This window comes from Deinococcus koreensis, from assembly GCF_002901445.1.
GTDB lineage: Bacteria > Deinococcota > Deinococci > Deinococcales > Deinococcaceae > Deinococcus > Deinococcus koreensis.
Genome location: NZ_PPPD01000001.1, coordinates 1,975,001 through 2,087,537 on the forward strand (window position 1 = coordinate 1,975,001; position 112,537 = coordinate 2,087,537).

General features: G+C 70.6%; 102 protein-coding genes (2 of these 102 cut by a window edge). 48 read left to right on the forward strand and 54 right to left on the reverse strand.

The window, feature by feature from the left end:
- From CVO96_RS09420 to CVO96_RS09440, 5 genes are all read right to left on the reverse strand, one after another.
- Positions 1-528, reverse strand: the 5' portion of a protein-coding gene (locus CVO96_RS09420) for a hypothetical protein (protein ID WP_133161774.1). It extends 57 nt beyond the left edge of the window; only the first 528 of its 585 coding nucleotides appear in the window; its start codon is at positions 526-528; the stop codon falls past the left edge of the window.
- Entirely contained in the window at positions 449-2,239 is a 1,791-nt protein-coding gene (locus CVO96_RS09425; RefSeq protein ID WP_133161775.1) for a C1 family peptidase, read from the reverse strand. Before CVO96_RS09425 ends, CVO96_RS09420 begins: the two co-directional genes overlap by 80 nt.
- A gap of 138 nt (positions 2,240-2,377) precedes the next feature.
- Positions 2,378-3,058, reverse strand: coding sequence for a PHP-associated domain-containing protein (locus CVO96_RS09430; protein ID WP_243398453.1), 681 nt, complete (start codon positions 3,056-3,058; stop codon positions 2,378-2,380).
- 266 nt (positions 3,059-3,324) lie between these two features.
- Complete coding sequence (locus CVO96_RS09435) at positions 3,325-4,362, reverse strand: diacylglycerol/lipid kinase family protein (protein WP_103312009.1); 1,038 nt, start codon at positions 4,360-4,362, stop codon at positions 3,325-3,327.
- 91 nt (positions 4,363-4,453) lie between these two features.
- Positions 4,454-4,816 (reverse strand): hypothetical protein, encoded by a 363-nt coding sequence (locus CVO96_RS09440; RefSeq protein WP_103312010.1) that lies wholly within the window; start codon positions 4,814-4,816, stop codon positions 4,454-4,456.
- A gap of 346 nt (positions 4,817-5,162) precedes the next feature.
- Between CVO96_RS09440 and CVO96_RS09445 the strand changes: the two genes are divergently transcribed.
- From CVO96_RS09445 to CVO96_RS09460, 4 genes are all read left to right on the forward strand, one after another.
- Entirely contained in the window at positions 5,163-5,666 is a 504-nt protein-coding gene (locus CVO96_RS09445) for a hypothetical protein (RefSeq protein WP_133161776.1), read from the forward strand.
- Positions 5,667-5,764: 98 nt separating this feature from the next.
- Positions 5,765-7,147, forward strand: a complete 1,383-nt coding sequence (locus CVO96_RS09450) for a glycosyltransferase family 2 protein (protein WP_103312012.1) — start codon at positions 5,765-5,767, stop codon at positions 7,145-7,147.
- Positions 7,148-7,264: 117 nt separating this feature from the next.
- On the forward strand, positions 7,265-8,167 hold the full coding sequence (locus tag CVO96_RS09455; protein WP_103312013.1) for a diacylglycerol/lipid kinase family protein: 903 nt from the start codon (positions 7,265-7,267) through the stop codon (positions 8,165-8,167).
- A gap of 71 nt (positions 8,168-8,238) precedes the next feature.
- Complete coding sequence (locus tag CVO96_RS09460) at positions 8,239-10,245, forward strand: hypothetical protein (protein WP_133161777.1); 2,007 nt, start codon at positions 8,239-8,241, stop codon at positions 10,243-10,245.
- Between the two features lie 1,603 nt (positions 10,246-11,848).
- On the opposite strand, the gene CVO96_RS09465 is transcribed toward CVO96_RS09460, so the two are convergent.
- The 3 genes from CVO96_RS09465 to CVO96_RS09475 form a co-directional block, all read right to left on the reverse strand.
- On the reverse strand, positions 11,849-14,881 hold the full coding sequence (locus CVO96_RS09465; protein ID WP_165795256.1) for an adenosylcobalamin-dependent ribonucleoside-diphosphate reductase: 3,033 nt from the start codon (positions 14,879-14,881) through the stop codon (positions 11,849-11,851).
- An 839-nt stretch (positions 14,882-15,720) separates the two neighbouring features.
- Positions 15,721-16,698 carry an NAD(P)H-dependent glycerol-3-phosphate dehydrogenase gene (locus CVO96_RS09470; RefSeq protein WP_243398268.1) on the reverse strand — a complete coding sequence of 326 codons (978 nt, stop codon included), beginning with the start codon at positions 16,696-16,698 and terminating at the stop codon, positions 15,721-15,723.
- Complete coding sequence (locus tag CVO96_RS09475; protein ID WP_103312016.1) at positions 16,695-17,453, reverse strand: class I SAM-dependent DNA methyltransferase; 759 nt, start codon at positions 17,451-17,453, stop codon at positions 16,695-16,697. The genes CVO96_RS09470 and CVO96_RS09475 overlap by 4 nt, the downstream gene beginning before the upstream one ends.
- Before the next feature lie 342 nt (positions 17,454-17,795).
- Here CVO96_RS09475 and CVO96_RS09480 point away from each other — a divergent pair, with 342 nt between their 5' ends.
- Positions 17,796-18,260: a hypothetical protein gene (locus tag CVO96_RS09480; RefSeq protein ID WP_103312017.1), complete on the forward strand. Its 465-nt coding sequence runs from the start codon at positions 17,796-17,798 to the stop codon at positions 18,258-18,260.
- A gap of 76 nt (positions 18,261-18,336) precedes the next feature.
- On the opposite strand, the gene CVO96_RS09485 is transcribed toward CVO96_RS09480, so the two are convergent.
- Positions 18,337-18,891: a DUF1802 family protein gene (locus CVO96_RS09485; RefSeq protein WP_103312018.1), complete on the reverse strand. Its 555-nt coding sequence runs from the start codon at positions 18,889-18,891 to the stop codon at positions 18,337-18,339.
- A 343-nt stretch (positions 18,892-19,234) separates the two neighbouring features.
- Here CVO96_RS09485 and dnaB point away from each other — a divergent pair, with 343 nt between their 5' ends.
- The 5 genes from dnaB (at position 19,235) to nrdR (ending at position 24,006) form a co-directional block, all read left to right on the forward strand.
- Positions 19,235-21,826, forward strand: a complete 2,592-nt coding sequence (gene dnaB, locus CVO96_RS09490) for a replicative DNA helicase (RefSeq protein WP_103312019.1) — start codon at positions 19,235-19,237, stop codon at positions 21,824-21,826.
- Positions 21,826-22,503, forward strand: a complete 678-nt coding sequence (locus tag CVO96_RS09495; RefSeq protein WP_103312020.1) for an NUDIX domain-containing protein — start codon at positions 21,826-21,828, stop codon at positions 22,501-22,503. Before dnaB ends, CVO96_RS09495 begins: the two co-directional genes overlap by 1 nt.
- A 68-nt stretch (positions 22,504-22,571) precedes the next feature.
- Positions 22,572-22,778 (forward strand): hypothetical protein, encoded by a 207-nt coding sequence (locus tag CVO96_RS09500; protein WP_103312021.1) that lies wholly within the window; start codon positions 22,572-22,574, stop codon positions 22,776-22,778.
- Between the two features lie 30 nt (positions 22,779-22,808).
- Positions 22,809-23,543: an SDR family NAD(P)-dependent oxidoreductase gene (locus CVO96_RS09505; RefSeq protein WP_103312022.1), complete on the forward strand. Its 735-nt coding sequence runs from the start codon at positions 22,809-22,811 to the stop codon at positions 23,541-23,543.
- A gap of 10 nt (positions 23,544-23,553) precedes the next feature.
- The gene (gene nrdR, locus CVO96_RS09510) at positions 23,554-24,006 is read left to right on the forward strand and encodes a transcriptional regulator NrdR (protein WP_103312023.1); all 453 of its coding nucleotides are present in this window, start codon (positions 23,554-23,556) and stop codon (positions 24,004-24,006) included.
- A 427-nt stretch (positions 24,007-24,433) separates the two neighbouring features.
- On the opposite strand, the gene CVO96_RS09515 is transcribed toward nrdR, so the two are convergent.
- The 8 genes from CVO96_RS09515 to CVO96_RS09545 form a co-directional block, all read right to left on the reverse strand.
- Positions 24,434-25,390 (reverse strand): branched-chain amino acid ABC transporter permease, encoded by a 957-nt coding sequence (locus CVO96_RS09515; RefSeq protein WP_103312024.1) that lies wholly within the window; start codon positions 25,388-25,390, stop codon positions 24,434-24,436.
- Positions 25,387-26,277: a branched-chain amino acid ABC transporter permease gene (locus CVO96_RS09520; protein WP_103312025.1), complete on the reverse strand. Its 891-nt coding sequence runs from the start codon at positions 26,275-26,277 to the stop codon at positions 25,387-25,389. The genes CVO96_RS09515 and CVO96_RS09520 overlap by 4 nt, the downstream gene beginning before the upstream one ends.
- Before the next feature lie 94 nt (positions 26,278-26,371).
- Positions 26,372-27,589 carry an ABC transporter substrate-binding protein gene (locus tag CVO96_RS09525; RefSeq protein WP_103312026.1) on the reverse strand — a complete coding sequence of 406 codons (1,218 nt, stop codon included), beginning with the start codon at positions 27,587-27,589 and terminating at the stop codon, positions 26,372-26,374.
- Between the two features lie 38 nt (positions 27,590-27,627).
- A complete protein-coding gene (locus tag CVO96_RS09530) occupies positions 27,628-28,371 on the reverse strand; it encodes an ABC transporter ATP-binding protein (protein WP_103312027.1) in 744 nt (247 codons plus the stop codon).
- Positions 28,368-29,171 carry an ABC transporter ATP-binding protein gene (locus CVO96_RS09535; RefSeq protein WP_103312028.1) on the reverse strand — a complete coding sequence of 268 codons (804 nt, stop codon included), beginning with the start codon at positions 29,169-29,171 and terminating at the stop codon, positions 28,368-28,370. The genes CVO96_RS09530 and CVO96_RS09535 overlap by 4 nt, the downstream gene beginning before the upstream one ends.
- 178 nt (positions 29,172-29,349) lie before the next feature.
- The gene (locus CVO96_RS09540) at positions 29,350-29,970 is read right to left on the reverse strand and encodes a 1-acyl-sn-glycerol-3-phosphate acyltransferase (protein WP_103312029.1); all 621 of its coding nucleotides are present in this window, start codon (positions 29,968-29,970) and stop codon (positions 29,350-29,352) included.
- A 79-nt stretch (positions 29,971-30,049) separates the two neighbouring features.
- Positions 30,050-30,187 carry a hypothetical protein gene (locus CVO96_RS21070; RefSeq protein WP_165795257.1) on the reverse strand — a complete coding sequence of 46 codons (138 nt, stop codon included), beginning with the start codon at positions 30,185-30,187 and terminating at the stop codon, positions 30,050-30,052.
- Positions 30,188-30,421: 234 nt separating this feature from the next.
- Positions 30,422-31,369 (reverse strand): DUF4384 domain-containing protein, encoded by a 948-nt coding sequence (locus tag CVO96_RS09545; RefSeq protein ID WP_103312030.1) that lies wholly within the window; start codon positions 31,367-31,369, stop codon positions 30,422-30,424.
- Positions 31,370-31,673: 304 nt separating this feature from the next.
- On the opposite strand from CVO96_RS09545, the gene CVO96_RS09550 reads away from it, so the two are divergent.
- Both CVO96_RS09550 and CVO96_RS09555 read left to right on the forward strand, forming a co-directional pair.
- Positions 31,674-32,177 (forward strand): hypothetical protein, encoded by a 504-nt coding sequence (locus CVO96_RS09550; RefSeq protein ID WP_103313401.1) that lies wholly within the window; start codon positions 31,674-31,676, stop codon positions 32,175-32,177.
- A 26-nt stretch (positions 32,178-32,203) separates the two neighbouring features.
- Positions 32,204-33,436 (forward strand): sensor histidine kinase, encoded by a 1,233-nt coding sequence (locus tag CVO96_RS09555; RefSeq protein WP_103313402.1) that lies wholly within the window; start codon positions 32,204-32,206, stop codon positions 33,434-33,436.
- Positions 33,437-33,605: 169 nt separating this feature from the next.
- Here CVO96_RS09555 and CVO96_RS09560 read toward each other — a convergent pair whose 3' ends face one another.
- Positions 33,606-34,664, reverse strand: a complete 1,059-nt coding sequence (locus CVO96_RS09560) for a CAP domain-containing protein (RefSeq protein WP_243398269.1) — start codon at positions 34,662-34,664, stop codon at positions 33,606-33,608.
- A 445-nt stretch (positions 34,665-35,109) separates the two neighbouring features.
- Positions 35,110-35,697, reverse strand: a complete 588-nt coding sequence (locus CVO96_RS09565; protein ID WP_103312031.1) for an RNA polymerase sigma factor — start codon at positions 35,695-35,697, stop codon at positions 35,110-35,112.
- A gap of 185 nt (positions 35,698-35,882) precedes the next feature.
- On the opposite strand from CVO96_RS09565, the gene CVO96_RS09570 reads away from it, so the two are divergent.
- From CVO96_RS09570 to CVO96_RS09585, 4 genes are all read left to right on the forward strand, one after another.
- Positions 35,883-36,338, forward strand: a complete 456-nt coding sequence (locus tag CVO96_RS09570) for an FUN14 domain-containing protein (RefSeq protein ID WP_103312032.1) — start codon at positions 35,883-35,885, stop codon at positions 36,336-36,338.
- 58 nt (positions 36,339-36,396) lie between these two features.
- The gene (locus CVO96_RS09575; protein WP_103312033.1) at positions 36,397-36,891 is read left to right on the forward strand and encodes a flavin reductase family protein; all 495 of its coding nucleotides are present in this window, start codon (positions 36,397-36,399) and stop codon (positions 36,889-36,891) included.
- A gap of 101 nt (positions 36,892-36,992) precedes the next feature.
- Positions 36,993-37,268, forward strand: coding sequence for a hypothetical protein (locus tag CVO96_RS09580; protein ID WP_103312034.1), 276 nt, complete (start codon positions 36,993-36,995; stop codon positions 37,266-37,268).
- Between the two features lie 58 nt (positions 37,269-37,326).
- Positions 37,327-38,061 (forward strand): metallophosphoesterase family protein, encoded by a 735-nt coding sequence (locus CVO96_RS09585; RefSeq protein WP_103312035.1) that lies wholly within the window; start codon positions 37,327-37,329, stop codon positions 38,059-38,061.
- Between the two features lie 217 nt (positions 38,062-38,278).
- On the opposite strand, the gene CVO96_RS09590 is transcribed toward CVO96_RS09585, so the two are convergent.
- A complete protein-coding gene (locus CVO96_RS09590) occupies positions 38,279-39,082 on the reverse strand; it encodes a VC0807 family protein (RefSeq protein WP_103312036.1) in 804 nt (267 codons plus the stop codon).
- A gap of 276 nt (positions 39,083-39,358) precedes the next feature.
- Between CVO96_RS09590 and CVO96_RS09595 the strand changes: the two genes are divergently transcribed.
- The 3 genes from CVO96_RS09595 to CVO96_RS09605 are packed head-to-tail and all read left to right on the forward strand — an operon-like array spanning position 39,359 to position 42,389.
- Positions 39,359-40,279 (forward strand): polysaccharide deacetylase family protein, encoded by a 921-nt coding sequence (locus CVO96_RS09595; protein ID WP_103312037.1) that lies wholly within the window; start codon positions 39,359-39,361, stop codon positions 40,277-40,279.
- On the forward strand, positions 40,276-41,628 hold the full coding sequence (locus CVO96_RS09600; protein WP_103312038.1) for an MFS transporter: 1,353 nt from the start codon (positions 40,276-40,278) through the stop codon (positions 41,626-41,628). The genes CVO96_RS09595 and CVO96_RS09600 overlap by 4 nt, the downstream gene beginning before the upstream one ends.
- 38 nt (positions 41,629-41,666) lie before the next feature.
- Positions 41,667-42,389 carry a hypothetical protein gene (locus CVO96_RS09605; protein WP_103312039.1) on the forward strand — a complete coding sequence of 241 codons (723 nt, stop codon included), beginning with the start codon at positions 41,667-41,669 and terminating at the stop codon, positions 42,387-42,389.
- Positions 42,390-42,416: 27 nt separating this feature from the next.
- On the opposite strand, the gene CVO96_RS09610 is transcribed toward CVO96_RS09605, so the two are convergent.
- Complete coding sequence (locus tag CVO96_RS09610) at positions 42,417-42,617, reverse strand: hypothetical protein (protein WP_133161778.1); 201 nt, start codon at positions 42,615-42,617, stop codon at positions 42,417-42,419.
- A gap of 195 nt (positions 42,618-42,812) precedes the next feature.
- Between CVO96_RS09610 and CVO96_RS09615 the strand changes: the two genes are divergently transcribed.
- Complete coding sequence (locus tag CVO96_RS09615; protein ID WP_103312041.1) at positions 42,813-43,460, forward strand: MarC family protein; 648 nt, start codon at positions 42,813-42,815, stop codon at positions 43,458-43,460.
- A gap of 229 nt (positions 43,461-43,689) precedes the next feature.
- A complete protein-coding gene (locus CVO96_RS09620; protein WP_165795259.1) occupies positions 43,690-44,250 on the forward strand; it encodes an HNH endonuclease in 561 nt (186 codons plus the stop codon).
- A gap of 290 nt (positions 44,251-44,540) precedes the next feature.
- On the opposite strand, the gene CVO96_RS21075 is transcribed toward CVO96_RS09620, so the two are convergent.
- Positions 44,541-45,473: a hypothetical protein gene (locus CVO96_RS21075; RefSeq protein WP_165795260.1), complete on the reverse strand. Its 933-nt coding sequence runs from the start codon at positions 45,471-45,473 to the stop codon at positions 44,541-44,543.
- A gap of 458 nt (positions 45,474-45,931) precedes the next feature.
- On the opposite strand from CVO96_RS21075, the gene CVO96_RS09630 reads away from it, so the two are divergent.
- Both CVO96_RS09630 and CVO96_RS09635 read left to right on the forward strand, forming a co-directional pair.
- Complete coding sequence (locus CVO96_RS09630) at positions 45,932-46,501, forward strand: HD domain-containing protein (RefSeq protein WP_165795261.1); 570 nt, start codon at positions 45,932-45,934, stop codon at positions 46,499-46,501.
- 108 nt (positions 46,502-46,609) lie between these two features.
- Complete coding sequence (locus CVO96_RS09635; RefSeq protein WP_103312043.1) at positions 46,610-47,113, forward strand: hypothetical protein; 504 nt, start codon at positions 46,610-46,612, stop codon at positions 47,111-47,113.
- 72 nt (positions 47,114-47,185) lie between these two features.
- Here CVO96_RS09635 and CVO96_RS09640 read toward each other — a convergent pair whose 3' ends face one another.
- The 10 genes from CVO96_RS09640 to CVO96_RS09685 form a co-directional block, all read right to left on the reverse strand.
- Positions 47,186-47,629, reverse strand: a complete 444-nt coding sequence (locus CVO96_RS09640) for a response regulator (protein WP_103312044.1) — start codon at positions 47,627-47,629, stop codon at positions 47,186-47,188.
- The gene (locus CVO96_RS09645) at positions 47,626-47,799 is read right to left on the reverse strand and encodes an ATP-binding protein (RefSeq protein ID WP_341476174.1); all 174 of its coding nucleotides are present in this window, start codon (positions 47,797-47,799) and stop codon (positions 47,626-47,628) included. The genes CVO96_RS09640 and CVO96_RS09645 overlap by 4 nt, the downstream gene beginning before the upstream one ends.
- A 258-nt stretch (positions 47,800-48,057) precedes the next feature.
- A complete protein-coding gene (locus tag CVO96_RS21275; protein WP_103312046.1) occupies positions 48,058-49,191 on the reverse strand; it encodes a PAS domain-containing protein in 1,134 nt (377 codons plus the stop codon).
- A gap of 81 nt (positions 49,192-49,272) precedes the next feature.
- Positions 49,273-49,938 (reverse strand): response regulator transcription factor, encoded by a 666-nt coding sequence (locus CVO96_RS09655; protein WP_103312047.1) that lies wholly within the window; start codon positions 49,936-49,938, stop codon positions 49,273-49,275.
- A 94-nt stretch (positions 49,939-50,032) separates the two neighbouring features.
- Entirely contained in the window at positions 50,033-51,583 is a 1,551-nt protein-coding gene (gene ilvA / locus CVO96_RS09660) for a threonine ammonia-lyase, biosynthetic (protein WP_103312048.1), read from the reverse strand.
- A 306-nt stretch (positions 51,584-51,889) separates the two neighbouring features.
- A complete protein-coding gene (locus CVO96_RS09665; RefSeq protein WP_103312049.1) occupies positions 51,890-53,236 on the reverse strand; it encodes a M20/M25/M40 family metallo-hydrolase in 1,347 nt (448 codons plus the stop codon).
- Between the two features lie 100 nt (positions 53,237-53,336).
- Positions 53,337-54,989 carry a polymer-forming cytoskeletal protein gene (locus CVO96_RS21080; protein WP_165795262.1) on the reverse strand — a complete coding sequence of 551 codons (1,653 nt, stop codon included), beginning with the start codon at positions 54,987-54,989 and terminating at the stop codon, positions 53,337-53,339.
- Between the two features lie 119 nt (positions 54,990-55,108).
- A complete protein-coding gene (moaC, locus tag CVO96_RS09675) occupies positions 55,109-55,612 on the reverse strand; it encodes a cyclic pyranopterin monophosphate synthase MoaC (protein WP_103312050.1) in 504 nt (167 codons plus the stop codon).
- On the reverse strand, positions 55,612-56,214 hold the full coding sequence (locus tag CVO96_RS09680) for a YceD family protein (RefSeq protein ID WP_103312051.1): 603 nt from the start codon (positions 56,212-56,214) through the stop codon (positions 55,612-55,614). Before CVO96_RS09680 ends, moaC begins: the two co-directional genes overlap by 1 nt.
- A gap of 105 nt (positions 56,215-56,319) precedes the next feature.
- Complete coding sequence (locus CVO96_RS09685) at positions 56,320-57,378, reverse strand: glucose-1-phosphate thymidylyltransferase (RefSeq protein WP_103312052.1); 1,059 nt, start codon at positions 57,376-57,378, stop codon at positions 56,320-56,322.
- A 322-nt stretch (positions 57,379-57,700) separates the two neighbouring features.
- Between CVO96_RS09685 and CVO96_RS09690 the strand changes: the two genes are divergently transcribed.
- Together CVO96_RS09690 and CVO96_RS09695 are read left to right on the forward strand one after the other, a co-directional pair.
- Positions 57,701-58,168 (forward strand): GNAT family N-acetyltransferase, encoded by a 468-nt coding sequence (locus CVO96_RS09690; RefSeq protein WP_103312053.1) that lies wholly within the window; start codon positions 57,701-57,703, stop codon positions 58,166-58,168.
- Positions 58,169-58,213: 45 nt separating this feature from the next.
- Positions 58,214-58,549, forward strand: coding sequence for a four-helix bundle copper-binding protein (locus tag CVO96_RS09695; RefSeq protein WP_103312054.1), 336 nt, complete (start codon positions 58,214-58,216; stop codon positions 58,547-58,549).
- 61 nt (positions 58,550-58,610) lie between these two features.
- Here CVO96_RS09695 and CVO96_RS09700 read toward each other — a convergent pair whose 3' ends face one another.
- The 4 genes from CVO96_RS09700 to CVO96_RS09715 form a co-directional block, all read right to left on the reverse strand.
- On the reverse strand, positions 58,611-59,243 hold the full coding sequence (locus CVO96_RS09700) for a response regulator (protein WP_103312055.1): 633 nt from the start codon (positions 59,241-59,243) through the stop codon (positions 58,611-58,613).
- A complete protein-coding gene (locus tag CVO96_RS09705; protein WP_103312056.1) occupies positions 59,240-60,502 on the reverse strand; it encodes a histidine kinase in 1,263 nt (420 codons plus the stop codon). Before CVO96_RS09705 ends, CVO96_RS09700 begins: the two co-directional genes overlap by 4 nt.
- 174 nt (positions 60,503-60,676) lie before the next feature.
- Positions 60,677-61,390 (reverse strand): hypothetical protein, encoded by a 714-nt coding sequence (locus CVO96_RS09710; RefSeq protein WP_103312057.1) that lies wholly within the window; start codon positions 61,388-61,390, stop codon positions 60,677-60,679.
- Positions 61,391-61,649: 259 nt separating this feature from the next.
- Positions 61,650-62,372 carry a phospholipase A2 gene (locus tag CVO96_RS09715; protein ID WP_103312058.1) on the reverse strand — a complete coding sequence of 241 codons (723 nt, stop codon included), beginning with the start codon at positions 62,370-62,372 and terminating at the stop codon, positions 61,650-61,652.
- A 552-nt stretch (positions 62,373-62,924) separates the two neighbouring features.
- On the opposite strand from CVO96_RS09715, the gene CVO96_RS09720 reads away from it, so the two are divergent.
- The 7 genes from CVO96_RS09720 (at position 62,925) to CVO96_RS09750 (ending at position 70,268) form a co-directional block, all read left to right on the forward strand.
- A complete protein-coding gene (locus CVO96_RS09720) occupies positions 62,925-64,133 on the forward strand; it encodes a CinA family nicotinamide mononucleotide deamidase-related protein (RefSeq protein WP_103312059.1) in 1,209 nt (402 codons plus the stop codon).
- On the forward strand, positions 64,130-65,128 hold the full coding sequence (thpR, locus tag CVO96_RS21675; protein WP_341476175.1) for an RNA 2',3'-cyclic phosphodiesterase: 999 nt from the start codon (positions 64,130-64,132) through the stop codon (positions 65,126-65,128). The genes CVO96_RS09720 and thpR overlap by 4 nt, the downstream gene beginning before the upstream one ends.
- Positions 65,125-66,198, forward strand: a complete 1,074-nt coding sequence (gene recA / locus CVO96_RS09730; RefSeq protein WP_103312060.1) for a recombinase RecA — start codon at positions 65,125-65,127, stop codon at positions 66,196-66,198. Before thpR ends, recA begins: the two co-directional genes overlap by 4 nt.
- Positions 66,199-66,522: 324 nt before the next feature.
- On the forward strand, positions 66,523-67,113 hold the full coding sequence (locus tag CVO96_RS09735) for a pilus assembly FimT family protein (RefSeq protein ID WP_103312061.1): 591 nt from the start codon (positions 66,523-66,525) through the stop codon (positions 67,111-67,113).
- Entirely contained in the window at positions 67,110-67,595 is a 486-nt protein-coding gene (locus CVO96_RS09740) for a type IV pilus modification PilV family protein (protein ID WP_165795263.1), read from the forward strand. The genes CVO96_RS09735 and CVO96_RS09740 overlap by 4 nt, the downstream gene beginning before the upstream one ends.
- Positions 67,582-68,475: a prepilin-type N-terminal cleavage/methylation domain-containing protein gene (locus CVO96_RS09745; RefSeq protein WP_103312063.1), complete on the forward strand. Its 894-nt coding sequence runs from the start codon at positions 67,582-67,584 to the stop codon at positions 68,473-68,475. The genes CVO96_RS09740 and CVO96_RS09745 overlap by 14 nt, the downstream gene beginning before the upstream one ends.
- Positions 68,472-70,268, forward strand: coding sequence for a DUF4900 domain-containing protein (locus CVO96_RS09750; protein ID WP_103312064.1), 1,797 nt, complete (start codon positions 68,472-68,474; stop codon positions 70,266-70,268). Before CVO96_RS09745 ends, CVO96_RS09750 begins: the two co-directional genes overlap by 4 nt.
- A 390-nt stretch (positions 70,269-70,658) precedes the next feature.
- On the opposite strand, the gene CVO96_RS09755 is transcribed toward CVO96_RS09750, so the two are convergent.
- Together CVO96_RS09755 and CVO96_RS09760 are read right to left on the reverse strand one after the other, a co-directional pair.
- Positions 70,659-71,243: a biotin transporter BioY gene (locus tag CVO96_RS09755; protein ID WP_103312065.1), complete on the reverse strand. Its 585-nt coding sequence runs from the start codon at positions 71,241-71,243 to the stop codon at positions 70,659-70,661.
- 70 nt (positions 71,244-71,313) lie between these two features.
- Positions 71,314-72,270, reverse strand: coding sequence for a biotin--[acetyl-CoA-carboxylase] ligase (locus tag CVO96_RS09760; RefSeq protein ID WP_103312066.1), 957 nt, complete (start codon positions 72,268-72,270; stop codon positions 71,314-71,316).
- Between the two features lie 299 nt (positions 72,271-72,569).
- On the opposite strand from CVO96_RS09760, the gene CVO96_RS09765 reads away from it, so the two are divergent.
- Positions 72,570-72,977 carry a Fur family transcriptional regulator gene (locus tag CVO96_RS09765; protein ID WP_103312067.1) on the forward strand — a complete coding sequence of 136 codons (408 nt, stop codon included), beginning with the start codon at positions 72,570-72,572 and terminating at the stop codon, positions 72,975-72,977.
- A 119-nt stretch (positions 72,978-73,096) separates the two neighbouring features.
- Positions 73,097-75,934 carry a hypothetical protein gene (locus CVO96_RS21085; RefSeq protein WP_165795264.1) on the forward strand — a complete coding sequence of 946 codons (2,838 nt, stop codon included), beginning with the start codon at positions 73,097-73,099 and terminating at the stop codon, positions 75,932-75,934.
- A gap of 9 nt (positions 75,935-75,943) precedes the next feature.
- Here CVO96_RS21085 and prmC read toward each other — a convergent pair whose 3' ends face one another.
- The 5 genes from prmC to CVO96_RS09795 form a co-directional block, all read right to left on the reverse strand.
- On the reverse strand, positions 75,944-76,768 hold the full coding sequence (prmC, locus tag CVO96_RS09775; protein ID WP_103313406.1) for a peptide chain release factor N(5)-glutamine methyltransferase: 825 nt from the start codon (positions 76,766-76,768) through the stop codon (positions 75,944-75,946).
- 42 nt (positions 76,769-76,810) lie between these two features.
- Complete coding sequence (locus CVO96_RS09780; RefSeq protein ID WP_103312068.1) at positions 76,811-77,395, reverse strand: Jag family protein; 585 nt, start codon at positions 77,393-77,395, stop codon at positions 76,811-76,813.
- Between the two features lie 83 nt (positions 77,396-77,478).
- Positions 77,479-77,976 (reverse strand): low molecular weight protein-tyrosine-phosphatase, encoded by a 498-nt coding sequence (locus CVO96_RS09785; RefSeq protein ID WP_243398271.1) that lies wholly within the window; start codon positions 77,974-77,976, stop codon positions 77,479-77,481.
- A complete protein-coding gene (locus tag CVO96_RS09790; RefSeq protein ID WP_103312069.1) occupies positions 77,969-79,198 on the reverse strand; it encodes a DUF418 domain-containing protein in 1,230 nt (409 codons plus the stop codon). The genes CVO96_RS09785 and CVO96_RS09790 overlap by 8 nt, the downstream gene beginning before the upstream one ends.
- Positions 79,199-79,280: 82 nt before the next feature.
- Positions 79,281-80,801 (reverse strand): MFS transporter, encoded by a 1,521-nt coding sequence (locus CVO96_RS09795; protein ID WP_103312070.1) that lies wholly within the window; start codon positions 80,799-80,801, stop codon positions 79,281-79,283.
- Positions 80,802-80,890: 89 nt separating this feature from the next.
- Between CVO96_RS09795 and CVO96_RS09800 the strand changes: the two genes are divergently transcribed.
- The 4 genes from CVO96_RS09800 (at position 80,891) to CVO96_RS09815 (ending at position 83,655) form a co-directional block, all read left to right on the forward strand.
- The gene (locus CVO96_RS09800) at positions 80,891-81,379 is read left to right on the forward strand and encodes a winged helix-turn-helix domain-containing protein (protein ID WP_103310445.1); all 489 of its coding nucleotides are present in this window, start codon (positions 80,891-80,893) and stop codon (positions 81,377-81,379) included.
- Positions 81,277-81,954 carry a transposase gene (locus CVO96_RS09805; protein ID WP_279326991.1) on the forward strand — a complete coding sequence of 226 codons (678 nt, stop codon included), beginning with the start codon at positions 81,277-81,279 and terminating at the stop codon, positions 81,952-81,954. Before CVO96_RS09800 ends, CVO96_RS09805 begins: the two co-directional genes overlap by 103 nt.
- 125 nt (positions 81,955-82,079) lie before the next feature.
- Positions 82,080-82,406: a PadR family transcriptional regulator gene (locus CVO96_RS09810; RefSeq protein ID WP_103312071.1), complete on the forward strand. Its 327-nt coding sequence runs from the start codon at positions 82,080-82,082 to the stop codon at positions 82,404-82,406.
- Positions 82,407-82,473: 67 nt separating this feature from the next.
- Positions 82,474-83,655 (forward strand): permease prefix domain 1-containing protein, encoded by a 1,182-nt coding sequence (locus CVO96_RS09815; RefSeq protein ID WP_103312072.1) that lies wholly within the window; start codon positions 82,474-82,476, stop codon positions 83,653-83,655.
- A gap of 59 nt (positions 83,656-83,714) precedes the next feature.
- On the opposite strand, the gene CVO96_RS09820 is transcribed toward CVO96_RS09815, so the two are convergent.
- The 9 genes from CVO96_RS09820 to CVO96_RS09860 form a co-directional block, all read right to left on the reverse strand.
- On the reverse strand, positions 83,715-84,164 hold the full coding sequence (locus tag CVO96_RS09820; protein WP_103312073.1) for a cupin domain-containing protein: 450 nt from the start codon (positions 84,162-84,164) through the stop codon (positions 83,715-83,717).
- Positions 84,165-84,314: 150 nt separating this feature from the next.
- Positions 84,315-85,466 carry a cytochrome P450 gene (locus CVO96_RS09825; RefSeq protein WP_279327003.1) on the reverse strand — a complete coding sequence of 384 codons (1,152 nt, stop codon included), beginning with the start codon at positions 85,464-85,466 and terminating at the stop codon, positions 84,315-84,317.
- The gene (locus tag CVO96_RS09830; protein WP_243398272.1) at positions 85,445-86,872 is read right to left on the reverse strand and encodes a phytoene desaturase family protein; all 1,428 of its coding nucleotides are present in this window, start codon (positions 86,870-86,872) and stop codon (positions 85,445-85,447) included. Before CVO96_RS09830 ends, CVO96_RS09825 begins: the two co-directional genes overlap by 22 nt.
- A gap of 85 nt (positions 86,873-86,957) precedes the next feature.
- Positions 86,958-87,692: a hypothetical protein gene (locus CVO96_RS09835; RefSeq protein WP_103312075.1), complete on the reverse strand. Its 735-nt coding sequence runs from the start codon at positions 87,690-87,692 to the stop codon at positions 86,958-86,960.
- 58 nt (positions 87,693-87,750) lie between these two features.
- The gene (locus CVO96_RS09840) at positions 87,751-88,845 is read right to left on the reverse strand and encodes a glycosyltransferase family 2 protein (RefSeq protein WP_243398273.1); all 1,095 of its coding nucleotides are present in this window, start codon (positions 88,843-88,845) and stop codon (positions 87,751-87,753) included.
- On the reverse strand, positions 88,842-89,528 hold the full coding sequence (locus CVO96_RS09845) for a lysophospholipid acyltransferase family protein (protein WP_243398274.1): 687 nt from the start codon (positions 89,526-89,528) through the stop codon (positions 88,842-88,844). The genes CVO96_RS09840 and CVO96_RS09845 overlap by 4 nt, the downstream gene beginning before the upstream one ends.
- Entirely contained in the window at positions 89,521-90,546 is a 1,026-nt protein-coding gene (locus tag CVO96_RS09850; protein ID WP_103312076.1) for a carotenoid biosynthesis protein, read from the reverse strand. The genes CVO96_RS09845 and CVO96_RS09850 overlap by 8 nt, the downstream gene beginning before the upstream one ends.
- A gap of 160 nt (positions 90,547-90,706) precedes the next feature.
- Positions 90,707-92,239 (reverse strand): phytoene desaturase family protein, encoded by a 1,533-nt coding sequence (locus CVO96_RS09855; protein WP_103312077.1) that lies wholly within the window; start codon positions 92,237-92,239, stop codon positions 90,707-90,709.
- A gap of 74 nt (positions 92,240-92,313) precedes the next feature.
- Positions 92,314-92,946 (reverse strand): hypothetical protein, encoded by a 633-nt coding sequence (locus CVO96_RS09860; protein WP_103312078.1) that lies wholly within the window; start codon positions 92,944-92,946, stop codon positions 92,314-92,316.
- A 114-nt stretch (positions 92,947-93,060) separates the two neighbouring features.
- Between CVO96_RS09860 and CVO96_RS09865 the strand changes: the two genes are divergently transcribed.
- Positions 93,061-93,525, forward strand: coding sequence for a GNAT family N-acetyltransferase (locus CVO96_RS09865; protein ID WP_165795265.1), 465 nt, complete (start codon positions 93,061-93,063; stop codon positions 93,523-93,525).
- Positions 93,526-93,549: 24 nt separating this feature from the next.
- Positions 93,550-93,792, forward strand: a complete 243-nt coding sequence (locus CVO96_RS09870) for a hypothetical protein (protein WP_103312080.1) — start codon at positions 93,550-93,552, stop codon at positions 93,790-93,792.
- A 9-nt stretch (positions 93,793-93,801) separates the two neighbouring features.
- On the opposite strand, the gene CVO96_RS09875 is transcribed toward CVO96_RS09870, so the two are convergent.
- Positions 93,802-94,389, reverse strand: coding sequence for a GNAT family N-acetyltransferase (locus CVO96_RS09875; protein ID WP_103312081.1), 588 nt, complete (start codon positions 94,387-94,389; stop codon positions 93,802-93,804).
- Positions 94,386-94,799 (reverse strand): ketosteroid isomerase-related protein, encoded by a 414-nt coding sequence (locus tag CVO96_RS09880; protein WP_103312082.1) that lies wholly within the window; start codon positions 94,797-94,799, stop codon positions 94,386-94,388. The genes CVO96_RS09875 and CVO96_RS09880 overlap by 4 nt, the downstream gene beginning before the upstream one ends.
- Positions 94,800-95,057: 258 nt before the next feature.
- Between CVO96_RS09880 and CVO96_RS09885 the strand changes: the two genes are divergently transcribed.
- The 8 genes from CVO96_RS09885 to CVO96_RS09920 all read left to right on the forward strand — a co-directional run.
- Positions 95,058-96,398: a hypothetical protein gene (locus tag CVO96_RS09885; RefSeq protein ID WP_103312083.1), complete on the forward strand. Its 1,341-nt coding sequence runs from the start codon at positions 95,058-95,060 to the stop codon at positions 96,396-96,398.
- Between the two features lie 79 nt (positions 96,399-96,477).
- Positions 96,478-97,548, forward strand: coding sequence for an A/G-specific adenine glycosylase (gene mutY / locus CVO96_RS09890; protein WP_103312084.1), 1,071 nt, complete (start codon positions 96,478-96,480; stop codon positions 97,546-97,548).
- 109 nt (positions 97,549-97,657) lie between these two features.
- Positions 97,658-98,488 (forward strand): isoprenyl transferase, encoded by an 831-nt coding sequence (locus CVO96_RS09895; RefSeq protein WP_103312085.1) that lies wholly within the window; start codon positions 97,658-97,660, stop codon positions 98,486-98,488.
- A gap of 504 nt (positions 98,489-98,992) precedes the next feature.
- Positions 98,993-99,484: a hypothetical protein gene (locus CVO96_RS09900; protein ID WP_103312086.1), complete on the forward strand. Its 492-nt coding sequence runs from the start codon at positions 98,993-98,995 to the stop codon at positions 99,482-99,484.
- A gap of 91 nt (positions 99,485-99,575) precedes the next feature.
- Entirely contained in the window at positions 99,576-101,891 is a 2,316-nt protein-coding gene (locus CVO96_RS09905) for a hypothetical protein (protein ID WP_103312087.1), read from the forward strand.
- 205 nt (positions 101,892-102,096) lie between these two features.
- Positions 102,097-104,949: a DUF11 domain-containing protein gene (locus CVO96_RS09910; protein ID WP_243398275.1), complete on the forward strand. Its 2,853-nt coding sequence runs from the start codon at positions 102,097-102,099 to the stop codon at positions 104,947-104,949.
- Positions 104,950-104,963: 14 nt separating this feature from the next.
- Positions 104,964-109,739 (forward strand): DUF11 domain-containing protein, encoded by a 4,776-nt coding sequence (locus CVO96_RS09915; protein ID WP_103313411.1) that lies wholly within the window; start codon positions 104,964-104,966, stop codon positions 109,737-109,739.
- A gap of 2 nt (positions 109,740-109,741) precedes the next feature.
- A protein-coding gene (locus CVO96_RS09920; RefSeq protein WP_133161780.1) for a DUF7933 domain-containing protein crosses the window boundary here: on the forward strand, positions 109,742-112,537 show its 5' portion. It continues 1,212 nt past the right edge of the window; only the first 2,796 of its 4,008 coding nucleotides appear in the window; its start codon is at positions 109,742-109,744; its stop codon lies beyond the right edge, outside the window.

The window sequence follows — 112,537 nt, forward strand, 5'->3', positions numbered from 1 at the left end:
GCCGTTGCGGGTCATGCGGTCGATGATGACCCGGCCGCTGTCCGGGGCCGCCGCCTCGTCGACCGCCGGAGCGGTGGGCACCGGGGACGGTGGGGCAGAGGCCGGGCGCTGGGCCTTCCTGACCCGGATTGCCCCACGGGCCGCGGTGTCGGCGGTGAGGGCCGTGGCGGACGCCTCCCCGGCGAGCGGCTGACTTCTCGCCGGCTCGGCCGTCCCGGCGATCCCGCCCCGCTCCGTCTCCCGTGAACTGATGCCACGGGCCCGCAGGGGACTGTTGGGGGCGTATTCGTGTCCATCCACCGCCTTGCGGTTCAGCACGCGCAGCAGCACCGAGGTCATGGTGGGCTTGTCGTCGTCGAAGTCGCCGTGGGCGCGGGCGTCGGTCAGGGCGTCGGCGCAGGTGGACGACCCGCGCGTGACGATCACGTTGCCCTGGTCGCGCAGCAGCTCATCCAGCGCCCGCCGTCCGGACGCGCCCCCGGGCAGCAGCGGCCGGTGGTGGAACTTGGCCATCCCCAGCAGGGGCACTTCGCGGCCCGGTTCCTCCAGGGCGCGCGACCAGGTACAGCAGGGACTTGTGGTACGGCGTGATGTTCCCGGCGCCCACCGTATCGTCCTGCTCGTCGGCGTCGGTCATGCTGAAGACGGCGAAGCGGTGAACCGTGCGGGTGGCGGGTGGCCCCACCAGATGCGGCAGCACCACCCGCCCGAACTCGGCCAGGGTCATGGCCGGGGCCAGGAACTGCATGGACTCGGCGCGCAGGCCCAGCTCCTGCATCCGGGGCAGCAGGCCGCCCAGCAGGATGCTGCCCGCGCTGTGGCCGACCAGATGCAGGCGCAGGCGTTGCCCGGTCTCGGCCCGCAGCTGGGCCTGGAGCCGGGCCAGCTGCTGGAGCAGCAGCGTGCCGCCGGGCGCGGTCTCGGGCGGCCCCTGGCGGCAGGGCGCTCCGGCCGCCCGCGCACTGCGCTTCATCTGCTCCCACATCCACCTCAGGCTCCGGCCCGCCGCGCCCTCGACCAGCCGGTCGAACTGCTCGACCAGATCGAAGCCCAGCCCGCCCGCCGGAAGCTTCCCGGCGAAGGTCTCCGCCAGCTGCGCGCACAGGGTCTCGCCGGGGCCGCTCTGCCAGGCCAGCGTGACCGGGTAGACCCCATTGTTCAGCCACCAGTTCAGGTGCTTCTGCGCGGTGATCAGGCCCCCGCGCTCGCTCACCAGGCCGCCGTGGGCATAGAGCACCACATCGGCCTGCGGCGAGGCGGCGTGGAAGTCGCGCAGGTGCGCCATGATCTGCGCGAGCTGCGCCGGGGAACTCGTGAAGCGCCCGGTCGTGCTGAGCTGCCCGCCGTGTCCCAGGTTGACCACGTAGCGGGTCAGGCGGGCGTTGTCCGGGCCGGGGGCGCTCAGGAGCTGGCCCGACGTGCCGCGCTGCCCCCCTTCCCAGCCGCTGACATACAGCTTCGCCGAGCGAACGCCGGGCCGCGCCACCCAGGCGTCGTAGGCGCTCTCCAGCCAGTCCTCGTAGGGCAGCACCGCGAAGCCGCCGGCCCCCCAGCGGCGGCCCCAGGAGTTCTGCACCACGAAGCCGACCTCGTTGTAGCCCACCACCGCGAAGGCGTGGCCGCCCAGCGTGCGCCCGTCGATGGGGCGGTCGATGACGTGCAGGACGCGGCCCCCCTTCTCCACCACCGCCGGCTTCTCCCAGCCGCTGTGGATCACCGCCGACGCCGCCACGGCGTTCAGCTCGGTGACCGCCGACTGCATGTCGTCGAGGCGGTAGGGATTGACCCGGTAGAAGGCCCCCAGCGGCATGCGCGCGGCCTCGGTGCGGAAGGCGTCGTCCTCCAGATCGGGCGCCGCGCTTCGCAGCTTCGGCCAGCGCGCCGTGCCCACCACCCCATGGTGGAACCAGCCCTTCAGCGCTCCGCGCAGCGACGAACCGGCGTCGGCGGTGCCCGGATACTCGTCGTAGCGCCGGGCCAGCGCGTAGAGCATGTAGGGGCTGGCCCGGGTGCCCGGCCCCAGCGCCGTGTTGATGACCGCCGCCAGCGCGTGCCCGGTGCAGGACTGGCCCGACTGCCTGAGCACCGGCACCCCCGGCGGCGGACAGACCTCGGGCGGCAGCATCTGCAGCCTGGGCCGGTACTCCAGGTCACGCGCATCGAACACGTCGGGCCTGACCCGCAGGTGGAACGCCTGTCCCCCCACCTCTATGCGCCCCGCCTCCGCCGTCTTTGGCATTCCCCACCTCTGCACGAGCCCGGCCCCCGGCCCCACCCCCTGCGGCGCCCGGCGCCCACGGGGCTCGGCCGCCGGGCGTCTGGAGGCATGGTGCGGCGTGGGCCGTGACCAGCCCATGACCGGCGTGCTAGCGGCGGCTCAGTCGCGGCGGAACTGGCTGTTGAGCACCCGCCACTGCTTTCGCCCGTAGGCGTAGACCGGATGCGTCCAGTGGCCGGCCACCGCACCCTCGCGCAGGGCGGCGATCAGCTCGTCCGGCGTACGGACCAGCCGGAAGGGCGTTTCCACCCACGCCTCGCCGATGTCGCGCAGGGTGTGGGCGTCGGAGCCGGCCGACATGGGCAGATCCCGCTCCTGCGCCCAGGCCTCGGCCACGCGGTTCCAGTGGTGGCGCGAGAGGCGCGAGTTGAAGGTCTCCACGATGTCGATGTCGGCAGCGATGCGCGCGGTGGCCTCCGGCTTCAGGCGGTAGCGCTTGAGCGGATCGAAGCCGTGCTGGAGCATGACCAGCCCACCCTGCGCCCTGATCTCGCGCACGGTGTCCTCGGGGCTCAGGCCACGCGGGATCTGTTCTTTGAGGAACAGGCCGATCAGTTCGCCCTCGCTGGTGGTGACCTCCTCGCCGCAGATCACGCTCAGGCGGTCGTCCAGGCCCAGGTCGGCGACGATGCGCTGCAGTTCGGGGCCGCCCCGGAACTGGTCGTGATCCGTGACCGCCAGCACCCGTGTGTTGGTTCGCAGCATCCAGCCCGGAATGTCGCGGATGGCGGTGCGGCAGTCGTGGCTGACCTCCGTGTGCGAGTGCAGATCCACCCGCATGACCTGTACCCCCTCGCGCCACACCACGTTGTTCTGCAGGCCCCGGATGGTGCGGGGTGGCCGCCCCAGCAGCTTGCCCACGAAGTCCTGCGCCTGATGCACCAGCGACACCGGCATGGGCCGGGTGCGCCGCGCCTGCGGGTTGGGCGGCGGCAACGGCACCCCCGCCGGAGAGGACTTCGACGACAGCGGCGACGGCTGCCCGGTGGTCTGCCGTTCGGCCGGCGGGAGGTCGGACGGCGGCCGGTCAGGCGGCCCGGAATCGCTCACGGCGCGGTCGCCTCGGAGGGGGCCTCGACGGGGGCCTGAGCGGGAGTGTCCAGCCCCCCAGTCTGAGCCTGGGCCTGATCCTGGGGAACCGGCACCAGCACCTGCAGCGCCGCCGCCCAGGCCTCGACCCGCACCAGCCCCAGCCCGCCCTGCTCGGGCGCCCGCACCTCGCCGTCCACATGGAAGGCCTGCCCGGTGTACGGAATCTCGATGACCTGCGCCTTGTCGCTCTGCACGCTGGGCAGGGCCTCGAAGTCGTCGCGGGCCAGCGCGGCCAGGTAGGCCAGCATCCCGTCGCGCCCGTTGGCGTCGATGCGGACCACGTCCAGCAGGCCGTCGCTGGTGTCGGCCGTGGTCGCCAGGCGCAGGCGCGGGCCGGTCGCCCGGGTGTTCATGACCTCCAGCAGCGCGTAGGGGGTCTCGTCGGGCTCGGCCACGCCGTCCAGGGTCAGCTGGATGGGCGTGGGGTCGAAGCCCGAGAGGGCCGTGCCCAGCGCCTGCACCGCGCGCAGCGGGCTCTTGCCGTCGTCCGGGTTGTATTCGGCCAACACCTCGGCGAAGGCGCCGCAGCCGAAGGCCTCCAGAAACACGTCCTCGCCCCAGGGGGCACTCACGCGGCCCAGATCGAAGGGCTGGGGCCGCGCGCCCCGGTAGGCCGCGATCACGTCCAGCGGGTCGCCCTGAATGCCCAGCGTGCGCCCGATATTGTTCGCCGTGCCCAGGGGAATGATGCCCAGCACCACGCCCGGCCGCCCGGCCAGATGCATGGTCGCCGCGCGGATCGTGCCGTCGCCGCCCGCCACGAAGACCGTGCCCTGCACCTCGGACAGCGCCCGTACCAGATCCTCCTCGGAATCGGTGGCGCGGTAGACCGGGCGGTAGCCGACCTGGTGCAGCGCCTCCACCAGATGATCCGGGCTGGAGCGCTCCGAGCCCCCGGCCTTCGTGTTGAAGATCAGGGTCGCCTCGGTGGTGCCGGTCTCGGCCAGGCCGGGCACCTCTGCCGGAAGGGCTGGACTCTGGGAGGCGGTCATGGGATTCACTGTACGCACTGGCCCCGGCAGGTGTCTTGAGGAAACCGTGAAGTGCTGGGGAGAAGGGAGGTGGGGACGGCTGGCCCTCTCCTCACTCCCCCTTTTGCTGGCCCTTCTCGGCCTGCAGCGCCACCCAGTCCTCGTAGGCCAGCGCGGGCAGCAGGGCGAAGGAGCCCACGAACAGCGAGGCCACGGCGGCCGGCACGCGCACGGCGGTCTTGCCGTTCAGCACCAGATACAGCGCCCCCAGCGTGCTCAGCGCCCCGATGTCCATGAACATGATGCGGGTAAACGAACTGCGCCGGAGGCTGTCCAGCGTGCCCAGGTCGCCGGGCCGGCGCCGGCCGAACACGGCGGTCAGCACCAGCATGAGCAGCAGCGAGCCGTAGAGCTGAAGACGTTCGCGCGAGGGCTGGCGGTACTTCTGGAGGGCCGGCAGGGGAGAGGGGGTCATGCCGCAGCGTAGCCGAGCCCGCAGGCCGCATGAGGCTGTCCGGGCCTGTCCATTCATTGAGGTTTCTTAAGATGAGCCGCTCCTGCGGCCGGCGATCCGCGCCCGCCTGCGCTTTTGCGCGTACCAGGCGAACGCCGTGAGGGGGCCTGCCCGACCTTGAGCCGGCGTTTATGAGATGGGGGCGTCTGGGGCTCACGTAGCCAATCCTCGCGGGCTTTTTACTGTGGACTCGCTGAAGGACGGCCCCTGCGAGGGCGCTTTCCGGAAGACCCGGCGCCGCAGTGCGCGCTGGAGACCTCCACCTGAACCGGCGGCGCCGGGCAAGCGGCGCCCCGATCCTCCCGAGATGACAGCGCCCCAGGGAACAGTGCTCCACAAAACAGTGCCCGAGCTGGATGGCCCCGAGATGGACGTGTGCGAGGTCAACGAGGTGAAAGTGAAAGAGAAACGACTGATCCGTCTGGCGACCCTGACCCTGGGAATAGCGGTCTGCAGCGGCGCCGCGCAGGCCGAACTGTACCGCAAGGTCTTCGACGCCCGCTCACCGACCGCCCTGGCCTGGCAGCTGCAGTGCCGGGCGCCCGGCGCCGAGGACATCCAGGCGGGGATGTTCTTCGCCAAGGCCAGCCCGAGCATGTACAAGATCGCGCGGGTCGAGTACAACGCCAAGGGCCGCGAGGTCTTCGAGAACGGCAGCGGCCTGCCCACGGTCAAGCGCTTTTACGACACCTACATCACCGGGGAAAAGCCCATCAGCCAGCCGGCCCTGCGCTCGGCGCTGTGGGCCTGGAAGACCTTCGGCTCGCGCTTCCGCTGGGGCGAAGTGACCTACCGCTGCCAGTTCTCCTGAGCGCCGACGGCCGCTAAGGCGGCCCCCCTTCCCTCCATTCCCTCCCCACGTCTGAACCCCACGCGGTCTGAACAGACGCCTTCGTCACGGAGTCTTCGGTGAGCAACGTATTTCTGATTTTCAGTTCCGATTTCTGGACCGGCCAGGCCCAGGCGCCCTATGCCCTGCTCATTCCGGCCCTGCTCATTGCCCTGTGCCTGAACATCTACGCCTTCTACATGTCGTACATCGGCGCCCACGGCTGGAAGCGACCCACGCGCAACATCGAGGCCAGAACGCGCCGCCGCTTCTTCGCGGTGGTCGCCGCCCACGACGAGGAGGCGGTCATCGAAGACCTGCTGCGCTCCCTGCAGGCGCAGGAGTACCCGCGTGAGGCCTTTGACGTGTTCGTGGTGGCCGACAACTGCTCCGACCGCACGGCCGAACTCGTGCGCCAGTACGGCTTCAGCGCCTTCGAGCGCTTCAACCCCAAGCAGCGCGGCAAGACCTGGGCCATCAAGGATCTGCTGGGCCACATCGAGCACAGCCTGGGCGTGAGGTGGTGGGAGGACTACGCCGGCATGGCGATGTTCGACGCCGACAACGTGGTGCACCCGCGCTTCTTCGCCGAGATGAACAACCACTTCGAGATGCACCCCGACGTGAAGGCCGTGCAGGGCTACGCCGACACCAAGAACCCCGAGGACAACGCCCTGACGCGCATCTATGCCATCGCCTACTGGTCGGCGAGCCGCTTCTGGCAGCTGCCGCGCTTCCGCAAGGGGCTGTCGGCGGGGCTGGCGGGCACGGGCTTCGTGATCGAGTCGCGCACGCTGCGGGAGATCGGCTGGAACCCCCAGAGCATGGTCGAGGATCTGGAGCTGACCACCCAGCTCGTGCTGCGCGGCGAGCGGGTGCACTGGAACGAGTGGGCCGTGATCTACGACGAGAAGCCGCTGAGCGTGAAGGTCTCGTACCGCCAGCGCGAACGCTGGATGCGCGGGCACTGGTGGTGCTTCATGCACTACGGCCGCCAGATGCTCCGCGCCCTGATGCACAAGCGCCAGTTGCGCTACCTGGACATGCTGCTGTATCTGGCCTCGCCCGCGCAGATGGTCGGCAACTTCACCTTCGCGCTGCTGGGCTACCTGTGGGGCGTAGCCTCGGCGCTGTACTACTTCGGTGCCCACGGCGCCTTCTATCCCTGGCACGCCCTGCTGCTGCTGTGGCCCGCGCTGACCGTGATCCAGACCATCGTGCTGCTGGTCGTGGCGCCCACGGTGTACAACATGACCCACCGGGGCCAGACGCTGCGCCAGGGCCTGACCTTCCGCTACGTGTCCATCATCCTGACCGCCTGGCTGTATTTCCTGATGTGGCTGCCGATCATCGTCCAGTCCCTGCTGCGCTTCCGCGATCAGGGCAACTGGGTTCGCACGCCCCATACCCGCCAGGTCACGGCCCAGGTGCCAGGCCCGCAGGTCGGGGTCAGCGAGGGCTAAGGGGGTGGGGCTGAGGCGGCGTAGAACCCCTCAGTCCGCGCCCTAGTCAACGCCCCCGCCCCTTCGCCGTTCCCTGACTTCCCGCTCGCCTTTCACCTCGCCGCTTTACAGTGCGGTATGCCCACCGGACGGCCCGCCACCCTGCTCTACAACGCTGCGGCGGGCAGCAGTTCGCTGGCGCCGCCGGATGAGCTGTGTGCCGCGCTGGCCGAGGCCGGGTTCGCGCCTCAGGTGCTGGAGACCACCCACCCGGAACTCCTCGCGGGGCTGCTGCGGGAGCTGACCGGGCCGGTCTTTCTGGGCGGGGGCGACGGCACCTTCCGCGACACCGCCCGGCACCTGCTGGGCCGCACCGATATCCAGCTCGGGGTGCTGCCCCTGGGCACCTCGAACAACATCGCGCGCACCCTGGGGGTGTACGGCGATCCGCTGGAGGTCGCGCGGCGCTACCGCCACGTGCGGGTGCTGCCCTTCGACGCGGGCCGCGTGCGCGCCGCCTGGGGCGAGGACGTGTTCTTCGAGGCCTGCGGCTGCGGGGTCTTTGCCGAGCTGCTGCACGCCTACGACCCGCAGCAGGGCAAGAGCCCGCTGCGCGCCATGAAGGCCCTGCTGGACATCCTGCCGGGCTTCCAGGCGCAGACCCTGGAGGTCACGGTGGACGGCCAGCCCGCGCCCGGCCCGCCCCTGGCCCTGCTGGCGGTCATGAACACCCGCTCGACCGGCAACGGCCTGCATCTGGCCCCGGAGGCCAACCCCGGCGACGGCCACCTGAACCTGATCCGCGTGAACGGCGCCGAGCGCGACTCCCTGCTGGCCTACGGCGCGGCCCTGCTGCGCGGCGACTTCCACACCCTGTCCAGCGTGGACGCCCTGCCGGGGCGGCGGATCACCGTGAGCGACCAGGGGCAGGTCTTCCACGTGGATCACGAGACCCGCCAGAGCCCGCAGCCCGGCGGCGTGGTGGACATCAAGGTCTGGCCCGCCGCCCTGCGCGTGCTGACGCCGCTGGACGAGGGCTGACTCAGGCTGTGGCCGATCCGCTCTCTCCGCGCCGCTAACCGCGCCCTCACCCGTGGGGGTCAAGCTTCCCTATGAACGCCCTGTGGACTTTGGCCGGGGTGGGGCCTGTGCTGGCGCTGCTGGGGGTGGCCTGCGCCCCCCATGAGCGCCGGGAAGCCCAGGCCGCCGCCCTGAACTCGCCCCCCCTGCGCGGTCTGGCGGGCGCCTACACCGATCCCGCGTACCTGACCGGGCTGGACTTCGGGCAGCACTCGCACTGGCTCCAGCCCTGGCGGGCCTTTCTGGAGACGGTGCCCGCCGCGCAGTTCCTGAACGGCGTGGGCATCGGCTTTCCAACCTCGGACGGGGTGAACCCGGAACCCGTGGCGCAGATGCTGGCGAAGAACGGCTTCCGCACCGTGCGTGTGGAAGTCGGCTGGGGCAACATCAATTTTGAAGACGAGACGAAGCTCAACAATGCCGGGACGCTGGGCCGCATCCTGGCCGCCTGCCGCCGCTGGAAGCTGCGCCCGCTGATCCTGCTCAACCTGCATCAGGGGGTGCCCACGCCGCTGGAGATGTTCGACCGCGCTGTGCTCCGGGACGCGCCCAGGGGCAGCACCCGCCTGGAACTGGACTCCACAGCGGGCCTGGTGCCGGGGCGGAGCGGCCTGTCCGACCTGACGGACTACTGGGCCGCCGAGGTGCTGGTCACGGCCGTCCAGGGCCAGAGCGTGACCCTCTCCAGGCCGCTGCCGGTGGCCCTGAAGGCGGGCGTGCGCGTGAAGATGGCGACCCTGAAGTACCGCCCCTTCTCGGCGCCCGGCAGCGCCGACTACGAGCAGACGATGGCGGGCTGGAGACGCTACGTGGACACGGTGTCGCGCTTCGTGACGGCCTCGCTGGGCACCGCCGGGCAGGCCGACCTGGGCTTCGATCTGGAGGTCTACAACGAGCTGACCTTCGGGGCGCAGTTCCTCTCGGTCAACAACTATTACCAGCCCCCGCTGGTGAAGTACGAGGAAGAGTCCATCTGGAGCACGCTCGTGGAGGCCACCGCCCGGCATATGGCCGCCCGGCCGCAGGCGTTCGCGGGGGTAGGACTGGGCAACGGCTTTTCCAACACCATTCCCTGGCCGGCGTCGAGCGGCCAGCCGGCGCGGGTGGGGGCGCTGGGCAAGCACCCGTACCACGGGCCCAGCCGCTTTCCCGCCGACGAGCCGAAGGGGGAGGGGCTGGGCCAGCGCGGGCAGCCCACGCGCGCCGTGCCCACCTACAGCTCTCTGTTTCCCGAGTATTACGGCACGGCCCTGCAGACCGAGACCCTGCTGCGCGACTCGGCCCCGTTGAAGACCGACATCTACGGCACCGTGCATGGGCGCTTCGGGCGCGGCCCCGCCTCGCCGGTCGAGGTCTGGATGACCGAGGTGAACCTCTCGCCCGAGGAGGCCGGCGTGACCGACCCGGCCGCCGCACGGGCACTGAAGGCCCGCAGCGCGGCGCGCTACTTCACCTTCTTCCTGAACAAGGGCGTGGGCAAGCTGCACCTGTACAGCGCCATCGACGGCGAGGGGGGAGATACCGGCTACAGCGTCCTGCAGGCCAATTTCGTGCAGTACGTCCGCTCGAACACCACCTACCCCGGCAACGACGCGCCGTACACCTCGCCCGCCCTGAGCGTCACGCGGCGCCTGACCGACGCCCTGAAGGTGGGCCTCGATCCCGGCCTGCGCCAGACCCGGCCGCTGCAGGTGCGCTCGCTGCGCGACGGCCACGATCATGTGCAGTTCCCCGCCGTGGGCGACCAGCCGCCGCTGCACAACCGCGAGGTCTTCACGGTGCTGCCCTATCAGGTCAACGCGCGGCGCTTCGTGATCGCCTACTACGTGATGACCCGCGACCTGCGCCAGACGCTGAAGCCCGAGGCGTACACCCTGGAACTGGGCGGCCTGCGCGGCGAGGGCGCCCGCATCAGCGTGTCCGACCCCATGACCGGCGACGCCGTGCCGGTGGACGTTCAGGCGCGTGGCCCGGACTCGCTGACCGTGGGCCTCCTGGCGACCGACACGCCGCGCCTGCTGATCGTCGAGGAGCGGTGAGGGGGTGCTGACCTTGCCCTTCGCCTGGCAGACTTTTCCCCGCCTGATAGGTGGTGGGGGAGAGCGGATGGAAGGTGGGCGCCTGCGGCGGGCTTCCCCACCCCCCAGCCCCCTCCCCCAGAGGGGCCACGTCTTCGCCGCGCCGGGCGGCCGGCGCGTTGCCGCTGTTCCTGTGCACGCGCCTGGAACCTGGTGGAGGGGGAGCGAAGCGCTGCGCTCGGCATGTGGTCGCCACCGTTCCGCCACTGGCCCCGGTCGTGGCCTCGTTGGCGTGGGCTGCGGAAGTGCATGGGCCGGGTTCGCGGCGTTGCCCGCGCGCTTCGCGCACGATGGCGTCCAGTAGACGGGCAGGGGGGATGCTTCGGCTATTGCACCTTTCGCATCAGGTTTCTGAGGGCAGGACAAAGCGAACGTTGATGCCCTTCTTGCCTCCCCTTGAGGGGAGGTGGCGCGGAGCGCCGGAGGGGTTTACGCAGCGCCACCGCCCCCACCCCCTCCGCAGGTTTCATCCGGCTCCGCACGCTCTGAGCGTACACTTCCGCCTCGCCGGTTCGCACCGCTGCCAGGAGCAGGCCCCCCACGTACTCGGCGCTGTCGCCTGCTGCCTGGATTACCGAAAGCGACAGGCGCAACCGTTGCCCTGACCTTCCCCGCCCCCGCCTGGCACGCCGCCGCCGATGCCAACCACGCCCGCTAGACCCGCCGCCGAAGCAGTGGCAGCAGCGCGGCCCGGCGACTGGCCGCCGACTTCCTGATTTGCGCCCACACCCTGTATACGCGCAGCTCCGGCGACTTCGCAGACTTTCCAGGGTTGACGTTGATGGTGCCGGTGTGAGGTTACTTTGCTCGGTGTAGGCCTTTGGGGAGGCCTCGGCTCGCGGCATAGGCAATTACTGAGGATGCGCCCATATAGAAAGAGTGCAATTCCCTGAATTCAGGGAATTGCACTTTAATCTTGGGGGCTAAGCCTGTTGCGTTTTCAAGGCAGTCAAAACGCTTTGTCGGACTTGGTCGCAACATCCGGAGATAGACAAGCGATTGCCATCTATGCTTACCAATGGTCTTTGTCTATGCTCTTCGCATAAAGTATGTTCAGCAATTGCTTCAGCTTTTTCGAGCATACGCTGATTGGCCTTCTGCTGAACCAGCTGCAGGTATTTATTGCGATCAAAGGCCATTACTTATTCCCCCTCTTTTCCCTCTGGCTCAAAGCGCTCGCCGCTGCGGTTTTCGCTGCTTTACTGCTCCGAGGATTAGCCAAGACTGATGAAGCAGCCGTCGCAGCTTTTCCCCCAGTTGCTTTTTTAGGCATAGTAGTTTCACCCCCTTGGCGTCGGCAGCCCCGACTCAGAGGAGAGCTTGCAAACCACCCACCTTTTTAGGCTATGCTCAAGTCCCTACAACAAGAGTTGCCCGAGGATGGAAAGCAGAAGCTGACTGTCGTCGGGCTTCACTCTTTCTCTGTGCTCATCTTCTCACGCAATATAAAATATGTCAATAGCGTAATGCGCGCAATGTAGGCAATGAAAGAGTGCAGTCGAATGACAGGAGATTGCGCTCTCCATGTCACTCAACTGCTTCATTAGGGTGGCTGCGGCTTACCTCAACCGCACTTGCTATAACCGCACGCCTGGCACTTCAGGCAACCCTCTTCGCGGATCACGGCCTTCTCCTCGCACACCGGGCAGCGGTCGCGGGTCATGGCGTCCATGGAGGTCACGCTCACGCCCTGGGCGGCGGCGGGCGCCTCGGCACTGCCCCCGGCCAGGCGGGGAAGCTGCGCCGCCTCCATGTCCTTCTGGAAGGTCTCCAGCGCCACCGCGATCAGGTCGGCCTTGGAGCCCACCAACCGCCCGTTGTAGCTGCCGTACAGGCCCCCGTTGATACCCCGCATGGTTTTAATAAGCGCGCTGGCCGGAACGCCATGCTGCAGCGCGATGCTCACCACACGCCCCAGCGCTTCGGAGTCGGCGTTCGCCTCGTCGCCCGCGCGGCCCGAGATCACCATGACCTCCACGGGCTTGCCGTTCAGGTGGTTCACCGTGACCAGGAACGAGCGGCGGTGCCCACTGGTGGGGTCAGTCAGCTTGACCATATCGGTAATCCCCGCAAGGCGCGTCGGACGCTCGTAGACGGGCGGCTTCGCCGCCACCGCTGATGGTTGATGGTTGATGGTCGATGGGGTTTCGGTTTTCTGACCATCAACCATCAACTTTTGACCATCAACGTTCTCCCCCATGACTTCCGCCACGGCCTGCACGTCGTCGGCCTTCTTTTCCTTCTTCTTGCTGGTGCTCAGCACCTGGAACTGGCGCGAGCCGTCGCGGTACACGGTGATGCCTTTGCAGCCAGTCCTGTAGGCCTCGGAGTAGGCGTCCTGCACGTCCTGCACGGTGGCGTTGTTGGGCAGGTTGATGGTCTTGCTGAGGCTGTTGGCGGCGAACCCTTCGGCGTCGAAGGCCATCTGCACGGTGCCCTGCATCCGGACGTGATCTACGGGCTTGATGTCGTGGGCGCACACGAAGACCTGCTGCAGCGCGTCGGGGATGAAGCCCAGGCCGACCACCGAGCCGTGGTTCTCGGACACGGCCTCGGTGACCTTGTCCCAGTCCCAGCCGCCGTCCTTCTGCATGCCGGTGGGCGCGGGGTAGGTCTCCAGCAGTTCCACGAACAGCGGGGCGAGCAGCGCGCGGTACTCGGAGCCGATCTTGCGCCAGATGAACGGCGAGAACACGGGCTCGATGCCGGAACTCACGCCCATCAGCATGGATGTCGTGCCGGTGGGGGCCACGGTCAGCACGGCCACGTTGCGCCGGGGCGCGTGGGGAATCTTGCCCTCGTAGCGGGCCGAGACGGGGTAGACGCCGCGCTCCTGGCCCAGCCGCTCGCTCTCGGCCACCGCCTCCTCGCGCAGGGCGGTCATGATTTCAAAGATGGCGCCCCGGCCCGCCTGGTTGTCGTAGCGCAGGCCCATCTTGATCAGGGCGTCGGCCAGACCCATCACGCCCAGGCCCAGGCGGCGCAGATCCTGCGAGGCCACGCGGTTGTCTTCCAGCGCGAACACGTTCACGTCCAGCACGTCGTCCAGAAAGCGCACACAGGTTCGCACGTCGGCGCGGAAGGTGTCGTAGTCGAAGTCGGAGCCCTTCACGTAGGCCGCGAGGTTGATGGCGCCCAGGTCGCAGGGCTCGCCCACGGTCAGCGGGATCTCGCCACAGGGGTTGGTCGAGCGGATCTCGTAGCGCTCGCCCAGGTTCTTCAGGGCGGAATATTCGTTCACGCGGTCGCTGAAGATCAGGCCGGGCTCGCCCGTGCTCCAGGCGTGCTGCGCGATCTGATCCCACAGCCACTTGGCCGGGATGCCGGGGCGGTCGTCGGCCGGGTCGAAGAGGCCGGGCTGCGCCTCACGGAACAGCGGCACGCCCCGGGCGCCGTCGGCGTCGCGGTCGGGAAGCTGCGGCAGGGTGCCGGTGTAGGCGCCCTCCTGCGGCATCAGGTGGTACTTGCCCGGCACCTCCTGCGCGGCGATGTGCCACAGGGCGTCGCGCTGCAGGGTGTCCCAGAACTTGGCGGTCACCAGGATCGAGATGTTGAAGGTGGAGATGTCGCCCTCGGCGGCCTCGCGATCCAGGTCTTTGGCGGTCAGGAAGTCCAGCACGTCCGGGTGCTCGATGGAAATGGTTGCCATGCCCGCGCCGCGCCGGGTGCCGCCCTGGCGCACCACGCGCAGCACGGGGGCGTACACGAAGCGCAGGGTGTTGATGGGGCCGCTGTGCTCGGCGCCGCGGTTCGACCATTCCAAGAAGTTGTCGAAGATCTCCATCAGGAACGAGACCGGGCCGCTGGAGGTGCCGCCGGAGCCCTTGATGGGCGCGCCCTCGGGCCGCATCCCTGAGAGGTCGATGCGCGGTTCCAGGCCCAGCTTGGCGTCGTCCGCGACCTTGCGCGAGGCGTCGATGATGCCGCCCATGTCGTCGGGCACGCGCTGCACGCCTTCGGGCAGGGCGCGCACCACCGAGACCCCGTTGGCACGGGCCAGCGCGACCAGCTCGGGGCGCACGACCTGGCCGTACACCACGCGCGTCCAGTTGCGCACCGCGACCGGTTGCTTGTCGCCGTCGGGCTGCGTGGGCGGGCGCATCAGCCCCTCGATGAAGTCCTGCACGTCGGCGTGCGAGGCGTCCATGTAGGCCCAGCCGCGCACGCCCGCGTCGGGGCGGCTGCCCTCGGCGCGCGGGGTGTAGACGTCGAGGTTCACGCCGTTGCCCCCGCCGACCTTGGTGACCAGGGCCAGCTTCTTCGCCACCTCCATCACGCCCTCGAAGGAGCTGGGATCGTGCTCGGTGGCGCCCTGCACGAAGCAGTTGAGCACGTTGCCGTGCTGGGTGCCCGCGCCCGCCAGCACGCGCCCGCCGGGGCAGAACTTCTTGCCCGCCATCAGGTCGTAGTACTGCTGCGCCCAGCCCAGGCGAGCCTCCGGCGCCTCCGCGCCCGCCACCCAGTTCGCGATCCGCCAGAACATGCCGCTCAGGTCGCCGTCGCTGGCCTGCAGGTACTGCCTCTTGGCGATGTGGTGGGCATTCTCGTCGAAGTTGGTCAGCGGCTGGGCAGTGGTCTGGGCAGACAGGGTGGTCATGGTGCGAGGTCTCCTTGAATGAGGGGGGGGGCGGACGGCAGCAGGCAGCCGCACCTCCCGGCTGGGGTGGTGGGCGGGCGAACAGCAACAGACTCAGGTGAGTATCAGGGGCTGACTGGTGACTGACTGTACCACCGGGCACGCTGGCGTACAAGCACTTGTACGTCATCACCGGATGGTGTACAAGATGCGGGGTCTCAATCCAAAACGTGATGGAACCCTCAGAATTCGTCCAGGACGGAATATTTGGTCTCGACTTGGTGTTTCATGCCGGATGTCAGGATGAGGACGAGTGGGGTTCAGGTCTGGGTAAGCCTGCCCCAAGGCAATGAAAACTTGTCACCCTGAACGCAGTGAAGGGTCTCTAGGAGGGCAGGCGCAGGGTGCTCGGGGTGGTGGGGTCGGTGGCGCGGAAGGCGACCCCTCAGTCTGCTTCGCAGCTCTACGAGTCCGGCGCTCCGCGCCAGCTCCCCTGAAAACGCCTGATGCGAAATGAGAATGTGGGTGATCAAGTTGCAACAGCATGTTGAGCGTCCAGCACGCAGGCGGGCCAGGCCCGCCCCCCTCACCCCAGCCCTCTCCCGCGAGGGGAGAGGGAGCAAAAGAAGGCGATCTGGAGGTCATTCTTTCTATTGCACATCAGGCGTTTAAAAGGGAGGCAAGGAAAAGCACGGCTGGCACGTCTTTCTTGGCTCCCTTTTAAGGGGAGCTGGCACCGAAGGTGACTGAGGGGTCGCCCACAAGCCAGCCGCTGAAAGCCAGCTCTGAGCATTCGCAGTTGTTCTGAGTGCTCCCACACGACCCTTCCCCGCGTTCAGGCGGCGTCCTTATCTCCACCCCTACCCCTCGTGCTCGGCCCGCGCGCCCCGGCCCATCAGGCTCTCGATGCCGGTCTGGGGCGTCCACTCGCCCGCCGCCACCCGCGCCACCGCCCGCACGATGGGCAGGTCGTGGCCGTGGGAGAACGCCCAGGCGTCCAGCAGGCCGGCGGTACGCAGACCCTCGACGACCTTGCCCCCCTGGGCAGGGTGCTCTCCACGTGCAATCGCTTCACCGGCCGCACGGTTGCGGCTGTGGCGGCTGGTGGCGGTGGCGACCAGATCGCCCAGGCCGCTCAGGCCGTACACGGTGTCCTCGTGGGCGCCCAGGGCCAGCAGATAGCGGCGCATCTCGCGCAGGCCGCGGGTGATCAGGGCCGACTTGGCGTTGTCGCCCAGGCCCAGGCCGTCGCCCAGCCCGGCCGCCAGCGCCATGACGTTCTTCAGCACGCCGCCCAGCTCCACGCCGGTCTCGTCGCGGCTGGTGTACACCCGCAGCCCCGGCGTCATCAGGGCGGCCTGCACGGCGCGGGCCAGGGCCTCGTCGCGGCTGGCGACCACGGTGGCGGCGGGCAGGCCCCGGCCGATCTCCTCGGCGTGGTTGGGGCCGCTCAGCACGGCCACGCGCGTGAAACCCATGGCGCGGGCCAGCCCGGTGAGTTGCCCGCCGTCCGGCGCGAGGCCCTTGGCGCACAGCACCACGCCCAGAGTGCGCGGCAGTTCGGCCAGCAGCTCCGGCATGCCCACGCTGGGCACGACCACCAGGGCGAAGTCGGCTCCGTCCACGGCTCCTTGCAGGTCGGCCGTGACCCGCACCGCGTCCGGCAGGGGCACGCCGGGCAGGTAGGCGGCGTTCACGCGCTGCTGGGCCAGCTGCGCCGCGAACTCCGGCCGCCGTGCCCAGAGGGTCACCGGGCCGCGCCGCGCCGCGTTCACGGCCAGCGCCGTGCCCCAGCCGCCGGCCCCCAGGACAGGCAGGCCCAGCACCGGCAGGCTCACGGCGCCCCCGCTCCGGCCCAGGCGAAGACCCACACGCGCGGCACGTCCGCCTCGGGGGGGGCGTAGTCGGGGTATTCCACGATCTCCCAGCGCGCGAAGCCGGCTCCGGCCAGCAGCGGTTCCAGATCCGCGGGGTCGTAGCCGCGCTCGCGGTGAACCTCCACAAACTCCTCGCCGTCCACGCGGCAGAAGGCCTGCACCACGCCCAGGTCGGCCTCGGCGTCGTGGTGGTGAGACCAGTGGTAATGCACCTCGGAGCCGTCCGGGAGGGGCGCCACGCCCTCGATGGCGTCGCCCTCCCACAGCTCGCGCACGCCCAGGCGGGTGTTCACGTCGAAGGCCAGCAGGCCGCCGGAGCTCAGGTGCGCGCGGCACTGGCCCAGCGCGCGGCCCAGTTCCTCGGCGCTCAGCAGGTTGTTCAGCGAGTCGAACACGCAGGTGATCAGGTCGAACCGCCCGGGCAGCTCGAAGGAGCGCAGGTCGCCCTGCACGAAGTCCACGCCGGGCACGCGGCGCCGCGCCTCCACGAGCATCTGGGCGCTGCCGTCCAGGCCCGTGACCGTTAAGCCCGCCTCCAGCAGTTCGCGCGTGAAGCCGCCGGTGCCGCAGGCCAGATCGAGGGCGCTCGCCGCCAGGGGTTCCAGACCGCCGTCGCGGGCGTAGGTGAGCACGAAATCCGCCCAGTGGTCGTATTCCACATCCGCCATGATCGCGTCGTACACGGCCGCCAGCGCCGTAAACGGCTCCCTCTGCATGGGGGTGAGTATAGAGGGGTCGCCGCGGTGCCAGCGCCTACAGCATTTGTCAAAAGAGCTGTTCACTTTTGACCGAACGGAGTGAGTGAATTTGACGGAGTATTTGGGAGAATGGAAGCATCAGACGCCCTTTGTCTGATGCTGTAATTCGGACAAATGCTCTAAATCCGCCTTAAGGCAGGCCGCAGCCGCGCGCAGACGGCCCGCAGCGGGCTACCGCGCCGCAGGCCGTGAGCGTCCCATGAGCCGAGCGGGAAGGGAAACGCCGTAGCCAGCCGTATGGAACGCGGTCTAGGGTGGGGGCTGCCTTTCACCCATTACCAGTCCACACCGGAGGACACCATGAAAAAACTTCTGACCATCGCCGCCCTCGGCACCCTCACCCTCAGCGCCTGCACCCTGGCCGGCAACCCCGTGAAGAAGGACGTGACCGGGCAGCTGCGCGGCTTCAACTCCAACCAGAACCTCGGTCTGGCCATCGTGGGCTTCAACAACGGCCAGTACACCGCCGACGGCACCCAGAGCCAGGTCATCGACAAGTTCCTGAGCGGCGGCTTCGCCCTCGACCTGCCGACCAATCTGCCCACCGGCACCTACCGCGTGATCGTGTTTCGCGACGCCAACAGCAACAACCGCTATGACACCGGCGATACGGTGCTCAGCAAGGACAACGGCAAGCGTCTGATCTACGCCAGCCGTGACAACCAGTTCTACGCCGGCACCAAGCGTGGCTGGAACCTGATCAACACCGCCGACGGGTTCATCCAGACCACCCTGCTCAACAACTACGACCTGAGCGCCCAGTAAGTCCGTTCGGAGGGAACCCCCGGGGGAGGCCACGTGCCTCCCCTTTCCCCTGTCTGTGGCCCCCTTTTCTGGTTGTTCAGCCCCGCAGGCCAGCCTCGATGCCTGCCGCCCGTGCCTGCAGCTCGGCCTCGTCCAGCACGCCTTCCCCGGCGGTCACGTCCAGCTCGCCCAGGGGCACCCAGCTCACGCAGCCCAGCATGTCCGGCGTTTCCTCCAGCACCAGGGGCTGGAGGAGGGGCCGCACGCGCAGCACCAGGGCGTGCACCCAGGGCCGGCCCCGGTAGTGGAACTTGCGCTCGATGGCGTCGGCGCTCAGCGCCTGCCAGGGCTCCAGCGCCCGCGCGGCCTCCAGCGACTCCACCTTATGCACCGCCACGACCTCGGCCAGCGCCGGCAGGTGAATCCGGCCGGGATCGGGGTCGGGGCGCAGGCGAGCCGAATGCTCAGGCTTCAGCTCGGCCGGGTTCTGGTGCAGGAAGGTGGGGTAGAGCAGGAAGGAGCGGCGCTCGACCTCGAAGCCGTCGTGCGTTTCCATGATGCCGCCCTTGCGGACGAGCACACTGACCTCACCCGAGGTCAGCAGCGAACACTGGGCGTCCCATTCCTTCAGGGCGGTGGCGGGGGCAGACATGGGGGGCAGGATAGGTCAGGCGCGCCCGGAGAGTGGGGGCCAGCCCACACCCCCGCCGCCTGCCCCCGCCGAGGTGGGGCGCCGCGCGTCCCCTCGGCGGGGGCAATACCGGAAAAACGCCGCTCCAGGACGGCAGATCCCCGGGGCACGGCGTACTCCCCCTGATCTGACATCCGCCTGACCTCCCCTCTCGGCGGTGGTATGCTCCGGGCAGTTCAGTCCAGTGCCCTGCCCTGGCGAACGGGATGGCCCCAGGTGGCCTCCCCATCACACCCGAACAACGACACCGCCTTGCGCGTGGGCCTGGCCCGGCGCCTGGCGACTTTCGGAAGAGAGGCCCCATTTGGAACTCACGCCGCGCGTCCCACCGCACAGCAACGACGCAGAAATCAGTGTGCTGGGCAGCATCCTGCTGGACAACGACACCCTCAACCAACTGGGCGACACGGTGGCCCCGGAGATGTTCTACCGCGAGGGCCACCGCAAGATCTTCACGGCCATGCGCGCCCTGCAGGACAAGGGCGACCCGGTGGATCTGGTCACGCTCTCCGAGGATCTGCGGGTCAAGGGCCAGCTCGACGAGGTCGGCGGCCTGACCTACCTGATCGGCCTCTCGGATCAGGTGCCCACCGCCGCCTACGCCGAGAACTACGCCCGCATCGTGCAGGAGAAGCACACCCTGCGCCAGCTGATCAGCGCGTCGGGCAAGGCCATGCAGCTCGCCTACGACGCCCAGCTGCCGCTGGAAGACCTGCTCGACAAGGCCGAGAAGATGATCTTCGAGGTCGCCGAGCAGAAGAAGAAGGGCGAGAGCTTTTCCGACATGGGCGAGGTGGTGCACAACACCTTCGAGTACATCACCCTGCTGCACGCCAACAAGGGGATTCCGGACGGCGTGAGTTCGGGCTTCCGCGACCTCGACGAGCAGATCTCGGGGCTGCAGAAGGGGAGCCTGAACGTGCTGGCGGCCCGGCCCTCGATGGGCAAGTGTGTCAGTGCCGAGACGCTGATCGATCTGCCGGGCAGCGGCGAGCGGATCACGGTCGAGGAGTTCGTGCGCCGGCAGGAAAGAGAAGTGCTGAGCGTCACACCTGACGGACAGCTTCGCCCGTCGCTGGTCGGCGCCTGGATCGACAGCGGGGTCAAGCCGGTGCAGCGCGTGACGACCCGCACCGGCCGCGTGGTGGAAACGACGCTGCACCACCCCTTCCTGGGCGTGGACGGCTGGACACCGCTATACGACCTGAAAGTGGGCGACCGGATCGCCGTGCCGCGCGAGGTCGCCGTGTTCGGACAGCAGGATGCCCTGAGCCCCGAACGGGTGCGCCTGCTGGCCTACCTGCTGGCGGAAGGGGGGTTAACCCAGAGCAGTCCGCGCTTTACCAATGCCGATCCCGTGCTGGTCGAGGACTTCCGGGCCTGCCTGAAGGCCGAGTTCCCGGAGCTGGAAATGCAGCCGGACGCACGCACGGGCATTGATTACCGCTTGAGCCGCGCCTGGGCGCCGGGTGAGCGCAAGAACCGGGCCAACCCGCTGACCGAGTGGCTGCGTGAGCTGGGCGTCTGGGGCGAGTACGCGGACAGCAAGCGGATTCCCGATGTGGTCTGGACGCTCACGCGGGAGGGGCTGGCATCCTTCCTGCGCGTGCTTCTCAGCTGCGACGGCACGATCTATGCCCTGGCCGGCAAGGCCCGCATCGAGTTCACGGTTGCCAGCGAGGGGCTGGCCCGGGGCGTGCAGCACGCCCTGACGCGCTTCGGCGTCGTGGCCAAACTCTGGCGGAAGACGGAGCGCTCGTGGCGGGTCGAGATCACCGATCCTCGCAGCGTGGCGGACTACCAGACCCGCGTCGGCTGGCTGGGCCACAAGGCGACCCGGACGATTCCGCTGAGTCTCGGGAAGCGGAGCAATGTCGGCCACCTGCCCTCCGGCGCCTGGATACATGTGCGGCGCGCGGCGGGCACGCGGGGCCTGAGCCTCAATGCCCTGGCCCGCGCCGCTGGCGAGCGTATGGACGGCGGTTACAATGCCCACACCTCCCGCGGCCTGCCTCAATACCGCGCTGCCCGCTACGCCGCTGTGCTGGACGATCCCCACCTGACCCTGCTGGGCAGCGACGCCCTGTACTGGGATGACATCGCCAGCATCGATGACGTGGGCGAGAAACAGGTCTACGACCTGACGGTTCCGGGTGACGCGAATTTCATCGCCGCCGACATCTGCCTGCACAACACGGCCTTCGCCCTCTCCATCGCGCAAAATGTGGCCCTGCGCGGCGAGAAGACGGTCGCCGTGTTCAGCCTGGAAATGCCCTCGGTGCAGCTCGCCCTGCGGATGCTGTGCAGTGAAGCGCGCGTGGACATGAACCGCATCCGAAGCGGGCAGCTCAACGAGCGCGATTTCGAGCGGCTGGCGCACGCGGCGGGCCGGCTGGCCGAGGCGCCCATGGTCATCGACGACGAGGCCGACCTGACGCTCAACGGCCTGCGCTCCAAGCTGCGGCGCATCACCGCGCAGCACGGACAGCTCGGGCTGGTCGTCATCGACTACCTGCAGCTCATGTCCGGCGGCAAGAGCAACGGCGGCTCGGACAACCGCCAGCAGGAGATCAGCACGATCTCGCGCGGACTCAAGGGTCTGGCGCGCGAACTGGAAGTGCCCATCATCGTGCTCTCGCAGCTCAGCCGCGCCGTGGAGCAGAGGCCCAACCACCGGCCGATGCTGAGTGACCTGAGGGAATCGGGCGCGATCGAGCAGGACGCGGACATCGTGATGTTCATCTACCGCGACGAGTACTACAACAAGGAAACCGATCAGCAGGGCATCGCGGAGATCATCATCGGCAAGCAGCGCAACGGGCCCGTCGGCACCGTCAAGCTGCAGTTTCACAGCGCGCACGTGCGGTTCAACGATCTTGCGCCGGAGGGAGTGTAATGGCGGAAGAGCAGACACAGGGCGCGGCCCAGCGGCGGCGCCGGCGGCGGCGGGGGGGCAGCGCGGCCACCCAGGCCCTGCGCCCCGGGCAGGTCACCAACACCACCGCGATTCCGGTGCCCGCCGCGCCCCAGAAGCGCGGGCAGAAGCGCCCGCTGGCCGATCCGCGCATCGCGGTGGGCTGCATCGTGCTGCGCGGCGAGGAGATCCTGCTGGTGCGCGAGCGCGGCCGCTGGTCGCTGCCCAAGGGCGGCCTGGAATCCGGCGAACTGGTGCAGGACGGCGCCCGGCGCGAGACCTTCGAGGAAACCGGCATCGTGGTCGAGCTGCGCGACCTGGCCTTTATCGTGGAATTCCAGGCCCAGACCTGGGGCCACCACCTGCAGTTTTTTTACACCGGCCGCGAGGTCGGCGGCACCCTGGCGCCCCGCGACCCCGACCGCGACGTGCAGGAAGCCAAGTTCGTGCCGATCCGGCAGCTGCGCGAGTTCATCCGCTTCCGCCCGCGCCTGGTGGCGCTGGAAACCTGGCTGCGCGAGCGGCGGCCCCGCCATTTCGTGTTCAACCTCGACCGCGAGCCCGCCATGCTCCGCAAGCGCCGCCGGGTGGGCGAGGGCGCCCCGGTCGAGCGGGTAGAGGACGTGGAGATGGAGCCCATCGTCGAGGCCGATCTGTAGGCGGATTCACCCTCTGGAACGGGCCTGGCGTGATTTGACACCTGGGCCTGTTCTGCTATCATCAGAATATGAAACGTCAATTACGTAACCAGTCGGACGTCCATCCGGCCAGCGGCCGCGGTTACGTGCACGTCTGCCCGACCTGCGCGCAGCCCATGACCCTGCATGATCTGCGCGACGGCGATCAGGCCTACTGGTGCCATGCGTGTAACCGGGGACACCGGGCCGGCGACCCACCCGAGGGGGCCCTCAGAGCCCTGCCGCAGGCCGGTTAAGTCCCAGGGCTCCCAGAGTATGCTGGGGCCATGACCGGCCTCCCCGACCCGCAGTCCCGCGCCTCCTTGCCCCCCGGCGAGGCGCTGGCCGGACAGGTCGTGGCCGTCACCGGGGCCGATCAGGGGTATGGCAAACCCATCAGCGCCGCCCTGGCACGGGCCGGGGCCAGCGTGGTGCTGATCGGCGGCAACAGCGAGTCGCTGGCGGCCTCGGCCAGCGCCCTGGAGCACGCCGGCGGCACCGCCATCCCCATCAAGGCCGATGTCGGCGTGCCGCTCGACTGGCTCAGCGCCCAGACCCGCATCCTGGAAATCTTCGGCGCGCTGCATGGCATCGTGCACCTGGCCGACAAGCGCGCGAGTTCGGATTTCACCATGCTCAGCGAGGGCGAGTGGATGGATCTGTTCAACTGCAACGTCAAGAGCTCGGTGGGCATCGCGCAGATCGTGCGCCGGCGCCTGCCCGGCACCTGGCTGACCCTGATCGGCCCCCATCTGGACGAACAGGGCCTGCACGCCTGGCCCCAGCGCGGGGCCATCCAGGCCCTGGTGGAGCGGGCCCACATCGAGGAGCTGCGCCTGAATCTGGTGCTGCCCTCGCGCGCCAGCTCTGGCGAGGAGGAGCTGGATCGGGCGCTGGCCGACACCGTGCTGACCCTGGCCCTGCCCGAGATGGCCCACCTGCGGGGCAACGTGCTGGAGGTGCCGCTGCCGCCGCTGCCCAGGCTGCGCGTGTCGGAATCACCGCTGGGCCTGAGCCTGTGACGCACCCCCTATGAAGTGTCCCTACTGCTCCGCTCCCGATTCCAAGGTCGTCAATTCCCGTCCCAGCGACGACGGCGCCAGTATCCGCCGGCGCCGCGAGTGCCTGAACTGTGCCCGGCGGTTCACGACCTACGAACGCGCCCAGCTCGAACCCCTGATGGTGGTCAAGCGCTCCGGCCCGCGCGAGGCCTTCAACCCCGACAAGCTGCTGCGCGGGCTGGTGCTGGCGACCGAGAAACGCCCGGTGGATCAGGACGCGCTGCGGGCGTTTGCCTACGGCTTCGAGGACGAAGTCGGCCAGAGCGAGATCGCCGCCACCGAGATCGGCAAGCGCGCCATGACCTTCCTGCGCCCCCTGGACGACGTGGCCTATATCCGCTTCGCCTCCGTGTACCGCGATTTCGACTCGCTGGAGCGCTTCATCGAGGAGATCCAGGGCTTGAAGAAGGACGAGGAAGGGTGAGGGTGCTGGAATTGGCGCTCGCAGAGGCAGGACTCTGCCAACCACACAACAGAGAATCGAACCCCTGCAAGTCAACTCAGGGGTTCGCCGCTCATCCCTGAGTTCTGCCGGGTGATGTGTCTATTTCGACGGCGTTGCGTTGCCTCGGCCGCCGCCTGACGGGTTGCCCGTCGTGCTCGGCCAGTTGCCGCCGTTGCTCTGATTGCTGCCCCGGCCACCGCTGCCACCTTTTCCTCCGCCACCGCTGCCCCCTTTGCCCATGACCATCCTCCTGTGTCTGAAGGTTCGACTCTGCACGCGCTTCAGTCCTCCTCAGTCTGGGCGTCCGAGGGGCAATTCCGGGCCACACTTGACTGTCCCCTGCCGGGGGCATGATTCAGGCAGCAAAAACCCCCGCACGGGCGGGGGAGAGCAGGAGAACCGGGCTTTACCTCCGCCGCATCCAGTACTGCACGGTGCCGACCACGCCGCGCCGGAAGAACAGCACGACCAGCACGAAAACCACGCCGGTCACGATGCCCACGGGCAGGTTCGCGGTGGTCAGCACGTCGCGCAGCAGCAGCACCAGCCCGGCGCCGATGACCGGGCCGAACAGCGTGGTGGTGCCGCCCAGCAGGGTCATCATGACGACCTCGCCCGAGGTGCGCCAGTTCACCACTTCCAGGCTGACCACGCCGTGCCCGAAGGCGTACATGGCGCCCGCCAGCCCGGCCAGCGTGGCGCTGATCAGGAAGGCCGTGAACTTGAAGCGGGCCGGGTCAAAGCCGATGCTCTGCGACCGAGGCTCGTTGTCGCGCACCGCCTGCTGCGCCTGCCCGAAGGGGCTGCGCACCGTGCGGTAGGCGACGTAGAAGCCAATGGTGAACAGCGCGAGGCAGACGTAGTAGCGGGTCGTCGAGTCGCTGAAGTCCAGCCCCAGGAAGCTGGGGCGCGCGAAGCCCTGCAGGCCGTTCTCGCCGCCGGTCAGGTCGGTCCACTGCAGCGCCAGGAACGAGACCATCTGCGCGAAGGCCAGCGTGATCATCGAGAAGTAGATGCCGCTGGAGCGCACGCTCAGGAACGCCACCGGCACCGCCAGCGCCAGCGCCGAGAGCACCCCGCCCAGGATCGCCACCGGCACGCTCTGGCCGTGCCCCAGCAGGTACGCCGTGACATAGGCCGAGCTGCCCCAGAAGGCGGCATGCCCAAAGCTCAGCAGGCCGGAAAAGCCGAACAGCAGGTCGAAGGCCACCGCGAACAGTCCCCAGGCGAGGATGTCCAGCGCCAGCACCGGGTAGATCAGCTTGGGCAGGATCAGCAGCACGATCCCCAGGCCGATCAGCCAGGCGGCGCGGGTCGTGCGCTCGCGGTCGGTTTTCGCGGCCGTGCGGGGAAGGACGGTCATCGTGCCCCCTCGGGCAGCCCAAACAGACCGCTGGGCCGTACCAGCAGCACCAGGGCCATCAGGATGAAGACCAGCGTGTTGGCGATGGGCGGGTAGAGCGCCGAGCCGACCGCCGCCAGCACGCCCACCGCGAAGCCCGTGACGACGCTGCCCAGGATGCTGCCCATGCCGCCGATCACCACCACCGCGAAGGTCGTGATGATGAGTTCGGAGCCCATGTACGGCTCGACCGAGTAGATGGGCGCGGCCAGCACGCCCGCCAGCCCCGCCAGCCCCACGCCCACGCCGAAGACCCCGGTGACCCACTTGCCCACGTCGATGCCGAAGGCGCGGGTCACGCCGGGATTCTCGGTGCTGGCGCGGATGATGGCGCCCACGCGGGTCTTCTCGATCACGAACCAGGTGATCAGGCAGATGACCACACTCAGGGCGATCACGAACAGCCGGTACTTGGGAAAGACCACGAAGCCCAGGTTGACCACCCCGGACAACGCCTCCGGGGGCGTGTAGGGCGCGCTGGACACCGCGTACTGCGAGAGCATGACCTGTTTCACGAGGTCTTGTGTGAGCAGCGTCAGGCCGAAGGTGAGCAGCAGGTTGTAGGAGGGCTCCAGCCCGTACAGCCGCGAGAGCAGCGTGCGCTCCAGCACCACGCCGATCAGCCCCACGATCAGCGGCGCCAGGATCAGGGACGGCCAGAAGCCCAGCCCGAAGGCCTGCCCCAGGGCGAAGGCCACGAAGGCGCCCAGCATGTACAGCGCCCCGTGCGCGAAGTTCACGATCCGCAGCATGCCGAAGATGACCGCCAGCCCCAGCGAGAGCAGCGCATAGAACGCGCCGTTCACCAGACCGTTGAAGACTTGAATCAGCAGGAGTTGAGTGTTCATAGGGGTCTAAAGGTCAAACCGTCTAAAGGCCGAACAGACGAGGAAACAGGGCCGTTTCCGTTAGACCGTTCGACTGTTCGACGGTCAGACATCCTCACATCTTGCACTTGCTCTCGGACAGCGGCATGAAGGCCTTGGCGGCCGGAATGGTCGCCAGGCGGGTGTAGATGTCGCCGGCCTCCTTCGACTCGGCCTTGGACTTCACCATCACGGTGTGCACGTTCAGCAGCACGCGGTGATCCTGCGCCCGGATGGTGGCGTTGCGGGCGAAGAAGTCGTCGAAGGAGTGGCCTTCCAGGGCTTTCACCACCGCGTCGGAGGTGTCGGTCTTGGCGCGGGCCACGGCCTGCAGGTAGGTCATGGTCGAGGAGTAGACGCCGGCCTGCGCCCAGGTGGGCTTCTTGCCGAAGGCCTTCTCGAACTTCATGGCCCACTGGCGCGACCTTGCGTCGTAGTTCCAGAACCACGGCACGGTGGCGATGGCGCCCGCGAAGGCGTCCTGGCCCAGCGCGGCCACGTCGGTCTCGAACAGCAGGCCGATGCCCAGGCCGATGCCCTGCTTCTTCAGGCCGAACTCGTTGTACTGCTTGACCACGTTCACGAGGTCGTTGCCGGCCTGCATGGTGCCGAAGATCTTGGGTTTCAGGCTCTGGGCCTTGAGCAGGTACGAGGAGAAATCGGTGTTCGGGAAGGGCGTGGCGTCGCTGTTCGTGACCATCTTGCCGCCGTTTTCCTGCACCGCCGCCATCATCTGCCGGTTCAGATCCTGGCCGAAGGCGTAGTTGGGGTAGATGATGTACCACGAGTTGCCGCCGCGCTTGGTCACGGCCGTGCCGGTGCCGTTGGCGAGCATGAAGTTGTCGTAGGCGTAGTGGAAGGTGTACCTGTTGCACTTCTCGTTGGTCAGGGCGGTGGTGGCGCCGGTCACGACCATGGCGATGACCTTCTTCTGGCGGGCGACCTCGGTGGCGGCCAGCGCGGCGCTGCTGGTCGGCATGTCCACCAGCATGTCCACGCCCTGGCGGTCGATCATCTCGGCGGCCTTGTTACCGGCCACGTCGGCCTTGTTCTGGTGATCCACGCCGGTCACCGTGACCTTGCCGGCGTAGGCCTTGTTGGCCTTCATGAAATCCTCGGCGGCCATCTGCGCGGCCTTCACGGAGCCCTGGCCGGCCAGCTCGGAGTACACGCCCGAGAGGTCGGTCAGCACGCCGACCCTGATGGCGCCGTCGGAGAGGGTCTGGGCCTGCGCGGCGCCCAGGGTGCCCAGGGCAGCGGTGGCGAGCAGGGCGGTCAGCTTGGTCTTGTTCATGGGTGGTACCTCCGGAGAGTGGGGATGATGGATAGGGTTCAGACGCTCAGGTAACGCAGCAGGTCGGCCTGACGGGCGGGCACGTCCTCGCGGCGCACCTCGTCCACCACCTCGCCGTCCACGAACACGTAATGGCGGTCGGCGAGGCGGGTGGCGAATTTCAGGTTCTGTTCGACCAGCAGCACGCTCAGGCCCTCGCGCTGCAGCTCCGCGATGATCCGCCCGATGGCCTGCACGATCACGGGCGCCAGGCCCTCGGAGGGCTCGTCGAGCAGCAGCAGCTTGGGGCCGCTTCTCAGCACCCGCACGATGGCCAGCATCTGCTGTTCGCCGCCCGAGAGCTTGGAGCCGGGGTGGTGCCCCCGCTCGCGCAGCACCGGGAAGGCCTCGTAGGCGCGTTCGGTCGTCCAGCCACCACTGCGGGCGGGCGGCAGCTCCAGGTTCTCCTTCACGCTCAGGGTGCCCAGGATCGCGCGCTCCTCGGGCACCCAGGCCAGGCCCCGCGCGGCGACTTTGTGGCTGGGCAGCCGCGCGATGTCCTGGCCGCCGAAGGTGATCTGCCCGGTGCGGCTGCGCAGCACGCCCATGATGGATTTGAGGGTGGTGGTCTTGCCCGCCCCGTTGCGCCCGATCAGGCTGACGACCTCGCCGGGGTTAACGTGCAGGTTCACGCCGTGCAGGACGTGGCTCTGCCCGTAGTAGGCGTTCAGGTCGCGCACCTGCAGCAGCGGCGTGCCGGGGGGAACCGTTCCGGGGGTGGGCGAGACGGACGCGGCGGTCATGCGTGCGCCTCGTCGCCCAGGTAGGCCTCGATCACGCGCGGGTCGCGGCGCACGTCGTCGTAGACGCCACTGGCGAGCACCGAGCCGTACTGCAGCACGGTGATCCGGTTCGCCAGTTCGGCCACCACGCTCATGTTGTGCTCGACCAGCACGACCGTGCGCCCCCGCGCCACCTGCCGCACGAGGTCGATCACCCGCGCGACCCCTTCCGAACCCATGCCGGACGTCGGTTCGTCCAGCAGCAGGACTTTCGGGTTCTGGGTCAGCGAGATGCCGATCTCCAGCTGGCGTTTCTCGCCGTGGCTGAGGTCGGCCGCCAGCCGGGTGGGGGCGTCCGCCAGCCCCACGTCGGTCAGGATGCGGTCGGCCTGATCATTCAGCGAGTCCAGGCGTGACAGCGGCGTCCAGAACTGGTGCGGCAGCGGGGTGGGCGACTGCAGCGCGACCAGCACGTTCTCCCGCACCGTCATGGTCGGAAAGACCGAGCTGATCTGAAACGAGCGCGACAGGCCCCGGCGCACGATCTGGTGCGGGGGCAGCGTGTCGATGCGCTCGCCCGAGAGCCTGACCTCGCCCGAGGTCGGTTTCAGGAAGCCCGAGAGCAGGTTGAAGAGGGTCGTCTTGCCCGCCCCGTTGGGGCCGATAATGGCGTGGATCTCGCCCTCGCGGATGCCCAACGTCACGTCATTGGTGGCCCGGAAGCCCCGGAACTCCTTGACGAGGTGGCGGGCTTCCAGGATGGTGTCCAGCGCGGCCGGGGGAACGGCGGCGCCATGAGCGCTCGAAGATGGGCTTGTCATCAAGTGCGGCCAGATGCAGCTCCAGGCATCGTTCCTCCCTGTCGTGGTTGTGGTACGGGGGGAGTGTAATGCCTGGGCGTGACGGCCGTGTTACACCCTGGGCGCCCGGGGCCGCAGCGATGAACGCTGGCTCAAGGGTTCGGTGTCCTCCAGCGGCGCGGCGATTCCGGGCAGCGCCTCAACTCCGGCTGGGGCCGCCGGCCTGGAGGGGGCGCGGGTACGCGGGCGTTTCCTGGCCGGGCGTGCGGCCGCGCACCCCCTGGAGCAGCGCGCGGATCTGCGCGAAATCGGCGTCGATGTCGCCGCTGGGCTGCACGTAGCCGATCATGCCGAAGCGCCGCCGCCCCCAGTCGAAGGCCGTGACGCCGATGGGCACGCCGGCGTCGAGCGCCATGTAGTAGAAGCCGGTCTTCCAGTACTCCCCGCGCCCCCGGGTGCCCTCCGGCGCCACGGCCAGCACGAGTTCGGGTTCTCGGTTGATGATCGCCACGACCGCGTCCACGAAATTCCCGCCGGCCCGTTGCCGGTCGACCGGCAGGCCCCCCAGGGCGCGCATCAGGAACCCCAGCGGCGGCGCGAACAGCTCGCGCTTGGCGAGGAAATGCATGGGCAGCCGCATCGCCAGCGACAGCAGGATGCCGGGCCAGAAGTCCGCGTTGCTGGTGTGGGGCGCGACCGCCGCGACGAACTTCGGCCCCGGCGGGGGAGCGAGCACGGGCGTCCAGCCGAGCAGGCGCATGGTGCCCAGCGCCAGGCGTGAGGTCAGGGTGTGCTTGCGGCCGGGCCACAGAGGAGACATGTGGGGCGAGTATACGGGCGGGCCACGGGTCGCCGGAGCGGGTGGTCTCGGCCCGCTCGGCGCGTGCCGGAGTCGGCCCTCAGGGTTTGCGCTCGGGCGGGCGGGTCGGCGCACGCTGAGCCCTGGGCCGCTCCTGCCACGCGGCCAGCACCAGCGAGATGACGATGGCCGAACCAGCGAACAGCAGTTCCATGACCGTCATCATGCCTCTTTTCATCTCATCTTAATGTTACTTTTTTCTCATCTGGTGTGAGAATGTTCACGGGGAAGGGGGCTCGCCCTGCAGAGCGCCGCAAGGTCGGTGACCGCCTTTTCCACGCCCAGTCAGCCTGTACCTCTCGGCGGCTGCCCGGTCGGGCCAGCCCTGGGGACGCGCTGGCCTCCGACACAGAACATCCCCCCGCGTCAGTTCAGACGCGGGGGGATGGAGAAGGGGAGGCTGAAGCCGACCTCAGTCGCGCTCGACCTTGATCTCGACGCGGCCGCCCTTACGCTTGACGCTCAGCTCGGCCTTGCCGCCGCCCGACCTGCGGAATTCACTCTTGATCTCGTTGTTCTTGGTGTCGGTCTTGGTCAGGCTGTAGCCGCTGGCCTTCAGGCGGGCCGCGTACTCGTCGTGGATCGCGCGCAGATCGCTGCGGTTGTCCACCGACGTCTTCCACTCGCGGGCGTTGCCCCAGGGGAGAGGAGCGGCCGGGCTCACCGCGATCGAGAGGGCCTGGGCGGTCTGGGGAGCCGGCTGGACGGCCAGCGGCTGGGCCCGCACGGGCTGGGTCTGCATGGGCGCAGTCTGCAGCGGAGCGGCCTGCCCTGGGGCGTTGGCGACGCGGTTCGCCACGCGGTAGAAGGCGGTCGCGCTGTCCCAGCTGTTCTGCGGCACCGGGGTCACCACGATGCTCAGGGCCTGTGCCAGCTCACCCTGCCCCTGCACGTTCACGGAGGCGAAGGAGTTCTGCTGGCTTTTGAAGGTGGCGATCTCGCTCAGGTTGAGCTGGGTCTTGCTGGCCAGCGCGAGTACCTTGTTCACGCCGTAGGGCGCGGCGATATCGAAGGTAAAGGCGTCGCCGGCCGCCGGGAAGACCTTGACGGCGCCGGCCTTCAGGAAGTTGGCGCCGCTCTGATAGCGGTTGGGCAGGATCAGATCGACCTGACCGTTCGGATCGACGTTGAACAGGTACACGTAGGCGTCCTGGGACACGGAGGTGTACAGGCGGATCTTCTCGCCGGGGGCGTAGTCGGGGGTGGCCGCGCCGCTGGAGTCGCGGTCTGTCCAGACCCGCACGCTCACGGTGCTGGGCAGCGGATTCACGATGATGCTCTGCGCGCTGATGGTCGGCGCGGCGTTCGCCGGAGCGGCCAGGGCGGTGCTGAGGACGCTGAGGGCAAGGATCTTCTTCATGAAGCGAGTCTGCGGCGCCCTCATGACCTCAGCCTGACGGCGTCCCAGAGAGGGTCGGCAGACTCTTCTCATCTCCGGCCCACGGGCGGTGACCGGGAGGGGGCCCCTGCGGCTGGCGCTGCCCACGATACTCATGCAATAGACTGACGGGGTGATCCCCCGCAATTCAGATGCTGGCACCAGAGGCTTCGTCACCGCTCGTCGGACAGGCGCGGCGTTGGCGATGGTGGGTGGCCTGCTGGCCCTGACTCCGGCCCCCCAGGCGGCCCAGACCTCATCAGCTCAGTCCACCTCGGCCGGAGCCATGACTGCCCAGCCTGCGGCCATTCCGGCCCGGCCTCTGCCCCGCTACCGCGCCTTCAACTATGTCCGTCCCGCCCGGCCCACTCCGTCTGCCCAGCCTGGCGAGGAACAGCTGCTGACCGTCCAGAACGGCGCTGCACGCCTGAGCCTGACCCTGAGGCAGCTCCAGGCCATGCCCGCCGTGCGCTACCGGGTTCGGCATCCCCAGCTCAACCGCTTTTACACCTACGAGGGCGTGCCCCTGCGGGATTTGGCGGTTCTAGGTGGCTTCGCCGGCAAGGATCTGCGGATCTATGCCAGCAACGGTTTCGTCTCGACCATCCTGGCGAAGGATTATCTGAGCTACCCCATCATGCTCGCCTACGCTGCCGATGGAGCGCCCATCCCGGTGTTGCAGAAAGGGCCATTGACCGTGGTGCTCCCGGCCTCGGCCGATCGCTTTCATTCACCTCTCTATTCGGCGGCCTGGGTCTGGTTCGCCGAGCGCATCACCCCCGTTCCCTGACCATGTGGCGGGTCTGGCGGGAGCAGATGCGTGGAGTGCCGCCCGCGCTGGCCTGGCGTGAGGCGCTGCTGGCCGCGCTGCCTGCGCTGCTGACGATTGCCCTGTTGTCGCTGGCAACCCAGCCGGCCTACCGGGCGCTCATCAACGGCAACAATGGGGCACGCCTCTACGCTTTCCAGGGGCTGGTGCAGGATGTCCAGTCGTATCAGATCGCCAGCCTGAGTCCAGAGATCAGCCCACGAAAACGGCTGGAGTTTCATGACCGCGCCCTCTCCAGTGCCAGAACCCCAACACAGTTCACGGGCCTGGCCGAGATCGAGAGCTACGGAGAGGCCCGGCTCGCACAGGTGGCGCACTACCTGGAGCAGGATACGCCCGAGTCGCGGGCGGCCGCCTCCCTGGAAGCCATCCGCCTGGGCCGGCAGGCCGATGAGCAGGCCAAGGCCGTGATCCGCCGGTATGTCGGCGCCCTGACCCAGCTTCGGCGGACACTGCTGGGCACGGCGCTGGTGACCGGGCTGATGAGTATGCTGCTGATCGCCCGGGCCCTGCTGATGTGGCGGGCCGAGCGCGAACGCCGCTCGCGCCGCGAGGCCCGGCAGCGCGAGGCGCTGCATCTGGCCAGCCACGAGCTGCGCCGGCCGCTGCAGTCGCTCCTGCTGGCCAGCGACCTGCTGCGGCACGCCGACACGCCCGAACGCCGCCAGCACCTGCTGGGCCTGATCGAGGACAGCGCCGCCCAGCTCGCCAGCCGCGCCGACCTGACCCGCCTGAACGACCTCTACCTGGACGTGACCCTGCGCGTCTCTTCCACGGATCTGCGGCCCCTGCTGAGGCGGCTGGCGAGCGCCCGCGTGCAGGTGGAGGTGCCCTCACAGCCGGTCACCTGGCTGGTCGATCCCGACCGCCTGCTGCAGATCGTGGAAAATCTGGTCGAGAACGCCCTGAAGTACACCGACGGCCTGGTCGAGGTTCGGCTGCAGGAGGTCGGCGGCGCCCCGGAGATCAGCGTGCGCGACCGCGGGCCGGGGCTCAGCGAGAGCCAGCTGGAGACCGTCTTCCTGCCCTACGAACGGGGCCCGCGCGGCCTGCGGGGGGGCCAGGGCCTGGGCCTGCCGCTGGTGCGCCGCTACGCCCGCGCGCACGGCGGCGACGTGAGCCTCGCGCCGGCGCCGGGGGGCGGCCTGATCGCCACGGTGCGCCTGGGCGAGCCTGCCTCCAGCCTGACCGAGCCCCGCCGTCCCACCCTGTTCGAGTAGGCCCTCTTTGATACGGCAGGGGCGCGGTGTCCCGCAGTCGGGTGATCCAGCAGGAGGTCAGGCGCTCCGGATTTCGTTCTATCCGTCCCTGTGCGCCGGTGCTGCTCGGTGGCCCTGACCTCTGGCCTTTCCGGGCCGGGCTGGGATGGCGGGGCGGAACTGACTGTTCTCAGAGCCGGGCGAAGACCTGGGTCCAGTAGCGTCCGTAGGGGGTGCCGGGGCGGTTCACAAAGGAGAGGCCGATCAGGCCGAAGTCGGACATGATGTTCTTGCAGTGGCCGGGGCTGCGGAGCCAGCCGTCCACGACCTCGGCGGGCGTTTCCTGGCCGGCCGCGATGTTCTCGGCCACGGCGCGGGGCTTGAGGCCGGCGGCCAGGACGCGGCGCAGCGGGGTGCTGCCGTCCAGACCGCTGACGTGGTCGAAATAGCCGCCCAGCGCCATGCCCGCCGACTGTGCCAGGGCGGCCGCGTCCAGGGCCGCGCTCTGCGACAGGGGCGGCAGGCTGGCCCCGCCTTCGCGCAGGGTGGCGCAGTTCCAGCCGCGCGCGCGGGCCCGGTTGGTCAGGCGCAGCACCTCGCTCTCGAAGGGCACGGAGCCGCTGAAGGGCGCGGCCGTGAAGGTGATCCGGCGTTCCTGCTGGCGGCCATCCTGCAGCGTGACCAGGGCGGTGGCCTGGTGGGTGCCGTGGTTCAGGCTGACGGGCCGCTCCCCGACCTCCTGGCCGTCGAGCAGCAGCCTGGGCGCGGCCGGGGTGTACAGCACGCTGTCGACCGCGCTGAGCCGCACCTGCCCCTGGCCCAGCAGGATGGTCAGGGCGCCGCGCTCCGGGCCGCCGGATTTCACGTCGATCTTGGCCTCGGCCCGGCTGACCACGCGGCCGCCCGAATCCAGCAGCCGGGCCTGCATGGTGTACGACCCGGCGCGGTAGTACGTATTCCTGACCTGCGGCCCGGAGGCCGCCCCGCCGTCTCCGAACGTCCATTCCACCCGGTAGTCGGCGGGCATGGTGGCGTGGAAGGTGACCAGCAGCGGCGCCCTCAGTTCGGAGCTGGCGCTGTAACCGATCTGGAAGGGCACCCCGGCGCTCTGCGCCAGGGCCCGGCCGGAATCCTGCAGCGTGTCGGGGAGAGCGGCCAGCAGGGCGGCCAGGCTCAGGCCCAGTCCGGCGCGGCGCAGCCGGCGGGAGGGGGTGCGGGGGGTGGGCAAGTCGCGGCCAGCGGGCGTCACCCCTTCAGGCTACCCGGCCGGGCCTGACCGGGTTGTGACAAACCCTGACCCACACGCTCCCGCTGCTTCCCACGGTTTCCCAAGGTGCCCGGCCCGGCAGCCGGCAGTGCGTTCATACGGATTCCGACACCATCCCGTTGAAAACGGAGTGAACTCCGACCAAACGGACTCGTAGAGTTGCAAAGCACAGAAGGAGAGCGTACGAGTTCCGGGCGATGGACGTGCATCCGGTTTCCTGGCGGATGCGAGGGAATTGGACGGAACCCATCTCAGTCAATAGCGCGGACACATCCGATGAACAGCAGTGAGCCGACTTGAGTACGTCCAGCTGGGACGTCATGCCCATTCACCCCCTCCCAACCCCCCCCCTCAAGGGGGAGGGGCGAAAAACGCCGTATTCATCGCATCTCCTGCAACTCTATGCGGAAACTGTCCGAACCATTGATCAGTTCACGTCGGCCACGTCCGCGAGCAGTTCGGCCAGCTGCTCCTTGGCGCGGAACACGCGGCTTTTGGCCGTGCCGACCGCCACGCCCTGAATCTGCGCGATTTCCTCGTAGGGCAGATCCTCGACGAAGCGTAGCACCACGGCCTCGCGGTACTCGGCGGGAAGCTTCAGCAGGGCGCGCTGCACGCGGTCTTGGGCGTCGGCGCTCTCGGCGGCCTGCACGGGCGAGCGGGCCACGCTGGTGACCTCGAAGCCCACGTCCTCGCGCGCCTCCTCCAGGCTGAAGCGCTGGAGCTGCTTGCGGCGGTGGGATTCGATCTGCGTGTTGCGCGCCACCTGATAGAGCCAGGGCAGCACGCGTTCGCCGGAGCGGAAGGTGCGGATGCTGCGCCAGGCCCGGTAGAAGACCTCCTGGGTCAGGTCGAGTGCGTCCTCGCTGTTGCCTTCCAGGCGGTAGAGGTAGCCGTACATGCGGCCCTCGTATTCCTGCACGAAGTCGTACCAGGCGCTTTCCTCGCCGGCCAGAAGCCGCTCGAGCCGCTCTGGAGCGAGCGCGTCGGCTGGGGGATCGGTAGGGGCGCTCACGGTGCGCCCAGGATACTGTGCCGGGGCGGGCTGTGCCGCCCTGAACTGTAGTCCTATGAACGATGTCGGGCTGGACGCAGTGGATCTGGGGGCGTCTGGCCTGGGCAGCGCCGGGCCTGCGGGAACACCGTAAGACCCGGCGCGTTAGGATGCACGCGCCCAGCGCTCTGCCTGAGCCCCTCACCATGACCACGCTGCCCACCCCACCTTCCATCCCCGTCCTGTCTGCCCAGGCCCTTCCCACGGAGGCCGCGACTCAGGCGGCCCAGACCCAGCTGGCCCAGTCTCAGGTGGCCCAGACCCAGTTGGCCCAGTCCGGCAGTCTGCTCGACGCCCTGCGCCCGGCGCTGCCCGATCTCAGTGTGGGCGCGCTCCTAGGCTTCGCCACCGGCGTGGCCCTGCGGCACGTCGGGCGGGTGGTGCTGATCGTGGTGGGCGTACTGTTCATCACCCTGCAGCTGCTCGCCTACTTCGACCTGATCACCGTCAACTGGCTGCGGCTGCAGGCCCTGACCGAACCCTGGCTGCGGCAGGGCAGCGAGCAGGGCGCGACTTGGTTCCGGCGCGTCCTGACCGCCAACCTGCCCTTCGCCGGGGCCTACACGGCGGGGCTGCTCGTGGGCCTCCGGGCCCGGGTCTAGCGCCGCCACCTCAGCGCCGTCACCTCTGCCCTGAGACTGCTGCCTTTAGACTGCCCGCATGACTGACGCCCAGCCCGCCTCAGGGGGCCTCACACCCTTCGAATTCCGCCAGACGCTGGGCCGCTTCGCCAGTGGCGTCACCGTGGTCACGGCCACCGACGGCCAGGAGCGCCGGGGCATGACCGCCAACGCCTTCGTGTCGGTCAGCCTGGAGCCGCCGCTGATCCTGGTGAGCGTGGACGCCCGCGCCCACATGCACGCCCTGCTGGCCGAGGAGCGCGTGACCCACTTCGGCGTGAACGTGCTGAGCACCGCGCAGCGCCCCCTGAGCGAGCACTTCGCCGGAAAGCCCGACCCAGGCCAGCTCGTGCCCTGGTTCGACCACGAGGGCCTGCCCCTGATCGGCGGCTCGGTGGCGCAACTGGTGTGCCGCAAGCATCAGGTCATCCCGGCCGGCGACCATACGCTGTATCTGGGCTTCGTGGAATACAGCCGCTACACCGACGATGATCCGTTGCTGTACTTCCGTGGGCAGTATCACGAGCTGGGGTAGGGGAGGCGGATGGCAGATGGCAAAAGGCAGATGGTCAAGAACGTCCTGAAGCCATCTGCCTTCGACCATCGGCCATCCGCCTTCTTCGGCATAATGCCCCCGTGCCCCCCTACGCCCTGCAACTGGCTATCGCCCTGGCCCTGGCGGGTCTGACCTTTCTGGTCGGGTATCCGCTGAGCATCGGCAGTGGGCGGGTGGTGGACGCGCTGGACGCCTTCCTCCTGGTGTTCGCGCTGGTGAACCTGCGGGTGGCCTGGACGGCGGCCAATGCGGTCGGCGGGGGCCGCGCTCCGGCCTGGTTCGTGCTGGCGGGACTACTGACGGCCGCGCTGATCACCTGGGGCATGGTGCGGGCGCTGACGCCGATGACCGCCTGAATCCGAACGGCGCACCTGACACAGGTCAGGCCCAGGGACGCGGGCTACACTCCGGGGCATGATTCGTCTCGCCATCCTCGCGGACCTGCACGCCAATCTGGCGGCAACGCTCGCGGTTCACGCGGACGCCCGGCGGCGCGGAGTGGACGACCTGTGGGTGCTGGGCGATCTGGTCGGCAAAGGCCCGCGCCCGAAAGAGGTGCTGGAGTGGACTCAGGCCCACGCCTCGCACGTGATCCAGGGCAACTGGGACGCACGGGTGGCCGGCGCCACCAATCGCCCGCAGGATCTCTGGCCGCGCAGCAAACTGAGCCCGGCCCAGCTGAGTTACCTGGGCGCGCTGCCCTACGGCATCGAGGAGCAGTTCTCCGGCGCGTGGTGGCGCTTCGTGCACGCCAGTTCGCGCGGGCTCTTCCACCGCCTGTATCCACACTCCAGTCTGGCCGACCAGATCAGCGCCTTCGAGCCCAGCCCCGCCTACGGCCTGACCCAGCACGCCGACGCCCTGGTCTACGCCGACATGCACGAGGCGCTGCTGCTGGATGTCGAGGGCCGGCCGCTGATCAACTGCGGCTCCGTGGGCAACCCGCTCGATTCCACGCTGCCCTGCTACCTGATCCTGGAATTCGACCCCCACAGCCCCAGTCACTCGGCCACCTTCGTGCGCCTGACCTACGACCGCGACGAGGAAATCAGCGCCGCCGAGAACAGTGGGATGCCCTTTATCAAGGAATACGTGACCGAGTTGTTAACCGGCGCGTTTCAGAAGAGAAGGGCTCGGACGGGGGAATAGGGAGGGGTGTTCGGTGGCGCGGAAGGTGACCCCTCTGCTTCGCAGCTCTACGAGTCCGGCGCTCCGCGCCACCTCCCCTTAGAAGGGAGGCGAGGAAAGGCCCAACAGCACGCTCTTCTTGGCTCCCCTTGAGGGGAGCTGGCTGCGAAGCAGACTGAGGGGTTTACGCGGGCGACTCGTCAAGAGCAAAGCCTCCACCTGTGTGGTGGCCTCACCCTCAGCCCTCTCCGCGCTCCCTCATCGCCGCTGCCAGCCTGGCCGGTTCCAGCAGGCTGGCGCCCGTGCCGTAGCGGGCCTGTACAGCACGCTGCACGAGCCAGATGGCGGCGCCCACGCCGGCCAGGCTGATGACCAGCCCCGGCACACGCATGACCGCGTTCACAGCGGCGATCTGGGCATTGAAGTCGTCGGTGCCGAACTTCGCCGTTACCCGCTGGTAGTTCACGACCGAGTTCACGACCCCGCCGAGCAGATCGACCAGCGCGAACACCACCGTGCCCAGCACCAGGCCCCGGTGGACGCCGGGATCGCGCATGGCCTGCTGCGTGGCGGCGCGGTCTTCGGGCTTCTCGCCGATGCTGGCGGCGTCCAGAAAGACCCGGAAGAGCGGTACCGAGGTCGCGGCGGAGATCAGGAACAGCAGGCCGGTCAGGTACGACCTCGCGCTGTCCTTGATGGCGTACCAGAAGCCGTCCACGTACCAGAAGGCCAGGGCGCCCGAGAAGATGGCGCCGGCCCCGCCGATCAGGGCCACGGGGCTCACGTTGCGGTTGGCGATCAGATCCCACAGCACGTACACCACCGGCACCAGCGCGGCCAGCAGGTAGGCGCGCACGTTGCCGGTGGTGCCGCCGCCGAACACGGTTTCGGACACGCTGATGCCGCTGCCCAGGATGTTCGGGCTGAGGATCAGGATGGGGATGATCAGCGTGAAGACCAGATCCCAGACGGTCTTGGGGACAGCGGATCGGGGGGTCTTGGCCGTGGGGGAGGGCGGGGCCTGCTCGGTCATGGGAGGCATTCTCGCACTCTCGGATGAAGCCTGCTGGGAGGGTCTGAGACCGGTTCCGAATGACTTCTGTTCTGTTTTCGGGATCAATCAGGGACGAAGGGACCCGCAGAGCTGCGCAGCAGAGAAGGAAAAGCGGCGGACTGAAGCGGTATGGACTCGCAGAGCGCCGCAAGCGAGGAGCATCCGGTGCTTTCCTGGTGGGGGCGCAATGGAGCGGAAGCCGTATGGCGTGTCATGCTGGAACCCATCCTTCTCCGCCATCTTCCCGTCGCCCCTGGAGGTTCGATGCGGCCCAATCCGCTCCTGACTGATCTCGGCTTTTCCCCCTCCGACCGCGTGGTGATCTTCCACGCCGACGACATCGGCATGTGTGAGGCCACGGTGGGCGCCTACGCCGACCTGCTGGACGCCGGCACACTGTCTTCCGCCGCGCTGATGGTGCCCTGCGTGGCCGCCGCCGAGGGGGCCGCCGTGGCCCGCGCACACCCGAATGCCGACCTGGGCGTCCACCTGACCATCACCAGCGAGTGGGCGGAGTTCCGCTGGGGGCCGGTGTCCAGCCGCGACCGGGCGGGGGGCCTGTTGGACGCCGAGGGGTTTTTTCCGCGCGGCACGGCGGAGATTCAGGCCAGCGGCCGCCCGGAGGCGGTGCGCCGGGAACTGGCCGCGCAGGTCGACCGGGCGCGGGCCTGGGGCGTGGACATCACCCACATGGACTCGCACATGGGCGCACTGGCCCACCCGAAGTTCCTGCCCGGCGTGATGGCCCTCTCCAGGCAGGAAGGTGTGCCCGCCATGTACCCGCGCCACGGTATCCGGGGCTGGCGGGCCCAGGGCTTCGACCTGGCGGGCGCGGCGGTGGCCTGGCAGTACGGCCGCGCCCTGGAGCGGCGGCGGTTTCCGCTGGTCGATCACCTGTACATGCTGCCGCTACACGAGGGCGGCGACCATCTGGAGGTGACCCGCCGGGCGCTGCGGGAGCTGCCGCCGGGGATCACGCATTTCATCCTGCACCCGGCGCAGGACACGCCCGAACTGCGCGCCATCGCCCCGGACTGGCCGGGCCGCGTGGCGAACTACGAGGCCTTCCGCGACCCGCGGATGAAAGACGTGATCGCCCAGAGCGGCGTGCAGGTCATGGGCTACCGGCCGCTGCGCGACTGGATGCGGGCGAACCGTCCGGCCAGGCCTGCGGCCGCGTCGTGAGCGCGCTGTCCGGGCCCGTGCCCGACACCACCCCGCGCCAGCGCTGGCTGTACGCGCTGATCAACCTGGGGCTGACCATCCCCGCGCAGGCCGGCAGTTTCCTGCTGCTGTACTACGTGGACGTGCAGAAGCTGCCGCCGAGCTGGGCCGCCACGACCATGAGCCTGTTCGCGGTCTACAACGCGGTGAACAACCCCATCATCGGCTTCCTGTCGGACCGCACGCGCAGCCGCTGGGGACGGCGGATTCCGTACCTGCGCTTCGGGGCGCTGCCCACCCTGGTCTTCTTCGCGCTGCTGTTCTTCGCGCCGGTCAGCGGGGCGCAGAACCCGGGCGCCCTGCTGGCCTATTTCGTGGTCATGTGGGTGCTCTGGGAGAGTTTCGGCACGGCGGCGGGCACCGGCTACCTGGCGCTGCTGCCCGAGATGTTCCGCACCTACGCCGAGCGCACCGACGTGGCCTGGCGCATGAATCTGGTGCAGGTGCTGGGCCTGCTGATCGGGCTGGCCCTGCCGCCCGTGCTCGCCGCACAGATCGGCTGGGGGCCGATGGCGGCGGTGTTCGCGGGGGTGGCGGCGCTCGCCATCTACAGCGGGCTGCGCGGGGTCTTCGAGCGCCCGGGCTCGCAGGAGGTCGCCGGGCTCGCCTTCGGGCCGGCGGTGCGCGCCACCTTCGGCAACCCCAGCTTCCTGAGCGTGGTGGTCGCCCAGACCATGCGCTTCGTGACCACCGGGACGCTCGCCACCGGCATGGGGTTTTACGTCAAGTACAGCCTGGGCGAGCCGGGCGGCACGGTGACCACCCTGCTGCTGGCGACCGCCTTCGTCGTGGCGGGCCTGAGCCTGTGGCCCTGGCGGCACTTCGTCGCCCGCCGCTTCGGCGCCCGCACCACCCTGATGATCGCCTACGGCCTGACCGCCCTCGCGGTGGTGCCGCTGGCCTTCGTGCGGGATGTGCCCGGCGCCCTGGCGACCACCGTGGGCTTCGGCGTGGCCCTCGCCGGCCTGATCCTGATGGGCGACGTGATCATGGGCGACGTGATCGACGAGGACGAGATGATCACCGGGCAGCGCCGCGAGGGCATGTACTACGGCATGAGCGGCTTCCTGACCACGCTGAGCGCGGCCATCACGTCCACCGTCTTCGGCCTGGTCACGGCCCGCTCGGGCTACGACCCGACCCTGAGCGTGCAGCCGGGGGGCGTGGCCGAGGGGTTCCGGCTGTTCATGACCGCCCCCGCCATCGTGGGGGCTCTGCTGGCGCTGGCGGCGCTGGCGTTCTACCCGCTGCACGGCGAGCGGCTCGCGGCGGTGCGGCGCACGCTGGCCGCCCGGCAGGTGTCCCGCTGAGGCCGGTTGTCCCCCGCCCCAGGCGCTAGCCTGCCGCCATGAGTGCGCCGACCCAGTCTCCGCAGGAGTTCCCCACCTACCACCTGCGCGACTTCCTGCCGGCCTTCGCCCTGGGCTGGGGGCTGGGCGCGGCGCTGACCTTTGTTGTCCGGGCGGTGGGGGGCGCGCTGCTCCTCGATGCCTGCCGGGGCCATACCCTGCTGGCCCTGCTGCTGCCGCTGCTGCTGGGGCCGGGTGGGCTGGCCTTCACGGCCGCGAACTGGCGGCGGCCCCGCCGGGCGGCGCTGGGGCTGGGGCTGGTGGTGGCGTCCCTGCTGCCGGCCCTCTACGTGGGCGCCCGCGATATCGCGTCACTGCGCGGCCAGGGCTGCGCGGGCGGGTACATCGTGTTCACGCAGGGCGGCTCGCCGGTGAGCAGCCTGAGGATCGCGGTGGGCGAGACCCGCGAACTCACCGGGCGGATCGGGGGCTATACCACGGACACCCATCCCGGCCTGTTCACCCTGCAGGCCCAGAGCAGCGCGCCGGGGGTGCAGGTCAGCGTGCCGGCCGCCCCCGTGCGGGTCGGTCAGGTCTTCCCGGTGCGCGTGAGCGTGCGCCCCGGAACGGGGGTCAACACCTACACGGCCGGCGTGCAGGCGACCAGCAGCGGGCCGAAGGAGGGCGGGCCAGACGAGGGAGAATCAGGCGAGGGCGGATCAGGCAAGCCCGTCACGGCCACCTCCAGCCTGGAACTCAGCGTCCGGCCCGCCGCTCCGTAAACCCGGGCTCGCCGGGGGAGCCGTGGCTCAGTCCACGCTCTCGGCGTCGGCGAGTTCCTTGACCTTGCCGGGGGCCAGCAGCACCATCACGGGGAGGCACAGGACGAACAGGGCCGCCAGTGCCCTGTGCAGCGGCCGTGCTGCCGAGCGCTTCGGGGTGGGCGTTCCCTCGGCGGGCTGGGGGAGGGCCCCAGCCGGAGACGCCGATCTGCCCAGCTGCCCGTTCATACGCGGCAGCATGACCGCCGGCCTCTTACGATTTTCGTACAGCCCGGGACACCGGCCATGACGCCGGGCTGTGGTTCTCTCCCGCCTCCCCGGAAGTCGGCGGGCCGCCCCTTCCAGACCGCGTGTTTGCCGGGGAACTGTGGAGCGCACTGGTGTGGCAGGGCCCAGGACTGTTAGGCTGCCCACGTGCCGGAGATGGCCGAAGTCCTCACCACCATGACCCGAACGTTCCTGACCATGCTGGTGGTCATGGATCCGGTCGGGCTGGCGCCCATCTTTATCGGCCTGGCGGGCAACCGTCCGGCCTTCGAGCGGCGGCGGGTGGCCCTCAAGGCCTCGCTGGTGGCGGGCGCCATCATCCTGGCCTTCGGGCTGGGGGGGCGGGCGCTGCTGGAACACCTGGGCATCAGCCTCAGTTCCTTCCGGGTGGCCGGCGGCATCCTGCTGTTCCTGATCGCGCTGGACATGGTGTTCGCCCGCCACAGCGGCAGCCGCGAGTCTCCGGAGGAGGAGCGCGAGGCGCAGGATCGGCAGGACATCTCGGTGTTTCCGCTCGCCATTCCCCTGATCGCCGGCCCCGGCACCCTGGCGAGCATCATGATCCTGGCGAGCGCCGCGCACGGCAGCCCCCTGCTGCTGGGCACGGTCTTTCTGGTCACAGCCTTCGTGCTGCTGCTGTGCTATCTGGCGCTGCGGCTCTCCGGGCAGATTTCACGTGTGATCGGCGTGACCGGCGTGCACGTGGTCACCCGGGTGCTGGGGGTGCTGCTGGGCGCCCTGGCCGTCCAGTACGTGGCCGATGGCGTGCTGGAGCTGCTGCGCGGCGGCCTCAAGACCGGCTGAGCCGGCTGATACCAATTGCGGCCCAGGGCCCGACCAGAGGGAGGAGCAAAAAGGACGTGCTGTGCGGTATGGAGGAACATCCGGTGCTGTCCTGGTGGGAGCGGAATGGAGCGCAGTGCGTATGACCGGGCAGGCGGGGCCTCTAGGCCAGAACGATGAGCGCTCCAGGAGGGCTGCTAAGCGTCCCGGCGCAACATTCGCCTGACGGCGCCGGGTTAGAATGCCGGGCATGATCTCCAGAAAGGACATGCCCAGAGAGGAGGAAGTGCGAATACCACGGGTCGCGGCGGATCTCAATGCGCCGCGCGTGCTGGTACTCAACGCGTCCTACGAACCGCTCCATGTGACCAGCGCCAAGCGCGCCATCACATTGCTGCAGTACGGTGTGGCCGAGGTTCTGGAGAGCAGCCGTGACATCGTGCGTTCGCCCAGCACGGTGCTCAAGGTACCCAGCGTGATCCGGCTGCGCAAATACGTGCGCCGGCCACGCGTCCATCCGGTGCCCTTCAACCGGCGCAACGTCCTGCGGCGGGACACCTTCGCCTGCCAGTACTGCGGCAGCGCCGAGGAACTCACCATGGATCACGTGCTGCCCCGCTCGCGGGGGGGCCGGCACAACTGGGAGAACGTGGTCACCGCGTGCAGACCGTGCAACCAGCACAAGGGGAGCCGCACCCCTGACGAGGCCGGGATGCCGCTGCGCACCCGGCCTCGCGCTCCGACGTTCGGGGTCTACGCGCACGGCCAGTTCGCCCACTGGCAGCCCGAATGGGCCCAGTACATCCGCTGAGCACACGCGGCGCGGCGTCTGAACCACGGGGCAGGATTTACACGAAAGGGGGGAGCTCAAGGCGCTAAAGGGCGAGGTGGCAGCCATGGGGCTCCACCTCGCTCTTCTGACTGGTTGCTCGGGACTCCGCCGCAGATACGCCCCGTCCGGCCGCCGTTCGGAGGATGGGCTGGATTCGCCGGGCAGGCCGACCCTCACCAGCACCCCGCTGGCCTACACGACGGAAACTCAGAAACGCAGGGCCGCCCATTTCAGAGCGGCCCTCGGCTGAGTCGGGAGTCCGGTGTGGCTCAGCGGTCGACGCTGTAGTCCCAGGTCAGGGCCTGGCCGGTGGAGCCCTTGGCGAACATCTGCGTGAAGGGCGTGGCGCTCAGGCGGTGGTTGCCGGGCGAGAAGCGGTCGGCGGGGCAGGGCAGGAAATCACCCTTCTTGCCGCTCTTGTCCTTGGTGTCGCCGCACATCGAGTAGGGCGCCTCGTTTTCCACGTAGGTCTGACCGTCACGCACGAAGCGCACGCTCCGCACGTTGCCGCTGGTATTGGCCCGCACGTTCAGGCGCGGCGGCAGGGCTGAGAGGCGCAGGCGGGCCCCGGCGGGGATGGGATCGAAGCCGGGCACCGGCTGGTTGGTGTCGGCGTTGATCAGGGTGAAACTGGTCACGGCGGCGGCCGGGGCGGGGGTCGGCGTGGGGGCCGGTGCCTGGGCGGCGCTGCGAACCACGGTGAAGTTCAGCGAAGCGGCCTGTCCGGCGGCGCCGCTGCCCTCGGTACCCGCGAAGGGCGTGGCGAGCAGGTTATGCGGGCCGGGGGCAAAGACCGGGGCCGGGCAGGCGTCGTAGTCGCCGCCCCTGTCCGAGCACAGCGAATAGGGCGCGCCGCCCTCCAGGCGGTAGTTGCCGTTGCCGTCCAGGCCGAACCAGACGCTTTTCACGGCGCCCGAGGTGTTGGCCCGGATGTTCAGCTTGCCGGGCAGTTTCGTCAGATCCAGGGTCGCGCCGGGCTGGATGGGATCGAAGCCGGGCACCGGCTGGTTGGTATCGGCGTTGATCAGGGTCAGGCCGGTCACGGCAGCGCCGCCCACCGGGTTCACGACGATGCTCTGCCCCTTGACGCTCTGGGCGGCGGCCAGGGGCAGCAGGGGGGTCAGGCTGGCCAGGGCGATCAGCGACAGGGCCGGGCGGGTCAGGCGGAGGGCCGGGAAGGTGGAGAGCAGAGACTTGGACATGGAACTCCTTGCGCGGGGGTGGAGAGTGGTGGGGATCGGCCCGTGGGAGAAACCTGGCCCGGGTGGGGCGTGGGGAGGGGTTACTCCGGAACCTGCCGGGCCGATCCGGGAACCCGCTGGTGCCCTCTGGTTTAGCGGCCCACGATGACCGCAGGCTGACGGGCATCCACATCTTTCCTTTGGGTTTCCAGGGGAGGGCTGCCCACCCTGGTGGAGCTGAACCGCCCCCGGAGCAGTGGTCATATGGATCCCCCTTTCATGACCGGGTGGAGCGAGCGAACTTCAGCCAGCAATGAGGACTTGTCGAGCTGCCGAGCAGAAAATGCAGGCGTCGAACGCTCCTGGTCTGAGGCTGGAATTCGGACGACTGCTCTGATCCGCAGATGACAGGCGGAGAGATCAGAGCGCGCCCCAGGCACCGGACACAGCCCCTTGCACCACGGCCCTTACACTCAGGCATGAACCGCGAAGAGGCCTACGCCCTGATGCTGGAACACACTCCGTCCGAATCGCTGCGGCGGCACATGCTGAACGTGGAAGCGGCGATGCGCTGGTACGCCCGCCACTGGCAGGAAGACGAGGAGACCTACGCCGTGACCGGGCTGCTGCACGACTTCGACTACGAACGGCATCCCCAGGAGCATCCGGCCTGGGGCGTGCGCTACCTGCGCGAGCACACCGACACCCCGCCCGAGGTGCTGGAGGCGGTCATGGGGCACGCGACCTACACCAACACGCCCCGCATCACCCGGCTGGCCCGCACGCTCTTCGCCGTGGACGAGCTGACCGGGCTGGTGCAGGCCGCCGTGCTGGTACGGCCCGACAGGGACATCCGGCAGCTGGAACTGGGCAGCCTGAAAAAGCGCTTCAGGAATCCGGCCTTCGCGGCCGGCGTCAACCGCGCCGAGGTTCTGCAGGGCGCGGAGGAACTGGGCGTGGACTTCGAGGTTCATCTGCGGAACGTCCTGGCGGCCATGCAGGAGATGGTGGTCGCCGCCGAGCCCCTGCCGCCGGTGGCGGGAACATAAGAACAGCCCAGCAACACATAAAGGTCACTTACGGGGAAAGCTCAGAGTTGGGCATGGTGAAGCCCGCACAATGCGTGACGACTGAAGCCCCACCCCCAAGGAGACCTCATGAACACCAAGAACACCATCCTGACCCTGACCCTTCTGCTCGCCGCCCCCACCGCCCTGGCGACCGCTCCCAGCGCCGGCTACCTGCAGGTGCAGGCCACGGACGCCACCCCCGGCCAGACTGACGGCGCCGCCGAGAGCGCGGGCGCCGCGGTCGACAACGCAGCTGCCGAGACGGGCGCCGCCGTCGAGAACGCCGCGGAGGCCACCGGCGCCGCCGTCGACAACGCCGCCGCTGCGACCGGCGCCGCGGTGGAGAACGCCACCGAAGCCACCGGCGAGGCCATCCAGAACACCGGCGAGGCCGTGAACAACACCGTCGACCCCAACGGTGACGGCGTGGTCGACTCCAACAACGACGGCGTGGCCGACACCCGCCAGTTCCCCTGGGGCCTGCTGGGCCTGCTGGGCCTCTTCGGCCTGCTGGGTCGCAACCGCCCCGCCACCACCACGTACACCACCACCACCCCCACGGTGGGCACCACGACCACCGACCGCCGCTGATCGCGAGAGCAGGCGAAACCCAGAAGAGCCAGCCCCCACCGAACTGTGGTGGGGGCTGGCTCTTTGTGGCTTTCAGTGGCGCGGCGGGAAACGCACGAAGGTCATCCAGAATTCCTCGAAGGCGCGCATGGCACTCAGGAAGTTCTCGAAACCCACCGGCTTGACCACGTAGCCGCTGGCATGTCGCTCGTAGGAGGCGCGGACGTCGTCGTCGGACTGGCTGGTCGTGAGCATGACCACCGGGATCGAACTCAGCCCCCGGTCGGCCTTGATCTCGTTCAGCACCTCCAGCCCGTTCTTGCGCGGCATGTTGATGTCGAGCAGGATCATGTCCGGGCGGGGCGCCTGACCGTGCTCACCCTCGCGGCGCAGGAAGCGCATGGCCTCCACGCCGTCACGGGCCACGTGCAGCCGGTTGGGGACGCGGGCCTCACCGAAGGCTTCCAGCGTGAGCAGGACATCGGGTTCGTTGTCTTCGACCAGAAGGATTTCGATGTGGGGGGCAGGTTCAGTCATGGGTGTGGGGGCACGGCCGGCAGCGTGAAGTGAAAGGTGCTGCCCTGTCCGGGCACAGACTCCAGCCACAGGCGGCCACCGTGATGTTCCACAATTCTACGGCAGATGGCCAGGCGCATTCCGCTCCCAGCATGGCGTCCGGACGCGTGGGAGGGGCTGAGGGGTGTCAAGTCCCCGCGCGGCCCCCTCTGGCACGGTGTCCATGCTGATGCCAGTGATATCCACGCTGACCTGGCCGCCGGGGAGGTGGGCCCCGCTTCGGGCGCGCGGCATTCGAAGACTGCTTCGTCTGGACACCGAGCTGGCCATGGAAGTGCCGGGGCGGCAGCCGGGGGTGGCTCAGGGAATGTGCCCGGCGGTATCCAGGCGCAGGATGTCCTCGGCCGGCTGCCCGATGTGCTCCTGCACCTGTGCCCTCGGCCCGGTATTCAGGGTTCGCAGGATCTATTCGGCTCCGTCTCTTCGGCTGCCGGGGTGGCCCGCCCGTCGTGGTGGGCCCCCACCCACTCCTGCACGGCACCCTGCCCATCCAGCACCGGCACGCCCCGCACCTGCATGGCGACATACTCTCCACCCTGACGGCGCAGCCGGTGGCGGGTCGCGTAGAGGGTCGAGGTCTTCACGGCGGCGTTCCAGGCGGCCAGGGTGTGCGCCCGGTCGTCCGGGTGGATGGCCGCGAGCCAGCCCTGGCCCTCGTATTCGGCCGGGGTCTGCCCGGTGAACGCCTCCCAGCCCGGCTGGGGCGGCGAGAAGAAGCCGTCGGGGTCGGCCGTCCAGACGATCTGCGCGGTGGCCTCCACCAGCGACCGGAACCTCCGCTCGCTCTGCTGGAGCGCGGCCTGGGTCTGGTGCAGAGCCGTGGTGTCCTCGAAGACCGTCGTGACCTGCTGGGGCTGCGCCGAGCCGGGCAGGCGCCGGGGCACGGCCGTGACACTCAGCCACCGCCAGGTCTCGGAGGGAGGGTGGAACACGCCCATCGGCACCCGGCGCCGCACCTCGCCGCTTCGCAGGGCCTGCACCGCCGGGTGCTGGTCGCCGGGGAAGGCCGCGCCGCTGGGGTGGATGGCGCGCCAGCGGGGATCGAGCGAGTCCCGCCCGGTCAGCTGGTCGAAGCTCAGTCCCAGGATGGCCTGGGCCGAGCGGTTGGCGAAGAGGATCTGGGAGTCCTGGGCCTGCACGGTCATGCCCAGCCCGAGGCCGTCCATCAGTTCCAGGGCGACCTCAAGCGGATCACGCGCCGCGTGCAGATGGATCAGCGCGGCCCCCGGCCCGGCCGGCGCGACCGTGACCAGACCCGGCGAGGCCGAATCGGGCAGGCGCACCGGGACGTGCCCGGTCTCGCCGTGAAAGGCCTGGCGCAGGGCCTCCTGGACGCGCGGCAGGCTCTCGGGGTGGACGAGTTCCGTCCAGTCCTGCGCGCCGCCCACCTGCGCCAGCCGGGCACGCGCCGCCGCGTTCAGCACCAGCGAACCGTCCATGTGCGCCAGCGCCACGGGGCTGGGCAGGGCCTGGAGCAGCGCCGCCGCGTCTGCCAGGGCAAACCCGGTGGAAGAGAAAGTCATACCGTCACCGCTGTGCTGTCACCATCGAGCCGTCATCGTCGCGCTGTCACCGCTGTGCTGCTGTCCCTGGGCTGCTACTGCTCAGCCGCGCAGAGCGTAGCCCACGCCGCGCACCGTGCGGAGCAGGCCGTAGCCGTCCAGATCGCGCAGCTTGGCGCGCAGATTGGCCATATGCACGTCCACCACGTTGCTGCCCTCGGGCAGACGGCCCTGCCAGATCTCCTGGCCGATCTCCTGGCGCGAGTAGACGCGGCCAGGCTGGCGGATCAGCAGCGCCAGGATGTCGAACTCCTTGGGCGAGAGCCGCAGCTCCTCGGTCTTGTAGGTCACCAGGCGCTTTTGCGGGTCGAGGGTCAGGTCGCCCATGCTCAGGCTCTCGGTGGTGCGCTGCCGGAGCTGCACCTTCACGCGCGCCAGCAGTTCGTCCGGGTGGAAGGGCTTGATCAGGTAGTCGTCGGCGCCCAGGCCCAGCAACCTGACCTTCTCCTCGACCGTGTCGCGGGCGGTCAGCACGATGATCGGCACGGCGCTGTTCTTGCGCAGCCGCTGCACCACGTCGCCACCGTCGAAATCCGGCAGGCCGAGGTCGAGCAGGATCAGCGTCGGATGATCCTCGCGGGCCTTGATCAGCCCGTTCATGGCCGAATCGGCGTGCTCGACGTCGTAGCCGGCATCGGTCAGATCCATTCTGAGGACATTCGCAATGTCCTGGTCGTCTTCAATCACGAGAATCCGTTGAGTGGTCACGTGTCCTATCATAGACGTTCATGAAGGCTTCAAAAGCGAGCAATTGTCACGGCGTCGACAACGGCTGATCTGGTAGGCGCGTCTGCAGCGCCCCTCAGGTCAGGAACAGCCGGTACGCCGCGTTCCCGCTCATGTCGGTGGCCGGGTAGCCCAGACCCGACAGGAAGGCCGCAAATTCCGCCGCGTCTGCGCCGGGCACCTGCACCCCGGCCAGCACCCGCCCGTGCGCGCTGCCGTGGTTGCGGTAGTGGAACAGGCTGATGTTCCAGCGTCCGTGCAGGTGGGTCAGGAACTCCAGCAGGGCGCCGGGCCGCTCGGGAAAGGTGAACGAATAGACCCGCTCGTCGGTGGCCTCGGGGGCACGGCCGCCGACCATGTGCCGCACGTGCACCTTCGCCAGCTCGTCTTCCGTGAGGTCCGTGACCGCGTACCCACGTGTTCTCAGCGCCGCGAGCAGTTCGCCGCGCTGCCCGGCCTGGGCGAGCTGCACCCCCACGAAGATCTGCGCCTCGGCGCGCGGCGCGTAGCGGTAGTTGAACTCGGTGATGGCCCGCGCCCCGACGACCTCGATGAATTCCCGGAAGGCGCCGGGGCGCTCGGGAATGGTCACGGCCAGGATCGCCTCGCGCTGTTCGCCGATCTCGGCGCGCTCGGCCACGTGGCGCAGGCGGTCGAAATTCACGTTGGCGCCGCAGGTCAGGGCCACCAGCGTCTCGCCGCGCAGGCTGCGCTCGGCCGCGTACTTCTTCAGGCCCGCCACCGCCAGGGCCCCGGCGGGTTCCATCACGGCGCGGGTGTCGTCGAACACGTCCTTGATCGCCGCGCAGACCTCGTCGGTGTTCACGCGCACCCAGTCGTCCACGTAACGGCGGGTCAGGTCGAAGGTGTAGGCGCCGACCATCTTGACCGCCACGCCGTCCACGAAGATGCCCACGGTGTCCAGCCGCACCCGCTCGCCGGCCTGCAGCGACTGGTACATGGCGTCACTGTCGTCGGGTTCCACGCCCACCACGCGGATATCCGGGCGCAGCGCCTTGATCACGCTCGCCACGCCGGCGATCAGGCCGCCGCCGCCCACCGGCACGAACACCGTGTACCCGTTGCCCGTCTCGACCTGCCGCAGCAGCTCCAGCGCCACGGTGCCCTGCCCGGCCAGCACCAGCGGGTCGTCGTAGGGGTGCACGGGGGTCAGGCCCAGCGCCGCCTGCAGCCCCAGGGCGTGGGCCTCGGCGTCGCTGAAGGAGTCGCCGTGCAGTACGACCTCGGCGCCGCGGGCCCGGCAGGCGCCCACCTTGATCTCGGGGGTGGTCGCGGGCATCACGATCACGGCCCGCAGGCCGAGCTGCTGGGCCGCGAAGGCCACGCCCTGCGCGTGGTTCCCCGCCGAGGCGCAGATCACTCCACGGGCGCGCTCCTCGGCGCTCAGCTGCGCCATCTTGTTGTAGGCGCCGCGCAGCTTGAAGGAGAAGATCGGCTGCAGATCCTCGCGCTTGAGCAGCACCCGGTTGCCGGTGCGCTCACTGAGCCCCGGCGTCTCGCTGACCGGCGTCTCGATGGCCGCGCCGTACACCTTGCTGGTCAGGGCGAGGCGCAGCACGTCCATCGCGTCGAGTTCGCCGGGCTTGAAGTTCTTGGTCTGCAGCATTCGCCCTCTCCTTTCAATGAACAGCCCCCGCCAGTTCAGCGGGGGCAGGTGCACAGCGCGGCGGCTGTCAGGCCAGAACCCCTGACATGCCGGTAATTCGCGCGGTCTTCATGGCTGGAGCATAGGCGGGGGCGGTCTCGGGTGTGCGGGAAGGGGTAGACAAGGGGGTTATGCGTGGGCGCCTGCCGCGGGCTCCCCCACCCCCCAGCCCCCTCCCCGGACTCGCAGAGCTGCGAAGCAGGGAGGGGTTGGGCGTGAGTCGAAGACCTGCTTGCAGAGGGGGCGTGTGACCAGCTCCAACGCCTTTCACCCCTGGCCCAGCGCGTCCATGAATTCCAGGGCGAAGCGCACGCCGTTCTCGAAGTCGCGGCGCAGGATGTTCTCGTTGGGGGCGTGGACGCGGCCGGTGGGGTTGCCGATGCCCATGGCGACCACCGGGGCGCCCACATGCTGCATGAAGGGATACATGGGGCCACTGCCGCCAGAAGAGGGGTGCAGCAGGGGCTCGTGACCGTGAACCTCCCTCGCCACACGGGCGGCCACCTTCACGAAAGGGGAATTCAGGTCGGAGCGGGCCGGGTGCTGGTGGCTCTCCAGCTCCACGATCTCGATGTCGTCCAGGCCCTGCGCGTCCAGATGGGCCCGCAGCAGCTGCACCACCCTGTCCGGCTGCTGATCGGGCACCAGACGGAAGTCGATCTTGACCATACCCTCCGCGGGCAGCACGGTCTTGCTGCCCTGGCCGCCGTAGCCGCCGTGGAAGCCGTTGATGTTCACCACCGGCATCAGGTTCATGCGGCGGTGGTAGTCCCCGGGGGTGCCCAGGGGTCGCGTGACCTCGTAGCCGCGCAGCAGGGCCTCGCCGTGGCCGGGCAGGGCCGAGATGGCGTCCAGGTCGGCCTGGTTCTCGGCGCGGATGTCCTCGTGAAAGCCGGGGATGGTCACGTTGCCCTCCTCGTCGCGCAGCGAGGCCACGGCGCGGCTCAGGCGGAACAGGGGGTTGTCCACGACCGCGCCCGTGGAGCTGTGCAGGTCGCTGGCGGCCACCCGGCAGCGCAGTTCCAGGCACACGATCCCCTTGAGGCCCGCGTACAGGATGGGCTGCCCCTCCGGAGTGACCGAGCCGAATTCCCACCACACGCCGTCGGCCCGGAGTTCGGCGGCGTGTTCCTGCACGAAGGCTTCCAGGCTGGGGCTGCCGACCTCCTCCTCGCCCTCCAGCAGCCACTTCACGCGCAGGGGGAGCTGGCCGCCATGCCGCTCGCGCAGGGCCCGCAGACCTGCCAGCCGGGACACGAATTCGCCCTTGTCGTCGCTGGCGCCGCGTCCGTAGAGTCGGCCGTCCCGCTCGGTGAGCGTGAAGGGCGGGCTCTCCCACAGCCCGGCGGGGTCTTCGGGCTGCACGTCGTAGTGGTTGTAGATCAGCAGGGTGAAGGGGCCGCTCCCCGCCTCGGCCACCAGCACGGGCGCGACCTGACCGGGGTACTCGCGCACCGTGAAGCCCTCGGCCCGGAGCAGCCCGGCCACGGCGCCGGCCGTCTCGAGCAGCATCCGGCCCTGGGCCGACACGCTCTGGAGCGCCACCAGATTGCGAAGGTCGCTCAGGCCGCGCGCGATGTGGGCGGAGAGGTCGGGCCGGGTCTCGGGTGTCATGGCCCGCAGGGTAGAGGATTTCGCGCGGCCTCCCGCGCCAGGGCCAGCCCGGTTCCGTCAGAGCGGGAAGAGGGGGCGCCCGGATCTGTGGCCCGCCTCCTTACGCCGCGCGGGGCCCCCGGGTGAGCAGCAGCGTGCCCGCGCCCCAGGCGCCGCCCACCAGGGCCAGGCTCAGCGCCAGGGGCGGCTCGCTCAGGCTGGCGGCCACCGCGCTCAGGCCCAGCAGGGCGCCCACCGCGTCGGGGACAGGCAGGCGCAGGCGCAGGGCCAGGGTGCGGCCCGCGTCGTAGGCGCTGACGCTCAGGCCCAGGGCGATCAGCACCCCGGCCAGGGCGCAGGCGACCAGGGCGGGGCCCAGCAACCCGGCCAGCGCCAGCCCCAGCGCGGGCAGCAGCAGCGCCGCCAGGATCAGCACCCCCAGCGCCAGGGTACGGATGGGCGCGTGCCGCTGCCGGCGGGCCAGCAGCGGCGCCAGCCCGGCCACGAACAGCAGCAGCAGCGCGCCGCCGGTCAGGGTCACGAAGACCTGCGGCCACGCCGCGCTGCCCAGCCAGCCCAGCACGGGCCGGAAGGCGGCGGCGGTGGCCATGCCGATGCCTTCGGGGGGCGCGGTCTGCAGCGCGGCGGGGTCACCGGGCGCCTGCCCCAGCAGGGCCGAGACGTGGCCGCCGACCTGCGCGCCGGGGTCGCGGTACACGTCGCCCAGCAGGGTCACGACCTCGCCGCGCACGCGGGCGCCCGAGTTCAGGTACACGTGGCCGCCCACCGCGATCACGTTGCCGCTCACCGCCCCCGTCACGGTCACGTCCTGTCCGAAGCGGATGTCGCCACGGGCGGCCACGTCGGCCACCGCCGGCAGGGTCAGCAGGGCGCTCAGGGCGAAGGCCCCGGCCCCGGCCCACTGCGCGGCGGGGCCCGGGCGCCAGGTCACCAGCGCGGACGTGATCAGCAGCAGGGCCAGGCCCACGCCCGCCAGCGGCGAGACCTGGGCGAGCAGGGTTCGGAGCACCAGCGCCCCGGCGGCCAGATTGGGCCAGGCGGTCGTCACGGCCAGCAGGGTCAGCCCGACCATCAGCGCGACCACCAGGGTCAGGGGCGCGGGGTTGCGGCGCGGCGTGCTCAGGGCCAGGGCGGCCCCCGGCTCCGAGGTGGGAGCCGAGAGAGCCGGGAGAGGTGCCGGGGTGGGCCGGGAGGCGGACGTCTGCGGCTCACCCAGGCGGGCCACCACGTCGGCCGCCACCGAGCGCGGCATGGGGGGTACAGGGGCGTGCAGGCGGGCCGACCAGGACACTTCCGAGCCGGCCGCGGCCGCGATGCTGGCCGGCGATCCGGGGGAGGCGAGCTGACCCAGCAGCGCGTCCGCGCGCACCTCGGCCGCCACGGCCGCCGCGACGCTGTGGGGGAGGCGGGGAGCCTGGGCCTGCAGCGCGGCCGCGAGCGCGACCTGGCCGGCGACCTCGGCCGCCACGCTGCGGGGCGGGGGCGGGGCGGCGCTCAGGCGCACGCTCACGGCCACGTCGGCGGCCAGCCGGGTCGCCAGGGTGTGGGGCAGCGCCGGTGGGGGCAGGCCCCGCAGGGTCGCGGCCGCGTGGGCCAGCCGGCGGCGCTGCTGGTCGATCTCGGGCTGGTTCGGCAGGGCGGCCAGGGCGCGCTGCTCGGCCGGGTTCAGGTCGCCCTCGGCCTCGCGGTGCAGCAGATCGAGCCAGGTCTCCCCGCCCGGCCTCAATCGGTTGTCGCGACCATCCACGCCCATACGTTTCCTTTACGTCGAAGCACTGCCCAGGGTTCCCAGCGCCTGTCTAGGCGCGGTCTGATCACTTCCTGATGCCTGGGCCGGATGCAGCGCCGGCCGTCCGTCCGAACGCAGCCGGGTTAGCGAGCCGGCGCCTGATAATCCCCGCTCTTGCCGCCGGTCTTGCTCAGCAGGCGCACGTCCGTGATCTCGATGGCCTTGCTGGCGGCCTTGAGCATGTCGTAGACGTTGAGCGCCGCGACGGTCGCGGCCGTCAGCGCCTCCATCTCCACGCCGGTGGGCGCCGTGGTGCGGACGGTGGCCTCGACCCGCACGCCGCCGTCTTCCAGCGTGACCTGCACGTCGGCGCCGGTCACGGGAATGGGGTGGCACAGCAGGATCAGCTCGGCCGTGCGCTTGCTGCCCGCCAGCCCGCCCAGCCGCGCGACCACCAGCGGGTCGCCCTTGGGATTGGTGCCGGCCAGCAGCGCGGCGCGCGCCTCCGGGGGCAGGCGCACCCAGGCCTCGGCGCTCGCCGTGCGGGTCGTGGCCACCTTCCCCGTGACGTCCACCATGCGCGGCAGGCCGTCCACGAAATGGGTCAGCTCGGGTGTGCCCTGCTCCGACACGGTCTGCTCCGGCATCACTCGTCCGGCAGCTTCAGGTCGCGCAGGGCCGCGAAGGGGTTCTGCTTGGCGTGGCCGCTGCCTTCCGGGATGCCCAGGTCGTCGTCGATCTCCTCGACCGGCACCTGCGCCATGTGCTCGCAGGGCCCCAGGTTCAGGTCGTGGCCGCAAACCTGGCACAGCCCCCTGCACTCCGGGTCGTGCAGCACGCTCAGCGGCGCGGCCAGCAGGGTCGTTTCGGCCAGGTAGGCGCTGAGATCCAGGTTGGGGTCGCCGAAGACCAGCACCTCCTCGCCGGTCTCGGCCTCTTCCAGATAGGGCGCGTCGGCCGAGGGGTCGTAGCGCAGCAGCGTGCCCAGCGTGATCTCCAGGGGCACCAGCACCTCGCGCAGACAGCGGGCGCAGTCCATGGTCAGCACCGGCTCGAAGGAGCCCTGCAGGTACATCTCGCTGCCGCCCAGCGAGTTGACATCCACCTCGAAGGAGGCGGGCTCGGCGAAGGGCAGGGTGTGGGCGACTCCGCCCTGCTCGTACTGGAGGTGATCCAGGGTGCCTTCCGCGTGCGCGTCCTCGTCGGCGCGCAGCAGGGAACCCAGATGAATAAGGGGCGAATCGGTCATGGCCCCATGATAGGGCGGGGGCGACCCCCTGACCGTGCAGCCCTGACCGTCAGGCCTCGTTCAGCCCGGAGGGTCGATCCAGCTGCGCCCAGACCAGCTCGACGTTCAGACCAGTTCGACCACGCTGGCATCGGAAATCGTCAGCTTGTGGGTGCGCGGCATGGTGCGGTCGCCGCGCACCTGGGCGCGCACGCCGATCAGGCAGTCCTGCAGGCGGCGGTGGACGAACTGGATGCTGGCGCCCTCGTCGATGACCGAGTGCTCGACCTCGGCGGCGCGGATCACGCTGCCCTTGCCGATGGACGTGAACGGCCCGATGTAGGCGTCCTCGATGATCACGCCCTCGGCCAGCAGCACCGGCCCCACGATCTTGGAGCGGGTCACGCGCGAGGTCGGCGGCACCACCACCCGTCCGGTGAGCACCGAGTCCTCCACGGTGCCGCGGATATCGGTCTCGATGCGCTCCAGCAGCAGGCGGTTGGCGTCGAGCAGGTCGTCCGGGCGCCCGGTGTCCTTCCACCAGCCCCTGACGGCCTGACCCAGCACGGCGTATTCCCCCTCGATCAGGCGCTGGATGCCGTCGGTGATCTCGTACTCGCCGCGCGCCGAGGGCGGCATGTCCTGCAGCACCTGGAAGATGGCCGGCGTGAAGCAGTACAGCCCCGCCACCGCCATGTTGCTGGGCGGATCCTTGGGCTTTTCCACCAGCCGCGTGATGCGCTCGCCGCTCATCTCCGCCACCCCGAAGGAGGTGGGATCGGCGACCTCGACCAGCGCGATCAGCGCCTCGGGGCGCTCGGCGCGGAAGCGCTCGACGAAGGGCAGGGCACCGTGCTCGAAGAGGTTGTCGCCCAGGTAGACGCAGAAATCCGAATCGCCCACCCAGTCGCGGGCGATCAGCACCGCGTGGCCCAGGCCCAGCTGCTCGTGCTGGTTGATCAGCGTGATGCTCACGCCTTCCACGTTGCGAAGCGCGTGCTGGATCTCCTCACGCGTGATGTCCGAGACGACCACCCCGATCTCGGTGATGCCGGCCTGCTGCAGGGTGCGGATGGCGTGGCGGATGATGGGCTGCCCCGCCACCCGCAGAACGGGCTTGGGCCTCGTGTAGGTGAGTGGACGCAGACGCGTGCCCAAACCGGCTGCCGGGATGATCGCTTTCATTCCAGGGAGTCTAGTGGACGCCGGCCCCCCCGGCCCCGTCCGTAAAGGTCTGTAAAGGATGGGCCGGGAGTGGGCCGGATCGCCGGGGAAACCGGCCGTGCAGGAGGCCGGATCGGGCGTTCCAGGCCTGGAGCCGCTCCTGCCTGATACCCACCTCTTTCCACATCGGCGCGCGGCGAGCCCCACCGACCAGTCGGCGTCGACCGCCAGCCCCACGGCTCATGACGGCCCTGGACATGACCCTGGACTCGACGCTGGGCCCCGGCTCCCGGCCGATCCGGTTGGCCTGTTCAGCCCCCGGCCCGGCCCGGTACGCTGAGCCATGCCGCAGCTTCTGGACATGCCGCCCACCGACCCGCGCGTGATCTCGCTGATGAACGCCCAGCAGCGTGAACTGCGCGAGCTGTATCAGGATACCGACGAGCGCACCGAGCCCTTCGACCCGGCCATCCTCTCCGGCGAGGGCTGCGTGCTGCTGGCGGTGCAGGAGGGGGCCGAGCTGCTGGCCTGCGGGGCGATCAAGCGGCTGGATCAGACCTCGGCCGAGGTCAAGCGCATGTACACCGTGCCGGCGGCGCGGGGGCGCGGCCTCGGCCGCCAGATCCTGAACGAGCTGATCGAGCGGGGCCGGGCCCAGGGCTACGAACGCCTGGTGCTGGAGACCGGCGACCTGCAGGCCGAGGCCGTCGCGCTCTACGAGCGCAGCGGGTTCACCCGCATCCCCAACTTCGGTTACTACGTGGGCATCGAGAACAGCCAGTGCTACGAGCTGCCGCTGAAGCCCGCCTGAACGCCCCTCCCATCTGCCCGCCCGCCGGCCGTGGCACGGTGGGGCATGAACCCGCAGCTGATCCAGGAGTGTATCGACGCCTGCCTCGCCTGTCTGGCCGCCTGTGAGCACTGTGCCAGCGCCTGCCTGGACGAGCCCGATATCGACATGATGCGCGGCTGTATCCGCCTCGACCGCGATTGTGCCGACGCCTGCGCGTTCACGGCCCGGCTGCTGATGCGCGGCAGCGCCCTGCACCCGCGGGCCTGCGCGCTGTGTGCCGAGGCCTGCGCGGCCTGCGCCGAGGAATGTGAGAAGCACGCCGCCCACCACGATCACTGCCGCCGGTGCGCCGAGGCCTGCCGCGCCTGCGAAGCCGCCTGCCGCCGTCTGGTCGCCTGAGGGCCGCCTCCGCCCCCGCGGGTGAGGCCGGGATCGCTGCGGCAGCGTGACGGCACCCGGACTACAGGAGCTGGATCTCCATGGCCCGCAGCACGGCCCGCGTGCGGTCGCGCACTCCCATCTTGGAGAGGATGTTCGAGACGTAGCCCTTGATGGTGCCCTCGGTGGTGGTGATCAGCCCGGCGATCTCGCGGTTGCTGAAGCCCCCGGCCATCAGGCGCAATACCTCCTGCTCGCGCTCGGTGAGGGTGACGGGATCCCCGGGCCAGCCCGCACCGGGGCCCTCCGGCGCCCGGACGCGCTCGGTGGTCACCGGCTGCAGCCAGCGCCCCCCGCGCGCCACGGTGCGGATCGCCTGGAGCAGGATCTCCAGCGAGACGTCCTTGAGCAGGTAGCCGCGGGCCCCGGCCTCCACCCCGCTGATGAGCAGATCGTCGTCCTCGAAGGTGGTTAGGATCAGGGTGGGCGGCAGAGCGCCCTGGGCGCCCAGGCGCCGCAGCACCTCCAGACCGTCCATCCGGGGCATACGGTAGTCGAGCAGCAGCACGTCGGGTCTGAGCGCCGGTAGCAGCGCCACCGCCTGCACCCCGTCCTCGGCCTCCGCGACCACGTCCATATCGCCCGGGAGGGCCAGCATGCTGCGCAGCCCCTGACGCACCAGCGTCTGGTCTTCCACGATGCACACGCGGATCATGTCAGCCTCCGCAGGGGCAGGGTCGCGTGCAGGCTCAGGCCCCGGCCGGGGCGGGCCTGCACGGCCAGGCTGCCGCCCAGGCTTTCCAGCCGCTCACGCATGCCGTTCAGGCCGCAGCCGAAGCGCAGGCGGGAGGCCTCCTTGCCGTGGCCGTCGTCGTGGGCCCGCAGATGCACGCTCTGGCCGTCGCGCTGCACGTCCAGCCAGACCTGCCGGGCCCGGGCGTGCCGGGCGGCGTTGGTCAGGATCTCCTGCACGGAGCGCAGCAGCACCTGCGAGGTGATGGGGCAGGTCAGGTGCAGGTCGTCGGCCAGCTTCAGGTGAACCTGCAGGGGCGTACCGGCCACGATGCGCCCCAGCTCCTGCGGAAAATCGCAGCTGGCCGTGTCGCGCATCCCGCGCACGGCGGTGCGGACATCGCCCAGCAGCTGCTGCGCCACCCCCTGCGCGGTGAGCACGTGGTCGCGGGCCGGGCTGGCCGGCAACTGGTGGGCGGCCACCTGCAGGTTCATCCCCAGGGCGGTCAGGTGGTGGCCCAGCAGATCGTGCAGTTCGCGCGAGATCTGCAGGCGCTCGGCCTGCCGGCTGGCCTCGCTGAGCAGCGCCCGCGTGGCCTGCAGTTCCTCCACGACCGCCGCCAGCGCCTGGCGGGCCTGCACCTCGCGCACGGCGGTCTGGGCGGTGGTCACGGCGAACAGCTGGAAACACAGGTAGCCGGTGCTGAAGGCCCAGGCGTCCAGATCGTGTTTCCAGTGCGTGAGCAGTACCCACAGCAGGGTGCCCGACTGCGCCAGCACCCAGCCCACCGCGGGGCGCCAGGGCAGCAGCAGGCCCAGCTGGCCGGCCACCACGATCAGCAGCCCGGCCTGGATGGAACTGCCGCGCAGCAGGGCGTTGGCCACCAGGGCCAGCACGGTCTGCAGCGCGATCAGGTGCAGGCTCAGCCGCCGGGCGCCGGGCGTGACCGGGCGCTGGATGGTCAGCAGGAACACCGCTAAGAAGGCCAGGTCGGCCACCCCCCAGCGCAGCACCTCGGCCCGCTGCAGGTGGTCGCGGATGGGCTCGACCAGCAGCGAGTGCAGCGAGAGCGCGCCCCACAGCACCAGCCCGGTCAGCCGGATGACCCGCCGGATCTCGTCCAGGGCGCCCTCGTCGGGCGGCACGACCACCTCCGGCAGCCGCGCGGGAAACAGGCGCCGGGGCCAGCGGAGGCGGAAAAAGTCGGGCAGAACAGCGGACGCGGGGGGCGACACGGGCATGTTCGGTTCCTCGGGGGAAGGGGCCACGGGGAGGGCGGAGGAGGAAGGCAGGGCGGCCCGGCGCTTGGGAACTGTGACTGGACTTGCAGTGTAGCGGGCGCGCCGCTGAGGGTCATGAAGCGGACGCGGCTCAGCGGAGGCGCCCGGCCGAGGGGCCGGGCGTTCCCCCACTCCTCAGCCCAGCAGGATCTCGCACAGCAGGGCGCGGCCCAGCGGCACCCAGCGGCTGTCGGCGTGGAGCTTGCGAACCAGCGTGTCGTAGGCGTAGTTGCAGCCGCGGTTGATGGCCTCGCCGATGATCAGCTTGATCACGGCCTTGATCGGCCCGCGCAGGGTCCACTTGAGCCAGCTTGGAGCGCGTTTGTACTGGTTGATGAGCGAGACGAGGCGGTCGTACACCCAGTCGGCGACCCCCTGCGCGGTCATGGCGGTGGAGACGGCGCCCTGTGCGGTCAGGGGGGTGATCAGGAAGGGGGAACCGCGCGTGCCGGCCTGCCCTTCGGGCACCATTCCCAGCTCGGCGAAGACGGGCGTGCCGCCTTCCACACTGCCGATCAGGGTCACGGGCTGGCCGCCGGGCGTGGCCGCGTCGATGTAGGTGGTGGGCACGCCGGCTCCGTCCTCCAGCGTCACCAGGGCATTCACCCGCAGGCCCCGGGCGGCGGCGACGGCGGTGGTTCGGGCCTCATTGGCCTGGCCGGCGTCGGTCAGGGGCAGGGCCGAGGAGGCCGGTGCAGGGAAGGCCGGTGCAGAAGGGGCAGGTGCCGAGGAGACCGGCGCGGGAGCGGCGCTGGGCGCCACCGGCGGCGTCTGGCCGCAGGCACTCAGGGCGATGGTCAGGGCCAGGAAGGCGCCGGTCACGGAGCGGCGGTTCAGGGTGGGGTGCATGGTGATCCTCCAGGGATGACGGGCGCCGGGGCGCCGGGGGAGAGGACGGGCTCCAGCCAGGGGAACAGGGCAGGGGACGGGAGCTGGAACGGGGTCACCGAAACAGGGTCAGCGGCGGTGGAGATGTTGTGTGGGGGTGGGCCTCCTCTGCGCCTGGTTCACCGGGCGAGGGTCGGGAGAAGGCGGAACAGTGGAGGGCAGAGCAGTGGAGGGCAGAGCAGTGGAGGGCAGAGCAGTGGAGGGCAGAGCAGTGGAGGGCTCAGTAGTAGGACGAACCGCCCCGCAGGTACACGGCCGTGTAGAAGGCCTGGGCGGCGACGTAGCAGAAGGGTTTGCGCCAGCCCAGCGTGTCGCATACCGCCTGCATGTGCTGCTTGAACTGGCCGTCGATCCAGTGGCGGTCTGCCTCGTTCATGCGGCTGGGGTAGAAGCGTGCGTTGCGGTAGCCGAAGTCGTGCTGCACGCAGGGCCAGAAGAATTCGTCGCTCCAGCCGGTGTAGCCGGCCGGGCCGCTGCAGCCGTCGTTGCCCCAGTTGAAGCGCGGGAAGGCGCCGCGCAGCGTCCAGTACCGGGAGCGGAAGGTATTGGTCGCCGCGATGGTCGTGTAGGTCGACAGGGCGTAGGGCGCCGCCTGGGCGGAGAGCCCGGCACCCGGCTGGGCGGCCGGGAGGGGGCGGGGGCTGAGGCCCTCCCGCAGATCCGCCTGCAGATCCAGGATGAGCTGGTTCAGGTCGATGGCCTTCCCGGCGTCGTCCACGGGGGCGGGCACGCGGCCAGCCTGCACGTCGGCCTGCAGGCTCTGCATCTGTGCGATACGGGCGCGCAGGGCCGCCAGCTGCGCGCTGTCCAGATTGGTGGGGGTGGCCGCGGCGGGAGCGGTGTCCGTGGTCGGTGCGGAGGCGGCCGGCATCCCTGCCTGCTGTCCGCAGGAGGCGAGGGTGAGGGTGCCGAGCAGCAGCAGGCAGGTGCGTTGAACGGTCATGGAACATCCTCCTGGGTCTCCTTCCGGGGAAGGGCGTGGGGCGGGATACGGGCAGGCGTTCACCGTCCGGCGGGGCGGCGGCGCTGCCGGTGCTGGTCGGCGGTGCTCGCGAACTGTCTTGCTGGGATGAAGCCTAAGGGGTGCGGCCCTGGGCGCCTACTGCCGGAAGACAGTCGGAAGGATGAAGACGCCTTGATCTGGCGCTCACGCCTGACCTGAGCCGGTGGCCTGGGTGGTTTCGGGCACACCGCCGCCTTCGCGAGTCTCGTGGTTAGGCGGAGGATCGGTCGAGGGGTCTGTCCTGATCGGCAGAGTGGGGGCCCCGGCTCCCGTCTGCAGGAGGCCTGACGGTGTCTGGAGGGGGGGCGTCCGATCCTCCGGGCGCCGCCGCCAGCGCTGGCCGGATGCTCTGGATGGGGGGCCGCCGCGCTGCGACAGCGCGGCATACACTTCAGGTCAGGGCCAGGTCTGGCCCGTGCGTCCGATCCGGGCGAAGCGGCCCCGCAGGGGTGGACGCTCGTTCCGTTTTCGCCTATACTTCCCGAGGTTGTTATGCTTCTAGCAGAAATTATCAGCGTAGGCACAGAGTTGCTGTTCGGCGAAATCGTCGACAGTAATGCCGCGTTCCTGGCGCGTGAGCTGGGAGCGCGGGGGGTCACGCTGCACCGCAAAACCGTGCTGGGGGACAACCTGGAGCGCCTGACCGGTGCCATCCAGACGGCGCTGGGCCGCGCCGACCTGCTCATCCTGGGCGGCGGCCTGGGCCCCACCGACGACGACCTGACCCGCGAGGCGATCGCCGCCGCGCTGAATGAGACCCCGCAGGAAGACCCGGCGCTGCTGAGCTGGCTGGAAGGGCTGTACACGGCGCGCGGCCGGGTCATGCCGGCCATCAACCGCAAGCAGACCTGGCTCATTCCCAGCGCCGAGGCCCTGCCCAACCCGGTCGGCACGGCGCCCGGCTGGTTCGTGCGGACGGCGGCAGGCAAGCTGATCGTGGCCCTGCCCGGCCCGCCCCGCGAGATGCAGCGCATGTGGGCCCAGCAGGTGCTGCCCCGGCTGCCCCTGCCCAGCCGCGCGCTGCTGCACACCACCGTCCACACCCAGGGCATCGGGGAGAGCAACGTGGCCGAACTGCTGGCAGAACTGACGAAAAGCGCCAACCCCAGCGTCGCGACCTACGCCCGCAAGACCGGCGTGGACGTGCGCGTGGCCGCCAGCGCCGACAGCGAGGCGGCGGCCCGCGCGCTGCTCGACCCCGTCCTGACCCAGGTGCGCGGCCTGCTGGGCCGGTGGACATGGGGCGAAGATGCCGACACCCTGGCCGGGGCCCTTGGCCGCGCCCTGCAGGGCCGCACGCTGAGCGTGATCGAGGCGGGCAGCGCCGGCCTGCTCAGCACCCTGCTGGCCGACGAGCCCGGCTTTCTGGACGCCGCCGTCACGCAGGATCACCGCCGGCTGATCACCCTGGGCCTGACCCCGGTCACGCTGCAGGGCGCCGGGCTGGTCAGCGAGCAGGCGGCGCGGGAACTGGCGGCCGGGGCGCGCGAGCACCTGGGCGCCGAGGTCGGTCTGGCGGTGGTCGTGCAGGCGGGGGGCGAGCAGGCCGGGCAGGCCTACGCCGCCCTGCACGCCGACGACCTCCAGAAGTCGCTGGGCCTGAACTGGCCGGGCGACCCCGCTCAGATCCGCGAACGCGCCGCCGTGGCCGCGCTGGCCCTGGCCTACCGCACCCTGCGCCCCGGCGGGTGGGACGCATGAAGGTGCGCGTGAAGGGGGAGGGCAGGGCGCAGAAGGCGGAAGGCAAAGCGCAGCAGGCCGGAGGCGGACAGCCGAAGGCCGCACAGCGCGGCGCTGGCCAGACGCCCGTGAAACAGAAGCCCGCGAAGCGGCGGGATGCTCAGACCGCCGACCTCAGCCTCGAGCAGGAAGTGGCGCGGCTGATGCCCAAAGGGGTGACCCGCAAAGCCAGCCCCGAGCAGCCGGCCCCACAGAAGGCGGCGCCCGCCGGGCCTCGCCAGGAGCGGGCCCAGGGGCCGGCGCGTCCGGAGACCCGCCCTGATCAGCGCAGCATCAAGGGGCCGCAGACGGCCCGGCGGGGGGCCCGTCCCGCACGGCCGCCGCTGGAAGAGGCGCACACGCCCAGCACCTTCCGGCTGTTCTACGCCCTGCGGGTGCCCACCGAGGTCGCGGCGCGGCTGGCCGAGGCCCAGCGGGCCCTGAAGGGCAACTGGCGGTCGGTGCGGGCGGATCAGATGCACGTGACCCTGGCCTACCTGCCCGCCGCGCCCCCGGAGCGTCTGGCCGACCTGAAGGCCCTGGGCGCCCGGCTGATCCCGGAACTGGCGCCGCTGGACGTACGCCTGCGCGGCACCGGCTATTTTCCCAACGAGGGCAGCCCGCGCGTGTGGTTCGTCAAGGTCGAGGCCGAGGGTCTGAACGAGCTGGCGGCCGCGCTGCGCGCCGGGGTTCACGAGCTGGGCCTGAGCACCGACGAGCTGGCCTTCAAGGCGCACATCACCCTGGCGCGTAAGAAGGGGCCGGCGCCGCGCGTGCCCCCGCAGACCTACGACCTGGGCTGGACGGCCGGCGGCGTCACGCTGTACCGCAGCTTCCTGCAGAAGACCGGCCCCATCTACGAGCCCCAGGGCAGCTACCGCTTCCAGACTCCCGAGGTCGCGACCTCGCCGCCCGACACCACACCGTCTACCGACCCTCCCGCCCCCGAATCCGCCCCCCCACAGGAGCCATCATGAGCAAGGACAACCCCAAAGAGATCACCGCCGCCCCCAACGACAGCAAGGAGCGCGCCAAGGCCATCGAGACGGCCATGAGCCAGATCGAGAAGGCCTTCGGCAAGGGCTCGATCATGAAGCTGGGCGCCGAGAGCAAGCTCGACGTGCAGGTCGTCTCCACCGGCAGCCTGAGCCTGGATCTGGCGCTGGGCGTGGGCGGCATCCCGCGCGGCCGCGTGACCGAGATCTACGGCCCGGAAGCCGGCGGCAAGACCACCCTGGCCCTGGCCATCGTCGCGCAGGCCCAGAAGGCCGGGGGCACGTGCGCCTTCATCGACGCCGAGCACGCCCTCGACCCGGTGTACGCCCGCAACCTGGGCGTGAACACCGACGAACTGCTGGTCTCGCAGCCCGACAACGGCGAGCAGGCCCTGGAGATCATGGAGCTGCTGGTACGCTCGGGCGCCATCGACGTGGTCGTGGTGGACTCGGTGGCCGCGCTCACCCCGCGCGCCGAGATTGAGGGCGAGATGGGCGACTCGCTGCCCGGCCTGCAGGCCCGGCTCATGAGCCAGGCGCTGCGCAAGCTGACCGCGATCCTGAGCAAGACCGGCACCGCCGCCATCTTCATCAACCAGGTGCGCGAGAAGATCGGCGTGATGTACGGCAACCCCGAGACCACCACGGGCGGCCGCGCGCTCAAGTTCTACGCCTCGGTCAGGTTGGATGTGCGCAAGATCGGCCAGCCGGTCAAGCTGGGCAACGACGCCGTGGGCAACATCGTCAAGGTCAAGACCGTGAAGAACAAGGTCGCCCCGCCCTTCAAGGAAGTCGAGCTGACCCTGATGTACGGCAAGGGCTTCGATCAGATGAGCGACCTCGTGACCCTGGCCTCCGACATGGACATCGTGAAGAAGGCGGGCTCGTTCTACTCCTACAACGACGAGCGCATCGGCCAGGGCAAGGAGAAGGCGATCGCCTACATCGCCGAGCGCCCTGAGCTGGCCGAGGAGATCCGCCAGAAGGTCACCAATGCCATCCGCACCGGCAACGCCCCGGAACTGCCTACGGTGCCCGCCCTGGCCGAGTAAACCAGCTCACCGGCCCAGGCCCGCGTCTCCCACCAGGGACGCGGGCCTGCTGCGTGCTGTCCTGCCGGGCCGTGTCCAGGGTGCAGGTCAGGCCCTCCTATTGAGACCGGCGCAGCACGAATCCTCACTCTCTCTGTGAATTCTTCGACATCGCGGTGATTCTCAAACGACTGTGAACTAATCGTTAAATTAACTAATGGTTTAACTGTCCTTCAGTTCATTTCCAGAGTAAGAGGCGAGCAATACAGCGAAAATTAGGCTTCCCCTCAAGCCTGATAGGCCGCGCGCTCTCGCGAGTCGTTGCCCAGCTTCAGTGGAGACCGTATGACCCAGAAGAACGCCATTCCATCCATTGGCCCAGATGGGGCCCCCGGCGCCCACGCAGCGGTCGGGTGCCCGCTGATCGGCGGCACTCTCGCTACCCGCCGGCGTCGGGAGTCTCGGCCCGGTGGAGGCTGGGCTCAGGGATTCACACTTCTGGAACTGCTCATCGGCATGGTCGTGCTGGGCATCCTGATGAGCATCGGGGTCAGCAGCATGGCCCGCTGGCGCCAGAGCCTGGACGCCGATAACTTCCTGGCCGGCCTGGCCAGCGACTTCAACGTGTCGCGCACCCGTACCCAGGCGACCGGACAGGAGCGGCGGATCCGGCTGGTCGATGCCAGCACCTACATCGTGGAGAACCGGGCTACCCCGACTGCCGCCTGGAGCGCTGTGCGGACGGCGACCTTTCCCAAGCCGATGTTCGATATGGGCGCAACCGTGGCGCGCCGGTACGACTTCAACACCAAGGGTTACGTGAACACCTACAACCAGTCGGGCCAGCTCACGACCAGCACGGACATCCGGGTGCTGGCCGGCAGCGGCCTGAAGACGCTGAGTGTCAGCGCCCTGGGTATCGCGAGGCGCATGTGAAGATCCCCCTGGGCGCGGCACGACGCCAGCAGCAGCAGGCGGGCTTTTCCATCGTGGAGGTGCTGGTGGCCCTGAGCGTCAGCGCGATCCTGATCACCTCGCTCAGTAGCCTGCTGCTGACCTCTATCCGCTCAGACGGCGCCTCGCGTGCGCGGACGACCGTGGACAGCGTGACCGAAAGCTGGCTGGATCGCTACCGCGCCCGTCAGGAACCGTTGGGTTCGGCTGGCAGTGTCTGCAGCGGCAACAGCAGCAGCTTCACCTGTACCTACCCGGTCGGCCACAACTACAGCCTGGACGGTATCTATTCGCACTCGGCCAGCGCCAGCAGTATGAGCAGCCGCTTCGGAGGGTACCGGAACGTCATCACCGGCACGCGTCTGCAGGCCGGCACCAGCCAGGAACTCTGGCAGATCACCGTGCAGGTTCGTGACGACGCGCGCAAACAGACCATGGAGGTTTCGACCTATGTCCTGCAATAACGTCCAGGGCCCGCCCGCCGCCCTCGCCCGCCAGGCGGGGCTCACGCTCATCGAAATGCTGGTGGCGGCGGCCGTCTCGCTGATCATCTTCGGGGTGCTGCTGAGTATGCTCGTGAGCACCGGCAACGTGCAGGCCCGGAGCCAGCTGCAACTCGGAGTGGACGAAAGTATGCGGGCCGCCCTGGAACTGATCTCCATGGATCTGCGGGAGTCGGTGGGGCCACGCGTGGTGGCTGGGCCTGCCAGTGCCCTGCCTCCCGGTCTGGGCACCTACAGTTCCAGCGGCTCGTCGCTGACCGTGACCCTGATGGACTCGACGAATATCCTGGCCGTGCGTGAACCGCCGGGCTACCCGGGGAGCCAGTCGTACACCAGCAGTGGCAGCACGCGCGTGGCCTCAACGAACGCCGCCAACAAGAGTTGCGCCGACATCTTCAGCGGCGGCGCCTACGCCCTGGTCACCGACGGCGCCCAGTCGACCTGGCTGAAACTGCACGACACCGCTCCCTGCGGCACCGACAGCAGCGGCCCGACCGTGGTGCATCCCGGCACTGTGGTGACCTTTCCCTACTCGCCCCAGACCACGGTCGGGCGTGTGGACGCCGTACAGTACGCTATCCGCACGATCAATGGAATCAGCACCCTGACGCGGCAGGCGGTGGGAAGCGGCCTTCAGGTGGTGGCCCTGGACATCACTGGCCTTCAGGTCGAGTACTCGGCCGATGGCGCCACGTTCAGCGCGACCCCCCAGAAACCGCGCGCCCTGCGGGTGACCCTGACCGGTCAGGGCGTGCGGGGGCAGCGCCGGTCGAACCTGACCCTGTCTACCACGGTCTTCATGCGCGATATCACCGTGCCCGCTCCGGTGGCCGGAATATGAGCACGCGTCCTTTCCCCGCGCAGCGCCCGGCGCACCAGACCGGCGGCTACATCCTGGTCACCGCCCTGGGCTTTCTGGTCGTTCTGATGCTCATGGCCTCGGTCGTGCTGACTGGCAGCGTGTCTGGCGTCCAGCAGGCCGGCAGTCACTCCGGACTGGTGCGTGCCCGCGCCGCCGCCGAGGCTGGGCAGGCGAACGCCGCCTTCACCCTGAGCCAGACCATCCTGACGGGACTCAACGCCACGCTCAACACCTACGCCACCCAGTTTGCCCAGTCCAACAAGGACTCTGCCAAAAATCCCATCGTTCCGCCCGGCGAATACTCCAACGTGATCGCCAGCCTGAACGGGCTCGGCACGCTGCATACCGGCACCGTGGGTGGGGCGAACTACACCGACCGCATCATCTTCTCCAACTTCCGCGCCGATCCGGCTTCGTTCAATTCCAAGGGCCAGCGCTATTTCGTGGACTACCGGGTCGAGAGCACCGGTCAGGTGGGGTCGTTCAGCCGCAACGTGAACGTCGAGGGCACCCTGGGGATTTCGATGGGCCGTCAGTATCTCAACCAGTTCCTGCTGCTCTCCGACGACGGGGGCAGCAAGGAGGGCAACTTCTACGCCACCGGGATGAACTACGACGGCCCGGTGCATGTGAACCGCAACTGGCGCTTCGCGGGCACGCCGAATTTCAGCCGTGGCGCCACCACCGCCAGCAAAGACGTCGAGATGTACAACTGCTCCAGCAAGAAGTACGTCAAGGTCAGTACCTCCACGCACAGCTGTACCCAGCCGAACTGGGGCGGCTTTGGCCTGCAGTACGACGTGCCTGAGATCGCCCTGCCGGCCAACAGCTTTTCCCAGGCCCGCGCCGCCCTGGGTCTCGACCCCAGCGATCTGTCGTCTCCCAGCAAATCCGAGCGCTGCGCCGCGCTGCAGATCACCTCAAACAACTGCAACGGCAACGGCAGCGGCAGTGGCAGCGGCAATGGGAACAGCGGCGTGCCGGATGGCGTGTACCTCCCCACGACCGGCGGCATCTACATCCAGGGTGACGCCGAGATCGTCCTGTCGGTGGTCAGTAACAATCAGGTATACGCCGTCAAGCAGGGCAACCAGACCACGACCATCACCGTGACCGCTCCCAACGGGCCGACGGTGACCAGGTGGCCCAACGGCAGCACCACCACCGTGAACCGGGTACCCAACGGACAGCTGTACGTCGAGGGGAAGGTCAGCAGCCTCAAAGGGCCGCCCCGCACCGGCACGTTGCCCAACCCCCTGCCGAGCGACAACTCCGTGCCGCCTCAGATTCCACCGGCCATCGCCTCGACCACCAAACTCAATGTCGCGGCCTCCAGCGACGTGGTCGTGCAGGGCGACCTGACCTACCAGGACAACCCGATCAGCAAGCCAGCCGCCCAGAATGTCCTCGGCCTGATTGCCGGGAGCGGTGATATCCAGATCGGCACCTCGGCCCCGGCAGATATCTATATGCACGGCGCCGTTCTGGCCGGTGCCAAGGGCAAAGGCTTTTCAGTCGAGAACTACAATATCGGTTTGTCCAAAGGCAGCATCCACCTCCTGGGCAGTCTGGCCGAGGACAAGGATCCGCCACGTGGGCTGGCGAACATCGCCGCCAACGGCCAGATCAGTATCGCCGCCGGGTACGGGGACGCCTTCAACTTCGACCCGCGCTTCCTGAACGGTGCGGTGGCGCCGCCTTTCTTCCCTGCCACCACCTTGTTCGTGGCCCAGGGCGCCCTGCCCGCCCAGCGCACCTGGGCCGAGAAGTAGGCCCGGCGCCACGGAAAGCCAGAAACGGCGTCTCAGGCTGCGCGAAACTGGAGTGTTCCGCCTCAACACAACGGGGTCAGCCCCGCCATCATGCCTACCCTCCCCCTCCTCCTTTCGGCGGATGCTCCGGCGCCCGCGCTGGCACACACTGGAAGGAGCGACGGGCGGGGCAACCACACCGGGGGCATCGACAACCCACCCAGCGCGAGACCCCCACCCGAGTGAAGGTGGGGGTCTTTTACGGGAGCCGCTCACTGGGACTAGGGACGTCCGCTGCGGTGTGGACACGGCCTCGGCGCGAGTCCGTCGAGATGCCGCTTCCGCCCCGTGCCGACCCTAGAGCAGGCCGGGCCTTCCATCCTCGGAAGGCCCGGCTCTCTCTCCCTTCCTTCAGCGGGTGCGAACCCACGTCCAGGCGGCGGGGAGGAGCAGGGCGGCCAGCGCCAGCTTCAGCAGGTCACCCACGATGAACGGGGTCAGGCCGGCCGCCAGCAGGGCGCTGCCCTTCATGCCGGTCAGCGCGCCCAGTACGGGCAGCCCGAAGGCGTAGATCACCACGCTGCCCGCCAGCATGGCCAGGCAGGTGCCCAGGAACTTGCGATCCAGGCCGTAGCGCTGCACCAGAAAGCCCACCAGCGCGGCGGCGAAGGGATAGCTCGCCAGGTAGCCGACGCTGGCGCGCAGGCCCCCGCCGCTGCTCATCAGGCCGGCGCTGCCGCCCGCGAACATGGGCAGACCGGCGGCTCCGGCGGCCACGTAGAGGGCCAGGGCGGCAAAAGCGCGTTTCCAGCCCAGCGCGGCGCCGACCAGCAGCACGCCCAGGGTCTGCAGGGTCAGCGGAATCGGCTTCAGGGGAATCTCGACCTGGGCCAGCAGGCCGACCAGCGCGGCGGCGCCGACCACCAGCAGAACGTCGCGCAGGCGGCTGGGGGTGGGGGCCAGGGTACGGGCCAGGGTGGGGTAGCTGAGTGACATGGAACTCCTTGTGAAACCTGAGATGGGGGAGAGGGGGTGGGGAACAGGGGGCCGGGCGGAGGAGTGGGACTCAGGGCGACGGGCCGCCTGCCCCCTTCAGGGCGCCGACCAGCTGCACGTCCCCGGCACTGACCGTGCGCGGCCCCTGCGCGGTGTCCACGATCAGGCTGCCGTGGGCATCGAGGTCGCGGGCGGTGCCCTCCAGTGGGCCCTGGGGGGTGTCCACGCGCACGCGGCGGCCCAGCGTGACGTTGGCCGCCCGCCAGGCATCCAGCACCTGCTCCGGCGAGGCCAGCAGCCAGGGGTGGAGGCTCTGCAACACGGCGCTCAGCACCCCGGCGCGGGTCAGGCCGGGACGGAACTCGCCCAGATGGGCGGCGCCCTCGGGCGCCCCGCTCACGTTGATCCCGATGCCCAGCACCGCCCGCCGGGCTTCCTCGCCGCGCAGGTCGGCTTCCAGCAGCAGGCCGGCCAGCTTGCGGCCGTCCGGGGCCAGCAGGTCGTTGGGCCATTTCAGGCCGCCGACCCCACACGCCTCGTGCAGCGCCACGCCCGCCGCCAGGGGCAGGCGGGCCAGATCGGGCACGGTCAAGGGCGCGCCGCCTGGCCCGGAGCGCAGCAGCACGGAGAACACCAGCGTGCCGGGGGTGGTCGTCCAGGCGCGCCCGCGTCGGCCCCGGCCCTGGGTCTGGCGCTCGGCCACCACCACCGCGCCGTGTGGGGCCGGGCCGCGTGAGTCGGAGGCGTGCGGGTCGTCGGCCCAGGCGCGAACCTCGTCCTGGGTACTGCCCACGGTGCCGGCATAGTGCATGGCCACGCCCAGCGGCCCCGGTCTGTGGGTCAGGGCGGGGGCGGGCGTGCCGGGGGGCAGGCTGTAGCCGGCGCGGCCCACCTGCACGGGCACGCCGTCCTCGGCCAGCCTGCGGGCCAGGGTGTGCACGCTCACGCGGCCCAGGCCCAGCCGGGCGCCCAGCGCGTCCCCGGTCTGGGGCACGTCGCTGAGCAGGGAGAGCAGGCGGTCGGGCATTCGTTCAGTGTTTTATCCGGAATGCCGAACGAAGGCAATGAACCCGGTACAACGGGAGCACGGGGGAGAGGGCGGGGCCGCTGCGGAGATCTCTTCGGTGCGAGTTCCCGTCTCTGTGGTCAGTGCGAGTCAGGGGGAGAACGGAAGGACGGATCAACCGAGATTTTCCCGACTGCTGCCCGGAGGGAAGGGGAGGAGTACCCGGTAGGCCGACCGCCCAGCCCCCTCGCCCAGCCCCCTGTTCGGCGCCTCCGCCCACCGTTACCGTCTCCACACCCGCCCTTTGCTAGACTTCCCCCATGACGATGCTGCGGCAGACCAAGCAGCGCGTGGCCGTAATCGAGGTGCTGCGCGGCGCGCGCTCCCACCCCGACGCGGCGTGGATTCACGCCCAGGTGCGCGAGCGGCTGCCCAGCGTGAGCCTGGGCACGGTGTACCGCACCCTGGACGCCCTGGTGCGCGACGGCGTGGTCGTGACCCTGGAGCGCGCCGGTCAGGCCACCCGCTACGACTACAAGCGAGACGGCGAGGCCCACCACCACGCGGTCTGCCGGGGCTGCGGGATGATCTTCGACATCGACGCCTCCGCCCTGCCCAATGTGCCCCAGCCGGCCTTCCCGGCGGGCTTCCAGGTCACCGACGTGCGGCTGGAATTCCTGGGCGTGTGCGCAGACTGCGCGGCCAGCAGCGCGGAACGCCTGAACTGAGCTGAGGCGGCCCGAACCCCTGGCGTCCGGAACGGGCGTATCCAGCTCACCTGCACTCTGAAAAGTAGCTTGCATCCCAAAGCGGCCGCTCTGCCGGGCGGCGCGGCGTACCATCGGGCATGACGCAGCTGCTGGTGTTTCTGGCGTTCGTGCTGGCCCTCGTCGCCCTGCAACGTGCCCGCAGCGCGGATCGCCGGGTGGCGGAGGTCATGGAGCGGCTGCGGCGGCTGGAGGCGCAACTGGCGGAGAGATCCGCTCTCCCCGCTGAAGGGGCCACGCCGGTCGCGGCGCAGGCTGCGGCGACGCGGCCGCCCAGTCCGGCCGGTGTGCCGGTGCCCCCACCCGTCTGGCCGGAGGATGTCCAGGCCGCGCCGCTCGATCTGAGACCCGCCGCGCCTGCGCCGCCCGCTCGTCCGCGGGGGCCCTCGATCTGGGGGCCGGAATTCAGCCGGGCGCGGATCAGCGTGATCGGCGGGGCGCTGGTGCTCTTTGGTCTGGCCTTCACCCTGCGGGCGCTGGGGCTGCCCGCCTGGACGCTGCTGCTGGCGGTCTTCGCCTTCGGGGGCCTGCTGTACGCGGTGGCCCGGCATACGCCGCAACCGGTCTCCGGCGCGCTGCGCGGCCTGGGCTACGGCGTGGCCGCGCTGGGCGTGGGCAGCCTGGCCCAGCGCCTGCCGGACGACTGGGGGCCGGGCGCAGTCATGCTGGGGCTGCTCGGGCTCAGCGCCGCGCTGGCCTGGGATGGACAGCGCCGCCGCCAGCCGCTGCTGGGCGCCCTGGCCGTGGGTGGCTCGGCGCTGAGCGTGTGGCTGCTGGCCGACGACCTGGGCCGCGTGTCGATCCTGGCGGCGGGCGCGGTGATGGGGCTGGCCGGGCTGGCGGTGGCGGGAGCGCGCGTGGCGCTGGCCGCCGCCCCGGAGCTGGACGCCCCCGAACTGGACGCCTCCGAGCTGGACGTTCCGGGACTGGCTGGACGCCGGGCTGGTCAGCTCCCGTCCGCCGAGGACTGGCGCGTGGCCCTGGCCCTCACGCTGGGCGCGGCCGGCGTGGTGCCGCTGGGCTGGCTGGTCGCGTCGGCGAACCACCAGTCGGCGTGGTGGAACGCGAATCCGGACGACACCAGCGGGCTGCTGACCCGGGCGCTGCTGCTGGACGGCGCGGCCGCACCCGGACAGCCGGCCGGGCTGCTGGTCTGGGCCGCGTTCGGCGTGCTGGCCCTGGCCCCCACGCTGGCCCTGCTGCGTGGCCCGGCCCTGCCCGACCGCTCGCGCACGGACACCCGCCTGCGACTGGCGGGCGTGTGGGCCGGGCTGGCGCCGTACCTGCCGGTCATGCTGGCCGTGGGCGTCGGCCTGAACGGAGAGGGCCGAAGCGTGGCCGGCGCGCTGCCGGTGCTGGGGCTGCTGCTGGCCCTGCTGGCGGCGGCGGCGTGGGCGTGGCGGCTGGTCGGGCCCCCTGGCCGCGTCTCTGAAGAGGGTGGGGAGACGGGTGCCCCGGAATCCGGTCTGCCCGGCGCCCTGGCCGGCGCCCTGACCGCCGCCACCACGGGCGTGCTGGGCGCGGCGCTGGTGGCGCTGCTGGGCCTGCGGAGCCAGCCCTCGGCGCTCGCTGGCGTGGCGCTGGCGCTGCTGCTGCTGGGGCTGCACGGCCGCAGCCGGGTCTGGCTGCGGCTGGGCGCGCTGGGACTGGCGCTGGTCGCCGCCTGGAGCGTGCTGGTGGGCCTGGGCGGGCCGTCGGGGAGCCTTGTCCTGGGCCTCCTGCCGCCCCTGATCGGTCTGGCGGGGGCCCTGCGCCTGGCCGCCGACCGCTGGGCGACGATGCCTGCGGCGGCGCCGCCCGCCGCCCCGGAGCCCGGATCGCCCGCCGCCCCTTCTGGTGCGCCGCGCCGCGCCGCCTCCTGGCTCGCCACGGCCAGCAGCCTGATCCTGGTGCTGGCCGTGGGCGACCGCCTGTGGCCGATGCTGGCCGTAACGGTCACGCTGGCGGTGGCGCTGTGGCTCAGCCAGGCACCGTCCCTGGGCCGGCGCCGGATCACGGGCAGCGCGTTGGCCGGCACCCTGCGCGCCGCGGCGCTGCCGGGCCTCGCGCTGGGCGGGCTGTGGCTGCTGGCCATGTTCGAGGACGGCCCCCATCCGCTGGCCGCGCTGCTGGGCGCCCTGCTGGCGGGTGGGGGTCTGCTGTGGTACGCCCGCCACCGCCTGACCGAGGGGCTGGCCCTGGCCCTGCTCACCGGCGCGCTGGCCCTGGGCCTGGGGGGCGAGGAACTGGAGTCCAGCGTGCCCGCCGCGGCCGCTGTGGTGGCGCTGCTCTCGGCGCTGGTGCCGCGTGCCCTGCCCCCGGTCAGGGTGGACATGCTGCTGGGGCTGGGGCTGCTGGGCGGCTGGCTGGGCACGCTGGCCGGCACGGCGGGGCGCCCCGGCCTGAATCTGTGGCTGGAGGCCGGCACCCTGCTCGTGCTGGCCGTCTGGCTGCTCACCCGCACTCCGGCCGGTCAGGCGTGGCTGCGGGCGGCGTTCCCACCCTCTGCCCACGGCCTGGAGGCTCTGCCGCCCGTGCCGGCGAACAGGTTCGCGCTGTGGCTGGCTGCGCTGGTCGCCCCGCCGATCCTGGGCCTCAGCCTGTTCTCGCCCACTGCGGGCGGTTCGTGGTACTCGCTGGCCAGCCTCGCCATGCTGCTGGTCGGTCTGCAGACCTGTGTCCAGGCCTTCCGCGAGGCCCACTCGCCCGACGCCCGGGCCCGCTGGACGGCGGGTGTGGTGGTCATGATCGCCGCCGGTCTGAAGGGCGCCACGCTGGACGCGCTGGTCTACCGTACCCCTGGCGTGGCGGCGGGGCTGGCGGTGCTCGTCTCTGGCCTGAGCCTGCTGCTGCTGGCGGTGCTGGCGCCCCGGCCCCCGGCGGCGCCCACCACCGCGGCGGAGGCGTCCGGGCCGGCGGAGCCCGCCTCGCTGGGCTGACCCGGCGTCTCAGCCCAGGTCGGCCTGCACGAAGCGCTCGCGGCCGCTCAGATCGGGGTGAACCGTGGCCTGCCAGCCGGCGGCGCGCAGCTCGGCGGCGAACAGGGCGGCGTTGCGCGGGTCGAGTTCCAGCAGCAGCGGGCCGCCCGGAGCCAGGGCCGAGCGGGCCTGCGCGGCCAGGGCACGGGCCACCTCCAGGCCGTCCGGGCCGGCGTACAGGGCCATGTCCGGGTCGTGGCGGACTTCGGGCTGGGCGCCGTCGCGGTCGTGATCCGGCAGGTAGGGCGGGTTGCTCAGGATCAGGTCGAAGTGGCCGTCCAGGCCGCTCAGCAGGTCGGTGTGCACGAAGGCGACCTCCAGCCCATTCAGGGCCGCGTTCTCACGGGCCAGGGCCAGGGCCTGCGGGCTGAGGTCGGTGGCCGTGACCCGGGCGTCCGGGCGAGCGGCCTTCACGCCCAGCGCCAGCGCGCCCGTGCCGGTGCCCACGTCCAGCACGCGGGGCGCCGCTCCGGGCGCGAGTCCCTGCAGCGCCAGGTGCAGCAGCCACTCGGTCTCGGGGCGCGGCACCAGGGCGCGGGCGTCCACGCGCAGGCGCACGCCGCCCCACTCCAGCTCGCCCAGCAGGTACTGCAGCGGTTCGCGGGCGGCGCGGCGGCTCAGCAGCCCCTCCAGAAGGCCGGCCTGCCGGGGATCGACGGTCTCGGCCCCGCGCAGCAGCAGCGCGGCCGGCGAGAGCCCCAGGGCGCGCTCCAGCAGGGCGCGGGCGTCCACCTCCGGCGAGGGGACGCCCGCGTTGCGCAGGGTGATCACGGCCGCGCGCAGCGCCGCGCGGATGGTCTGCGGCGCCGCGCCGGGCTTTCCCGTCACGTGGCCCGCCTAGCCGTGGCGGGGCTTGATGATCAGGCGGCGGCTGGCCCCCTCGCCCACGGACTCGCTCATCACGTCCGGGTGCTCTTTCAGGGCGATGTGGATGACGCGGCGTTCGGCGGCCGGCATGGGCTGCATCTCGTGCACCTCGCCGCTCTTGGCGACCTGCACGGCCAGGCGTTCGGCCAGTTTGGTCAGGGTGTCGGCCTGACGCTTGCGGAAGCCGCCGATGTCCACCCGCACGCGCAGCTCGCTGCGGCCCTCCTGCTTGGCCAGCACGGTGTAGGCCAGCACCTCGATGGCGCCCAGCGTGCGCCCGTCGCGGCCCGCCAGCTTCGCGGCGTTCTCGCCGGTGATCTCGGCCTCCAGCGCGTCCTCCGTTTCCTGCACGCTGACGCTCAGCTCGGGGTCGATGCGGGCGATCAGGCCGCGCAGGAAGCGCTCCAGCACCACCACCGGCGCCTCGTGGGCCGCTTCCAGGGCGGGTGGGGCGCTGGGAGCGGCGTCCGGGGCAGGCGGCGGCAGCTCGCTCTCATCGGCGCCGGCAATCCCCAGCCCCGCGAGGTAGTCGTCGAGGTTCGTCCGGTTGTCCATACCGTCCAGTCTAGCGTCCGTGCCGGGCTCCGTTCTCACGACCTTCCCATGCGCCCGCCCATCCTCCCGCCCGTGCCGGATGGTCACGGTGCCGAACGCTGCGCCGCCACTGCCTGCGCGAAGCTCCGGGCGCTGCGCTCCAGCATCCCGTAGACCTCCTCGAAGCCCCCCAGGCCGCCGGTATACGGATCGGGCACGTCGGCGCCGGGGGCCAGCGGGTCGAAGTCGCGCATCAGGATCACGCGGGCGTGGGCGGCCGGGGGACTCAAGCGGCGGGCCTCGGCGGCGTTCTGCGCGTCCATGGCCAGGATGACGTCCTGGCGCTCGAAGTCGGCCCTGGAGAGCTGTCTGGCCCGGCCCTCCAGTTCCAGCCCGTGCCGGTGGGCGACCTCGCGGCTGCGCGGGTCGGCTGGGCGACCGACGTGCCACTCGCCCGTGCCGGCGCTGTCGACCACGGCGTCCACCCCGGCGGCGGCCAGTTCCCGGCGCAGCAGCGCCTCGGCCAGCGGGCTGCGGCAGATGTTGCCCAGGCACAGCGCCAGCACGCGCAGGGGCAGTTCTGTCCGGGGCAGCTCAGTCACGGGGAGCCCTCCTGGGCAGGCCGTACACCAGCGCCCGCAGCAGCCATTCCAGCGGCCCCGTGCCGAAGCGGCGCAGCCACCACGCGCTGATCGGCAGCTGCAGCAGGCCCACGCCCAGCGCCAGCGCCAGACAGGCGGCGGCGCCCCAGCGGCCCCACTGCGCCCCGGCGTAGGGGTAGAACACGGTGGTCATGACCAGGCTCTGGGCCAGGTAGTTGCTCAGCGCCACCCGCCCGCTGGCCGCGAAGGCCCGCAGCGGCCCCAGGCGGCCCCGCACGGTGAGCAGGCCGACTACGCCCACGTAGCCCAGCGCCGAGGCCAGCCCGCCGCTCATACGCACCGGGATCGCCAGCAGCCCGGCCGTCAGGTCGGAGCGGGTGTTGAGCCAGGCCAGCAGCACGCCCAGCGGCAGGCCCAGGCTCAGGCCGCCCACCGCCAGCCGCCGCAGCAGGGGCCGGTGCTCGTGCGGGCGCAGCAGCAGCCCCGTGCGCCCCGCCGCCGCGCCCAGGCAGAACAGCGCGAGCAGCCAGGGGCCGTTGTACACGCTGCCGCCCAACAGGGTCGAGGAGAAGTCCGAGGCCCGCTCGCCCAGGAGCTGGGCATAGCTCTCGCCGGGCAGCAGGGTCGGCAGCCCGGTAAAGCGGCTCTCTGGGCCGTCGCCCACGCTTCCGGCGGCGGCCAGCAGCCCCAGGCCCAGCCACCACACCCCCAGCGCGCCCGCCAGGGTCACCAGCGAGCGGGCGCCCAGGCGGGCCGTGAAGAGCAGCAGCACGCCCAGCAGCGCGTAGTTGCTGATGATGTCGCCGTGCCACACCAGCACGTAATGCGCCGCGCCCACCGCCAGCAGTACCCCGTGCCTGAGCAGAAAGGTGCCCACCCCCTGCCGCGCGAGCAGCCCCGCCGCGCCCCAGCCGAACAGCATGGCGAAGATGGAGATGAAGCGCCCGTTGGCGAACACGTCGGTGAGCACCTGCACCACGCGGTCGGCGCCGAGCTGCTGCCACTCGCGGAAGCCCGCGAAGTCCTGCATGTTCACGACCAGGATGCCCAGCAGCGCCATCCCGCGCAGCACGTCCGGCAGCGGCGAGCGCTCCTTCACCGGGCCGCGCTCGGCCGGAACGGCCTCCAGGGCCTCGGCGGAAGGCCGGACGTCCTGGGGCACAGCATTCAAAGGTGCAGCCTCCAGGAGTCCAGCGTCCGGCAGCGGGGTGGGCGCGGTCATGGCTGCAGGCTAGCGTCTGGGTGCGGCGCCGGAGCTGAGGCCGGGTTGAGGATCATGCGCCTCAGGAAGCCCTCGTCCACCCTCACTCCTCATCCCTCATCCCTGTCCGCACCCCGCCCAGCATCAGCCCGCCCGCCACGCCGCCCAGCACGCCCAGCGCCCCGCAGGCCAGCGCCACCGTGCGGAAGGCGTCCCCGAAGGCGGCGTTCACGGCCTCCCGGGCCTGGGCGGGGGCGCCCGGGGGCAGCTTCAGGTCGGTCAGGCGGGTGGCCTGGGAGACCGCCACCCGGCGCAGTTCCGCTGAGGCGCCGGCCGCGCGCAGGCGGGTGTCCAGCGCGCCCCGGTAGCTGCCGACCAGCAGCAGGCCCAGGGTGGCCACGGCCAGCAGGCTGGCGGCGCGGGCCACGGCGTTGTTCACGCCGCTGGCCACGCCGCTCTGCTCGCGGGGCACGCTGCCCATGACCGTGCTCGACAGCGGCGCCACGGTCAGCGCCATGCCCAGCCCCAGCACCAGCGCGCCCGGCAGGATGGCCGTGAGGTAGGAGCCCTGCCCCAGCCCCAGCAGCGCGAAGCCCACCCCGGCCAGCGCCGGCCCCAGCGTCAGGAACAGCCGCGGGCCGTGGCGGTCGGAGAGGCTGCCGAAGAGGCCCGAGAGCCCCGCCAGCAGCAGCGAGAGCGGCAGCAGCGCCGCGCCGGCCTCGGTGGCGCTGAAGCCCCGCGAGCCGATCAGGGCCAGCGGCAGGTACAGGCCCACCGCGCCCAGCGCGCCGTACAGCAGCAGGGTGAGCAGGTTGGTGCCCACGAAGACCCTGTTTCTGAAGAGGCCCAGCGGCAGCATGGGCTTGTCGCTGCGCGACTCCTGCCACGCGAAGGCCAGGAAGCCCAGGGCGGCCACCGCCAGCGATCCCAGCGCCACCGCGTCCCAGCCGCCCTCGCCGGCGCGCGTGAAGGCGTAGGCCAGCCCGCCCAGCCCGGCCGTGATGCTCACGGCGCCCGGCCAGTCGGGCCGCGCCCCCGGCGCGCTGGTTTCGGGCACGCGCGGCAGCAGCGCCAGCACCCCCACCGCCAGCGGCAGGTTGATGAAAAAGACCCACCGCCACGAGCCCAGGTCGACCAGCACACCGCCCAGCACCGGCCCCAGCAGGGTCATGACCGAGCTGGCCGCGCTCCACAGGCCCACGCCGCGCCCCCGGCGCGACTCGTCGAACACCGCGCCGATCATCGCCAGGCTGCCCGGCACCAGCAGCGCCGCGCCGACGCCCTGCACGGCGCGCGCCACGATCAGGGTGCCCAGGTTCGGGGCCAGCCCGCAGGCCAGCGAGGCCAGCGCGAAGAGGCCCACGCCCCAGGCGTAGACCCGTCGCCGCCCGTAGGCGTCGCCCAGCGCCCCGCCGGCCAGGGTCAGCGCCGCCAGCATCAGCGCGTAGGCGTTCACCACCCACTGCACCCCGCCCGCCGTGGCGTTCAGGTCGCGCTGCACGGCGCTCAGGGCCACGTTGACCACCGTGCCGTCCAGGAAGGCCAAGCTGGAGCCCAGCACGGTCGCCGCCAGCGTCCAGCGTTCAGGGGGGCTCAGGGGGGCGGGTCGGGCGGCGGTGGCCATGCTCCAGCGTAGGCGACCCGGCTCAGGGGTGGGGGGCGGGATGCTACCGAATCCGGCCGGGTCATACGGGATTAAGATGAGTTGCAAGCATGGACACGCTGCCACTGCACCCGTACCGAACCGTCACGGAACTTGAAGCGTCGTATCGATCGGCCCACCGTCCGGTCGAACGCTCCCGCTGGCACATCCTGTGGCTTAAAGCCAAAGGGTATCCCCCGCGCCAGATCGCTGATGCCACGGGGTACAACCGCAACACCATCAGCACCCTGGTGCGCCGATACAACCAGCACGGCCCTGAGGCGGTGCGCGACAAACGTCAGGACAACCACTCCGACCCCGCCCTGACCCCCGATCAGCAGCGGCAGCTCTCGGAGGCGCTGATGGAGACCCCGCCCAGGGGCGGGGTGTGGACGAGCGGCACCGCCCAGGCGTACATCTACGAGCACTTTGCGGTGGCGATCACCGAGGTGTGTGCGTGGGGGTATCTCAAACGCCTGGGGTTCAGTGTGCAGCTGCCACGTCCCCGTCACCATCTGGCGGCCGATCCAGACGTGCAGGCGGCGTTCAAAAAAAAGTAGCCCAAACATTGCGCACGGCGCAGGCAGCGTACCCGCACCAGCGGGTACGCCTGTTTGTTCAGGACGAAGGCCGCGCTGGGCTCAAACCTGTGCTCATGCGGGTGTGGGCCAAGGTCGGCCAGCGACCCATCGCGGTGCAGCATCGGGGGTTCCAGTGGCTCTACGTCTATGTCTTCGTGGAACCGGTCACCGGCACGAGTGACTTCTTGATCCTGCCGACAGTGAGCACGGCGGTCATGCAGGTGGCCCTGGCGGCCTTCAACGATGCGGTGAATCCGACTGGGCGGGACATCATCGTGCTGTTGCTGGATGGTGCGGGCTGGCACACCAGCCCGCAGCTGACCGTGCCCCCCACGATGCTGCTGGTCACGTTTCCCCCCTACACCCCGGAGCTGTCCCCAGCAGAACCGCTGGTCGGTCGAGTCAAGCGTCCCCTGGCGAACCGAACCTTCACGACCCTGGATGACGTGCAAGACGTCTTGAGCCACGAGTGCCAGCGCTTGATGGCGTCACCGTCCGAAGTGCAGTCGCTGACCGCTTTCCCCTGGATACGCCATGCCCTGAATTCATGTTAGTCCGGTATCAGTCCTCCGCGCCAGCTGCGGAAAGTGAGGTGGCTTGCACCCGGCCTCTATCTATCGGAGTACGATAAAGTCAACCGATAGTAAGTGGTCGGCCGCGCTGGCCGCCAGGAGGCCGCATGGACGCGAACCTGCTCAAAGGACACCTCGACCTGATCCTGCTCGCCATCATCGAGGGGGAGCCCAAGTACGGCCTGGAGATCATCAAGGAGGCGCAGCTCCGCACCGACGGCTACTTCGACCTGAAGGTGGGCAGCCTGTACCCGGCCCTGCACCGGCTGGAGCAGGCCGGCTGGCTGAGCGGCGACTTCCAGCCCGCCCCGCGCGGCGGCGCCCCGGTCAAGTACTACCGCCTGACCGAGAGCGGCGGCCGCGCCCTGCGCGACAAGCGCGAGCAGTTCAGTACCTTCAGCCGGCAGGTGGGGCGGCTGACCTCCGGCATCTGAATCCTCGGCGCGCCTCCACACCTGCATCTCCCCGTTCACCCGCTTCGAGTGCTCCCTGGAGGACACCATGAGTGAGGACGATGACCTGAGGACGTACCTGAACCGCGCGACCCGGCGTCTGCAGCGCCACCGGGCGCAGGAGATCCGCAGCGAACTGCTCGGCCACATCGGGGCCCGCGTGGAGGACTTCCGGCTCGCCGGCTTCAGCGACGCCGAGGCCCTGCGACGAACCCTGCGGGAACTGGGGGAGCCGGGCTTCGTCCAGGGCGGGATGCAGCGCGTGTACCTGTGGCCCGGCGCCCTGCGCCTGAGCCTGCTGGGCGCGCTGGCCTGCGGCGCGCTGGTGACCCTGCTGAACATCTCGGCGCTGGCGCAGGTGCAGGGCTACCACCCCGCCTTCACGCCGCTGCCCGGCCCCTACACCTACGTGGACACCGGCAGCCTGCGCCAGGAGCTGGAAAAAGCGGGCGTGCAGGTGCAGGGGCCCCCCGACGCCCCGGTCTTCAGCCTGCCGGGGCAGGGCGGCGCCGTTCTGATCGACACCGGGCAGGGTGCAATCGGGCAGACCGACCCCTCTTCGACGGAGGCCGGCGCCGAGAAGACGGCCTTCGTGAGCCGCACGCTGATCCGCGATTACCTCAGCGGGCGCACCTTCATCGACCTGAACGCCGTGGTGGCGGCCGCCGTGCGCGCGGGCCTGGACGCGCGGGTGGAGGGCTGGCTCAACCCCCGCCTGCACCTGGGCACGGTGACCCTGGCGCTGGGCACGCCCGAGCAGCCAGTGGACGCCTCGTCCCTCTACCCGGTCGCGCTGGCCCCGCTGGCCCGCACCCTGGGCCTGGCCGAAGCGCGCAGCGCCCGCCTGGACGACGTGAACGTGTTCAGCTACCACACCCTGAAGGTGGACGCGCCCGCCGGCACCCTGTACGCGCTGGTCACGCCCCGCCGGCTCTCGCGGGGGCTGGGGCGCGGCGACGTCCGGGTGCTGGCCTACGATCTGGCGCCGGTCGGCCCCGGCGGCGCGCTGGAATTCCGCCTGCCCTACGAGCTGCCATACCTGGAACTGGGCGATGACCCCGCCGCGCTGCGGGCCGCGGCCGCCTGGCTGGGCGAGCAGGCCGACATCACGGCCTATGCCAGCGCCGAGCGTCCTGCGCCGGCCCTGCTGCTGCGCCTGAACGGGCAGCTCAGTGGTCAGACCTACGCGGTGGCCTCCCAGCGCGGCCCCAGCGTCGGCGAGCAGCGCTGAGGCTGGGGCCGACGCGGCGGGCCCGCTCTGACCCTGCCGCGCCCAGACGGCGTCTGCCGTCAGGGGCGGAGATCAGGAGACCCGCCGGGCTGCCCCGAGCGAAGCCGGCGTTCCTGCTCCAGCCCCTGCGCGTCGGTATGCGTGACCGGCACGGCGATGGTGATCAGGATGGCGCTGTTCTCCAGGGCCACGACCTCGTGGGGAACGCGGGCCGGCAGCGTGACCAGTCCGTGGGGGCCGAGTTCCAGCCGCTGGCCCTGCGAGCTGAACGCCACCCGGCCGTCGAGCACCAGCACGCTGATGGGGCCGGGGGCGGTGTGCTCCGGCAGCCCCTGACCCGTCACCAGCACCATCAGCAGCAGGGTGAAGTCGGCGTCGCGCACCAGGGTGAGCGAGTCGCGCCCGTGCTCCCGCAGGGGAGCCTCGCTTCGCAGGCGGGCCAGCTGGGCGGCCAGGTCGTAGCGGTGAAGGGCGATGGGGTGCGGCCGGTCGGGTCTGCTCTCGGACATCCAGTCCTCCCTGTGGGGTGCCTCCCAAGTCTGGGCCGTGCGGCCTTTGTCCGTCCTGTGGTGTCTCTAGCGTACCGCTTCGGCCTCCTGAGTGGAGGGTTGGCCCCTGGCCCCTCTCCGGCCGTGCGCACCGGGTTCCTGCTGGCTTCCTCAGTCCCGCCGCACCACCAGCGGCCCGCGCGGCCCCAGCGTGATGCCCGGCTGCGGCGTGGCGTCGCCCCGCACGGCCCGCAGCGGCGGCAGTGCGCCCAGAACGTCGTGAATCAGCATCTGCGCGAGGTGCATTCCCAGGCACAGCCGCTCGCCGCCGCCGAAGGGCAGGTAGGCCCAGGCGGGCGGCTTGTCGGCCCAGCGCTCTGGGCGGAACTCGCCGGGGGCGTCCCACAGACCCGGGTCGCGGCCCGTCAGGTAGGGCGAATACAGGGCCAGCGCGCCGCGCGGCACCCGCACGCCGTCCCACACCAGGTCGCGGCCCAGACGGCGGCTGCCCATCCAGCCCGGCGCGTACAGGCGCAGCGTCTCCTTGAGCACGGCCCCGTGGTGCTCGGGGGCGTGCCACTGCGGATAGCGGGCCAGATGCCAGAGGGCGTAGGCGAGCGCGTGCGTGGTCGTGTCGTGCGCCGCCGCGAGGCTCACGCGCGTTTCCTCCAGGCCGCCGGGCAGCGGCGCCAGCACGGCCAGCAGGTCGTCGCCGCCGGCCGTCAGGCGCTGGTGGGCCAGCCGACGCAACTCGGCGTTCACCCGCAGGAACAGCCCCGGCCTCGGCAGGGCCGGCACCGGGAAGGGCTGCCGGAGCGGGGCCAGGAAGGCGTGCAGCAGGCGCGGGCTGAACTCACCGCTGAAATAGGCCGCGTTCAGCAGCGCCAGCACGGCGCGGTCGGCCCAGGCCAGGGCGTCGAACTCGCCCTGGGGCACCCCCGGCAGCGCGGCCTGGGTGCGCTCCCGCAGCACCTCCAGATGGCGCTTGCCGAAGCCCGGATTCATGGTCTGGCGGCGCGGCCCGTGTCCCGGCGCGTCGCTCAGGATCACGCCGCCCGACAGGTAGGGCACCACCGCTGAAAAGCTGCCCGCGCTGCGGAAGGTGCCCAGGTCGGTCAGGAAGCGCCGGTTCCAGGCGGGCGAGAAGCCCACCACCGCCGGCAGGCCCAGGCGCAGGCGGAAGACGTCCTTCCCGGCGGCGCGGGCACGGGCGGCGCCCTCCTCGATCAGCCCCAGCGGCGCCAGGGCCCAGTCCTGCAGGTGGCCATTGCCGGGGCGGGTGGGCGGCTCGGGCAGGGAAGCTAGTGAATGCCGAATGGCCACACCTCACCCCTGCCGGGCGTCTCGCGGCCGTCCAGATCGTCGTACTTGAGGCCCAGCAGCGAGCCCGCGCCGTTCCAGCCCGAGAGCATCGACAGAGGCACCCCGCCGCCCGGATGCACCGTGCCGCCGACCTGCAGCAGGTTGCGCAGCGGCGGGATCGACCAGCCGGGGCGCAGGCTGCCGCCCAGGCCATGCGGCGCCCGGCCGTACAGCGCGCCCCCCTGCGCCGTGCGGGCGTAGTCGGCGGGCGAGAGGGCCTGCCAGTCGTCGATGTCCAGCGGGAAGCGGGCCTGGAGGGACCTCAGCAGCCCCTCGGCATACGGGCGCGGGTCGCCCACCACCTCGGGGCGGGGCGGGGCGTTCACCAGCAGGAAGGCGCGCTCGCCGTCCAGGTGCAGGTAGAGGGTCGGGTCGCCCGGCAGCCGACCGGCCCGGATGTCGCGCCACTCGCGGGCGTAGTCGGCCGGCCAGAAGAGGTGGTGGGCGCGGCCCATGTCCTCTGTCAGGCGCAGCTGCACGGCGAAGCCGCTCACGCCGCGCGGGGTGGCCCGCTCGTTCAGGCCCAGCCACCCCAGGGTCAGGGCGCGGTCGGCGGCGCTGATCCAGGCGTCGGCGGCGAAGGAACCCCGGCTGGTGTGGGCGCCCAGCACGCGGCTGCCGTGCACGCTCAGGTGCTCGACCTGCGTGCCGAACTCGAAGCGCACGCCCAGCGCCTCGGCCTGCGCGTGGAGGCGCCGGGCCAGTCCCAGCAGGCCGCCCTGCAGGTGCCACACGCCGTAGCCCAGCTCCACCCAGGCGATGTTGTGCAGCACGGCCGGGGCGCGGTACGGGTTGGCCCCCAGGTAGGTGGCGAAGCGCAGCCAGAAGGGGGTCAGGAACGGGCCGGAGCGCACGTAGCGCCTCAGGGGGGTGCCGGGGGCAGCGGCCCGGCCTCTGGTCAGGGCGTAGCGCGCCAGGGCCACGCGCCCCGGCGGGGGCCGGAACAGGAAGGTCGGCGCGGCGTCCTCGTACATGCGCCGCGAGGCCGCCAGCAGCTGCGTGTAGCGCTGGCCTTCCTGCCGGGAGAGCTGCGAGAGCGTCGGCTCCAGGCTGCCCGCCACGCGCAGGGCCTGGGGGGCGAACGTGCGGCCGCCCAGAGCGTGGTAGGTGGTGGTGGGGGTGGCCGCCTCCAGTTCGGGCGCTTCCCAGCCCAGGCGGGCGTGCAGGGCGCGGAAGATCTGCGGCATGGTCACCACGGTCGGGCCGCTGGAGAAATCGCTGAAGCCCAGCGCCGCCTTGCCGCCCGGCCCCTCCAGGGAGTCCAGCACGGTCACCCGCGCGCCCGCCTGGGCCAGCCGCAGCGCCGCCGCCAGCCCCGCGAAGCCCGCGCCGATCACGGCGACGTGCTGTGGCGTGCGTTTGTTCACCCGCAGAGGATAGGCCATGTGGAAGCCGGCGCAAGGGCGCCGTGTCCCCTGGCCGGCCCGTGCTCATCCGGCCTGGTCTGCCTCCCTACTTCGGCAGGCTCAGGGTGTAGGCGAGCAGGGGCCAGGAACTCAGCCGCCGATCTCCCCGCCAGACGTTCAGGACGCCGCCGGCGCGGGCTCCCGCGTCCGGGTTGCCGACCTCCAGCTCGTAGCGGTACCCCGCCCGCGTCCAGACATAGCGCTCCCGGCCCTGGGCGGTGGTCGTGTGCACGCCGCCGGTGAGGAATACGCCCGGCGTGCCGCCCCGGTTGCGGCTGGCGTAGGTCACGCGCCTACCGGCCTCCCAGACCGTGATGGAGTGCTTCGCGGTGGCCGCCAGCACCGCCGCCTGCGGCACATACCGGCAGCGGAACGTCCCGGCAGGCACGCGGAATTCGTTGATCCGGCTCAGGCGGTAGGCCGGGTCGCTGACATTCTCGATGTTCGAGCGGTGCACGAAGAAGCGCGGCGTCTGTGCGGCGGGCTGGCCGGCCGGGGTCAGGGGCGTGTAGACGTTGCCCGCGCCGGCGTCGTCCCGCTCCATACGGAAGGGGGAGGTGCGGCGCTGGTTCCCGATCCATTCAGACAGGGTCGCCGGCCCCGGCACGCGGGCAGGCGAGGTCACGGCCAGCACCCGCGCCGGCGTGTCGCACCAGAAGCGCACCTGTTGCCAGGTGCCGATGTCCGCGTAAGACCCCTCGCGCCAGCCGGCCGCCCCGGTGCCCGGAACCAGCGTCAGAACCCCCAGCAGCGCCCCGCATCTCCACTTGTGGTCGGTCATGCCCTGAGCCTGGGTTCCGTTGCTGATGAGGGTCTGAGACGAGGCCGGGCCTTCCCCCTCACTGCCGGTACTCGCGCCCCTTCCAGCTCACGCGGCCCCGCAGCGCGCGGCGGTAGACCGGCCACGCCAGCAGCGGCGTGACCGGCCCCAGCAGCCCCTCGGCCAGATCGCGGCCCCGGCGGCGGCCGGTGATCAGGTTCACCAGCGGCCGCTCCAGCAGCGAGGCCACGCGCAGCGCCCGCCAGCCGGGCACGCGCAGAAGCCAGGGCAGCGTGTACACCGCCAGGTGCGCCAGCGCGCTGAGCACCAGCAGGGGGCGCGAGCGCAGGTGCAGCGGCAGCACGTTCTTGGAAAAGCCCGTCACCGACGCCGGGTACGAGCGGTACATCCGCACGCCGATGGCGTCCTGGCCCAGCGCCACCGCCAGCCGCCCGCCACAGGCTTTCAGGTGCCGGGCGAAGCAGGTGTCGTCCAGCACCTCCTGGCGCACGGCCGTGAAGCCGCCTACCGGGTCCAGCGCCGCGCGCCGCAGCGCCATGACCTGCCCGTTCGCCATGCTCGCGGCCGGCTGCGGCAGCCCGATCAGGGGGTAGGGGAAATACGACAGCACGGCGCTGTCGACCAGGGGGGTCAGCAGCCGCTCGCCCAGGGTCTGGTTGGCCTGGCGGGGCTGCACGCTCAGCAGGTCGGCCCCCGTGCGGGAAAGCTCATGCAGGACGGCGCCCAGCGCGCCCGCGTGCCAGGTCACGTCGGCGTCGGTGAAGATCAGCACGTCGCCCGTGGCCGCGAGGAAGAGCTGCTGACAGGCCCAGGGTTTGCCGTACCAGCCGTCCGGGCGGGGCGATCCCGACACCACCCGCGCGCCCAGGCGCCGGGCGACCTGCGCCGTGTCGTCAGAGGAACCGTCGTCCAGCACGATCACCTCGTCCGCCCCCTGGGCCAGCAGGGCGGGCAGGGTCACCGCGAGGTTGGTCGCCTCGTCGCGCGCCGGTACCAGCAGCGAGACACGGGGGCGGGGCGTGGGCAGAGGAAGGGGCGTGAGCCGGGGAAAGGTCACGGCGTTCACCAGCAGCACGGCCGCCTTGGTCGCCAGCCACCCGAAGGCCAGCGAGCGGTAGAGGGAAGTCGCCCAGCCCGCCCGCCTCCTCCTCACCGGTCTCCTGTGACCAGCGTAAGCAGTCTGGAGGCCCAGTCCGGGCGAGTGTCCGGGCCGCCCTGCGCGGGCTTCCCGCTGACCCGCAGGTAGCCGGCCAGCGGCTGCTCGGGATCGCTGGCGGCCAGCTCGGCGTCCAGGGCGCGCAGCTCGGCTTCGATGCCCTGGGCCAGCTCGCCGGGCCGGGCGGCAGGGCCCACGCGCAGGTACGCCTCGGGTTTCCGGGCGCCGCGCATGACCACCCGGATGCCCACGGGCACGAGGGGCACCCCCGATTGCCGCGCGATCCAGGCGGCGCCGGGCTGCAGGGTGTCCAGCGCGCCGGCCGGCCGGATCATCCCCTCGGGAAACACGGCCACCCAGGCCCCCGCCTGCGCAGCCCGGATCGCTGGCCGCACCTCGGCCGGATACAGCGCCCCCAGCCGCCGCAGGAAGGGAAAGCGCGACAGCTGCCGCCCGGTCATCAGCACCCGGAAGTCCGCGCCTGCCCACCACGCCACCTCGCGCAGCAGGTAGCCGTCCCACCAGGAATTGTGGTTGGGCGCGAGCACGGCCCCGCCCCCAGGCCCACTGCCGGGCAGCGGCCCGCGCAGCCAGACGCCGGCCAGCTCACGGCGCACGCTGCCGCGCACGCTGGCCCGCAGCAGCGCGGTCGCCCAGGGGTGACTCGCAGACTCAGCCACGCCGCACCCGCCGGGCCAGCGCCAGCCCCCCCAGCATGGCGACCAGCGTCACCCCGGCCTCCAGATACCGCCCGACCAGCACCAGCCCGCCCGGCAGGAAGAAGGTCTCGACCGGATAGGCGACCTCGAAGCCCAGCGCCGCTCCCCTGCGCGACAGGGCCGGGCGCGGCAGCAGGCTCAGGCTCGGCCCGGCCGCCTCCGGGAAGCCCCGCGCGAACCAGGGCAGCGCCCAGGCCCACTCCGGCTGCCTGAGGCCGAACAGGTGCGGCGCCAGTCCCGTGAACAGCCACGCCAGGAAGGTGCCCACCGCCCACCAGCCCAGGAAATTCTGCAGCGGTGCCCCGGCCCACAGCCCCAGCGGGTCGCTCCATGTCCAGTAGCCCTGCGCGGTCATCAGCGGTTCCAGGCCCACGTCCCACAGCATCATCAGCAATCCCGCCAGCCAGGGCCGCCCGCCCGAGAGGCAGCTGGCGGTCAGGGTCAGCGCGAACCAGCCCAGCGGCACGATCAGCGGCACGCCCAGCAGCGTGGGGGCCGGCGCCCCGGCGTAGGTGTACTGGCCGAAGGGGACGCCCGTGCGGCTGCCCAGCACCTCGACCCCCAGGCCCACCAGAAAAGCGAGCGCCGCCATGATCAGCGCCTTGCTCAGGTTCTCGCGCTCCCACACGAACAGCAGCGCCGCCACGAACAGCGCCCCGGTGCTCGCCAGCCCCAGGATCGGAAAGCCTTCAGGCCACAGCGGAACGGGAATCTTCAGGGCCACGTACAGCGCGACCAGCCACATCCAGGGTCGGGTCTGGGCCACCAGCGTCCGGACTCTCTGGCTCAGGGTGGGCGCGAAGTTCCGTCCCAGTGAATCGCCTGCCAGTGCCAGCAGGCCGGAGAGGGGCAGCCCGAGGGCGATCAGGGCCCAGCCGGCGCGCTGGTCGGCCAGCACCAGCAGCGCCCCCAGAAAGGCCACCCCCAGCGCCGCGAAGGCCAGGCCGAAGCGGAGCAGGGTGGGGGAGAGGCGAATCATGCGGGGGATGGGCAGTGGCGATGGTCACACGCCCCCTCACCCCCAACCCCTCTCCCACGAGGGGAGAGGGGAGCACAGATTTTTTCTCCCTCTCCCCTCGTGGGAGAGGGCCGGGGTGAGGGGGCGTGTGACCCACTCAAGCTGCTTGGCACTTCTACGCTCACCTCCACCGCCCCGTCAGATCCTTCACCAGCACCCGCGCGGCGTTGCGGCCCGAGGCGCCCATGATGCCGCCGCCGGGGTGCGTGCTCGCGCCCGTCAGGTACAGCCCTTTCACGCCCGGCCAGCGGTACTGGCTGGCCTTCATCCAGGGGCGGAAGGAGAACATCTGGTCGAAGCTCATCTCCAGGTGCATCACGTTGCCCCGGTGCAGGCCGAGGTTGCTCTCCAGCCACTGCGGCGTCTGCACGAGCTCGCCCACGATGGTGTCGCGGGTGCCCGGCGCGTAGTGCTCGAAGGCATTCAGGATGCTCTCGCGGGCCTCGGCGGTGCGCGTTTCCCAGCTGCCGCTGCTCAGCTCGTAGGGGTAGTACTGCGCCCACAGCCACAGGGCCTCGCCGCCGGGGGGAGCCAGCGAGTCGTCCACGGCGGAGAAGCTCATGGCGATCAGCGGTGGGTCACTGGTCGGCTCGCCTGCCAGATACTGCCCGTAGGCCTTCATGAGCTGCTGCTCGTTCTTGATCAGCAGGCCCAGGCCCACGCGGCTGTCGGGCTCGGTGTGGTGGCGGTACTTGACCTTCTCGCTCAGGGCGAGGCGCAGCACCATGCCGAAGCCGTTGCCGACCCGCACCTGCTTTGCGGCATCCGGCACGAACTCGTCCGGCAGCGCGCCCGCCGTGGTCAGGATGTGGGCGCCCGACACGACCGCGCGGGCCGTGTAGGTCTCACCGTTTTCCAGCCGGATGCCCTGGGCCTTGCCCTCTTTCACCAGGATGTCCTTCACCGGGGCGTTCACGAAAACCTGTCCGCCGTCCGACTCGATGGCCCGCTTCAGCGCCTGGGTCAGCCCGCCGGAGCCGCCCTTGGGCCGCGCCACGCCGCCTTCGTGGTACAGCGGGTGCCAGAGTAGAAAAGGCGCGCTCAGCGGGTCGCTGGGGGGTGGGCCGCTCTGGGCCGCCATCCACACCAGGGGGGCGCGCACGCGCTCGTCGGTGAAGTACTCCTTCGCCACCTCGCCGTAGGGCTTCAGAATCCGTGGCAGCTGTTCCATCCAGTCCTTGCCCTTGCCGGAGCTGACCACCATCTTGCCCATGTCGAGCGGGCCGGGCGCTGAATTGAAGAGGTCGGCCACCGAGCGCGCGAACGGCGTCCAGTCGTCCAGAAAGCGCAGGTACGCCTCCCCCTGGCCGGGAAACAGGGCGTCGAGTTCGCGCGCCGTGCGCCCGGCGTCGCGGTGGATGAACCAGGGCGTCTCGCCGTCGTAGGCGTGGAACATCGGGTCGACCTCCAGGTAGTGCAGGCCGTGGCGGGTCAGCTCCAGCTCTTTCACCACCGGCGTCATGCGGATCAGGATGTGGGCGCTGCCGCCGTAGTCGAAGCGGTAGCCCGGCACCAGTTCCTCGGTGCTCACGGCGCCGCCGACCAGGTGCCGCCGCTCGAACACGCCGACCTTCAGGCCCGCCTTGGCCGCGTAGGCGGCGGTCACCAGCGCGTTGTGGCCCGCGCCCATCACGATCACGTCAAAATCCGGCATCTGTGGTCAGGATGGCATGGGCCGGGGAGGCGGAATTGGATGCCTCCCTCAGTTCGGCGGGGTTGCGGGCGTGTTCAGGGCAGCGAGACCGTTCGGCCCGAGGTGAAGTCCACAGTGAGCAGGAGGTCGTCGGTCGTGGTCGTCTCCACGGTGCAGCGTTCGATGGTGGCCCGCTGGTCGGGACTCAGGGTCTCCAGCGGGCAGGAACCGTTCGCCAGGGTGCCGCCCAGCTGCGCCACGGCGGCCTGCACCTGGATCCGGCGGGCGACCGCCTGCTCGCTGGCCCGGACGGCTTTCGTCCGCGCTGCCAGCAGGTTCGGGATCAGGACGGCGGCCAGGATGCCGGTCAGCATGAAGCCCAGGAAGGCGTGCCCCAGGATCAGTGCGAGCTTGATGGGCCGTTCCAGCTGGGGGCGGAAGTGCCGATCCTGACCCTCCGCATAGACCCGCCCGAAGTGCACCAGCATGACCACGAAGCCGATCAGCGGCAGGATCAGTGGGATCGGCGTCCCGGTCGCCGCCGCAAGAATCCCCGCCACGACGTTCAGGCCGCACAGCACGGCGAACCAGCCCAGGTGCCAGCCCCAGCGCCCGATATAAGTGAAGCCGGCGCCGGGCAGGACGATGTTCAGCAGGTACCCCAGAGCCGCGTTCGGGGCGGTGGCTATCCGGGCCGGGGCAGCGAGCATGTCTTCGGGAAAGGTCACGCCTCAGCGTAGGCGAAATATGAAGGTGGCATGAAGGCAGCTGCGGCAGCCCCCGCCGGGTGATGCGCCACAACGCTGATGCCTGGGCCGCCTTCGGGGGCGCACCCTGGAGCCATGTCCGCCTTTACCGTCCGCCGCCTGCGCCCTGGCGACGAGGGGGCGCTGGAGTACGTCGCCCGCGAGGAAACCGACTTCACGGACGAGGCCCCCAGCCCGCCACTCGCCCCTGCGGACGCCCGCGCCTATCTCTCCGACCCCCACGTCTGGCACTGGCACGCCGAGGACGACTCCGGGCAGCCGGTGGGCTTCCTGATGGCGTATGTCCACCGGCAGCGGCACGGTTCCGCCCTGCACGTGATGTTCGACGAGATCGGCGTGCGGGAGGCATGGCGGCGCCGGGGCGTGGGGCGGGCGCTGCTGGCCGCCCTGCATGGCCAGATGCGTGAAGCGGGCATCGGGGAGGTCTGGGTGCTGGCGGACAATCCGGAGGCGCAGGCGTTCTATGAGGCCTGCGGCTACGAGGTCGATGAGCTGCAGGGCGTGATGCTGACCCGCGAGGTGTCCGACAGAAGCGAGTAAGAAACGGGGGGCTACGCTGCCCCCATGTTCGGACGCCGCGTGCCCCCCCAGATCGTGTTCATGTTCAGCGTGGTGCTGGCGCTGCTGTGTGCCATCGGGGCGGTTGCGACGCTGCGTGCTGGAAATTGGGTCTGGTTCGCCATTCTGGGCGGATTGACCGTGTGGTTCACCGTGGACGCCGTGCGCTCCTACGGCTGGGCCCGGAACAAGAAACGCCTGGACGCCGAGAAGGCGGCCCAGAACGCCCGGCACCATCCCCAGCGCTGAGCGGCAGGATCAGCCCCGCCTGACCCAGAACCGCATCGGCTTGGGCGTGTCGTGGTCTTCCCCCACGTCCTGCCAGCTCAGGGTGGTGTGCAGATCCGGGCGCTCGGTGTAGCCACGCGCGGCCCAGAAGGCGTGCAACGAGCGGTAGGGCGTGGGCCGGGCCGGGTGATCCTCGGGGCGCTGCACGGCGCAGAAGGCCGTGGTGCCCAGGCCCAGGCGCCGGGCGTGCGCCTCGCGCTGGTCGAAGAAGGCGTGCCCCAGGCCGCGGCCCCGGTACTCGGCCCTCAGCACGCTCTCGCCCAGATACAGGATGTCGGCCGGGTCGAACTCGGGCGGGCCGATGGGTGTGCGGATCTGCGGCGTCTCCTGGATCAGCGGCAGGGCGCTGCTCGCCCCGACCACCTCCGCGCCGTCGCGGGCCAGCACGATCAGGGCGTCGGGGGCGTCCAGGTAGGTCTGCAAGTAGCGCTCCTCGTATTCGGCGCTGCCGTCGTAGAGGTAGGGAAAGGCCCGGAAGACCAGGATCCGCAGGCGGGCCAGATCGGGCAGGAAGGGGCTCAGTTCGGGGCCGCTGAGGGCCGTGACGCTCAGGCTCAAGCGCCGGCCACCTGCCGTGTCCAGTCGGCCAGGTTGTAGTAGTTGGTCACGCGGGCGATCTTTCCGTCGCGGATCTCGAAGAAGGCACCCACCGGCAGCACGTAACGCTGTCCCCGCGCCTCGGGCAGCCCCTCGTCGGTCTCCAGGTACTCGCCGTGGATCACGAACTCGGCGGCGGCGCGCGTGCCGTCCTCGCTGACCAGCACGACCAGATCCTCGGCGCGCTCGCGGTAGTGGACGTCCATCCTGGCCAGGAAGGCGCGGAAAGCGTCCAGGCCGGTCTGCGCCCTGCCCTCGTTGATGTCGTGGCGGACATCGTCGGTCAGCAGGGCCAGCATGTCCGGGGCCGAGCCTTCGTTGAAGGCGGCGTAATAGCGTTGCACGAGGGTCTGGGAGGAGGCGGGGCTCATGCCCCCAGGATAAAGCGGGCCCGGCCTTTGGATTTCGGCCACCCTTCCCTCAGGTCAAGGTAGGCTCAGTGACCATTCATGATCCAGAGGATGATGGGAGACAGAGTCCTGACAAAGGGGGGGCCACGGCCGCGCGCTGGGGGATTGCAGCGCCCACACGGCCTGAGTTCTGCTACTTTAAGAGCAAATTAAAAGTCTTAACGCGTCCGGTGTCGTCACCAGGGCGCTGACCAACGGAGGAACGCCCGCGTGAAATCAATGCGTTACATCATCACCCGCCCCTGCCTGCAGGAAGGCAGCCTCCGCCTCCTCAAGTACCTGGAATCCACCTTCCCCACCAGCGGCCCGGCGGTGTTCCTGGATGACAAGGGTGATGAGCACGCCGTACAGGTCGACCGCGAACGGGGCCGGGTCTGGGGACTGGGGGCCGTGTACCACGCGCAGCACCTCAACGTGAACGATGTCCTGATGATCACCTCGCTGGCCCCGGCCCGTTATCAGGTCGAGGCCATCGTCAAGCCCCACGCGGTGCCGCCCGCTCCGCGCCGTGAGTACCAGACCCCCACCGAAACGCGCCGGGTGGTGATCTCTTCGACCCCCCACGTCCGCGAAGTGCGGATGCAGGAGGTGCGCCCCGTGCCGCCCACGCCGAGCGAGCTGAACGGCGAGCCGCGCCCGGCCGATGCCCGCCCAGCTGACGCCCGCGTGCCGGCGGAGGCCCGCGCCGAGTCCCCACGGAACGAGTCGGCCCGCGGTGAGTCGGCCCGTCCCGCCGCCGAGACGGCTCGTGGCCCGGCCCCGGCTCCCGCGCCCGCCCCGTCCCGCTCGGTGGATGTGCGCTTCCCGGAGGGAGGGCCGGCGTCCGGCCGGATCGAGAGCGCGCTGGGGGCCGGGCCCGCCCTGCGGCCCACTCCGGCGCCCCGCCCCATTCCCGCCGAGGCCGAGGCGCAGCTGGGTGAACTCGCCCGCCTGACCGGCTACCGGCTGGAAGAACTCGGCGGCGGGGTGATCCAGCTGCGGGCCGAACTGGGCACGCACGCCTACACCGTGCTGGTGGCCCGCGACGACGCCGCGCGCCGCAGTCCGGCCTGGAGCGAGCCGGCCGATTACCGCGTGCAGATTACGTCCGAGCTGGAGCGCCCCGAAGCCGTGGCACGCCTGACCCGCGAGGCGCTGGTCGCGCTGATCGAACATGCCCGGCTGGCGCCGCTCTCGCCGGTCGATCTGCGGGGCTACTGGAAGGCCGGCGGCGTCGATCTGGAATCGGCCGCCAGCGTGGCCGAACTCGTCAGCTCTCACCTCGCGCAGCGTGGGGCCTTCTCGTTCGTGCTGCTCACCCTGGCGCAGCAGCCGGCCCACAGCGTGGTCAGCGTGCAGCGGCTGGCCGAGCGGCTGGGCAGCGGCGTGAACTTCGCCGAACTGGGCAGCATCCTCGATACCCTGAGCCGCGCTCCCTTCCTGGCCCTGACGCCCCTGCCGGGCGGCCAGTACCTGCTGCGCGTGGGCGTGGGCGACCTGCTCACCGACATGGCCGAGTACGCCGACGGGGTGCGCCGCCGCGTGCGGACGCCGGTCAGGCGCGATCAGGTGCTGGTCTAAGCCCCGCCCGTCCCGGCGCCCACCCTCCACCGGGCCTTCGCCCACCTTCCCTCCGTCACCGCGCCCCTACACTGGCGCGGTGACGGACTTTGGCGCGCCAGGACAGACCACGGCTCCCCATGAGCTGCCGGCCCTGCGCCGGGCCCTGCTGGAGTGGTTCGACGCCTCGGGCCGCGAGCTGCCCTGGCGCGCGGGGCCGGAGGGGGGCCGCGACCCCTACCGCGTGTGGGTGGCGGAAATCCTGCTGCAGCAGACCCAGGTGGCGCGCGGGCTGGGCTACTACGAGCGCTTTCTGGACGCCTTCCCGGACGTGCACGCCCTGGCCGCCGCGCCCGAGGCCGAGGTGCTCAAGGCCTGGGAGGGCTGCGGCTACTACGCCCGCGCCCGCAACCTGCGCCGCGCCGCCCAGATCGTGGCCGCGCAGGGCTTTCCCGGCAGCTCCGAGGGCTGGCTGGCGCTGCCGGGGGTGGGGCCGTACACCGCCGCCGCGATCTCCAGTCTGGCCCACGGCGAGGCGAAGGCCGTGAACGACGGCAACGTGCGCCGGGTGCTCTCCCGCCTGTCGGCCCAGCCGGCGCCCACAGAGCGCTGGGTGCAGGCCCGCGCCGACGCCCTGCTCGACCCGGCCCGGCCCGGTGCCTGGAACGAGGCGCTCATGGATCTCGGGGCGACCGTCTGTACCCCCAGGGCGCCCCGCTGTGGCCTGTGCCCCCTGGCCGCCTTCTGCGCGGCGCGGGCCAGCGGCGATCCGGCGGCGTACCCCGCCCCGAAGGTGCGCGCCGCCGTGCAGGAACGGCGCGCGGTGGCCCTGCTGATCGGCGACGCGCAGGAGGCGGTGCTGGAGCGGCGCACGGGCAGGCTGCTGGGCGGCCTGATGGGCCTGCCGGCCGAGGAGGTCGGGGCGGGGGAGAGCCCACGGCAGGCCCTGGAGCGGCTGTGTGCCCGGCTGCACGTGCAGGCCGGCCCGCTTCTCGGGCAGGTCGTCCACACCATGACCCACCGGCGGATCGTGCTGGAGGTCGTCCGGGGCCATGCCCTGCCCGCTGCCCGGCTGTCGGCCCAGCCCGTGGCCAAAGCCGCCCTCTCGCGGCTCGATCAGAAGGCGCTGGCCCTGGTGGCGCAGCGTCAGGACTCGCTGTTCGTCCTGTGAGCCGCAGGGCGCTTGGGTGCCCAGGGGCGGCCGCGGGGGCCGCTCCCGGCGCCGCGCACCTTTGTGTGGACGCTGGACGCGCGGCCCAGGCGCTAGACTGACCCCGCTTATGAGTCGCAAGCCCGTGAAAGCCGCTGTCCGTACCCTCCAGAAAACACGGACGGCCGCGCGCGGCGCCCTGCTCTGGGGCTACGAGCAGCGTCTGGCACGCGAGGTCGGCTCGCACGGCAAGCTGCCCCGGCACCTGGGCCTGATCCTGGACGGCAACCGCCGCTTCGCGCGCGCCGCCGGGATGCAGCGCGAGGTCGGCCACTCCTTCGGGGCCGAGAAGGCCCACGAGGTCTTGCAGTGGTGCCTGGAACTGGGCATTCCCGCCGCGACCATCTGGGTGCTCTCCACCGACAACGCCAGCCGCGACCCCGAGGAAATCGCGCACATCCTGAAGCTGCTGGAGCAGGAGGCGCGCAAGCTGGCCACCGATCCGCGCATCCACTCCAACGGGGTGCGGGTGCGCGCCATCGGGCAGCACGATCAGTTTCCGCCCACGGTGCTCGACGCCCTGCGGGAGCTGGAGCAGAAGACGGCGCACTACCAGGGGATGCGCCTGAACATCGCGGTGGGCTACGGCGGGCGCGAGGAGATCGTGGACGCGGTCAAGGCCCACCTGCAGACCCAGGCGCAGGCCGGGGCCAGCCTGTCCGAGGTGGCGGCGGCCCTGCAGCCCGAGCACATCAGCGCGCACCTCTACACGGCCGACACCCCCGATCCGGACTTCATCATCCGCACCAGCGGCGAGATCCGCCTCTCGGGTTTCATGCTCTGGCAGAGCGTGTACTCCGAATACTACTTCTGCGACGTGTACTGGCCGGGATTCCGCCGGGTGGACTTCCTGCGGGCGCTGCGCGACTTCCAGGGCCGCGACCGCCGCTTCGGCAAATAGCGCGTTCTCCGTGGCACGAACAGGCATAGGTTTAGCCGAGAGCAACGGTTCAGACGCCACTACCCAGCCCGACTGCCCGCCCGGCTTCCAGACCTCCGGGTGGGGGGTCACTCCGGCTGCCCTGTCCCACCACAGGCCCCGGACAGTGTGAGAACGGCCGTGGATGAAGGGTCTGTCAGCTTGCCGCTCCAATTGCCTGTCAAGCCGAACTGAGACCCCACCCGTCGGGGGGAAAAATGAAGATGGCGCTCCGGCCCGAGGTGGCCTTGGGGCGGTACAGAAATGTCGAAAATTCGTGTTTAGGGGCGGATTCAGTGGGCGCGCCGGGGAGCGGACGCGGGCCTGGAACAGACCACGTGAAAACCGAAATTGATGCTGCTCGACGGCAGATGTAAGTGGAGCGTAAGACCGCCATCCTTAAGGTCTGCTTATGTGCGGCCCCCACGTTTTCTCACCTCGCTCTCAGGTCGACCCGTCGTCTACCCGCGCACTGAAGGACTTCTTATGAAAAGAAACGTAATGCTGTTCACCCTGCTCCTCGGGAGCGCCCTGGCGCAGAGCCCAAGCCCCATCAGCCTGAATCTGGTCATGTCGCTGGTCAAGAACGTCACGGTCGGCGGCAAGGTCACCGAGCAGGTCGTTGCCAGCCCCAAGAGCGTGTTCCCGGGCGACGTCATCAGCCAGACCGTCACGGTGCGCAACAACACGGGCAAGGCCATCCAGAACGTGCCCGTCAAGCTGCCGGTGCCCAAGAGCACGTCCTACTTGGCGGCCGAGCGTGGCCTGAACGTGGTGCGCGCCGAGTATTCCATCGACGGCGGCCAGACGTTCGCGGCGGCCCCGCTGAAAAAGACCGTGACCGTGGTCGAGAACGGCAAGAGCGTCCGCAAGGAAGTCGAGGTCAAGCCGAACGAATACACCGCTGTGCGCTGGGTCATCGGCGAACTCGCGGCCGGCCAGAGCCTGAAGCTCGGCTACCGCGTCCAGGTCAAGTAAGTCAAGGACTGCCGGCTGATCCAGGCCGGCCTGTCAACCCAGCTCAGCTCACCGCGCAGGCCGATATGGCCTGGGCCAGGAGGAACATACTGTGAACACCACCCCCCGAGTCCTCGCCCTGATGGCCGCGCTTGCCGCTGGTACGGCCGCTGCCGCGACGACCAACACCACCGCCGGCCAGATCATCACCAACCAGGCCACCGCCACCTTCACCGACCCCACCACCCTGGCCGCCGCCACGCCCATCGTCTCGAACACGGTTCAGACGGTCGTGCTGCCCAAGCCCGGCTTCGACATCCAGTACGCCGACGGCAGCGCCGACAACACCACCGCCACGGCGCCCGCGCCCAGCTTCGACAAGACCGGCGTGCTGCCGGGCACCACCGTGACCACCGGCTACGTGGTCGTGAACACCGGGAACGTGAACGGCTACGTGGTGAACCTCGCCGCCGACAGTACCGGCGGCAACGCCCCGCAGGACGTCAAGTACTACCTGGACGCCAACAACGACGGCGTGCCGGATTCCTCGACCCCGGTCACCTCGGTCACCCTGAACGCCGACAATCCCAACACGCCGGCCGATGAAGGCATCGTGCGTATCCTGCAGGTCATCACGGTGGCCAGCACGGCGGGCACCGGCGCGCAGTACTCGGCCAGCCCGGCCGGAACGGCGCCCAGCGGCAGCGTGTCGGCCACCGACACCTCGACCGGGATCACCACCGCGTATCCCTATGCTGCATTGACCGAAGCGCAGGCTAACCCGGCCAGCACCAACGGCGACCTGCAGTACACCCGGGTCACGGTCTTCACGCCCACGGTCACGAACGCCCCCGCCGACGGCGACCCGGCCACCGCCGGCCAGCAGACCCCCACCACCACGGTGGTCGTGCCGCCCTCGGCCTCCACGGTCATCGACCCGAACAACCCCACCTCGGCCCCCGGCACGCCCAGCAGCCCCAGCGATCCCACCCAGCCCGGCTACACCGATCCGCCCGTGGCCGGCAGCACCGGCGCCGTGGCCGTGACCGTGGTCGGCAACGTGCAGACCGCGTACCCGCCCGCCGACACCAACGCCGCCGCCGACGCCGTGAACTTCAAGAACACGGTCACCACGCCCGCCGGCTCGCCGGCCGACACCGTCAACCTGTTCCCGGTCAACCCGGCCCTGAACGTCGGCGACGCTGGCTACGGCGCGCCGTACGGTACCAACAACGGCGACGGCTCCTTCACCCTGCCCGACGGCACGGTCGTGCGGTTCCTGAACGCCGACGGCAGCGCGCCCACCCTGGTCACCTCGCCGGTCGACGGCAAGGCCTACCCGGTGGTCAGCGTGCCCGCCGGCGGCGCCACGGTGAGCTACATCACGCAGGTGGTCTACCCCGATTCCAACAGCCTGACCAATCCCACGCCCATCACGGTGGTCGTCGGCGCCGACTCCGGCAACGACTACAACCTGATCGCCGACGGCACGACCACCGACAAGGTGCTGCCGCCCGCCCTGCAGTTCGGGGACTCCAACGGCGTGCAGACCCCGCCCACCGCCGACGCCAGCGCCCAGCCCAGCGAGACCGTCACCCCCGGGGCGGCCGTGAGCACCGGCACGCCGACTCCCGGCATGACCACCGACAGCTCGGCCGTGTTCCCCATGGACATCGCCAACCCCGGCGAGTACGGCGATACCTACACCCTCTCGGGCAGCGTGCTGGTACCCCTCTCGAACGGCACGACCGCCACGGTGCCCGTGAAGTATGTGGACGCCAGCGGCACGGAACTGCCCAAGAACGCGGCCGGACAGTACATCACCCCGGTGGTGGACGCCAACGCCGAGTACAGGGTCTACGCCGTGGTCGACATCCCGTCCAACGCCCGCCTGACCCTGCCCGGCTCGCCCCTGAGCGTGCAGCAGACGGTGACCAGCAACTACAGCAACATCACCCTGCAGGACACCAACGACCTGATCCGGGTCGGGGCGATCGGCGGGATCACGGTCGACAAGTACCAGGCCGTGGGCGCCGCCCCCAGCCAGACCGCCGCGGGCAAGACCATCAAGACCGCGCTGCCCGGCGAGACCATCAACTACGCCATCGTGGCCCGCAACTCCTACAACGACGCGGTCAAGAACTTCGTGCTCAGCGACGTGAGCGGCGGCTCGACCAACGTCTACGCCTTCACGACCTTCCAGGGCGCGGGTGTGGTGCTCAGCGGCTTCGGCGCCTACCCCAGTGCCCAGGCGCTCTACCGCTTGAACGGCGGCGCCTCCTTCTCGGCCAGCGTTCCCGCCGCCGGCTCCGTGACCAGCGGCCTGGAAGTGGCCGTCGACTCGAACGGCGACGGCGTGTTCAACAGTGCGGACGTCTTCCCCTCGGGCGCCAGCATCACCCTGAACATCTCCGCTCAGGTCAAGTAAGCCTCCGGAGTGGCGCGCACTGTCTTCGGGCAGGGCGCGCCACTGCGGCCCAGGATTCCAGCCCACGACCACAACATGAGAACCCCCGTTTGATGCTCCGCCCCTTTGCTCCTGCCACCCTGCCCCCGCGCTGTTCCGCCTCCTTGCTCTGCCTTTCGCCTGAGCGCCTGAGACCGACCCCCTGACCTTTATCAAGGAGTTTCCTGTGAGCCTTCGTCCTCTGATCCTCAATGCCCTGCGCGTGGTCGCGGCCAGCCTGCTCCTGCCCACGGTGGCGGCGGCGGTCGGGACGCCGGCCGGCACGTCCATCGTGAACCAGGCCAGCGGCGCCTACACCGAACCCGCAAGCGGACTGAGCACGCAGGTCAGCAGCAACGTGGCGGTCACGACCGTGCAGGCGGTCTGCGCCCTGAGCGTGTCGCCGGACGGCACGCTGGCCCAGCCGGCCCGCAGCGTGGCCCTGCTCCCCGGCGAGGGCGCCGTGCTCCCCTACACCCTGGTCAACGCCGGCAACGCGCCGCACACCTTCGCCCTGGGTGCCCGACTCGAGCCCGGCAGCACCGCCAGCCCTGGCCTGAAAGTCGTGCTGGACAGCGACCAGGATGGCCAGGCGGGTGCGGGCGAGCCCCAGCTCAGCAGCCTGACCCTGGCCGCCGACGCCTCGGCGGCGCTGCTGCTGGTGGCCGACGCGGTGCAGGCCTCCGGTGACGCCTACGTCAATCTGGTGGCCGCCTGCCCCGGCGGCCAGAGCGCGGAGCCGGACACCGACCAGAACAACGTGTCGCAGCTGCGTTACGGCCCACCGCCCGAGTTCCGGCTCAGCAAGACCTTCACGCCCGCCCTGATCCGCCCCGGCAGCGAGACCGGCGTGACCATCAGCGCCAGCAACACGGGCGCCGGCGCCAGCCGCGAGGTCGTCCTGAGCGATCTGCTGGAGGCTCAGACCTCCGCCGGACTGAGCTTCGTGCCCGGCAGCGCGGTCGCCAGCGCCGGCAGCCTGGAGTACACCACCGACGGCGCCGTCTGGGTCGCTGCGGAGCCCAGCCCGGTGCGCGGGGTGCGGGTGCGCGTGGACAGCCTCGCTCCCGGCGCGGCGCTGCGGCTCAGCTTCCGGATGCTGGCCGTGGCGGCGGCCGAGAACCGGGTCATCGGCAACACGGCGACCCTGCTCAGCGGCGGCGCCGGGCTCAGCGCCACGGCCAGCGCGGACGTGCGCTATCTGCCGGCAGTCGCCATCGGGCCGCTCGGGAATCCCCAGGCGCCTGAGGGCAGCGCCGAGGACACCCAGACCCGGCCCTTCGCCGCCGTGAACCAGCCCGTGTGCTTCGACCACACCGTGAAGAACACGGGCGACGTGCAGGACGCCTTTACCCTGAGCGTGGCGGCCCCGCAGGCCAGCTCCACGCTGAGCGGCGCGGGCGGCGCCCCGCTGGCCCAGCCCCTGCTGCTGGAGCCCGGCCAGAGTGCCGAGGTGCGCGTGTGCTACCAGGCCCAGGCCGGAGCGCTGGGCGCCCTGGTGACCGTGACCGGCGCCCGGGGCACCAGCAACACCACCCGCGACCTGGTCGCGCAGGTCGCGGGCGGACTGCCCGAGCTGACCAAGTCGGCCGTGGTCAGCACCACCGGCCTGGACGGGCGGCCCGAGCCGGTGCCGGCGGGCGGCACGGTGGCCCAGGGAGACACGGTCGAGTACACCCTGAGCGTGCGTAACCCCTACCCCTTCCCCCTGACCAGCGTGGTGCTCACCGACGCGGTGCCGGCCCATCTGGACGTGGTGAGCAGCGCGCCCGGCGTGCGCTCCGGCGCGGCCGGGCAGGAGCAGGTGGTCTGGACACTGGGCACCCTGGCGCCCGGCGAGACCCGCGCCGTGAAGCTGCTGACCCGTGTCAGCCCGCGCGCCGTGGACGGCGAGAGCCTGAGCAACACCTTCAGCTTCAGCTCCTTCGAGGTGGCCGGGCCGCTCCTCAGCAACGAGGTGCTCACGCCCATCTGGTCGGCCAAGCTGGTCGTGTCCAAGGCGGTCGGCACGCGCGAGGTCACCTACGGCGACCGCCTGACCTACACCCTGCGGATCAGCAACACCTCGCTCACCACCGACGTGCTCAACGCCGTGGTCACCGACACGCCGATGCCGGGGCTGGACTACCTGGGCGGTACCAGCACCCTGGACGGCCAGCCGCTGGCCGATCCCGTCCTCAGCCCGGCCGCTGGCTCCGCCACCCAGCCGGCCCCCACCGCGACTGGCACGGCCATGCGCTGGAACGTGCCCAGTCTGAAGGCGGGCACCACCATCACCATCACCTACCAGCTGCGGGTGACGCCGCTCGCCAGCGGTGAACTGGACAACGTCGTGGAGGTCAGCGGCGTGGGCGCCGGGAAAGTGAACCGGATCGTCGCCAGCAACCGGGCCAGCGCCAAGGTCAGGTTCAATCCGCTGAAATTCTCCCCGACCTCGGACATCGTCGGCACGGTCTTCGTCGACCGCAACCGCAACGGTCTGTACGACGAGGGGCTGGACACGCCGCTGCCGCGCGCCCGCGTGCTGCTGGCCGGGGGCCGCCAGGCCATCACGGATCCCCGTGGCCGCTACAGCTTCCTGAACGTGCCTCAGGGCACCCAGGCCCTGCGCCTCGACCCGGGCACCAGTCCCTACGAGCCCCTGCACGTCGCGCGGGACGGCGGGCTGAGCGGCACCCAGACGGTGTTCGCCAACGGCCTGACCTCCGTGGATTTCCCGCTGGCCCCGCTGGGCGGCGATGTCACGGCCCTGCGCCGCACCACCCTGCTGCTCAGCGTGCCGGGCGGCGAGGTGCGGGTGGACAAGAGCGTCTACTCGGTGCCCGGCGGCTATCTGGTCACGCTGCGGATCACGTCTCCACAGGCCCTGGCGGGCGCGGAACTGACCGACCCCCTCCCGGAGGGCGCGCTGCTGAAAGACGGCCGCAATACCTGGGCAGGTACGTTCAGCCCAGGTGAACAGACCCTCACCTACCGCTTCACCTGGGACGGCGAGCCCCGACTCGCCACGACCGACCCCCTGCTGACCTGGAGACCCTGACCGTGAACGGAGCCATGAAACGCATGACCACCGCCCTGACCGCCCTGCTGGCGGTGGGCGCCTGGGCCCAGGCCCAGCAGGTCAGCAGCGATCTGCCCATCACCAGTGTGGGTCAGGAACTGCTCTGGTCCGTGGGCGACCAGGAACTGAACCTGGAGGTGCCGCTGGCGGGCCGGGTGCGGCTGGAACTGTACAGCCCCCGCTTCGACCCCGACGACTACCGCAGCGCGGCGTCCTACGGCGACGAGCGCTATGTCCCCGGCCAGACGGTCACCACGACCTTCACCCTGCGCGCCGCCGACGGCCAGGTGCTGCTCACGCGCAGCTACAGCTCGGGCGCCCAGGACTGGGACACGCTGCTGGATCAGGAGCTGCCGGCGGGCCGCTACCGGCTCACGGCCGTGACCCAGGGCTACGCCAAGAACACCTTCGCCGTGCGGCTGGCCGGCGTCAGTGCCGTGCTCAGCGCCGATACGCTCAGCGTGAACATCCACTCGCGCGAGTGGGTGCCGGCGCTGCAGATCAGCTCCGACGGCTCGGCGCACGCCCTGCGCATGTACGACGGCGACGGCCCGCTGGAACTCGAAGCCCGGCTGCGCGACGGCCAGGGCCGCCTCTACCCCCTGCAGGTCAGCGCCGATCTCGACCAGATCGACCTGCCCCTGCCGGCGCGGGCCGGCCAGTACACCCTGGAACTGCGTCAGCCCGCCGGGGCCGTGCAGTTCAGCAACACGGTGGGCTTCCGGCTGACCCACGCCGGGCAGATCACCCCGATCACCCTCAGCCGGGTCGACCAGACCGGGCTCCTGCGGGTCGCGGCCGAACTGCTGCTGCCGGGCGGCGCCCAGCCCACCGGGGCCGACGTGCTGGCCGGCCCGGTGCCGCTGCATGTCGACGGTCAGCTCGCGCAGCGGGTGCCCGCCGGGCGCTACGCGCTCACGGCCGCTCCGGTGGCCGGCGCCGAGGTCACGGTGACCCCCGCGGTCGAGGTGCCCCAGGGGGGTCGGGCCGAGGCGCGCGTGCAGGTACGCCCCCAGCTGGCCCTGACGCTGCAGGCCGACCGGCAGGAGGTCTGCCTGGGCGACGCGGTGACCCTGAGCCTGCGCGCCGACACCGCCTTCGCCGGCGAGCTGCCCTTCGCGCTCAGGCTGCTGGCGCCGGGCCTGAGCCTGGACGGTCCGGACGCCGCGCAGGGCAGCCTGAAGGCGGGCCAGCCCGGCGAACTGCGTGTCACCGGCACCGCCCGCCAGGCCGGCCCCCTGACGATCCGCGCCGAACTGGGCCCCTGGGGCCAGTCGCAGACCCTGAACCTCAGCGTGCGGCCGGACACCACCAGCCTGCGCCTGGAGCGCGCCCCGGTGCCGGCGGCCCGCGTCGGAGACGAGACCACCGTGGCCGTGAGCGTCACGAACACGGCCGCTCAGCCCGTGCCCTTCGTGCTGCGGGACGTGCCGGGCGCCGGCCTGCAGGCCCTGGAGAGCCCCGAGCTGAGCGGCACCCTGGCCCCCGGCGAGCGCCGCACCCTGAGCTACCGCGCCCGCGTGCTGCAGGCCGGGTCACTGCAGATGGAGGCCGCGCTGGTCTCCGAGGGCTGTGCCGCCACCCAGACCGCCCGCGCGGAAGTGCTGGCGACGGCGCAGGAAGCGCTGCCCGTCCCCCAGCCTCCCGTGGAGCCGGCGCCGGCCGCCCCGGCCCCCGCCCAGCGGCGCCTGAGCACCGTGTCCCTGCCCTTCGACGCTCCGGGTCAGGCCCGTGAGCTGGTCGTGGCGCAGACGCTTCCGGAAGGCGCCCTGCTGCAGCCCGGCAGCAGCCGCCTGGACGGCCGGCCCATTCCCGACCCCCTGCGCGGCCCCAGCGGCCGCTGGTACTGGACACTGCCGCAGCCGGCGCTGCAGGCCAAGAGCACCATCCGTGGCGTCATCAGCTACGACCTGCTGCACACGGCGGCCCTGGGCGAGCTCTCGGCCCCGGCCCTGCTGGCCCGCTTCGGCGGCGAGCGCAGCGAGGTGCTCGAAGGGCGGGTCGATGCCTCTGACCTGGCCAGCGCCACGCCCCTGCTCGCCGAGGGCCGCACGGAGAACGCCGGCGCCATCAAGCAGCCGCTGGCCGGCAGCCTGATCCGCGTGCGCGACCGTATCAGCGTGGTCGTCGAGCAGCCCCAGGGCCAGAGCAGCCCGCTGAGCGTCAACGGCCAGCCGGTCGGCGAGGAGCAGGTCGGCGAGCTGACCGAGGACGGCGTGCGCGGCCTGACCCGCCGGGTCTATGTGGGCGTGCCCCTGCGCCCCGGCCCCAACACCCTGCAGGTCGGCGCCGACACGGTGAGCGTGAATCTGGCCGGCGCCACCTCGCAGATCCGCGTGACTCCCGAGCAGCTGGTCGCCGACGGCAGCACGCCGCTGCGGCTGCGCGTCCGGACGCTGGACGCCTTCGGCAACAGCAGCGCCCAGAATGTCCTGACCCTGCGCAGCTCGCTGGAGATCCGCAGCCCCGACGCCCAGCCCGCCGAGAGCGGCCAGCAGCTGCGCCTGCAGGACGGCGAGGGCGTGCTGGAACTCCAGCCGCAGGGCTCGCCCACCACCCTGAGGCTGGACATCCTGAACGGCGCCCGCGTCGAGACCCACACCTTCGAAGTGCGGCCCAGCGCGGCGCGGGTCGGGGTGGGCGTGATCAGCGCCACCCTGGGCCTGGACGGCAGCCTGGGCGCGGACGACCTGAGCGTGCAGGCCCGCGCCTCCTACGAGGGGCCGCTGGCCGGCGGCAAACTGTACGTCGCCGCCGACAAGGACGGGCTGCCTACGGATCGCGACACCCTGCGGCGGTTCGCGGCCGCCGGCGACAGCAGCGCCGAGGACGTGCCGCTGCAGGGCATCGACCCGGTTGCCCTGACCTACGACCACCCCAGCTTCCGCGCCGATTACCGCCGCGCGGCCCTGCCCATCGAGGTGCTGCCGGTCGGGGAGCAGCTCACGGCCCTGAGCGTGCGCTCCAAGGCCAGCGCTCAGCGGCCCGGCACCCAGGTCTCCGGCTTCGCCGCGCTGGTGCCGGAGAGCCAGATCACGGGTCTGCGCCTGCGCCCCGAGGGCACCCGGCTGCTTCGCCTGCCCAGCGGCGGTATCGAGGACGGCAGCGAGAGCCTGACCCTGCTGACCCTGGAGGCCGGCACCGGCAAGGAACTGCGCCAGACGATGCTGGTGCGGAACGTCGACTACCTGCTCGATGGGCGCACCGGCATCATCACCCTGGCCCGCGCTCTGGAGCGGGTCGACGCCGACCTGCACGATCAGGTGGTGGTGGCCTCCTACCGCCTGAGCAGCTCGCTGGCGGGCCGCCGGCTGGCCTTCGGGGCGCAGGTCAAGCACAGCGGCGGGCAGTACAGCGTCGGGGCCGCGGTCGTGAGCCTGGACGACACCGTGACCTACGGCGCGCGCGCCGCCTACGACGACGGCAGCCTGCGCGCCGACGGCCTGCTGGCCTACTCCGGGGGCCTGCAGGCGAGCGCCGACTTCGGGGCCCGGTTCGGCGAGGCGGCCAGCGTGAGCGCCCGCGTGCGCTACCAGGACGCGGCCTACCACGGTCTGGCGCCCTTCACGCCGGGACTGAACTTCGGGGCCGAGTCCACGGTTCGCCTGAACTCACGGCTCAGCGCCGTGGCCCAGGCCGAGTATCACGACACCGGTTCCGGCCAGGCGCACGTGCAGGGCGGCAGCGTGAGCGCCCGCGCCGAGTACCGGGCGGCCCCCTTCACGGCCGGGGCCGGCCTGAAATACGCCTTCGGCGAGCAGTCCGGCCTGGGCGCCGTCGTCAGCGCCGGCTACCATAAAAAGCCCCTCGACATCGACGTCGTGCATACCCAGCCGCTCGGCGGCACCCTCGACCCCACCACCTCGGTGAGCGCGAAATACGCGCTGGACGAACACCTCAGCCTGGGGCTGAGCGACCAGATCAACTGGCGCACCGGCCAGACGGCCGCCCTGACGCTGGAGTCGCAGCTGGGCGACACCAACTACGCCCTGGCCTACGATCTGCCGGGCAGCGGTGGCCAGGGCAACCGCGCCCGCTTCGGGGTCAGCACCTCGCTGCCGCTGGGCGAGCGCCTGAACGCCGGCCTGCGCGGCTCGGCCTCCTACGACCTGAAGGCGGCGCAGGCCGAATTCGGCGCGGGGGTCGATCTGCGCTACAAGACCGATCGGCTGACCGCCACCAGCGGCACCGACCTGACCCTGAACGACCGGGGCTTCGGCGTGGTGCTGCGCGGCGGCGTGAGCGGCGCCCTGAGCGACCAGCTGACCCTGAGCGCCGACGGCCTGCTCGAATTCGGGGCGGGCAAGCAGGGCGCCCGCGCCGCGCTGGGCTACGCCTACCGGGGCCGCACCCTGAGCTCGCTGGGCACCGTGCGCTACGCCGCGGGCAGCCTGGGCGGCAGCCAGCCCGAACTGAGCAGCAACTTCGCCGCCGAGTACCGGCAGGCCAACTGGGCCGTGCGGGCCGGGCTGGACACCCGCACCCTGCTGAACGACCCGGGCAGCTTCACCCTGCAGGCGGCGGTGGGCGGCACCTACTACGTCACCGATTACTTCGGGATCGGCGCCTGGGGCCGCATGATCAGCCAGCCCAGCACCCGGCGGAGCCAGGCGGGCCTGGGCCTGGAGGCCAGCCTGCGGGCCCTGCCCGGCGCCTGGATCACGGCCGGCTACAACCCGCTGGGCTTCAGTGGCCTGGGCAACACCTACACCAAGCAGGGCGCCTACCTCAGGCTCGATCTGACGCTGGACGAACAAGGGAGCAAGTGAACGTGAGCCGCCTGATTCTTTTCCTCCGCAGGCTGCCGGATCAGGTTCGGCAGCTCCGCACCGCCCTCCTGCTCCTCGTCCTGGCGACCCTGGGCAGCGCCCTGGCGGCCCCCAGCTACTGCACGGCCACCTGGGCGATCACCAGCGCCACGACCAAGCAGATCGGCTATTTCAACTTCACCACCAACACCTACACGGCGATGTACACGGCGGCGGGCACCAACGTCAGCTCCAACTCGCTTTCGGAGAGCCCCAGCAACGGCCGCCTGTACTACATCGACCGGACGAACAACCAGTTGCGGTACGTCAATCCGGTCGACGGCAGCGACAATCTGGTGGCCTCCGTCGTGGCGCCGCCCGCCGCCTTCGTGGGCGGTACCTTCGATGCCTCCGGCAACTACTACGTGAACACCAGCAACGGCAAATTCGCCCAGATGGATGTGGCGACCGGGGCCATCATCGGGGCCTACAAGACCATGACCGCGCCTGCGGGCTACACGCTCAACGCCACCTCCAACGGCGACTTCGCCATCGACGGCACGGGTCAGATGTACGTCATCGTGGAGGCGACCGTGGCGTCCGTCAACAACCCCTACATCTGGAAACTCGACCTGAACAGCGGCGCCCTGACCAGCCCCCTGGCGATCAAGTCGAACGCCACGACCCAGTGGACAGGCACCGCGAACGGCCTGGCCATCGACCCGCCCACCGGCGCCCTGCTGCTGACCAGCGGGACGGGCGCCCTGGCCGGGGGCACCGCCGGCGGCATCTTCGCCGTCGACGCCGTCACCGGCATCGCCACCCTCAAGCAGGGCAGCACCGTCTTCACCGACCTGGGTTCGTGCGGCCTCAAACCGGATCTGCCCACCCTGAGCAAGAGCTTCTCGCCCACGCCCATCAGCGCCGCGCCCGGCATCAGTAAACTCACCATCACCATCGGCAACACCAACCTGGCGCCCATCTACACCTTCGCCGACCTGACCGACACCCTGCCCACCACGCCGGGCGCCATGAAGGTGGCGGCCACCCCGAACCTGACGGGCACCTGCCTGGCGGGCAACACCGTGACGGCGGCGGGCGGCGCGACCAGCATCAAGCTGAGCAGCGGAGCCCGGATTCCGGTGGGTGGCTGCACCATCACGGTGGATGTCACGGCGCCTTCCTACGGCACCTATGTCAATACCATCGCGGCCAGCTCGCTGGTCACGTCGGTGGGCACCCACGCCAGTGCGGCGAGCGCCACCCTGGAAAACCTGCAGCCCACCCTGATCCTCAACAAGACCATCGCTGCCCCTGGCCGCGCGAATACGGCCGACCAGTTCACGGTGCAGGTCAAGAGCGGAGCGACCGTCACGGCCAGCGCCAGCACCAGCGGCAGCGGCACCACGGCGGCCACGGCCACGACCAGCCTGAACGCCGGCACCGCGTATACCCTGACCGAGGTCATGGCGGCCGGCAGCGTCTCGGCCCTGAGCAACTACACCACGGCCGTGAGCTGCGCCAACAGCCGCACGACCTCATCCACCGTGCTTCCCAGCGGCGCCGGCCAGAGCTTCACGCTGACTCCCGCCGCGGGTGACGCCATCACCTGCACCCTGACCAACACGCCCACCCTGGCCGACCTGGCGGTCACCAAGACCGCCAGCAAGGCCAGCTACGCGGCCGGTGAGGACGTGGTGTACACGGTCACCCTGACCAACAATGGCCCGGCCGCCGCCGGGGGCGCCGTGCTCACCGACACCCTGCCCACCCAGATCATCGCGGCCAGCTGGACGTGTTCGGGCAGCGGCGGCGCCGTGTGCCCGGCGGCCAGCGGCAACGGGAACCTCAGCCAGACGGTCGCCACCCTGCCGAGCAGCGGCAGCGTGAGCTACACCATCACGGGGCTGGCCCGCACCTCGGGCACCGGCATCGTGAACACCGCCAGCGTGGCCCTGCCCAGCGGCGTGTCCGACCTGAGCCCGGCCAACAACAGCGCCAGCGCGACCATCGCCATCGTCAATCCCGCGGCCGCCTCCTACACCGGCCCCGGCGCCATGGCCCCCTACACCACCTGCCTGAACTTCAACGGGATGCCGGTGCTCACCCCCGGCAACTCCTGGACGAACACCGTGACCAGCCCCGACGGCGTGGCCCTGACTTACACCGTCAAGGTGCTCAGTGTCAGCATGGCGGGCACCAGCGGCACGCCCGCCGCCACCGACGGCCTGGAGCCCTACGTGCCCGGCACCTGGCAGGGCGACCGCTGGCAGCTGTATTTCGGAGCCAATCTCAAGAACGCCCTGTCGAACAACCCGGGCAGCCGCGACGTGACCTACTCGGTCAGCGCCTACGCCCTGATCGGCAGCCTGCCGGTGCCGCTGCAACTGGTGACCGGCAGCGCCGAGGAGGACGGGGCCAACGGCGGCGATCCGGCCCGGCCCATCGAATTCGTGCAGTCCACCACCAACGGCACCAGTTTCGGGCTGGCCGACGTGGTGACCACCGGCGGCCCCTTCCGGCGCGTGACGGTCTCCGGGGGCGGGAAGACCATCACGACCTCCGCCAGCTCGCTGGACGCCGCCGGGGCCAACACTCAGGTGAACATCGCGCTGTTCAGCACCCAGAAGCGCGCCACGGCCGCCGACCCGCTGGTGCTGACCAGCCGGATGCTGGGCTCGGGCAAGACCGCCCAGGGCTTCTGCGCCGAGTTCTATGCCGACCGGGGCGACGCCCCGACCAGCTACGGCGCCGCCGCGCACTACACCGACACGACCTACAATCCGCTGCTCCCAGACGGCACCTACCTGTACGACCAG

Excerpts from the sequence above, each read along its gene's own strand:
- CVO96_RS09550 (WP_103313401.1), top strand. The coding sequence starts at position 31,674 with ATGACTGCCCAGCCTGCGGCCATTCCGGCCCGGCCTCTGCCCCGCTAC.
- CVO96_RS09465 (WP_165795256.1), bottom strand. The coding sequence starts at position 14,881 with ATGACCACCCTGTCTGCCCAGACCACTGCCCAGCCGCTGACCAACTTC.
- CVO96_RS09795 (WP_103312070.1), bottom strand. The coding sequence starts at position 80,801 with ATGGCCACCGCCGCCCGACCCGCCCCCCTGAGCCCCCCTGAACGCTGG.
- CVO96_RS09800 (WP_103310445.1), top strand. The coding sequence starts at position 80,891 with ATGGACACGCTGCCACTGCACCCGTACCGAACCGTCACGGAACTTGAA.
- CVO96_RS09705 (WP_103312056.1), bottom strand. The coding sequence starts at position 60,502 with ATGCCCGTGTCGCCCCCCGCGTCCGCTGTTCTGCCCGACTTTTTCCGC.
- CVO96_RS09585 (WP_103312035.1), top strand. The coding sequence starts at position 37,327 with ATGATTCGTCTCGCCATCCTCGCGGACCTGCACGCCAATCTGGCGGCA.
- CVO96_RS09780 (WP_103312068.1), bottom strand. The coding sequence starts at position 77,395 with ATGGACAACCGGACGAACCTCGACGACTACCTCGCGGGGCTGGGGATT.
- CVO96_RS09570 (WP_103312032.1), top strand. The coding sequence starts at position 35,883 with ATGACCACGCTGCCCACCCCACCTTCCATCCCCGTCCTGTCTGCCCAG.
- CVO96_RS09635 (WP_103312043.1), top strand. The coding sequence starts at position 46,610 with ATGAACACCAAGAACACCATCCTGACCCTGACCCTTCTGCTCGCCGCC.
- CVO96_RS09900 (WP_103312086.1), top strand. The coding sequence starts at position 98,993 with ATGAAAAGAAACGTAATGCTGTTCACCCTGCTCCTCGGGAGCGCCCTG.
- nrdR (WP_103312023.1), top strand. The coding sequence starts at position 23,554 with ATGAAGTGTCCCTACTGCTCCGCTCCCGATTCCAAGGTCGTCAATTCC.
- CVO96_RS09440 (WP_103312010.1), bottom strand. The coding sequence starts at position 4,816 with ATGACCCCCTCTCCCCTGCCGGCCCTCCAGAAGTACCGCCAGCCCTCG.
- CVO96_RS09915 (WP_103313411.1), top strand. The coding sequence starts at position 104,964 with ATGAAACGCATGACCACCGCCCTGACCGCCCTGCTGGCGGTGGGCGCC.
- CVO96_RS09765 (WP_103312067.1), top strand. The coding sequence starts at position 72,570 with ATGACGATGCTGCGGCAGACCAAGCAGCGCGTGGCCGTAATCGAGGTG.
- CVO96_RS21085 (WP_165795264.1), top strand. The coding sequence starts at position 73,097 with ATGACGCAGCTGCTGGTGTTTCTGGCGTTCGTGCTGGCCCTCGTCGCC.
- CVO96_RS09520 (WP_103312025.1), bottom strand. The coding sequence starts at position 26,277 with ATGAACACTCAACTCCTGCTGATTCAAGTCTTCAACGGTCTGGTGAAC.
- CVO96_RS09745 (WP_103312063.1), top strand. The coding sequence starts at position 67,582 with ATGTCCTGCAATAACGTCCAGGGCCCGCCCGCCGCCCTCGCCCGCCAG.
- CVO96_RS09680 (WP_103312051.1), bottom strand. The coding sequence starts at position 56,214 with ATGACCGATTCGCCCCTTATTCATCTGGGTTCCCTGCTGCGCGCCGAC.
- CVO96_RS09815 (WP_103312072.1), top strand. The coding sequence starts at position 82,474 with ATGAGTGAGGACGATGACCTGAGGACGTACCTGAACCGCGCGACCCGG.
- CVO96_RS09545 (WP_103312030.1), bottom strand. The coding sequence starts at position 31,369 with ATGAAGAAGATCCTTGCCCTCAGCGTCCTCAGCACCGCCCTGGCCGCT.
- CVO96_RS09475 (WP_103312016.1), bottom strand. The coding sequence starts at position 17,453 with ATGCAGAGGGAGCCGTTTACGGCGCTGGCGGCCGTGTACGACGCGATC.
- CVO96_RS09595 (WP_103312037.1), top strand. The coding sequence starts at position 39,359 with ATGCGGCCCAATCCGCTCCTGACTGATCTCGGCTTTTCCCCCTCCGAC.
- CVO96_RS09755 (WP_103312065.1), bottom strand. The coding sequence starts at position 71,243 with ATGTCACTCAGCTACCCCACCCTGGCCCGTACCCTGGCCCCCACCCCC.
- CVO96_RS09640 (WP_103312044.1), bottom strand. The coding sequence starts at position 47,629 with ATGACTGAACCTGCCCCCCACATCGAAATCCTTCTGGTCGAAGACAAC.
- CVO96_RS09525 (WP_103312026.1), bottom strand. The coding sequence starts at position 27,589 with ATGAACAAGACCAAGCTGACCGCCCTGCTCGCCACCGCTGCCCTGGGC.
- moaC (WP_103312050.1), bottom strand. The coding sequence starts at position 55,612 with ATGCCGGAGCAGACCGTGTCGGAGCAGGGCACACCCGAGCTGACCCAT.
- CVO96_RS09435 (WP_103312009.1), bottom strand. The coding sequence starts at position 4,362 with ATGACCGCCTCCCAGAGTCCAGCCCTTCCGGCAGAGGTGCCCGGCCTG.
- CVO96_RS09895 (WP_103312085.1), top strand. The coding sequence starts at position 97,658 with ATGAGTCGCAAGCCCGTGAAAGCCGCTGTCCGTACCCTCCAGAAAACA.
- CVO96_RS09865 (WP_165795265.1), top strand. The coding sequence starts at position 93,061 with ATGTCCGCCTTTACCGTCCGCCGCCTGCGCCCTGGCGACGAGGGGGCG.
- CVO96_RS09535 (WP_103312028.1), bottom strand. The coding sequence starts at position 29,171 with ATGACAAGCCCATCTTCGAGCGCTCATGGCGCCGCCGTTCCCCCGGCC.
- CVO96_RS09690 (WP_103312053.1), top strand. The coding sequence starts at position 57,701 with ATGCCGCAGCTTCTGGACATGCCGCCCACCGACCCGCGCGTGATCTCG.
- CVO96_RS21070 (WP_165795257.1), bottom strand. The coding sequence starts at position 30,187 with ATGAAAAGAGGCATGATGACGGTCATGGAACTGCTGTTCGCTGGTTCG.
- CVO96_RS09620 (WP_165795259.1), top strand. The coding sequence starts at position 43,690 with ATGATCTCCAGAAAGGACATGCCCAGAGAGGAGGAAGTGCGAATACCA.
- CVO96_RS09590 (WP_103312036.1), bottom strand. The coding sequence starts at position 39,082 with ATGCCTCCCATGACCGAGCAGGCCCCGCCCTCCCCCACGGCCAAGACC.
- CVO96_RS09605 (WP_103312039.1), top strand. The coding sequence starts at position 41,667 with ATGAGTGCGCCGACCCAGTCTCCGCAGGAGTTCCCCACCTACCACCTG.
- CVO96_RS21275 (WP_103312046.1), bottom strand. The coding sequence starts at position 49,191 with ATGACTTTCTCTTCCACCGGGTTTGCCCTGGCAGACGCGGCGGCGCTG.
- CVO96_RS09430 (WP_243398453.1), bottom strand. The coding sequence starts at position 3,058 with ATGCGGGTGGATCTGCACTCGCACACGGAGGTCAGCCACGACTGCCGC.
- CVO96_RS09715 (WP_103312058.1), bottom strand. The coding sequence starts at position 62,372 with ATGACCGTTCAACGCACCTGCCTGCTGCTGCTCGGCACCCTCACCCTC.
- CVO96_RS09460 (WP_133161777.1), top strand. The coding sequence starts at position 8,239 with ATGAACGCCCTGTGGACTTTGGCCGGGGTGGGGCCTGTGCTGGCGCTG.
- CVO96_RS09870 (WP_103312080.1), top strand. The coding sequence starts at position 93,550 with ATGTTCGGACGCCGCGTGCCCCCCCAGATCGTGTTCATGTTCAGCGTG.
- CVO96_RS09750 (WP_103312064.1), top strand. The coding sequence starts at position 68,472 with ATGAGCACGCGTCCTTTCCCCGCGCAGCGCCCGGCGCACCAGACCGGC.
- ilvA (WP_103312048.1), bottom strand. The coding sequence starts at position 51,583 with ATGCTGCAGACCAAGAACTTCAAGCCCGGCGAACTCGACGCGATGGAC.
- CVO96_RS09575 (WP_103312033.1), top strand. The coding sequence starts at position 36,397 with ATGACTGACGCCCAGCCCGCCTCAGGGGGCCTCACACCCTTCGAATTC.
- CVO96_RS09835 (WP_103312075.1), bottom strand. The coding sequence starts at position 87,692 with ATGACCGACCACAAGTGGAGATGCGGGGCGCTGCTGGGGGTTCTGACG.
- recA (WP_103312060.1), top strand. The coding sequence starts at position 65,125 with ATGAGCAAGGACAACCCCAAAGAGATCACCGCCGCCCCCAACGACAGC.
- CVO96_RS09810 (WP_103312071.1), top strand. The coding sequence starts at position 82,080 with ATGGACGCGAACCTGCTCAAAGGACACCTCGACCTGATCCTGCTCGCC.
- CVO96_RS09530 (WP_103312027.1), bottom strand. The coding sequence starts at position 28,371 with ATGACCGCCGCGTCCGTCTCGCCCACCCCCGGAACGGTTCCCCCCGGC.
- CVO96_RS09700 (WP_103312055.1), bottom strand. The coding sequence starts at position 59,243 with ATGATCCGCGTGTGCATCGTGGAAGACCAGACGCTGGTGCGTCAGGGG.
- CVO96_RS09495 (WP_103312020.1), top strand. The coding sequence starts at position 21,826 with ATGGCGGAAGAGCAGACACAGGGCGCGGCCCAGCGGCGGCGCCGGCGG.
- CVO96_RS09555 (WP_103313402.1), top strand. The coding sequence starts at position 32,204 with ATGCGTGGAGTGCCGCCCGCGCTGGCCTGGCGTGAGGCGCTGCTGGCC.
- CVO96_RS09505 (WP_103312022.1), top strand. The coding sequence starts at position 22,809 with ATGACCGGCCTCCCCGACCCGCAGTCCCGCGCCTCCTTGCCCCCCGGC.
- CVO96_RS09695 (WP_103312054.1), top strand. The coding sequence starts at position 58,214 with ATGAACCCGCAGCTGATCCAGGAGTGTATCGACGCCTGCCTCGCCTGT.
- CVO96_RS09880 (WP_103312082.1), bottom strand. The coding sequence starts at position 94,799 with ATGAGCCCCGCCTCCTCCCAGACCCTCGTGCAACGCTATTACGCCGCC.
- CVO96_RS09665 (WP_103312049.1), bottom strand. The coding sequence starts at position 53,236 with ATGACACCCGAGACCCGGCCCGACCTCTCCGCCCACATCGCGCGCGGC.
- CVO96_RS09850 (WP_103312076.1), bottom strand. The coding sequence starts at position 90,546 with ATGATTCGCCTCTCCCCCACCCTGCTCCGCTTCGGCCTGGCCTTCGCG.
- CVO96_RS21080 (WP_165795262.1), bottom strand. The coding sequence starts at position 54,989 with ATGGGCGTGGATGGTCGCGACAACCGATTGAGGCCGGGCGGGGAGACC.
- CVO96_RS09710 (WP_103312057.1), bottom strand. The coding sequence starts at position 61,390 with ATGCACCCCACCCTGAACCGCCGCTCCGTGACCGGCGCCTTCCTGGCC.
- CVO96_RS09735 (WP_103312061.1), top strand. The coding sequence starts at position 66,523 with ATGACCCAGAAGAACGCCATTCCATCCATTGGCCCAGATGGGGCCCCC.
- CVO96_RS09425 (WP_133161775.1), bottom strand. The coding sequence starts at position 2,239 with ATGCCAAAGACGGCGGAGGCGGGGCGCATAGAGGTGGGGGGACAGGCG.
- CVO96_RS21075 (WP_165795260.1), bottom strand. The coding sequence starts at position 45,473 with ATGTCCAAGTCTCTGCTCTCCACCTTCCCGGCCCTCCGCCTGACCCGC.
- CVO96_RS09885 (WP_103312083.1), top strand. The coding sequence starts at position 95,058 with ATGCGTTACATCATCACCCGCCCCTGCCTGCAGGAAGGCAGCCTCCGC.
- CVO96_RS09820 (WP_103312073.1), bottom strand. The coding sequence starts at position 84,164 with ATGTCCGAGAGCAGACCCGACCGGCCGCACCCCATCGCCCTTCACCGC.
- CVO96_RS09685 (WP_103312052.1), bottom strand. The coding sequence starts at position 57,378 with ATGAAAGCGATCATCCCGGCAGCCGGTTTGGGCACGCGTCTGCGTCCA.
- CVO96_RS09485 (WP_103312018.1), bottom strand. The coding sequence starts at position 18,891 with ATGTCTGCCCCCGCCACCGCCCTGAAGGAATGGGACGCCCAGTGTTCG.
- thpR (WP_341476175.1), top strand. The coding sequence starts at position 64,130 with ATGAAGGTGCGCGTGAAGGGGGAGGGCAGGGCGCAGAAGGCGGAAGGC.
- CVO96_RS09540 (WP_103312029.1), bottom strand. The coding sequence starts at position 29,970 with ATGTCTCCTCTGTGGCCCGGCCGCAAGCACACCCTGACCTCACGCCTG.
- CVO96_RS09855 (WP_103312077.1), bottom strand. The coding sequence starts at position 92,239 with ATGCCGGATTTTGACGTGATCGTGATGGGCGCGGGCCACAACGCGCTG.
- CVO96_RS09720 (WP_103312059.1), top strand. The coding sequence starts at position 62,925 with ATGCTTCTAGCAGAAATTATCAGCGTAGGCACAGAGTTGCTGTTCGGC.
- CVO96_RS09480 (WP_103312017.1), top strand. The coding sequence starts at position 17,796 with ATGAAAAAACTTCTGACCATCGCCGCCCTCGGCACCCTCACCCTCAGC.
- CVO96_RS09455 (WP_103312013.1), top strand. The coding sequence starts at position 7,265 with ATGCCCACCGGACGGCCCGCCACCCTGCTCTACAACGCTGCGGCGGGC.
- CVO96_RS09790 (WP_103312069.1), bottom strand. The coding sequence starts at position 79,198 with ATGACCGCGCCCACCCCGCTGCCGGACGCTGGACTCCTGGAGGCTGCA.
- CVO96_RS09610 (WP_133161778.1), bottom strand. The coding sequence starts at position 42,617 with ATGAACGGGCAGCTGGGCAGATCGGCGTCTCCGGCTGGGGCCCTCCCC.
- CVO96_RS09630 (WP_165795261.1), top strand. The coding sequence starts at position 45,932 with ATGAACCGCGAAGAGGCCTACGCCCTGATGCTGGAACACACTCCGTCC.
- CVO96_RS09445 (WP_133161776.1), top strand. The coding sequence starts at position 5,163 with ATGACAGCGCCCCAGGGAACAGTGCTCCACAAAACAGTGCCCGAGCTG.
- CVO96_RS09615 (WP_103312041.1), top strand. The coding sequence starts at position 42,813 with ATGGCCGAAGTCCTCACCACCATGACCCGAACGTTCCTGACCATGCTG.
- CVO96_RS09515 (WP_103312024.1), bottom strand. The coding sequence starts at position 25,390 with ATGACCGTCCTTCCCCGCACGGCCGCGAAAACCGACCGCGAGCGCACG.
- CVO96_RS09500 (WP_103312021.1), top strand. The coding sequence starts at position 22,572 with ATGAAACGTCAATTACGTAACCAGTCGGACGTCCATCCGGCCAGCGGC.
- CVO96_RS09760 (WP_103312066.1), bottom strand. The coding sequence starts at position 72,270 with ATGCCCGACCGCCTGCTCTCCCTGCTCAGCGACGTGCCCCAGACCGGG.